Raw genomic sequence first — 115343 nt, forward strand, 5'->3', positions numbered from 1 at the left:
CATTTTAAGGCTCTGACCCTGCTTAACCTCGCAAAAAACCTTGACCAGGCGGTCCGGTAACACCACTAAAGAAGAGCGTCCAGAAAGCCACCAAATCCTCGAGGCACTCATCAAGGAACTTATTGAGTCTCTCGAGGACCACAAGTAACCACTGAGAAAGAAATCACCATGGACTTCTTGAAAGATGTTCTGAGCGGTTTGACCGTCGAAATACTATCGGCCATCGGTACAGTGGCTATCGCAGCCATCATCGGCTACTTCGGATGGTCCAAGAAAACTGATGCCGATCAGTCAAATGTTAACGCTTCAGTAAAAGTTAGAAACGGCGACTACATCGCAATCGATGGTAACGGCAACCAAGTACAAAAAATCCAGAAAATCCAAACAACAAACATTACTAACAAATACGGAGCGCAGAGAACTCAAGAAGCAGGAGATGGATCCGACATTGCACTTGCACTGTTTGCCGGCGTCGCAGCAGTCGGTGGACTCGTCACCGCAGTGAGGTACTTCCACTATTTTGCGAGTGCGCCACTGTGGATCGCACTCATCACCGCAGTAATTTCTATTGCTGCATGGGTTCTTCAGCAAAGCCGATACAGCTCCGCAGCGCGAAACAAGATGTTGCTTTCCAACCTCACGCTTTTCACCAGCTCACTCTTCCTCTCAAAAACAATTAACGCTATACAAGAGCCAGACAGTGCCCACTCACTAGGGCGAGTAGCCGATGAGATTGAAAAAATCATTCCTGCCGATTCAGGGTGGCTAACAAAATTTATCAGCCGCGCTGGTGAGTTCTTCAAAGCAGACAGTGGAGAATACCGATTGGTGTTTATCCTAGCCTTAGTTGGAATAACGCTTTCTGTAACCATCTTCATCATGGCATTCCAACGGGTGCTTGGCTCTCTACTCATTCCCGCAACCAGCGCCGGATATGTTTACAAGTGGAAGGCTCTCAACGTACTCAATAACGTGTTTGTGAACAGCAAAATCTGGGGCTACTGCCTCATGATTGCTTCAGTCATTTTTCTCTGGTGGTCAGTCACAGACCCAGGAGCAGAGTTCTGGCTCGAGCAAATCCGCAAGGTAGGTGAAGCAATTAAGCATGCAGCCGAAACTGCTATCTGACTGACAGGGGAGGGGTGAGCCCAAGTATTCACCGGCTGATAAATCCCCTTATCAGCCGCTCATTCGCCGTCCTGCTAGTAAGTGCCCTAACCTAAAACTGTTATCAACACTCCATCGTAAATTGGTAACCCACCACAGTTGCTGGCTCCTCACCAGAACTGCACACCGGGGCTCACAGAAGCCAGTAGCTGTCGGTACCAACGGTAACTAGAACGGGCGCAGGGCCAAAGGAGCCTACCGCAGACAAGTTAGGGCTGGACAATTATTCAAAATCAAAATGGTCGGGGAAAGAATCAAGATCAATAATCTGCGGGAAATACGGCAAGTCTTTCGCCAGATCGACGGCAGCTTTATAGCCAGAGATACAAGTGCCAAATTTCAGATTCTCACCAGCATCTCCAAAAAGATACAGCGTTTCTGACTCACCAAAACGAGACCGAGCAATAATTCCCTCGAACCCATCAGCATGCATTTGTGTAGCCCACTGCTGTGTCACCGAATAATCTTCAAGCGCACCACCGATATCACCAGGGGCAACTCCTGGTCCAGGTCTGCGAAAATCGGCAACCTTGAAAGTTCCAGGAAGGTCAATGCGTGCAATAAACACACCGTCCAGCTCAGAACTAGGCAAATAAGAAGCATTCACTGCTGTACGCCCTAAACGTTCCCGCAAAGCAGTCTCAGGAGTCTTTGCCAAATTCAAGCTACCCATGGGATTTAACAAATCAAAACGCCCGTTGCCCGGAGAAAAATATCTTGCATCGCGCTTTATGCCACTATTGCTTACCGGCATAAACGCACGATACCAAGCACCACCATTATCGGTGCCGAAGCCTACTAGAGTAGCCGGATGCTCCCTATAACTTTGACCCGCAACTGGTGGTTTTAGTGTACTGACATTTCGTGGTTCCTGAGATCCCATAACTAGCGTGCAGCCTTCCGATCAGCTGCGTCCATCTGTGCCTGCTGAAGCACCAATGCAAAAGCCTCTGCATCATTGAGCACGTCAATAGCACGTTTGCCACCAATAAAATCAAGCGACTCAGTCAACCAGAAAGCAACACCCCAGTCGCTCATCTCAGCCTCAAAAAGAACGTGCAAAAGCTTGCGAATGTTCTGATGAACCCCGCCGTCCACAAACTGAAAAACCGGGAAAGCATTACGACCAGCCTTATTCTTCAGGCGCAACAGATTATGCTTCTTGACCCGATCGTTAATCGCCTGAGGCGAGCATGGCTTACCTTCTGTACCTAGGTAATCCATTACAGCCTGTGTGGTTTTCATCTTGCCAAGACGTTCGTTAACTAATGCAGTATGGTTGCTAGCTTCAACAGTTCTTACAAGCTCAGCTTGAACCTCTTTGGCATGTTCTGCAGTGAGGGTTTGCGGTGAGTTCTCCTTAGCGGCTTCAATGAGAGCCTCCCGCATGTCACCACTGAGAACTTGATCTGCAAACTGCTCCGGGGTAAGAACAGACATTTTCATCTCTCCAAGTTATGTGTAGGTAAAACAATACTCAAACGGTGAGGGTCTACCCGTCTTCCGTTAGGATAAAGCTTTATAAAGCTTTATCCTAACGGAAGACGGGTACCCAGTAAATAGGCTGATGCTTGTTTCCTAGCTTTATCTTTCGGAAACACGAGCTATTTTCAACTGATACGCCCCATTATCACAGTCATACTTCTCCCATCCTTTCCCCCTGCATAAGCTAGGAACAGATAAGACACCCCTAGCAAAGGAACAGTACCATGGCATTCATCGATGAATCGGAATGGGAAAGCTTCGCACTCGACATCCTCGGCGAACTCAGCTGGCAACCCCTCCACGGCACACAAATCGCCCCTAACGCCAGAGGCGAGGACGACATCAACGGCAAGCTCCCCTACGAGCACCTCCGCGAGAAAAACGACGCCCTCGAAATCCCCGGCATGCTCCGCGAAGCCATCGCCCGCCTCAACCCCGAACTCACCCCAGAAGACGTACGAACCGTCGCCGAAAACGTCCTCACCGCCGCATCAGCTGACCCCAAAGCCGAAAACCGCGAAGCCCACAAATACATCACCACAGGCTACAAAGGCCTCACCATCAAACGCCACGACGGCAGCGAATACAACCCCACCGTACGCATCATCAGCCGCAACCCCGACGAAAACCGCTGGCTCGCCGTCCAACAAGTCACCCTCAAAACCCTCGACAAAGAACGCCGCTTCGACATCGTGCTCTACTGCAACGGCCTACCCGTCGGCATCATCGAACTTAAACGCGCAGGCGACCCCAACGCAGACCTCCGAGGTGCCCACAACCAAATCAACCAGTACCTGCACGACTTCCCCCTAGCCTTCCGCTACAACGTCCTTACCATCATCAGCGACGGCATCACCGCCCGCTACGGAACCCCCTTCACCCCCTACCCTCACATGTCCGTCTGGAACGTGGACGACGACGGCGAACTCATCGACTTCACCGCAGAAACCCCAGACCCCTCAGACTACGAATCCCAAACCGCCCTCGAAGCCCTCCTCTTCGGCGTTGCCAACCAAGAACGCTTCCTTGACCTGCTTAACAACTACATTGTGTTCACCAGCGTTCCTAATGAACAGGGCGGCGTCCAAACCACCAAAATCATCGCCAAACCCCACCAATACTTCGCTGTAAGTCGTGCTGTCACCGAAACCATGCGAGCAGTCACCGGAAACCGCCAAATCGGCGTTGTCTGGCACACCCAGGGCTCAGGTAAATCCCTTGAAATGGTCTTCTACGACAACATCGTCATGCGCCACCAGCACCTCAACAACCCCACCACCATCGTCGTTACCGACCGCACCGACCTTGACGACCAGCTCTTCAACACCTTCTCATCCACCCTAGATTTCCTGCCGGAAACCCCTTACGAAATTGAAAGTATCGCTGAGCTTCGCAGCGAACTACAGGGGCGCCAGCAGGGCGGTATCTACTTCACCACCTTACAAAAATTCGCCAAAACCAAAGATGAAAAAGACGCCGGTCTCAGCCACCAAATGCTCTCAGACCGCTCAAACATCATCATTATGGTGGATGAGGCCCATCGCTCCCACTACGACAATCTCGACGGTTTTGCCCGCAACATCCGCGACGCGCTACCCAAGGCCAGCTTCATCGCCTTCACCGGCACCCCCATCGAAAAGCTTGAAACCAACACCCAGGCCGTCTTTGGCGACTACATCGATATCTACGACCTCACCCGCGCAGTCAAAGACGGTGCCACCGTACCCGTCAAATACGAGTCCCGCTATATCCCCCTGGAACTGCCAGACGGCGAAACCATCGAAAACATCAACGATGTTGCCGAGCGCATGACTGAAGAACTCGACGAAGCAGAGCGCAGGAAGACCGAACAGGCTGTGCTGCGCATGAACACCATGTACGGTTCACCAAACCGCCTCAAGAAACTGGCTGCAGACCTCGTAGAACACTGGGAAACCCGCAGCAGCTCCATGAAACAGCTCATCGGAGTACCCGGTAAAGGCATGATCGTTGGTGTGACCAGGCAGGTTTGTGCTGGCCTCTACGACCACATCATCGAGCTCCGCCCAGACTGGGCAGGAAACGGTATTAACGACGGAAAAATCCAGGTGCTCTACACCGGATCCGCCTCAGACGAAGAGGATATTGCCCGATTCGCCCGCAACGGTCAGGCGTCAAAGACGCTACAGGCCCGTCTGAAGAATCCCAACGACCCGCTCGAGCTCATCATCGTGCAGTCAATGCTCCTCACGGGGTTCGACGCACCAGCGCTCCACACCATGTACCTTGACCGCCCCCTCAAAGGCGCCCTGCTCATGCAGGCTCTTGCCCGCGTCAACCGAACCTACAAAGAAAAACAGGAAGCCCTGCTCGTTGGTTACGCGCCCATCATCGATAACCTGCGTGAGGCCCTCGGCATCTATGCGAGTAGCCATACTGCAGGTGCACCCGGTGAGCACGATATGCAAACCGCGGCGGAAAACGCTCTCAATCTCATCACCGAAATTGAATACCTGCTGCAGCCTGTGCACGGTTGGAAGGAGAAAATTCTCGGTGAGGGTAGCCATCGCCCTAGCCCAGCAGACCGTATTGCAGCCCTGCGCATGGTTATGGGATTCCTGCTCAGTAACCGCCAGGCAGTCGAGCCCATCATTAAGGATTCGGACTCTATTGACGGAACACCACGCCGTCCCCAAAAAACAGAGAAGAGCATCTACAGCAAGTTTGTAGAACGCAGTTCCCAACTCACTAGGCTGTACAACTTTGTTGCCTCCACCCATGAAAACGACAAAGTCAAAGAACTCAAGCAGAAAACGGTCTATGTGCAGTTCTTCGAAGAGGTACGCGTAGCCGCAGCCAAGAACCTAGCCGAAGACCGGGCTAGCCGTGGCTTGCCTGTACCCGAAGACATCAAGCGCCTGCTAGAAAACTACACTGAAGGGCTCATCGAAACCGGTGAAGTGAAAGACCTTCATAAGCTTGCAGGAATTCCCGCGCCAGACCTCAACGAGCTCAACCTAGATTTTGCCCGCCAGGCAGCCGAAAATTCCAGTGAACCGTTAGCCCTGGAAGCATTGCGTAAGGCAATGCAACGACAAATGCGAGACACCGTTGGGCATAATCAGACCCGCCAGGCCTACTACGGCGAAAAGCTGCAGGACCTTGTCACAAAGTACAACAACTCGCAGCTAAGCTTCGTTGAAATCATGGAACACATCATCGAACTGGGTAAAGAGCTTAAACAAGAAGCAATGCGCGGCGAGGAGCTGGGCCTTACCTACGATGAAATGATTTTCTACGATACTCTCGAAGCTTGCGACCGAGCTGAACTGGAATATTCTGCCGACGCCCTAGCAGATATCGCCCGGGGAATCGCAAAAGCCATCCAGGGCTCACACCGGGACTGGCTCTCTCAGCCCACTCAGCGTGCCAAACTGCGCAAGGTTGTCAAGCGTCTGCTTCGCAAGCACAAATATCCGCCGGAAGGTCAGGACGAAGCCCGCCGCCGCGTCCTAGAACAAATGGAAATCATCGCGGAGGAAAGGAGTAAGAGGCAGAGAGAAGAGTGATGCACTAGCTATCACAATGTGCGTCGGCTTTCTCTGCGGTGCCTGCTCTTCGGCGCGTCTGTGGATAACCCCTGTAATGCTCGGTCATAAATCCGCCGGGCACCCCGGAGTTATCCACAGATTTTTAAAAGACCTAGTGGGAACATGAATTTTTGCCCATACTGGTGCCATGAACAACACCTTCCAGCACCCCGAACATCCGCCTCGCCCGCTACCTACCGCCCCGGCTTATCCAGCGTACTCCGGTCAGCCCAACGCATACCCGCCCCCGGGTGCCGGGCAACATGCAGGCGCTGGCCAGCGCCCAGTTGCCCATTACCCTCCAGCGGTTCGCCCGCCGGAACAGGCAAAGAAGCTCAATCCCTACGGCACGATCTCCCTGGTCATGATGCTACTCATGACCTGCATAGGGCTCGCCAACTTCATCTTCTTCGACTGGGAACTCAGCATAGCCCTGCCCACAGGGTTTACCTGGCTTGGCGCCATGGGGCTGGCAATAGGGGCCCTCTTCGTGAGAGGCCGAGAGAAAATAACCGCGATTTTTGCCCTGATTTTGGGGGTGTTGATTATCGTTGCTGCGCCGCTGTTCTTCATTCTCGCCATAACCTTCATCATGTGGGTGGGAGGAGGGTTCGCCTAGAGGATGAGGTTGCAAGCCTACCCCTCATACCCCGGTATGATTTGTCGTTTTCTGGGCATCAACCGGGTGTTGTCTGGGCAGGTTAGCACTTACACTAAAAAGAGAACTGCACCACATTTATCTCCGCTAGTGAAGGGCCAGCACCATGAGCACAACCCCCACACCCCTGCCTCCTGCACCGGAAGCTGCGCACCGGCGTCCGCCTGCCAAAAAGAAAATGAGCACCCTCACCAAGGTGCTCATTGGTCTGGCTATAGGCGTCATCGCCATCATCGCCATCGGAGCGCTAGTCGTAGGTAGCATGTTTGGCGGCAACACCAGCGCTCAGAACTCCATCCCCTCCACCGACTACCTGATTTTGAGCGACGAAGGCGTCAGCAACAAGGTGCGGGTGGACGGCACCATCGCCCCCGGTGAGGTTCGCTCCATCACCACCCACCTGACCAGCCCCATTAGCTCCGTTGAGGTAGAGGTTGGCGACCGGGTTGAGCTCGGCCAGACCCTAGCCACCATCGACACCTCCGCTGTGCAGGGCGATCTCGACACCCAGCGCACCCAGCTCGACGGGGCCGTCACCAGCGCCCAGGGCGCCCTGACCGCAGCGCAAACCGCCTACGACCAGTACAACCAGGGAATCGCCAACGGCACCAACCCTGAAATTCTGGCAGCCCTCGCCACCCAGCGATCCGCCAACGAACAGGCATCCCTGGCAGCCACCGACCTGAACGCCAAGTACCAGATGCGCGACCAGGCCGCTGCCGCCGGCGAAGACCTCACCATGATCAACGCCGAAGTCGCCGCTGCCGAGTCGGCCCTGCGCCTGGCAAACGGAGCAAAGGCGGACGCAGACACCGGCGTCACCACCGCCCGCAACTCCGCCAACACCCAGCTTGCGGCCCTCGAAACCGAACTTAACAGCGCCCGCACCGCCCTGACCAGCGCAGAAACCACCCGCGATCAGACCCTCGGTGCCCTGCAGGGCGACCTCACCTCGGCCACTCTCACCTCGCCCATCAACGGCGTGGTCATGAGTGTTGCTAAGCCCGGTGCGCCGGCAACCGGCCCCGTCGTAACCATCGGTGACGATTCCAAGCTCACCATCACCACCAGCGTCCGCGAGGCTGACGTTGCCACCATCAAGGAAGGCAACCGCGTCACCTTTACCGCCGGGGCAACCGGCACCAAGGAGTACTCTGGTACCGTCACCTCGGTTGCGTCCATCGCTGACTCAGCCCAGCAGACCAACCCTGAGGCTGCTGCCGCAGGTATGGCAGCCGGTGGTTCGCCCACCTTCACCGTCACCATCGAGGTAACCGGCAACCGAGACGGCCTCTACCTGGGCTCTTCCGTCAAGGCCAGCATTATCACCGCTGAAGAAGAAAGCTCCCTGGCGGTACCCCTCGACGCGGTCTACACCAACGACCTGGGGAGCGAGAGTGTCGTGGTAGCTGTGCCCAACGACGACGGCTCCTTCACCCTCGAAGAGCGCTCCGTTGAAACCGGCCTGGCTAACGAATTCGACATCGCCATCACCGACGGCGACGTAGCCTCCGGCGACATGGTACTCACCTACGGTGAGGCCTACCGCCACCGCGTGGGTGAAACCGTCACCCTCGATGCCGGCACCAGCTTCGGGTGGTAGACATGAGCACCCTGCTCGATATGCAAGGCATCGTTAAAACCTTCAACGCGGGCACACCCAGTGCCATTACGGTGCTCCCCGGCGTTGACTTTCACGTCGACCGCGGTGAGTTTGTATCGGTGGTGGGTCAGTCCGGCTCGGGTAAAACCACGCTGATGAACATCATCGGCCTGCTCGACCGGGCCACCTACGGCTACTACACCTTCGCGGGCGAGAATATACCCTCGCTCAGCGACGATGAACTGGCCTACTATCGCAGCCAGAACATCGGGTTCATCTTCCAGAGCTTCAACCTGGTGGGCCGTATTTCTGCCCTCAAGAATGTGGAAATGCCCATGATGTACGCCGGCATCAACCCCCGTGACCGTCGCGAACGAGCCGCCCACCTGCTAGAGCAGATGGGCATGGCCGACCGCATGAATCACAGCCCCGCGGCTCTCTCGGGCGGTCAAAAGCAGCGCGTTGCTATTGCCCGCGCCCTGGCCAACGACCCGCCCCTGCTCCTGGCAGATGAGCCCACCGGCGCCCTGGACTCCCAAACCGGTCGCATGGTCATGGACCTCTTCCACGAGCTCAACCGCGAGCAGGGCAAGACCATCGTCTTCATTACCCACAACCCCGAACTGGCGGCTGAGACCGACCGCATCGTCACCATGGTCGACGGTCGGATTACAGAGGAGGTCTCGCAATGAACGTGCGTGAATCAATCTCCCTAGCCCTGGGGAGCCTGCGCAACAACAAGATGCGCTCCTTCCTTACCCTGCTCGGCATCATCGTGGGCATCGCCTCGGTCATTACGATTCTGACCCTGGGCCATTCGCTCAAAACCCAGGCCTCTGAGTCGATCGTGAGCTCCGGTGCCAACGACCTGATGGTGAACGTGGTGCAGCGACCCACCGAGGAACAGGAAGAAGCGGGCTTGACCTCCGGCCCCATGGGTATGCCGAACGGCGAATACATTGAGCCCGCCGCCGAGTCTAAGTTCGATGAGTACGATATCGCCCGCCTCAAAGAGGCCCTGGGTGATAACATCGCGGGTATTCCCCTCGGGGCAAACTCTTACACCAGCGTAGACCTCAGTGCTGGTGAGAGCGAGGCTCCCTACGCCAGTGCCCAGTTCGTCAATATGGACTACCTTGAGCTCAACCCGGTCAGCCTGGTGGCGGGGCGTTCTCTGACGCAAGCCGACATGGATGCCAAACGACCGGTCATCCTGCTTTCAACTGATCAGGCGTACCAGCTCTTTGGCGACCCCCAGACGGCAGTGGGAAGTGAAATTGATGCGCAGTTTGGCATGACCTCGCGAAGCCTTATGGTGGTCGGTGTCTATCAAACCGAATCTGTGGGCAGCGGTATCTTCGCCTACACAGGGCCGGGCACAGTCTACCTACCGGTTTCGCTGGAGCCCGACTTCAACTCCTATAACAGCGATGGCTGGAACAGCATCACCGTGCGCCCGGCTGAGGGTAAGGACCTGGGCCAGGTCAAGGCCCTGCTCCAGGCTCACCTGACCAGCATGTACCGCAGCGACGACCAGTTCATGGCCGAGATTCAGGACTTCTCGGCGATGACCGAGCAGTTCAACGCGGTTCTGGACGGCATCAGCGCAGCCATCTCGGCTATCGCCGGTATCTCGCTACTGGTGGGCGGCATCGGCGTCATGAACATTATGCTCGTGACCGTCACCGAACGCACCCGCGAAATCGGCATCCGCAAGGCCCTGGGGGCAACGCGAGGGGCAATCCGCCTACAGTTCGTGGTGGAGGCCATGATGGTCTGCTTGGTCGGCGGTATCCTCGGTGTTCTCATCGGTGGTGGCCTGGGCATGCTGGGAGCCAATATGCTGGGCACCTTCGTCTTCCCGCCGCTCAGCGCCGTGCTTCTAGCCCTGGGGTTCTCCCTGGCCATCGGTCTCTTCTTCGGCTACTACCCGGCCAACAAGGCGGCCAAGCTCGACCCCATCGACGCCCTGCGCTACGAGTAGCAGCCCGTCTCACCCCGGGTGAGCAGACGAAAAATAAGGACGCCGCCCCGCACCTTTCTGCCAATTGGCAGGGAAGTGGGGGCGGCGTCCTTATTTCTGTGAGCTAGCTGCGCCTAGCGCAGGGTCTCACCAATCTTCAGATGGACGACCGAGGGGCCACGAGTGGCCAGGGCCTGCTGGACGGTTTCTGCCAGGGTCTCCATGGTGGCTGAGAAGCCGGTAGCGCCGAAGCCCTCGGCTAGCTTGACCCAGTCGGGCTGTACCAGGTCCACAGCCACAGGTGCGATGCCGCGGTCGCGCTCGTTCTGGCGGATCTCGCCGTAGCCGCCGTTCTCCACACAGATGATGGGTAGGTCAAGCTGCTGCTCAACGGCGGTCATGAGCTCCTGGATGGCGAACATAAGGGCGCCGTCGCCGAGCAGACAGACCACCGGACGGTCGGGCGCAGCTACCTTGGCACCGATAGCGGCGGGCAGGCCGTAGCCCAGGGTAGCGTAGGTTGCCATGTAGAGAAGGGAGTTGGGGCGGGCTGCGCGGTAGAAGGTGGTGGTGCCCATGTAGGTGACCTGGGAGGAGTCACCGGCAATGATGGTGTCCTCGGGCAGGATCTCCATAATCTTCTCGTTGAGCTCGGCCAGCTCGGGCGCGATAGCCCGCCCCTCATTATCGAGGGCGTCGAAGATGTTTTGCAGGTCGCGGGGTTCGCGAGAGCCGGGAGCCAGGCCAAGCTCGGCGAGGGCGTCCAGAAGCTGGGGGATGACGGCCTTGGAGTTGCCGGGCAGCTCAATGTCGGGGGTGATGTTGGTGAGCATCTGATCGCGGGTGATATCAACGCGAATGACGGGGCCAGCGGGGCGGATGTCGCCGTCCCAGAGCTCAGCTTCACCAATCTTGGAGCCGATGATGAGCATGGCGTCAGCCTCACGGCAGAAGGCGTGGGCGGCGCTCAGGCGCAGGTCGGCGCCCAGGGAGAGGCGGTGCTTTTCGGGGATAGCGCCCTTGCCGTTGACCGAGGTGATAACGGGCGCTTCGAGGGTTTCAGCCAGGCGGAGTAGGTCTGCTGCTGCCCCGATAGAGCCGCCACCTGCGACGATGATGGGCTTCTTGGACTCTGCTAGCATGCGGGCTGCCTCGCGCACGTCGTCAGCCGGGGTGGGCTGGGGCTTGCCCAGGGGGCGGGCCTGCAAGATGGCGGGGTCGAGTTCGACCTCGCGTTCGAGCACGTCGAGGGGCACCTCAATGTGGATGGGGCGCGGACGGTTGTGGGCGAAGGAGCGGAAGGCGTTGTGGATGATGTCCACGGCTTCTTCGGCAGAGTTGACGCGGCGGGAGAACTCGACGATGGAGTTGACGGCGCCGGTGGGGTTCTTGGTCTCGTGCAGGGCGCCGATGTCGCGGAATTCGTGCCCAACGGGGCGGCCGGGCGACAGGATAATCATGGGGCGCGACTCAGCGTAGGCGGTGGCAGCACCCGAGAGCGAGTTAAGCAGACCGGGGCCCGAGGTGGTGATGACGACGCCGGGTAGGCCGCGGGTCAGGGACCAGCCGTCCGCCCCGTAGGAGGCACCCTGCTCGTGGCGGGTGGTGACGGGGTGAGTGCCGAGCTCTTCGAGGTGGCGGTAGAACTCAAGGTTGTGGGTTCCGGGGATGCCGAAGACGGTGTCGATGCCGTAGCTGCGCAGGGTTGCCAGAATGGCGTAGCCGGCGTTGCGGCGGGGTTCAGTGGTTTCAGCGGAGCGGTCGGGAAGTGAGGGGTGAGTCATGGTGGCCTTTCGTGGGCGCGGGGTGCGGGCTTCCGCTTTAGCATACGGGGTCAATGCATAGATATACGGGATTTTCGCTCCTGAAATGTTATGCGGAGCACAGTATGTTTATGAGAGGACGCCCGGGGCGGCTTGGTTGCGCTGGGTGGCTCTGGTGGCAGATGCCCCGTTATGGTTTCATGCTGCGTCATAGAAAGACATTAAGGGTAAATATTCAGTAGACTGATTAAACATTTGCAGTCAACTCCCAGGACACCATGCCTACTCGTCACACTTATCTTCTTGCCCTTACAACTCTCTCTGCCCTCGTCCTGACAGGGTGCTCAGCTACTCCAGCTGATAACTCTGCGAGCGAAACCGCCACCCCCACAACGGCCGCAAGCAGTTCTGTAACCCCCAGCCCCACACGCAGCGCTAGCGCGACGGCGTCCTCAGTCTCTCCTACCGCATCGACCGCTAGCCCCTCGGCAAATGCTAGCGCGACCGCGTCCGCCTCTGTGCAAGCCCAACCGCGGGCTAACGCCCCCAAGAGCGAGGTGCTCGGTGGTGGCGACCAGATTTTTGCCCACCGCTACGTGGCACTCTACGGCAACCCCGGCGGCCCGTCCCTGGGAGTGCTTGGTGAGCAGGGACCGGCTGAATCTGTTGCTCGCGTCAAAAACCTTGCCGCTGAATACCAGGTGCACAGCGAAGAAAAGGTCATCCCCGCCTTTGAAATCATCACCACGGTAGCCAGCTCAGCTCCCGGGCCTGACGGCGACTACTCCGATGAGGCAACCATTGAAAGCCTGCGCCCGCTTATTGATGAGGCCCGCAAAAACGGGGTTTACGTTATCTTGGACTTCCAGCCCGGTCGTAGCACCTTCACCGAGCAGGTCAAACAGTATGAAGAGCTGCTCAAGGAACCCCACGTTGGCCTGGGTATTGACCCCGAATGGCGTATTTACCCCGGGCAGGTGCACCTGCAACAAATTGGTACCGTCGATGCCTCAGAAATTAATGAAACTCTGGACTACCTAGCGGCTCTGACCGATAAGCACCGCCTGCCCCAGAAAATGGTGGTGTTGCACCAGTTCACGCACTCCATGATTACCAACCGGGCGGCACTCGATACGAGCCACCCCGAACTGGCCCTCACTCTGCATGCAGACGGCCACGGCACCCCCGAGCTCAAGGACACTACCTACCAGGAGCTTATCCGCGATCTTGACCCGGCCATTAAGCCCTCGTGGAAGAACTTCTACGACGAGGACACCCCCACTCTGACCCCAGCCCAGACCTATGCCCTCACCCCCAAGCCCTATGTGGTGACCTACCAGTAGGTGGGCTCGGTACGGGCTGAGGTCGGACGCCGGGGCTGGGGTCAGTGTCTGTATGGGCCAGCCACAGTAACACCAAGGACCACCTCGGTTGCACCCGGCTGAACAATGGACCAGCCACTTTTCATTTTGTTGGTATTAACCTAGCGAAATGAAAAGTGGCTGGTTCATAATGGTTGGTGTCCCGCCCCACACACCTCACCGCAAACAGGTATACTTCTTCATGGCGAACCCCACCGCCCAGCACCCGGCAGCACAAGCCCTAGCCTTACCGCCACCGGTGTGAAGGGAAGAGATTCTCGGGGTTTGAAGATACTGGTTTTCCGACGCGAAAAGCAGGCTAGGGGTGCTTAAGAAAGTCGATGTACCATGACCGCCGACAGCGACTTCAAAACCCTCGTACGTACCCGTATGGCAGAAACCGGCCTGAACTACACGGCCGCCCGCGCCCGCTACCCCTGGGCAACCCTACCCATCGGCGTCGCTATCGGAGTGGTTGGCATCCTGCAACCGGGATTCTGGGGTATCGCTCTGTTCTTTACCCTCGGTGGTGCCGGGAACGGATACTTCACCGCCATCACAAACCGCATCATCCTCTTCGCCGTGCCAGAGGCCCAGCAGGGGCGGGCCTGGGCTGGGTTCCGCTGGGTCGTTTACACCTGCCTGCTTGTTGGGTACATGATAGGTGCGGTGGCGGGTGCTAGCCATGCCCTCTTGCTCATGAGCGTTAGCGGCTGCACCCTGGTGGGGTGCGCCGTCCTGAATATTGTGGTGCGGGGTAGGGCGGGGCGGAAGTCTGGGTGAGTGCTAGTTGTGCGCCGAAGTACCAGTTCGTCGCCGAAGTACCGGCACCCAGCTAGTACAACAGCGACGAACTAGTACCTCACGGCTACGCGGGTATGGGGGCAGAATCCAGCCAGACGCCGCCGTCCCCCCGATGCTGAATAGGCCTTCTGTGGGACTACCTGACTCTCGATGATTGCCACCGAACTAAAGTCTGAGCTCTCTAAGGTTGCTTTAGTAAGGAGAAACGGTTGAAGGTGCAGCATCTCTGGTTTGGTTGTGGTGACGTGTTAAAAGATTTAACATGTGACCTGGATCTGTAAAAAAATCGCGAAATTTTTGACATATCAGCGGTTTTCAGGGCTTATAGGTCAAAAAATCGGTAGATTTTGTACATGACCTGGTCTGCTGACGAACCCTACAACGACCTTCCACCGCTACCTCCGGCGAACTATGTGGAAACTACCCGCGTACTCAAGTCGGTCATTGAAGCACGCGCGGCTATCGCCGGGCTGAATGAGGCCCTGGTATCCCTGCCCAACCCGGGTATCTTCCTGCACTCTTTGGCCCTGCTGGAAGCCCAGGCAAGCTCCGAGATTGAGAACATTGTAACTACCACCGATGAGCTCTTCAGAGCCGCCACTGTATCTGCAGATGCTAGTGGGGCTACCCGTGAAGCTCTGCGCTATCAGAAAGCTCTCTTTGCTGGCCTGGATGCTATGAGGGAGCGCCACGGTCTTATCACTGCTAACACCGCCCAGGATATTTGTAGCACCATCCGAGATGTTGACACCAGGGTGCGACATAGTGAGGGCGTGTATATCGGCAACCCGGCTACTCGCCATCGTATTTATACCCCACCGCAGGGAGCTGATGTGATTGCGCAGAAGCTGGCGAACTGGGAAGGGTTTGTGAACTCTACTGGTGACTTTGATCCGCTGGTGAAGGTGGCACTAGCTCACTACCAGTTTGAGGCGATTCATCCCTTTGATGATGGGAACGGGCGCACTGGCCGTATTCTCAACGTGCTGATGCTGGTTTCTGCTGGGCTTTTGAGTGAGCCTGTTCTTTATATTTCTCAGAGCATTATTGCTCGCAAGAATGACTACTACCGCCTTCTGAATGCTGTAACCGCTGAGGGTGCTTGGGAGGAGTGGACGCTGTACATAGTTGAGGCTATGCGGGAAACTGCGGTGCAGACCCTTAAGAAGATTAAGCAGATTCAGGTGCTCCAGGAGCAGGTGAAGGAGCTTGCTGGTTCCCAGATACCTCTGGGTGTAGTGGATGTTCTTTTTGAACAGCCCTACTGCCGTATTAAGGACGTGGTGGAGCGCTGTGCGGTGACCCGGCAGACCTCAACCAAGTACCTGGGGGAGCTTGTCTCAGCCGGGGTGCTGCGAGAAGAAAAAGCTGGCAGAGAAAAGCTCTTTGTGAATGAGGGGCTAATGGAAATTTTGAAGAGTAAGGAATATTAAATGGCGCCCGAACCAATTTTTTCTGATGAAAAGATTATGGATGGAGATAGCATTGGCCTGCGTGAATTTGTTGACAAGGCTTCCAAGATAATTTTAAAAAGAGATTTAAATATTGATAAAAAAGAAAGTCAATATTTAGTTTCTGCGGGAACACATTTCCGTTTGAAATTCCCCGATGGTAATGAATTTCCTAAAAACGGGGAATTTTCTGCTGTTCCTAATATTGCGCGTAATCTACAACAGCATTTCGGACTGGAAAAAGTTAAGGACTTTTCGGAGGACGATAATCTTGTAGGGCGGAGGGAAAAGTATACTTTAGATACCGGATATCCCGCTGGCGTTATGGGGTGGGTAAGCTTGTCGAGTGCTGCGCAAGACTTTGCTCGATTTATAGAATTTCTTGAAGAAGAAGGATATTTAAGTTCTGATGACGTCGATAAGGCAAAAGTTTATGCCAAAGCTACGGGGCACCACCCTTTAGTCAAGTCGCAAGGAGAAGCTTCCAATATGAATGGAGAAAAATTTTCTGGGCTGAACCGTGAAGGTGTCGACCAAGATACTCTTAGTGCCCTGGGAAAGAATACTAATGTAATCGTGGAAGGTGTTGCTGGTTCCGGTAAGTCTCATCTTCTAGGGTCACTGCGTAGGGCTTTCTATAAGCAAGAAGAATCTAAAATTACCTACTGGGTAGCCCCGGAGGAAAATAAAAAAGATACAGATGATGAAAGAAATCGCAAAGCACAGCAGTTAGAAGTTAAAAAATCTGAAGGCTTTTCCCTGCTTTACGGTGAAAACGGTAATCAGATTGAGGTTGTCGTCTTCCACCCCTCCACCTCCTATGAAGAGTTCGTTTCTGGCATCCGCCCTAACTTCAGTAAGCAAGAAGGCGAGAGCGACTTCGTGACCCAAGAGGGCATCTTCGTGCAGATGTGTAACCGGGCGGCCCAAGACCCCGACAACACCTACCTGCTTTTCATCGATGAAATCAACCGCGCTAATACATCTCGAGTCTTTGGCGACCTCATGCTGGTACTGGAAAAGAGCAAGCGCCAAGAGTTCAAAGACCTTCCACAAGAAGGTAGGAGCGGCGCCCTCTTCGAAGCCACCTATCAGAACATGCCGGGGGATTACGTCCGCCTACAAACCCCCATCTTCAAGAACGGCAAAGAGTACAACAAACTAGCTGTACCTGAGAATCTGCACGTTCTGGGCACCATGAACACTACCGACCGCTCCGTCGGCACCATCGACCTGGCCCTGCGCCGCCGCTTCCACTGGGTCACCCACCACCCCTTCACCGCAGAAGAGCTGCAAGCGGCAATGGAAGAAAACGGTGAAGACTACCCAGAAGAAATTGCCTCCTGGTACGAAAACACCAATACCATCCTGCTTAACAAGGTTGGCCCCGATGCCCGCCTGGGTCACGCCTACTTTTTCGGCAAGGACGGTGATGAAGAAGCCATCGCTGAAGCCCTGCTGAACCAGCTCAAAGAAGTCGCCTTCACCTTCAACATCAGCCAGACCATACTCGATGACATCGGCCCTGTACACGGTCAAAAAATTATCACACGGGGATCTGGTCTGGGTGCCCGCCCCGACATCGTTGAAGAAACCTACCAGGGCTAGCCGTGGATACCCTAGGCGAACAAGCAAAACCCCCACTCCGCTACTTTCAAGCCAGCAAACTGGGTAACGGGGTGGGGCTCACCGTGCTTCAGCGCGACGCCCCAGAAGGGGAGATCTGTAGAACTCTCACCATCCATGTTCTTCCCAAACTGTGGAGCGTTAGAGATAGCCACGGTAAGGCCTTCACCCTACCCACAGGTATGAGCGCAGAAACCTTTCACACCTTCGTCTACGAAATGGAAGTGCTCGCCCTAGATGAGAGCTGGGCCTCCCATTTCTCAAGGGTTGCCCCGGCAGGCTCGAACGAAAATTCAGCAGACGAAGACGAGGAAGGTAAAACCGACCCGCTCTGGTCAGAAACCAGCGCCCGCTCGATGACTGAACCGCTCGACGTCCTTGATCTAGGGCATGCTAATGCCCTCTGGTATCTAATCCACACGCATAATATGAGCCCCGCTCCACTTGCTGACCGGGTTGACCTTCCACCATCAGGTGCCTCTATCTTGCCGGATGTTCCCGAACTGAAAATCCAGTTCTACCGGCAATTTCTGAGGCAGGCTGAAGAGGCTGTTAGACAGCGCAAACCTGTCTTTCTGCAAACCCAGGGCGAACTGAACTTTGTGCGCGGACGTATGGTGCCTAAGGGATTGATTAAGCGCAAAATCTACCACCGTGTGCCTGTGCTCTGCGAGTTCGATTCACTCACTGCCGATAACCATATCTGGCAGGTTATTCGTGCCGCGGTGCAGGTAGTCGGGCAGGTAGAAGATTCGTACCTACAGACCCAATCTGTAGAGATTGATGCCCACCTGCGCGATGTAGGAATCAAAACTTCAGCAGCACTTCTGGGCGAGAGGCTAAGTTCTACAGAGCTTTCCCGCATCGGCTCTAACCTCAGAGACGCCTACCTCTTGGCCCGCGCGATTCTCGCCAAGCAACTGGGTGTAGGCATTGAAGAGCCAACCTATGCAGGTGGCGTCATTGCTAACCTCAAGATAGTTTCCAGTGACCTCTGGGAGAGCATCGTCGCCCGCCACTTTAGAGCCGAGGCTGAAGCGGGCGCTGATGCAGAGGTAGAAGAACAGGCTGAGCTTCACCTTTACTACAAGGCAGACGGCTCACCCGCAGCTACCGCTAAAAGGCCCGATCTGGTGGTCAAGCGCGACGGAAAAACCACCGTTTATGACGCCAAGTACAAGTTCCGCCAACAGCACATTGGTGACGCTTCTATGAGCGACCAGTATCAGCTTGCCACCTACGCCTACCGCCTGGCCGCTGACGCCTTCCTGGTCTACCCCCACAAACCCGGGCAAGATTCACTGCACAGTGAGTTCCATTTACCTCAACCCGGTAGCACTACCAGCGGAAAACTTGACGCTGCGGCACTAGCCTACCGCGTCGGCGTCCTTTCCCTCCCCTTCCCTAGCCCGGAATCTTAACCAGCCGGTACCAGCGTCCGCCTGCTCCGGTTTTGGCCCAGGCAGGGAAGAGATGAGGGTCTGAGATATGCCCATCGGCCTCGACCGTGCTGTGCCCCGTTTTTGCTAGTTGTGTGAGGGAGCGTCGCAGGCAGGCCTCTAAGAGCAGTTCCCCCTGATTAGGAGCTGGGGTGGTTGTCTCTCCGCAGAGTTCAGGCTGGTCACCGGGGAAAACCGCTATGACCGCGTGCACCTGCCCGGCGGCGTCCACCGCGATTGATGAGTAGTCGTTGTAGGCTTCGGCGGCATGACGGGCCAGCACCGGCCGGTGGTCGCCCGATACGGGGTGCCAGCTGGCATGCGTCCACTCGTAAAAATCGATGTAGGCCTGCTCAAATTCTGGGTAGCTCACGCTGCGCGCAGAGCGGGCGGACGCATGCTCCCGCAGGTTCTGCGCTGATGAAGTGGGCACGGCGGCGGGCGGAACCATCTGAATAGTCTGGGCACCCAGCGAGTCGGCTAAGTGCAGGGTCGGTTCGCCCAGGTAGTCACGCATGAAGAAGGGTAGGGGAGCGGACGCCTGCGCCCGCGCCTGCCGGTAGAGGGCAGTACCTATGCCCTGACGCCGCAGATGGGGCACCACCGCAAGCTGGAGCTCGTAGCGGGTGTGGTGGGCGCGGGCCGTCCACCAGGCAACAATCCCCACCAGCTGTCCTTCACTATGCGCCAGTAGGCAGCGGGTGTGGTCATCGCGCGTGAAATCCTCAAAATACACGGCTTGCGCCCAGTCGGGTAGTTGCTCCCGGTGGTTGGCCGGGGCGCTGGAGACGGTCAGCTGCATACTAGCTATTCAGCCGCTCCTGCCAGGCCATAGGTGTAGCCCAGGCCCACACCGCCCACGGTTGAGGCCCCGCCCAGCACTACCGCGCTCATGGTGCCGGTATAAAGGAGCGGGCCCAGGCGTCGCCCGGCAACACGGAAGTCTTCGGTACTGTTGGCGCGGCGCTTGCCGAGGTACCCGAAGAAAACGAGGGCACCGAGGTAAAGCAGGATAATGGCGAGGTTCATGGGTCGCCTTTCGTGGTGATACGGCTTTAAGGTCGTGATGTAGCATACGCGATGGTTGTCACATATAGAAATTGTTGGTGAGCCTAGGAAGGCGTTTGTAGATTCCCCGCTGACCTCGATACGAGGAATACCTAATAACCGCATAAAAGTGTTGCACGCCAGGGGAATGGCGTGCAACGCTTTTGGGGTTCAGCAGAATACTTTTACCTGTCGAGCACCGTGTAATTGATAGGTGCGTTTTCCCTTAGTTCCTTGTTGGCTTTCTCCACCTTAAGCTGGGTGAGCAGGAGAAGAATGATGAGGTTGACCGCTGCCGGGATCCATAGGTACATGATGTAGAGCATCTGTAGTGCAGATTCTGATTGCTCCGGTGCGTTAGCGACGTAGCCGCTGAAAGCGAGTAGCCAGCCAGCGAGCGCAGTGCCTACACCGCCACCGATCTTGACGCCCAGTGAGGTTGCGGAGAACATGGTGCCATCTACCCTCTTCTTTTTGGAGAGGAAGGTGTATTCCGAGGCTTCAGCGATGAGTGCGTTGATGGTGCCCTGGAGGGGGCTCATTCCGATGGAGGCAATACCGGAGAAGACCAGCATCAGGGGGATATTGCCCATGTAGGCTGCCACGATTACAAGAACGCGGGCAACGAACGCGATGATGTAGCCGATGACGTTGATTTTGTACATGCCTTGGAATTTTTTCACCACGATGGGGGTGAAGAGCAGGCCAATGATGAGGGGGACGTTGATAGCCCAGGCGAAGGGGCCGAGGAGCTTGGCATCCCCCAGGATATAGGTCATGAAGTAGATGCCCATGCTCAGTGTAGTGTTGAAAATCTGGTTGAGCAGGAAGACTGCAAGAATCAGGAGATAGAACTTGTTGCTTCCGAGCAGGCCGAGGGATTCTTTGAAGCTGTACTTCTCGGGAACAGGGTTGTTCTTCTCGTGAATGATGGGGATAGCCTGGGTTTCTTCTTCAAGGACTGATTTGGGGAGCTCCTTGACGGAGAAGACGGAGAGGGTATTGACGGCGAGGCCGATGAGGGCGTAGATGATGGCGATGGTGCGCCAGCCTTCTGCGCCGCCGCCGAACATTTCGACGCCTTGAACAGTGATGCTTTGAATGAGGAGGCTGGTGCCGAACGCAAACATGAAGCGGGTTGAACCCATCTGTACGCGCTCGTTACCGTTCTTGGTGATGAGGGAGGTGAGTGCGGAGTAGGCAATGTTGTTGGCGGTGTAGAACACGCCGTTGAGGAGGGTGTAGGCGATGAAGAACCAGGCGTACTGGGCGAAATCACCGAGTGATGGCGGAATCGCGAAGATGGCGATAATCATTACGGCGCAGCCGACGTAGCCCCAAAGCATCCAGGGGCGTGCTTTACCCATACGGGTGTTGGTTTTGTCGATCATTGCCCCAAAGAAGAGGTCGGAAATGCCGTCAAAAATCTTGGAGGCAAGAATGAGGGTGCCGATAATTCCTGGGTTGAGTCCTACCGTGTCGGTAAGGTAAATCATCACGAATGATGCGAGGAAGGCGTAGACCACGTTGCCGGCAACATCGCCGGAACCGTAACCTACTACGTTGTACCATTTCAGGTATTTTGTTTCTTTCATTGTGTTACCTTTTGCCTGTTTCTCGCGCTATAGGGTGGGGGCGAGAGTGAAACCGAAGTTGATGTTTTGTGCGTTGAGTTTGTACTCGTCTAAGACTTCGGGGCCGCAGCTGTTGGACCCGATTCCGTTGTGGGCGTAGTCGAGGCAGAGGACTGTTGAGTCGGCTTCGACCAGCTCGAAATTATGGTTTTTGTTCGTCAGCTCTTCCTGCGTGTAGTGGGAGGCGCTGAACGAGAAGGGGTGTTCGGAGGCTATAGAGAGATGATGGTGGGGGCTTGATAGGTGGACGTAGTCGCAGTCGAATCGGCTACCGTTTTCCTGCGGCATGATGTAGTCCTCGTGGAGATCTTCGACGGAAGATTGGAAGGTGCCGTGGTAGCTTGCTTCGTGTTTGTCGCTGTAGCTTTCATGGGGACCCATGCCGAAGTACTCAACATCGGCAAAAGACTTGTCGAGGAAGAGGCGAACTCCGAAGCGGGGGAGATCGGGGAATTCTGGGGCGCGTTCGATGTTGAATCGAGCGGTGATTTTTCCGTCGTTTGTGATGTTCCAGAGGACGGTGCCGGTGAAGATGGGTTGCACTGTGGGGGCTACCATGCTCAGGGTGCAGGAGATGGTGACACCGTTTTCGGTGTGCGTGTATTCGCTGGTGTAGACCCTTGAGTAGGCCTGGTGGTAGTGCGCTTCTGCCCATTTGAGTTTGATGTACATGTCATTATCTGTGGGTGCCCGCCAGATATTGATGTTCATGGGCTGGGTGAGGAGGTTGTGGTCTTTGGTGGAGAGCTGGTCGAATACACCGGTTCGTCGGTTGAAGGTGTAGGTGAATCCATCGCCTTGGACGGTGTAGTGCTTACCTGTTTCGGTTACAGCGAGGTTCTGTGCGTTGTTGGTGGTGCCCAGAATATCTAGTGCCTTGGCATGGGTGGGGTTGATGGTGTGGACGGGTACTTCGTCGCGGCCGAGGAAGAGGCCTGTGGGAAGTAGTGGGAGGTCCTTCTTGAGAATGTATTCGATGTGGAGGTAGCAGCGTCCGCTGGTGAGCGAAGGTGCCTCAAGGTTAATGGTGGTTTCTTGGTGGGGGAGGAATGCCTGCTCAAAGTGGTAGGTGCCTGATGCTACTTCTACGCCGTCCTGGCTGAAGGTGTATTTCAGTTCTATGGCTTCTTGTGCGTCGGTGAAGTCAAGGTAGTTCTTGAGGGTGAGGGAGCCGGATACGGTGTCGAAGGAGACGACTCTGAGGGGGCGGTAGACGTTGCGGTATTCGAGGAGACCAACGTGGGGAGTGCGGTCGGGGTAGACAAGGCCGTCCATGCAGAAGTTTCCGTCGTGTACTTCTTCGCCGTGGTCGCCGCCGTAGAGGTATTTGGGTGTGCCATTTTCGGTGGTACCAGCGTAGATGGCGTGGTCGCACCATTCCCAAACGAAGCCGCCGCACATTGCCTGGTTCTGGTCGATGACCTGGAAGTAGTCTTCGAGGTTGCCGGGGCCGTTGCCCATAGCGTGGGCGTACTCGACGAGGAGGAAGGGCTTATTGGGGTTGCTGTTGAGGTACTGTTCGATGTCCTCGAAGGGCGGGTACATGCGGCTGTAGAGGTCGATGTTGGAGTAGTCGTAGCGGCGCTTTTTGTCGTCGTAGTAGGCGCTTTCGTACTGGGTGATTCGGGTGGTGTCGTAGGACTTGACCCAGGCGAGGGACTCTTCGAGGGTAACGCCGTAGCCGCATTCGTTACCTGCTGACCAGGAGACAATGCTGGGGCGGTTCTTTTCGCGGAGCACGCAGAGCTGGACACGGTCGAGTGTTGCTTCAGTCCATTCTGGGTTGTCTGAGATGCGTTCGTTCCAGTGATTTACCTGGTTGTCGAAGGAGCCATCTTCGAGGTACTGGACCTGGGTGCCGTGGCTTTCGTTGTCGGCCTCGCTCATGACGAGGAACCCGTACTCATCGCACATTTGGTAGAAGTAGGGGGAGTTGGGGTAGTGGCTGCTACGGATAGCGTTGAAGTTGTGCTGTTTGATGAGCCCGAGGTCGCGTTTGATGTGGTTGTAGTCCACGGTTGGGCCGGTGACGGGGTCGGAGTCGTGGCGGTTTACGCCGCGGAAGGTGATGGGCTTGCCGTTGAGCAGAATGACATTGTGTTCAATGCGAATGGTGCGGACGCCCACGCGTTCGGTGATGACCTCGTCCTGGGTTTTTAGGTGGAGGGTGTAGAGGTAGGGGTTTTCTGGGTTCCAGGTGTGGGCGTTAGGGATATGAAGGGTTGCTGAGTGAGTGAAGTTGGGGTTGGCAGCACTGGGTGTGAGCGTGGAGCTCGCTACCTCTTCGCCTTCAGCGTTGGTGAGGGTGAGCGTGGTGTGTGTTTCTTGGCTGAGGAAGCGTGCCGCGATGTTGAGGGTCGCGTCGCTGGTTTTTTCGTTGAGGTTGGTGGTGATGAAGTAGTCGTAGAGGGCGTGGCGGGGGCGGCTGAGGATGTAGACGTCTCGGAAGATGCCACTCATGCGGAATTTGTCCTGGTCTTCGAGGTAGGAGCCATCGCACCACTTGTAGACGAGTACGGTGAGGCGGTTTGAGCCGTTGGTGAGGTATTCGGTGATGTCGAATTCGCTGCTTGCGTGGGATACCTGGCTGTAGCCGATGTAGCTTCCGTTGACCCAGAGGTAGAAGCATGAATCAACGCCTTCAAAGGTGAGGTGGGCGAGCGGGGCCTGCTGATCCTGGGTGTACTGGAAGTCTAGAGTGTAAAGACCGCAGGGGTTTTCGTGGGGTACGAAGGGTGGGTCAAGAGGGAAGGGGTATTTGAAGTTGGTGTACTGGTGGGTGTCGAAGCCCTGGGTTTGCCAGGCGCCCGGGACGATGATGGGGGACGCGTCGGTGTGGGCGTATGTGGCAGTGTAGAAGTCCTGTGGTAGTTCGGAATCGTCGTTGAAGTAGGTGAACTGCCAGGTTCCATTGAGGTTGAGGAAGCGGTCGGAGGACTCACGATTGTTCACCAGCGGGCCCATGTCATGGGAGGCAGGGACGTAGTAGGCCCGGGGGGCGAGGACGTTCTCGTGGAGAACGTTGAGGCTCTCGTGGTGCTTGGTGGGGTACATGCTCTCTTGTCCTTCCTGATGGAATTGGCTGAACCTCGGGTCCTGTTGCTATCGAGAGGGCTGAGGTTCAAGCCCTACGGTGTTCATATTAGTTCAAGATTGTTGCTTTTTGTAGATATCTGAACAAAAAATCGTTCCTTTTTGTTCAAAAGACTCATTTTGAGCATGTTTTAGCTCTGGAAATGCTTGTTTTTGTTTGATATTGTTCAGTTTAGAAGAAGTCGTTACAACCGGAATGAGGTTTAAGTGCTGGCTCAACAACGCCACAACGCAATCGTTGCAAAAGTACAGGAAAAAGGCACTGTTCAGGTCCAAGATCTGGCTGGCCTGCTGAATGTATCTGCGATGACGATTCGCCGTGACCTGGCAGAACTAGAAGAACAGGGGTTACTGAGCAGGGTTCACGGAGGTGCAACCATCTCTGAATCTACCCATGAGCCAATCTTTGCTGAGAAGACCACGCTCAACGCAGAGTCGAAAGCAAAAATTGCAAAGGCCGCAGCCCAGCTAGTCCGCAGCGGCCAGTCAATTGCAATCGGCGGAGGGTCAACCAGCGCACGCCTTGCCCAAGAAATAGCTGCCCGCACAGAGCTCGAGAACCTCACCATCGTCACTAACTCCCTCCCCGTCTCTGACTTCTTCCACGGGTTAGCTGATACAAAGAACAAGCCCAAAGTGCTCCTTATCGGCGGTGAGCGCACACCCTCTGACGCCTTCGTTGGACCGCTTGCGGACGCAACCCTGGCAAACCTCAACATCGATGTTCTGTTTCTGGGTGCTCACGGGGTGACTCTGAAAGGCATGTACACCCCCAACATGAACGAGACCAGTACTAACAGAACTTTTATCGCAAACGCCCACGACACCGTGGCTGTTTTCGACTCCAGTAAATGGAATGTGGCTGGGCTATCCCGGTTTGCCTCCTGGGCAGACATCAACACCGTCGTCACCGACGAACTCACCCAGGAACGACACAACTTCCTATCCGACAACGTAGCTAAGGTGATTACCGCATGACCAACGTAAAAGTTACTAAAGGAACCCTCGCAGACGGGCGAGAAATCATCTTCTTCGATGACTCTGAACCCTACGTCTCAGGCCGGAAAACCCGAACCATCCGCGATACCCGCCCCCTGGAACCTCGCACTCTGCCTCCCCACGAAGCTGCCTGCGTGCGTACCGACCCTCTGACCGGCGAATCAATTGCTATCGCCGCTCACCGCAACAACCGAACCTTCCTGCCGCCTGCTGATGAGGACCCCCTGGCACCTGCTGGCGTAGGAACCGTACCCGGTGAAATCCCGGAAGAATCCTACGACGTTGTTGTCTTTGAAAACCGTTTCCCTTCACTGCAAGGGCCGCTAGAGACCCTCCGAGACGAGCCCCTTTTCAAGGAGACCACACCAGGTGGCCGTTGCGAGGTTATCAGCTTCACCTCAGACCAGTACGGTTCTTTTGGCTCCCTCAGCTATGAACGGGCACGCACCGTTGTAGAAGCTTGGACCCACCGCACCAAGGAGCTCTCAGCCCTCGACGGAGTCGTACAGGTCTTTCTTTTCGAAAACCGTGGAGAAGAAATTGGTGTAACCCTGCCCCACCCCCACGGTCAGATCTACGCCTACCCCTACATGCCGTCCTATACAGCTTCTGTTGCACGGCGAGCAGACGCATGGGCATCAGAAACCGGTGGAGACCTCCTGGGAGATGTTCTCGCTGCGGAACTTGCAGCAGAAGAACGAATCATTAGGAAAACCGACTCCTTTGTGGCGTATGTACCGTATGCCGCCAAGTGGCCTGTAGAACTTATGGTCATGCCCAAACGCCCGGTTCGTGACTTCACAGAACTTACCGAAGCAGAAAAAGACGAACTCACCGAGCTGTACCTAGACCTGTTGCATCGACTCGACAAATTCTTCGAAGGGGTAGACAAACTCCCCTACATCTCAGCCTGGCACCAGGCCCCCGTCATCGGTGGAAAAAACGTCTCACGCATGTACCTCCACGTTTTCTCCCTCCTGCGTGCCCCCGGAAAGATGAAATACCTGGCTGGCTCAGAATCCGCTATGGCCGCGTGGGTATCTGACACCACACCCGAGCGTATCGCCGCCCGATTCAAAGAACTTGCTTCTGACGTATAAAGGAAACACACCATGCCTGCTATCTGGAAGAACACCGTACCTGCACAGACACTCCGCAAGAACGTCGAAGACCGCTTCTATACTTCCTTTGGGGAAGCCCCTTACGGAGTGTACTCAGCCCCTGGGCGCGTCAACCTTCTGGGTGAACACATCGACTACTGCGGTGGCACCGTCCTTCCCTTTGCCCTCCCCCAACGCACCTTCGTAGCAATGACCCCCCGCCAAGACGGAAAAATTACGGCAGTCACCGCTCAGGGTGATGCCGGTTCAACCGCCCCTGATAACAATACTGAAACCGTTCAGTTTGCTGAGGTGGGCACCCAGCCCCTCTCCGGCTGGCTCTCCTACGTTGCAGGTGTTCCCTGGGCTATGCAACAGCAAAAGCAAGGCGATTTTGCTGGTTTCTCGCCGGAAGGGTTCGGCGCCAACATCGCCATCGACTCTTCCGTCCCCCTGGGTGCAGGACTCTCATCATCAGCTGCCCTAGAGTGCGCTGTAGCTCTCGGCGTTGACGACCTGCTAACCGCCCAACAGCCCACTAGAGAACTTCTCGCCAGCACCGACCAGGGACGTGCCGCACTGGCCTCAGCCTGTATCCAAGCAGAAAACGACATCGCAGGGGCCTCAACAGGTGGCATGGACCAGTCAATTTCCCTCCGTGCAGAAGAAGGCTCCGTCCTCGCCATCGACTGCCGCGACTTCTCCACCCGCCCTCTTACCATCGATGTCGCCTCAGCCAACCTCTCCGTACTCGTGATAGACACCCGTGCCTACCACAACCTCTCCGACGGGCAATACGCCGCCCGACGGGCAGCAACCGAGGTTGCCCGCGAAGCCCTGGGCGTGAACTACCTCCGAGACGCTTTCCAGGGAACCCCCACCCTCAAAGAAGCCCAAGAACTCATCGAACAGTGGGATAACAACGTAGACTCTTACAACCTGCCCGACGGAACAGACCGGGCAGTAATCCGTGATGCCCTACGCCATGTCTGGACCGAAATTGCCCGCGTTGAAGAATGTATCGCCCTCTTCGACAGCGTAAACTCACCAGCCGATGACGTATGGGAAAAGCTCGGTGAACTCCTCAACGCCTCCCACGACTCCCTCCGTGACCAGTACCGAGTCTCATGCCCCGAACTAGACACCGCAGTGAACGCCGCCCGCGAAGCAGGAGCACTAGGAGCCCGCATGACAGGAGGTGGCTTCGGTGGCTCTGCTATTGCACTGGTTCCTACTGAAAACCTGACGAACCTCGCTGAAGCAGTTGCAGAAGCATTCGACCGTGAAGGCTTCAACCCCCCAGAGTTCTTGGTAGCCACCCCCTCCCGATCCGCGGAGAAGGAGTAAGACCCCCATGTCCACCTCCACCCAGAACCAGCCACAGGGAGCCGCAGTCACCCTCAAACACTCCGGCTACCAAGCAATAATTACCGAAGTCGGTGCCAACCTCTCATCGCTCACTTCCCCCAAAGGGCGCCAGCTCGTACTCCCCGCCCCACCACACAAAATACGAGAAGCCGCTCGAGGCGCCCTCCTCGCCCCCTGGCCCAACCGCATAGCAGAAGGCCGATACACCTGGAAGGGCGCTGAGTACCAGCTGCCCATCAATGAACCCACCCTTAGAAATGCAATCCACGGACTCGCTGACTGGACCCGCTGGGAACTCAACCAAGCAATTAACACCCCCGACTCTTCATCAGTCACTGCCAATCTCCACCTAGTACCCCAACCCGGCTACCCCTTCCCCCTCAAACTCACCGCAACCTACACCCTCACCGCCCAAGGGCTCACCATAACCTTCACCGCACTCAATACTGGAGAAACAACAGCCCCCTACGCCCTCGGCGCACACCCCTACCTCATGGCAGGCACAGAACAGGAAACCCCCGGCGCAGTCGACTCATGGAACCTCACTGCTCCTGTCTCTACCTACCTCAAGGTCAACGAATCCATGATTCCCACCCAGGAATTCCCCCTCACCGAAGACCTCAATCTCGCAGATACACTCCCCCTCAAGGGCATAAATCTCGACCACGCCTTTGGAGGAATCCAAAAAACTGCTGGAGAAGCACACATCGTCCTCACCGCTCCCAACGGTGAAGCCACCCGACTAACAATCGGAGACGGTATCGAATGGTTGCAGTTCTATACAGACGGAACTCAGCGGCGAGCCCTTGCTGCTGAACCCATGACAGCCCCCGCAAACGCCTTCAACAGCGGTACAGACCTCATTGAACTAGAACCACACCAAAGCCACACCAGCTGGTGGCGAATCCAAGAAGACTAGGGGCAAACCGGCTGCATATAAAAGTGTGGGACTTTGCGTCATAGTGCCCTCATATTTTTTATGCCCGCCCTGCTGCAAATTTATGCACCCCCGTCCCCGCCCTGGGCGGTAAGGACGCTTGCCCCCGCCCGGGTGCCCTCGGCGGCTTGGCATAGCTTTGCTAGCACCTGAATAAGTATCGGTAGCGCAGGCCTGCCAGCTGGAGAACCTGCCCCGCCGCTGCCCCGCAGGCGGGTTATAGTGGTAGCGATTCTAGTGCGCCCGGCCACACTAACCCCGGGCCCAGCCCGCACCCAACCTGCCCCGCGCACTAAGCCAGCTACCCGCGTCCTAACCCTCTTGGAGAACCCGTGACTCAAGCCTTCTTCTCAGCTGACCCCAACCGCGTCATCGCCACCGGAGCCGACGGCGTCGAACGCGTCGGCCCCGTCAACGCCGCCGAAGTACCCCGCTGGGCCGGCCTTGCCACCTTCGCCCGCCTGCCCCGCCTGGATCAGGTCGAGAAAGCCGACATCGTCGTGGCCGGTATGCCCTGGGACTCCGGCGTCTCCTACCGCCCCGGCGCCCGCTTCGGCTCCAACCACGTGCGCGAATCCTCCCGCCTGCTGCGCCCCTTCAACCCGGCTGCCAACATCTCCCCCTTCAAGGAAGCCCAGGTGGCCGACGCCGGTGACATCATCGGCAACCCCTTCAACATCGAAGAAGCCCTCGCCATGTTTGAGGCAGGAGCCCACGAACTGACCAAGGACGGCGCCCGCCTGGTCACCATCGGCGGCGACCACACCATAGCGCTCGCCAACCTGCGCAACCTGGCCAAGAAGCACGGCAAAATCGCCCTACTACATTTCGACGCCCACCTGGACACCTGGGACACCTACTTCGGCGCCGAATACACCCACGGCACCCCCTTCCGCCGCGCCTTCGAAGAAGACCTGCTCGACACCGACGCCCTCTGCCACGTGGGCACCCGCGGCCCCCTCTACGGCACCGAAGACCTCGAGGATGACGCCCGCTTCGGCTTTGGCATCGTCACCAGCGCGGACGTCTACTACCTGGGTGTGCAGAAGGTCGTTGAGCTGCTGCGGGAGCGCATTGGTGATAAGCCGCTCTACGTCTCCATCGACATCGACGTGCTCGACCCCGCCCACGCACCCGGCACCGGCACCCCCGAAGCGGGCGGCATTACCTCCCGCGAACTGCTGGAAATCCTGCGCGGCCTGCGCGGGCTCAACCTGGTGGGCTCCGAGGTTGTTGAAGTGTCCCCGGCCTACGACCACGCCGAACTGACCGGCATCGCCGCCGCCCACACCGTCTACGAACTCATCTCTCTGCACGCCGCCGGGGTAGGTGCTGAGCCGACCTCACCGGCGTCCGGCGTCGCTGATATTACCTACGGTGGCAAGGAGTAACCATGAGCAAGATTGCAGCCCTACTGGCCGAAGCCAACCCTGCCGAAGCCCGCATTATGCGCCACTTCGCTGACCGCGCCGCCGGGTTCCGCCCGTCCGCTGTGCGCGACGTCTTTGAGGTGGCCATGCGCCCCGGCATTATCTCCCTTGCAGGCGGTAACCCCGACCTAGACCTGCTACCCCTCGATACCCTCGGGGCTATGAGCGCCCGCATTATCGAAGAAGAGGGCCTGGAAGTCCTGCAGTACGGCTCAGGTGCCGGCCTTGAAGCCCTGGCCGAGCTGGTGTGCGACTTCATGGAATCGGAAGGTGCCCGCCCGGCGGTCGATGACATTCAGATGACCGCGGGCTCCCAGATGGGTCTGGACCTGGCCACCAAGCTCTTCGTCAACCCCGGCGACGTAATCCTGGCAGAGGGCCCCACCTACACCGGCGCCCTGGGCGTCTTTGAGGGCTACCAGGCGGACGTCCGCCAGGTACCCTTGGACGCGGACGGCCTCGACCCCGCCGCCGTCGCTCGGGCTATTGAGGCGATTCGGGCTGAGGGTAAGCAGGTCAAGTTCCTCTACACCATCCCTAACTTCCAGAACCCCACCGGCATTTCCCTGTCGGACGAGCGCCGCGCCGAGCTGGTGCGCGTCTGCCGTGAAGCCGACGTGCTGATCGTTGAGGATAACCCCTACGGCCAGCTATCCTTCACCGGGGAACGCCGCCGCTCCCTCTACTCGCTTGATCCCGAGAACGTGCTCTATCTGGGCTCCTTCTCGAAGGTTTTCTCGCCCGGCGTGCGCGTGGGCTGGATGGTTGCGCCCTTCCGCGTGCGTAAGTTCCTGCAGATTGCGGGCGAGGCCGTAACCATCTGCCCGTCGGTGCTCTCGCAGCGCCTGGTGCTGGGCTTCATGAGCGAGGGCCTATGGGAGACCCACACTCGCGCCACCGCCGCCCTCTACGAGGCCCGCTGCAAGGCCGTGCTGGACGCCTGCGAAAATTACATGCCCGAGGGAACCACCTGGACGGTGCCCGAGGGCGGCTTCTTCACCTGGCTGACCCTGCCCGCCGGCGGCAAGTACGAGGACGCGACGGACGCCCTCGCCCCCGCCATCGAGGCCGGTGTGGTCTTTATTCCCGGCTCGGCTTTCTACGAGCCGGTAGTCGGTGAGGACGGGGTCGCCCGCAACCCCGGCGCCAACCAGCTCCGCATCGCCTTCTCGGCGATTGAGCCGGACGCCCTGACCGAGGGTGTGAAGAGACTTGCTGAGGTGCTGAAGGGCTAGAGTTCTTTGCCGAATGCGACTTCTTTTCCCGAGCGGGCGATGTTTGAACACCCGCTCGGGAAAAGAGGTCGCATTCGTCTGTGCAGGGTTCTTGGGCTGTGTGCAGAGTTTTCCCTGCACACAGCCCAAGAACCCTGCACAGATGCCTATGGCGGGGCACCTTTCGTTAACCTCCCTGCCCCATACTGGTGCCATGCGTATTTTTGCTCACCGAGGGGCGTCCGGAACCCGCCCTGAAAACACCCTTGCCGCCTTTACCGCCGCCGCTGACTCCGGCGCGACCTGGGTCGAAACCGACGTTGATATCGCCGCCTGCGGCACGCCCGTCCTGCTGCACGACACCGATCTCGACCGCACCACCAACCTCACCGGCCCCCTCTACGACTACACCGCTGAGCAGCTTTCCGGGGCGGACGCCGGCGCCTGGTTTTCGCCCGACACGGCGGGGGAGGTGGTACCCACTCTGGCCCAGCTGATTGAGCTGGCCAATGGGCGCGGGCTCAACCTCAACATCGAACTGAAATCCAATGAGCAGGGGGCGGAACGTTCCCGCCTGCTAGTTGACCGGGTCATTGAAGAGCTGACCCGCCTGCAACCGGAGCGGGAGGTAATTATCTCCTCCTTCAACCACCTGCTCCTGGCCGAGTTCAAACGCTGCGCCCCGCAGTATGCGGTGGGGGCCCTCTTCGTCACCGAGATGTTCCAGCCTGACTGGCGCTCCGTTCTAGAACTCATCGACGCCAGCGCCGCCCACCTGGAAGACCGGGGCCTGACCCGCGCGGCCGTCCGCGCCCTGCGTGAAGCCGGGTACGAGGTCAACGTCTGGACGGTCAACAGCCCCGCCCGCGCCAATGAACTCAAAAACTGGGGTGCCACCGGCGTCTTTACCGACTATCCCGAGCGGTTGCGGCACCTAGAGTAATCAGTAATCTATACCCCCTTGATTTTTCAATCAAGGGGGTATAGATTTTAAAAATGACCAAGCGATAGAAGCTTATTAAAATACTGCCGCCTGAGGCTCATGACTGGAGGTAGAAAAATGCAAGAAATTAAAGCAACAGCCCGTAAGGACGGACGCTGGTGGCTGGTTGATATCCCTAGCCTCGACAGCGCAGGCCAAGCTGCCAAACTTGATGATGTTGAGCGCGCTGCCCAGGAAGTGATTGAGCTGGTGACCGAGCAGAAGCCCGGTAGCTACAGGTTGCTCATTGACTACATCATGCCCGCAGATATCAGGGTTGTCTGGGAAGGCTCGAAAGAGCGCGACCGTAAAGCTCGTGAGGAGCAAGCTATTGCGGCTCGGCTGGCTCGGCAGACTGTGCAGGGGCTTCTTGACCGCGGGTATAACCAAAAAGAAACGGCGAAGCTGCTCGGTCTATCGAATCAGAGAGTCAACCAGTTGACCCATAGCTAGAGAAAGCGTGCAGTAAATTCCACCGGGGTGCTATACGTGCCCGCCCTCACCGCCGCCACGCGGCCGGGGCGCGAGCGTCCGCACCCTTGGGCTTGATAGGCTTGAATTCCATGGTGAACAAAATTGGCTTTGACCGTGAGAAGTACATCGAGATGCAGTCTCGACACATCCAGGAGCGCCGCGAAGAAATCGGCGGCAAGCTCTACCTCGAAATGGGTGGCAAACTCTTTGACGACATGCACGCCTCCCGTGTGCTGCCCGGCTTCACACCCGACAACAAGATCGCGATGCTGGAGCAAATCCGCGACGAGGTAGAGATCCTCATCTGCCTCAACGCCAAGGACCTGCAGCGCAACAAAATCCGCGCTGACCTGGGCATTACCTACGAGGACGACGTGCTCCGCCTGGTCGATGTCTTCCGTGAGCGCGGCTTCCTGGTCGAGCACGTGGTGCTCACCCAGATGGAGGACGACAACGCCAAGGCCGTTGCCTTCAAGCAGCGCCTGGAGCGCCTGGGCCTGAAGGTTTCGCGTCACCGCGTCATTCCCGGTTACCCCACCAACACCGACCTGATCGTGAGCGAGGACGGCCTGGGCCGCAACGAGTTCGCTGAAACCACCCGTAACCTGGTGGTTGTTACCGCTCCCGGCCCCGGTTCCGGCAAGCTGGCAACCGCCCTGTCGCAGGTCTACCACGAGAACAAGCGCGGCGTGAAGGCCGGCTACGCCAAGTTCGAAACCTTCCCCATCTGGAACCTACCCCTGGAGCACCCCGTCAACCTGGCCTACGAGGCTGCCACCGTTGACCTTGATGACGCCAACGTCATTGACCATTTCCACCTGACCGCCTACGGTGAGTCCACCGTCAACTACAACCGCGACGTTGAGGCCTTCCCGCTGCTCAAGGTGTTGCTGCAGAAGATGACCGGCACTACCCCCTACCAGTCGCCCACCGACATGGGCGTGAACATGGCTGGTAACTGCATCACCGATGATGCTGCCTGCCGCTATGCCTCTGAGCAGGAGATTATCCGCCGCTACTTCAAGGCCCTAGTGGACGAGGCCCGCGGCGGCCTGGATTCCACCCAGTCGGACCGCGCTGCCGTGGTTATGGCCAAGGCTGGTATCAGGGAAACCGACCGCCCGGTCGTTACCCCCGCCCGCCTGCGCGAAGAAACCACCGGTGCCCCCGGTGCGGCAATCGAGCTGGCAGATGGAACCATCATCACCGGTAAGACCACCGACCTGCTCGGCTGCTCGGCTGTTGCCCTGCTCAACGCACTCAAGCACCTGGCAGGCCTGGACGACAACAAGCACCTGCTGTCCAACGAGGCCCTGGAACCCATCCAGCGCCTGAAGACCCTGCACCTGGGTAGCCAGAACCCCCGCCTGCACACCGACGAGGTACTGATTGCCCTCTCAACCTCGGCAGCCCACGATGAGGACGCCCGCGCCGCCCTTGAGCAGATTAAGAACCTGCGTGGCGCTGACGTGCACACCACCACCATTTTGGGTTCGGTGGACGAGGGGATCTTCCGCTCCCTGGGCATGCTGGTCACCTCTGACCCCAAGTTCCAGAAGAAGGCCCTCTACCAGAAGCGCTAGGCTGCCCCGGTAGGGCTTTGAGTAAGGACGCCGCCACCCGCTTTTCCTGCCTGAGGGCAGGGGAGCAGGTGGCGGCGTCCTTGTTGAAGGTGTATCGGGTCTAGCCGGTGTAGGTGGCGTCGTCGACGGGGGCGCCCCAGTTGACGAATTCGCCGTCCTCGTTGAAGGGGGTGACGGCGATGTGGGTCATGGGCCCGTCGCTGGTGGCCCCGTGCCAGTGGTTGACGCCGGGTTCGAAGAAGAAGGCTTCACCGGGCTTGAGGGTTTGGGGTTCCTGGCCTTCGAGCTGGTAGACGCAGATGCCTGAGGTCACCACGATGAGCTGGCCAACGTCGTGGGTGTGCCAGTTGGTGCGGGCTTCAGTCTCGAAAGTGACGGCAAGCGACTGGAGCTGGCTGCTGGGTGCCAGCGGGTGCATATATACTTGGCCGGTGAAAGAACCGGCAGGGGCGGGCTTGCCCTGCGGGAAGAGCTGATCTGAGGGAACGGACGAAGCGGTCATAGGGGCCTCCTGAGGGTTTTGGTGAAGCAGGCTCGCAGCGAAGCTGCTGGCATGATGAAGTGCCCGGGTGCGAGCGCGCGAGCACACAAGAGGGCACGGAATCCGCCGTAAGGCGGGGCATGAGGGTCAGGCTTGCGCCTATTACGCCCGCAGATTTATTTCCTCGCGCGCTCGGAATCTGCTGGGCTTCATCAAGCGTGAGCCTGCAGAACCTTTTGCTGAGCCCCATATGTATTTTACGGCTCTCCTAGCGCACCAGGGTAGCCTGCTTGAACTCGGGGTCAGGCGCGCAGGTGACCGCGTATTTAGTGGCAGCCAGCTCGTCGATTTTGACCACGTAGTTCTGGGTTTCAAAATAGGGCGGGATACCGCCAAATTCCTCCACGGCACCGGGCCCGGCGTTGTAGCCTGCCAGCACAATATCCTGAAGTGAAGTTTCAGCCGAGGCATAGGGGGCTAGGCGCTCAGAAAGATAGGCCAGGTAGCGGCCCTGGGCGGCGATGGAGTCTTCGGGGCTGTTGATATCGCCCTCGCCCCAGATGTCCCAGGTGTCTTGGGTGAACTGGGCTAGGCCGTGGGCGCCTGCGTGGGACTGGGCGGTGGTGACCCAGCCTGATTCGGTTTCTAGCTGGGCTGCCAGCACGCCTGCGCGGAAACCAGAAACCTGGGCGGCAGCTTCAATGTCGTCCCGCAGTTCTGTGGGGGCGTAGGTCAGGTCGGTCTGCCCGCAGTAGTCCTCGTAGGTAGCAGAAAGCCCCACGACACCGGCCGACATCAGCACCGCTGATGCCACAATCTGCCAGTGCGCGACCAGCCCCGCGCCGATGCGCAGGGCTAGGTTGGGCTTGGTGCGTTCACTTGTCATCAGGTCAAGACTACTTGAAAACCCTCCTACCCGTCAGGCGCTCACCCGCCCTACACGCCCTAGGGTGATGCACCCAACCCCGGCACTCGGGGCTACTGCCAGATGCCCGTTGGTGGCGGCGTCCGCGACTTTAAGCCAGCTCTAGCTGTCGGTGACGACAATCTGCCCGCGGGCCCCGCGTTCGGCGGCGGCAAAGTTGTGGTTGACGAAGGTGTAGGTGCCCGGCTCGGTAAAGACCATTTCGACGAAGCCGCCCTGGGCGGCTGAAAGATCGAGGGCTTGGGCGCCGCCCCCGCTGGAGCCAAATGCGTCTACGCCGTTCTGTAGCAGGTATCCGCCTTCCTTGTAGACCGTGTCGAACTGGCTACCCACCACATGGAAGCTCAGCTCCCCGTTGGGCCCGGCGTTGAGCACCCAGATGCGTACGCGCTCGCCCGCGCGGGCGGTGAGCGGGTCGCGCAGGTACTGGGTGGCGTGCCCGTTGAAGAGGGTGAGGGTAGGGGTGCCTGCTGCCAGCCCCTCGGGTGAGATGTCGGTGAGGACGCCTTCACTCGGCTCGGCGGTGGAACTTTGGCTGTTAGTGGCTTCGGTCAGTGCCACCTCGGACTGCACCAGCAGGTATTCGCGGTCTACCTCGGGCAGGTCGGCGGGGTCGATAATAACCGCACCAAACATGCCCGCTGCCAGATGGGCGCTCATGGGCATGGTGGAGCAGTGGTAGAGCCAGATACCTGAGCGTACGGCCTCAAAACGGTAGGTGAGAGATTCGCCGGGGGCGATGGTGCGCATGACCTCATCGGGGGAGACTGTTCCGGCGTGGAAGTCTACCGAGTGACCCATGCTGCCATTGTTGACGAGTGTAATTTCAAAAATATCGCCCACTCGCCCGCGCAGGGTGGGGCCCATGTAGGAGCCGTTGAAGGTCCAGGCGTTGAGGTTGACCCCGGGGGCGATTTCGCGGGGGAGTTCCTGCACATCCAGGGTCTGGCGGTGCACGGTGCGGCCGTCGATGCTTTCACCGTCGGCTACGGGAGCCAGGGTGGCGTCGCGGGTCTGGTAGCTTTCAGAGATATCGCCCTGCAGGTCAATATCGCTTGAAGCAAGGGTTGAGTTACTCGCGCTGTGCCCGGCATGGGCTGAGCCGCTACTGTCGCTGGACCCTGTCTGGGTGGCGTCCGCCCCGCTTGCTACCACCGTGAAGGTCATGCCCATAGCCTTGTGCCCGACCACTGAGCACCAGCCCTCTAGGTCACCGGTGACGATGCCGACGTCCACGCTCTTGGTTGCCCCGGGGTCGATGCGGCCGGTGGAGGTTCCGTTGGAGAAGGTCAGGTCGTGGGCGTTCTTGGTGTCGGTGTTGGTGACCTCAATGACCAGGCGGTTGCCTACCGGCACCTCTGCGGTGTCGGGGGTAAAGCGCATGTCGGCGGTGGCTTCGACGGCCAGGGTGGTGGTCTGGCCGGTGGCGCTCCCGGCGGACGCTGGCGCGGCAAGTCGGGCGCGGGCCGCCGGGTCAACCGCGACCCCTAAGGCTACGATCAGAGCCACAGCCAGGGCGCCGATGAGGGCATTGCGCAGGTGGGGTACGGGAGTCGGCGCGAGCGCCTCGGGGTCGGGGGTGGGCGCCTCACCGCGGGCTCGGGCCTGAATCATGGCCTTGCGTGCACTGACGGAGGCCCGCACCCCGCGCATCATGAGGGGGATGAAGGTGAAGAGGGTAAAGGCTCCGAGCAGGGAGGCGCCGGTGCGTACCCAGGAGCCGGTGAGGGAAACCGGCAGGATGAAGATGAGCAGGGAGAGGTTGACCATGACGGTGCGGCCCGCGGCGAAACGGTTGAACTCCTTGTTGGCGGCGCGGACGGCCTTGGGGCCGCCGCCCATACGGGCAGGCAGTAGGTAGGTCATGGCACCCAACAGGGTCTGAGCCAGGAAACCGGCAACAAATATGGGGGTGACCGGGCGCAGGGTCAGGGAATCAAAGGGGGAGGTAGCGACCAGATAGGCAGAGAAAAGGACGCCCGCGGTCAGCCAGACCATACCGGCAGCTACCGAGAAAGTTGCGTAGTCGGCAGGCTTCTTGGCGGCAGCAGTGCGCACCATGAGGGCAAGAACTAGCCCCAGGGCACCGGCATAGAGCAGCAGGCCGGCAACAGCCAGCCAGGTGAGACCTGCCAGGGCACCGGCCACAGTGAGCCCCAACCCCGCGCACAGGCCTGCCAGGGCGCGGGTGGAGCGGACGACGGCGTCCGGCACCATGACCGTGCGCAGCATGGTCGGCCAGAGGGTCATCAGGGTACCCACCACCGTGATACCCACAAAGCCCAGCACATTGATAGCCTCGTGGGCCAGCAAAAGACGGCCGTGCCAGGTGGCACTCAACCCGTCATAGGCCAGCAGGGCACCAAAAGTAGCACCCACCGGCAGGAGCCAGGACGCCGCAATGTAGTAGCGAATCGTCACCCCAAAGCGGGCAGGCAGGGCAGAACGCATCTGCTGCAGCAGGGCAACCCCGTGCCAGGTCACCGCAGCGCCCACACCCACCGATCCGAGCACCGTCAGCGGGTAGAGAGAAAAGACCACACCCACCATCAGCACCACCATCGAGGCGTTGAGGGCATAGATACGGGCCAGCTGCACCGGTCGAGCGGTATCGGGGAGCTTGTGCTTGAGTAGGGCCTCGGTGAAATGCTGGGACCACACCAGAATCGAGTTGGTGATGAGACCCAGGGTGACCATGTGAACCATCAGCCAAAGGGACTCTGGAATCCACCGGTGGGTCATGAGCACAATGAACAGGGCGAACATCCACAGGGACACCGGCTTAGAGGCCCTGCGGTGCCAGGTGCGGCGGCCGGTGGCGATATCGCGGGCCTGCCGGTCGGTGATAGGTGCGCCGGGAGCGTCGAGCGGACGCGCCCCCAGGGTCAGCTGCTCGCGGTAACCGGGCCGGGGTGCGGCGTCCTTATCTGGCATCTCTACTCCAAAACTTGTATGCGTAATGCTGATTATATCAGTGTGGTTTTACGATGAGATAGCTAAGCATTGGGCATACCTCTGCCTATCGACCCTCTTGCTCCTCGCCTGGGGGCTCGTCGCAATTCACGCCAGCCCCGGCCAATAGGCTTCGGTATGCCCAATGCTTGCTAGTAACCGCACCGGTAAACTGAACAGTATGACCCTAGCTATCGTGATAACCCTTATATCCGCCCTGCTGATTGGCCTAGGCATCGTAGGTATTGTCTACCCTATTTTGCCCGGCTCCTTCGCAGTTCTCGGTGGCACCCTGCTGTGGGGGCTGACCCTGCGCGGGCCTGAGGGCTGGTGGCTACTGGGTTTAGGTCTACCCATCCTGCTTGCGGGTATGGCCGCCCAGGCTGTACTGACGGGCAAAACCCTCAAACAGCGGGCCATCCCTAACCGCTCAATCCTCTGGGGCGTGCTCGGCGCGGTCATTGGTATGTTCGTCATCCCCGTCGTTGGCCTCTTCGTTGGCTTTGCTCTTGCCCTGCTGCTGAGCGAGACCGTGCGCAACCAGGGCGATATCGCCACCTCCGCGGGAAGTACCCTGGCTGCCCTCAAATCGATGGGCATCGGCATTCTCATCGAACTAGCCGCCGCCCTGACCACCGGCACCATCTTCACGATCTGCGCCATCATCTACTTCATCACCGCCTAGGTACACCCCGGTGCCCGCATCTATTGAGTGAGAAGGTCGGTTATTTGCGCTAGGACCTCGGTTGGGGGAGCGCTCAGGTCGATACCGCGAACATGAATCCGTTTGCCCACCTCAGTCGTCAACACCTCGGGTTCTGCGTGTTCACCATAGATAAGGGTGACATCCTCCAGTTTCAGGGTGTCAGCGTAGGCGTTGAGCTGGTAGATATCGCTGAGTGTGGGATTAGCCCGCTTGTATTTCGTGTCCATCGCAAATCGGATCCTGTGGTGGTTCTTTACGATGATATCGGGGCGGATGTTTCGCCTTTCACCCGTGTCACTACTCACAAACGGAGTGGAAAGTTGACCTTGCACCATAAAATCTGAGGTCTGCTGTTGGAGAGCTTTGACCACGAAGCCTTCAAAGAGCTGAGGCATATTCAGAAGAAACCCTCGGGCAGGAATACTCCCTAGGGCGGTGTCGATACCTCGATGGCTAAGAAAGATACCGGCAAGATTAAGCGCTTTTTGATAAGACGCAGTGAGTCTTGCCCCCTGGTAAGCGGGCAGAGGCTGACCCGGGTGAAGAGGGGCTACCCCGATAAAGCGTGACAGGAGAGCACGAATTCGTGGCAGAAGCTGCACAGCCCCGTCATCATGAGGCACTAACATTTCTGCTTCAATGAGGGCAGAGAGCAGAATACGGTTCTCAGATATATTGTTGCTGTACTCGTCGAATGAGACCTCAAGAGGGTAAAGCATGCCATGATGGCGGCTGAACTGTTCTGCGGTTCTTATCCTGCCACGGAGATAGGGTAAGGACTCTTCGGCGTGCCAGTAGCCACTGATGAGCCCCTGACGAGTAGCGTCTTCAATGAGGGTGCATAAAAGGCTTATCATGGCTGAGGTCAATGTCTGCCCTTCAAGGGCTACCTCCTCGGGGCGCCAGTCAATACCGGTAGATGAGTAATCGAGCATCCAGAGCAGGGATCGTATGGGGAGCTTGGGCTCAATATGAATGACAAGGTTATCAACAGCCACGATTCCAGCTACATTCTCGACCTGTAAGTCGTAGGTTCCTGGAACATAGCTGGGCTGTACGGAGGCAATTTTCTGGTCGATGAGCCAGCGAGCCTGGGGCGTTGAGAGTTCAACAGCCCGGTGGGCTCCTGCTTCTTTGAGCTTGAGGGAACGCATAGGTTTTTTACTGAGCTAGTTCAGAGAGAATGGTGTTTAACGCAAAGCGTTCCCGGGTGCCGGTCTGCCCGTAGAAGTATTCGTCCAGAAGTGGCAGAATCTCTGAGTCCCAAATAAGTTTGAGTCCTTCTTCGGTAAAGGCCTCCTTACGCATGAAGTACGACGGACCAACTTTAAGATCTGGGTTGGGGATTCGCCGGTTGAGTTCTTTCCACGCATCAAGGACAGCACCTGAAAGGTTTTGCTTGCGAGCCCACAGCTCAAGGACGTTGGCTGTCGGCTCTTGTTCTGGGTGGAGATTGAAGAATGCAAATCGGCGGCGCATGGCTGAATCAACGAGAGCGATTGACCGGTCTGCGGTGTTCATCGTGCCAATGATGTAGAGATTAGCTGGTAGCGAGAACTGGTCTTGGGAGTACATGAGGTCTACGGCGTGGTCACGGTATTCCAAGAGAAAGTAGAGTTCACCGAAGATACGTGCTAAATTACCTCGATTGATTTCGTCGATAATAAGGAAGAAATTTTGGTCAGGTTGCTCAGCCGCGGCTTCGGCTAGTTGCCTTAAAGGTCCCTGCCGTAACTGTAGTGAAGTGGTGCCACTGACATGGTCGAGTACTGGGCGGAAGCCTTCAAAAAAGTCTTCATAGGTGTAGGCCGGGTGAAACTGAACGAGTTTGACTCGGTTTTCAGCCCCGGCGAGAATTCGTGCAAGACGACGCGCCAGATATGTTTTACCGGTACCCGGTGGGCCTTGCAAAATCACCTGATGGCGCTGGCCAAGTACACTGATAAAGCGATCAAGCCACTGCTGGGAGACGTTGAGGTTGTTCGCAGTTTTGTCGGGCAGCATGAGTTCTGGAGTTGGTTCTATGGCTTCACCACTCATATCGGTGGTGTCTGTAGCTGATACTTGCTGATCGCTGGTATCGCTGCTTGCCTCGCCAGCCCACTCTTCGCTATCGAGGTAGAAGTGCCAGTCCTCAGAGCGACGTTCTTCAGCGATTCGCTGACGAATAAGGGCAGCCTGTCGTTGCCATGAGAGGTCTTGCTCATCGTCTTCGAGCTGACCTACAAAGTGTGTAGTGATTTTTCTGAGATGGTCAGTTGAAATAATTGGCTCAAAAAATTGTGGTGCTAGAAGGTAGCAGAGGGCTTTTTGAAACCCCGCGTACCCCTTGCCTTCTACATCATCTACTAAGGAGTAGATAGTATTCTCAATTTCGTCTGGAGTTGAGAGCCGTCGTTGACGCTCCTCTAAGGAGAGGCGGCTAAAAGCTTGGCCGAACTGAATCGCAAAAACGAAGTGTCCCCACCGGTAGTTGTTGTATCCAAGACCTCCATTAAAAATGCCGGCTCGAAGTGTAGTTGTAATTTCTCGGGTTAAACCAACGGCAGGGTCGCAGCCGGCAAGTACAGAGTTAATATTCTCTAGCTTGCGCTCTTGACCAACGTTTCCAAGGGGGAGCATATCGAGAATATAAATTTCAGCAAATAGCTGCCGAGCTTGTGAAGTCACACCGCTGAGTTGAATGTTGATTTTACTTTCAAAAGATCCTCTGGTCTCATCCAAACTGAGAACATACGCATTGTAGAGCTCATCGAAATATTGAGGAATCCATATGCGCTCGCCGGTCAGAATCGACTGTTGACCGATGAGGGAAATATCTTTGAACTGTTGGGCAAGGGCTTCTACTGCCTCATAATTCCCGTATGCCATGGATATCCTTTCGTCAGTATTGATATAAAGCTACCCTTCTTGACGATGCAGAACTAGAACATCAAGTAATTTCTGGAAGAATTACTTCTCAAGATTCTGGAGAATATGTGAAAGCGCAGGTGGCGCTCAAACAGCCCACAGCCTCAGCGAAGCTACCCGGTAAACTATTGACCCGTGAAAACACTTCCTGCATCCCTACTCCTTGCCGCCACCGCCATCGTCCAGGCCCTCGGCATCTTCCGCTACACCGAAGACACCATGGCTCTTTCCGGCCAAATCTTCTTCCCCGTCCTCTTTGCGCTTATGGCCATCTACATCACCTGGCGCAACACTGAGAACAACGGCGCCTTCCCCCTGGCTCACATCATCATTGCCGCCCTAGCTGTCGTTGCCCTGGGAGCCACCATCGCCGGATGGAGCGCCAGCCTCTACTACTTCTACCCCTCCTACTACGTCTTCTACGCAGCGCTGGCCCTGCTCGTGAGTGAACTAGCCCTGCGCATTGCCGCCCTGCCCAAGAAGCCCGCCGCTGAATCCTCCGAGAAGGTCGGCCGCCGCCTGCCCGGCCGCGCCAAGACTAAGCGCGGCACCAACCTGGTCGCCGTCCGCAAGACCGCAGACCAGGACGCCACCAGCCCCGCCCCTGCCCAGCAGACAGACACCGGCGCGGCGGCGTCCGCCCCCACCGAAAAGTAGCCGCAGGTGCCCCTCTTTAGCCTCACCGATCGCCTACCCGCACGGAACATCATCTGGCCGGCCCTCACCGGCCTCTTCTTCGTAGCGGTCATGCAGTGGCACATCCGCCACTCCATGATCCTCAACGGCCAAGACTTCGAGGTCTACCGCACCGGCGCAGGCGTGGTCTTCGGCGACCTCTACCCCGGCAAAACCCTCTACAACTACTACCTCGAGGACGGGCAGCCCATCACCCTGCCCTTCACCTACCCGCCCTTCGCGGTCATGGTCTTCGCCCCCTTCGCCTTCCTCCCCCTGTGGGCAGGCGCCGGGCTCATGACCCTGCTGGCCGTGCTTGCAGCCCTGTGGGTATCGGTGCTCATTCTCAACCACGCGCGCGCTCGCGGTATCACCGTTCCCGGGGAAGCCCTGCTGGGGAGCCGCTCACTGGTTGTGGTGCTGGCTACCTGCATCACCATGTTCAGCCCCTGGGACCGCGGTATTGGACTAGCTCAGATCAACGCCCTGATCCTGCTGCTGGTGCTCATTGACCTGCTGCGCCCGGCAACCAGAGTACCCCGCGGCGTGCTCATCGGTCTTGCCGGTGGCATCAAGCTCACCCCGCTAGCCTTCGGCCTGATTTTGCTCATGCGCCGGGACATCAAGGGCGTGCTCACCCTGGGAGCCACCTTCGCAGCTACGGTTGCCGCCGGTTTCATCTTCATGCCAGCCACCGCCCGCGAGTTCTGGTTCTTTGCAATCTCAGACCCCTCCCGCGTAGGCAATATCGCTTATGTGGATAACATCTCCACCCTGGGCTGGCTCCTGCACCTGGGCCTGGTTGAGGGGCCGCTCCTGTCGGCCCTGCGCTACGGTCTTATCCTTGCCCTGCTGGTGGGTGTAGCCTACCTGATTCCGGTGCTGCACCGCCGCGGCATGGTGCTCTCCCAGATAGCCCTCAACGGGTTTCTCATGATGGCCATGTCGCCCATTTCTTGGTCCCACCACAACATCTGGCTACCCTTACTGATTGCCGCCTTCTGGCTGGACGCCTTCCCCACCTTCTTCACCCTCGCCCCCCGCGCGGTACGCCTACTGGCCGGTGCCCTAACGATCATCGGCTTCGCCGGGCTCATCTACGGACCCATGCGCATTGGCATTCGCCTCGACCCCACCACCCACAACCTCGACGAGCTCAGCAGAACTGCCCTGGCGGCGTCCTCTGCCCCCATCATCTGCCTCACCGCAGCGGTGCTGCTCTGGGTAGCGGTTGCGGTGCGCTACCGGCGGGCCCTGGCTGTCTAGCGCCTCGGACCGGTTTATGACGCGGACGCCCGCCCTCCCCTTGCACGGGGTAGGGCGGGTTTCGCTAGGGTAGAGGCATGAGCACTCCCAACGACCCGTACATTCCCTGGCAAACACCTGCCCACCACCCAGCGCAGGGTGCAGCACCCGGTGCCGCACCGGCGTCCGCCCACGTGCAGGAGCAGGTGCCCCACCCGCTTGCATCTCACCCCAACCCGGTACCCCTGCCGCCGGTCGGCTGGCGACCCGGCTACCGGCAAGAGAAGCAGGATCTGGGCTATCACCGGCTCTCCCACGCCGACCCTAAAGGTGCCTGGTGGAAGCCCCTGGTTGAAGCCGTCATCGGGGTACCGCTCTACCTGGTGCTCTCCCTGCTGTTGGTGGTTGCCTTCTCCTTTGTGCTCCTGCTGGGTCTTGACCCTGCCCTGCCCGCTGATCCCAGCTACCTCCTGCTTGCCGCAAGCTCAGAAATCCTTGAGCAAGATGCCCTGCGCAGCCCCGCTACCTTCGTCTTCCTTTTTGGGTCGGTAGCACTCATGTTCCCAGCTCTCTGGGGCGCCCGCCTGATTCTGGGGCCCAAGCCCTGGGGGCTGATTCACTCGGTCGCCGGGCGTATGCGCTGGGGCTGGCTGGCAACCTGCTGTGGTCTAGCGGCTCTGCTCGTTGTGGTTCTGCCCCTGGCCTTCGATCTTGCTGTGGGAGCCCGCTATATTCCCAGCACCAGCCTACCTACCGGCGGCCTGATCGCCATGCTGGTGGCCATTATCCTGGTCGTACCGGTGCAGGCCTACGCCGAAGAGCTGGTCTTCCGCGGCTACCTCATGCAGACTATCGGCCGCTGGCTCAAACACCCGGCCTGGGCAATTATTATCCCCGCCCCGCTCTTTATGCTGGGGCACCTCTACGACCTGTGGGGCCAGCTTTCCGTGCTGGTCATGGGCCTGGCTGCCGGGTACATTACCTGGCGCACCGGCGGGCTCGAAGCGGCTATTGCTCTGCACGTGGTGAATAACCTGCTGGCTATGAGCTTTGGTGTGCTGGGCATGGCTGACCCCTTCCTGCAGCAGGGCTCTACCGTGGGCATGTTTATCTCGGCACTGGTATCGAACGGCCTATTCGTGCTGGTAGTTATCTGGGTGGCCCGTAAGAAGGGCATAGAACGCACCCGTACCGCCCAGGTATGGGTCAAGGGCGGCCACCCTGAGGGCGCACAGCCTGTCCGGTAAAATGTGGTCTATGACTCTTTCACAGACTTTCGATGCCCGAGCCAATATTGATGATTTAGCTGCCTTTGTGACCGCCTCCCCCACCTCCTTCCACGCAGCGGCTGAAGCTGCCCGCCGCCTGACCGCAGCCGGCTTCACCGAGCTGAGTGAGCAGGACGCCTGGGGCAGCTCAGCTGCGACCGGCAAGCACTTCGTGGTGCGCGATGGTGCCATCATCGCCTGGGCCGGTAGTGCTCAGCATGAGAGCTACCGGGTGCTGGGGGCTCACACCGATTCCCCCGGCTTCAAGGTCAAGCCCAAGTCCTCGGTGCGCACCCTGACCTGGAACCAGGTGGGGGTCGAAGTCTACGGCGGGCCCCTGCTCAACTCCTGGCTGGACCGCGAACTGCGCCTAGCCGGGCGTCTCACCGTCCTGGTCGACGGGGTACTCGAAACCCGTCTGGTCGCCACCGGGCCGATTGCCCGCGTCCCCCAGCTCGCCATCCATCTGGACCGCGCCGCCAACGAGGGCCTCAAACTCGACAAGCAGGGCAACCTCTACCCCGTCTGGGGCTTCGGCGACTCCACCGGCGACGTGCTCGCCTACCTGGCCGAACGCGCCGAGGGTGGGGCCGTTGACCCCGAAAGCATCGTGGGCTATGACCTCATGTTCGCCGACGCCGCCGAACCCCGCGTCTTCGGTGAGAACGACGAGCTCTTTGCGTCGGGCCGCCTGGACAACCTCAGCTCCGTCCACGCCGGCATCACCGCCCTGATCCGCTACGCCGAGGCCGGGGTAGAATCGGCTCAGACCGCCGTGCTCGCCGCCTTTGATCACGAAGAAATCGGCTCAGAATCGCGTTCCGGGGCCGCTGGGCCCTTCCTTGAGGACGTCCTGGTTCGGCTCTCCGAAGCCCGCGGCGAGTCCGCTGAAGCCTACCGCCGCTCCATCTCTGAGTCGGTCTGTCTCTCCTCGGATGCTGGCCACCTGGTGCACCCCAACTACGCCGGGCACCATGACCCGACCGTCCGCCCCGTGCCCGGCGGCGGGCCCCTGCTCAAAATCAACGCCAACCAGCGCTACGCCACCGACGCCGTCGGCGCCGGAATCTTCGCCCAGGCATGCGCCCTAGCCGAGGTACCCTACCAGGAGTTCGTCTCCAACAACAATGTGCCCTGCGGTTCCACTATCGGTCCCATCACCGCCACCCGCCTGGGTATGCGCACCGTGGACGTCGGCGTCGGCCTGCTCTCCATGCACTCGGCCCGCGAACTCACCACCGTAGCCGACATGGCCCACCTGACCCGCGCGATTGAGGGGTTCTACCGGGTCTAACGCGGAAAGAAGCGACGAAGGTTGCGGGCCGAGGGGGCAGGCAGAGGTGCCTAGGCCCGCAACCATTCTTTCGCCTCGCCCTGGAGGGCTCGTCGAAATTCATCGCCAGCCCCGATCCACGCGGGCCGACGGCACTCCGCCTGCCCCTCGCGCCTGGCCAGTTCTGAAGGGGCTAAGTTTTAGCCACGCATAGCCTGTGCCAAAAAGCGCAGGTGGGCAGGTTCGGGCTTGCGGGTCTTCTCGGCATAGTCGGGGTGCTTCTCCAACCAGGCCTTGATGTAGGGGCAGACAATGACCGGCTCGTACCCGGCCTCAATGGCCTGGTCCAGGGCGCTTTTGACGAGCTTGGAGGCCAGCCCGTGCCCGCCGAATTCCTCCTTGACCACGGTGTGGGGGAAGATACGCTGGCTGCCCCCGCCCTCGGTGTAGGTGAAGAACTCGGTGAAGCCCGCCGGACTGCCGGAGCTATCGGCAAAAATCTCGTAGGCGCCGCGGCCACTTTCTTCGCGTTCGGTAATAACTGGGTTTTCAAGGGTTGCGTTCATGGGGAAGTCCTTTCATCGGGTTTACCTACCTCAACACTTTGCCTGATCAGGTATTCCCGGGCGGGTGGTTAGGCCGGGTGCTGGGACATGATAGAGATACGGTTAGCTGCGTTCATCGAAATCGCCAGCCACTGCACGGCGCTGTACTGCTCATCGGTCAGCACGCCCCGGGCGTAGGTGCGGGCAAAATCGCGGTCCTCGGGGCAGGGAAGCTTGGTCACCGTCTCAGCCAAAAAGAGGGCAGCCTTTTCAGTCAGGCTATATTCGCTGCTTTCCTCCCAGACGCTCACCAGAGCCCGGCGGTTCTCGCTCAGCCCGGCCTTAATAGCGCGTTTGGTGTGCACCTTCAGGCAGTAGGCACAGCCATTAATCTGTGAAACGCGCAGGCAGACCAGCTCAATCAGCTGGTCATCAAGCCCCGCTGCACGGGCAGAAGCACCGGCCTGCTTGCTGAGGGCACCAAAAGCTGCCCAAGCTGCCGGGTCGGACTTATCAAGATAAAACTCTTTGGGTATATCAGACATAGCACCAGCTTACTGGCCCGGCTCTCTAGCAGGCTGGCAGCTAGACGGGAGGGCCCGGGGCGAGCCGGTATCCTAGAGGGTGCTCCCGTCAAGAGAGGTACCCCGTGAACCACAGTCCCCAACAGCCCCGCCCAGGTGGGGTGCGCGTCCGTCCGCCCGCAGAACACCAGGACGCCCCCACCCGAGTCCCTGCCCTCGGCGAGCTGGCGGGGCTCGGCCCCTACCTAGCCCGCACTAGCCTAGCGGGTCTACTGGTGTTTGTGGCCATGTGGCTGGTCAACGCCCAGGCCCTTACGAACCCTATCGACGATGCCATCTGGCAGGCATCGCTGACCTGGCGCACCGCTGCACTCGATACCTTTTTCTCGGCGCTCACCCAGGCTTTTAATACCCTGCCCATGACAATCTATGTGCTGGTAGCCTTGGGAATCTTCACCTGGCTCTACCGCTCTACCTGGCCCCTCATCGGCCTGGGTGCCACCATGGTCCTGGCCCCGCTGGCCGTCACCGTCCTCAAAAATCTGATGGACCGCCCTCGCCCCTCCCTTACCCACCGCCTGGTGGAGGAGCTAACTTTTTCTTTCCCTTCGGGGCATTCCACCAGCACCGCTGCCTTCTGCGCTGCCCTCTTTCTGACCGCCTACCCCGCCCTGACACAGCGAGGACGCCGCGCCCTGGGGGTAGGGCTCGGCGTCCTGGCGGTAACGATCGGGTTTTCCCGTATCTATGTGGGGGTGCACTGGGCAAGCGATGTGCTAGGCGGCCTAGCTTTGGGGCTAGCCATCGCCTGCTTGGTCCACCTAGTTCTGATTACTCCTTATACCAAGAATCAAAAATCGTGACCGGGGTGGTGCGTCTCAACGCGTGGATGCGCCCACAGCGCTGATATCGGAAGAACATGAAGCCAGGGCTCGGGGGAAAAAGCCAGTTCACCAGTATAAAGAACAGCTGCTGCTGCGACCCTGTCGCCTAACCGCTCCTTCATAGCCTGAAGATGCCCAGCTTGCCTTACACCAGCGACAGACCGGCTCTTCACCTCGAGGAGGATAAGACGACCATCGTTGAGTTCTAGGACCAGGTCAACCTCTTGGTTGCGTTCCCGGAAATGATGCACACGGAAGGCCGTATCGCTCCATTCTTGCTGCTTGAGCAGCTCATTGGTGACAAACTGTTCCAGTAAAGAGCCATAGTGTTCTCTTCCCCCAACGGTTGAAATTTTATCTAGGGTGAACCCGTTCAATGATGCTGCTAAACCGGTGTCTATTAACCCGACTTTAGGGCGTCGGATAACCCGAGAGCCATAGTTGAGACCCCAAGCGGGGGCCTCTTCTAGCAGATACATGCGTTGAAGCAACCCGATGTATTTGTTCACGGTAGTTTCACTGGTGCCTAGATGCTGAGCTATTCGGCGTTTGACGAGCTCATGGGCTCCGTGAGTTGCAAGATAGCTCATAAGGTTTCGGAGATGTGCTGAAAAATCTCCTTCTTCAATTTCTGCGGCATCATGAGTAGCTAATGCGTCAACATAGTTAGTGAACCACGACCGTTTAGTGCGTTCGCTGGTGCGGAGCAGAGGTACAGGATAACCGCCCCTCAGGACGAAGGGAGCGGGGTCCTGGGCGGTGAAGTCGCCTTGTGCTCCGGCAAGAACCCAGCTGACAAAATCTTCAGGGGGTAGTGAGAGCTGTTCACCGACACTCAGGGGGCGAAGCGTCACTGACTCTTGACGCCCTGCCAGTGAATCACCAGAACCCCGTGTTTTGAGAAGGTTAGCTGAGCCCGTAATGATAAAACGCCCCGGGCGCCGGTCCTGGTCAACGGCCGCTTTGAGTTGCAAGGTCAGTTCAGGAACACGCTGGAGCTCATCAATCACGAGGGTGTGCCCATTGGCCTGCTGTAGAAATCTAGCGGGATCAGCCTGAGCGAATTCTCGTTGACCGGCATCATCAAGCGTAACGACGGTTGATTTTTCTCCGGCGAGTTGTTGCGCCAAGGTAGATTTCCCCACCTGCCTGGCCCCTTGGATGACCATAATGGGGGTATCTAAAAGGAGCTCTTGGCAGATGGGGTAAAGATGGCGTGGGAAGGGGGTGGTCATACTCCTTATTTTAGAGAGTGCGTGGAGATTTACCACCCTTGGAATGGATATTTGCCACCTTCAACGTGGAGATTTGCCACCTCTGAATATTACTGCTTATACCAAGAATCAAAAATTGTGACCGGGGTAGTGCGCTTGTGGCGTGACCGCAGGAACCTGCCCTCGATATTTTCTGCTGCCGCCGGGGCGATGTCCTTACCCTCTAGATAGTCATCAATCTGGTCATAGGTAACGCCAAGCTCGTCCTCGTCGGTGCGGCCGGGCTTGCCGTCGAGCAGATCGGCGGTGGGTACTTTCTCCCACAGGCGGGTATCAGCGCCCAGCACCTTGAGCAGGGCCCGGTTTTGGCGCTTATTCAGACCAAAGAGGGGCATGATATCCGCCCCGCCGTCACCGAACTTGGTGAAGAAACCGGTGACAGCCTCAGCGCCGTGGTCGGTGCCGACCACCAGTAGGTTCTTCTCACCAGCCAGGGCATACTGGGCGATCATGCGGGCCCGGGCCTTGACGTTGCCCTTATTGAAGTCAGCGATGGGGCGGCCGGTAGCGGTAGCAAAAGCGGACTCGAAGCCGTCCACGGCCTCGGCGATGTTGTAGGTGACGGTCTGCTGGGGCATGATGAAGCGCAGGGCTGCCTGGGCGTCGTCCTCATCGGCCTGCACCTTGTAGGGCAGACGGACGGCGATGAACTCGGCCTCGACGCCCTCTAGCTCCAGCTGCTCCACGGCCAGCTGGCACAGGCGTCCGGCCAGGGTGGAATCCATCCCACCTGAAATGCCCAGCACAAAGCCGCGGGTGCCGGTGGCCTTGAGATAATCCACGAGGAATTGGACGCGCTTGCGCACCTCCTCGGTGGGGTCGATGGAGGGCTTCACGCCCAGTTCTTCAATGATGTGAGCCTGTAAATCGCGCATGACTCTATGCTACTGCCCTCTACCGGCAGGCCCCCAGATGGCGCGTAACGCGGCGGTTAAATCTGAAACGTCCCCTGGAACCCAAAAGCAGGTGCCCCCTTTCTCATCCGGGAAAGGGGGCACCTGGTGGGCATAACTACCGCAAGGATAGCCGCTCAGTGAGGAGCTTGGCTGCTTTTCTAAGGCTTGCCTAGCGTACCTTGCTCAGAATGTTCTGGTCGTAGCGGTAGATGAAGGCTGCCATGGCGCCGCGCTCAACGGGCTGGAGGGGACGATAGGTGTTATCTTCCCAACCGGTGCTCAGCTTGGTGGACTTCATCCAGCTGATTTCCTTATGGAACTGGGTGCCAGCAGGAACATCTGCAAAGTCCTCTACGGCGCTGACGTCAGGTGAGCCAGCCATGCGGTAGAAGAAGGCTGCCATGGCGTCACGGTTGACGGGCTGGTTGGGGCGGTAGGTGCCGTCAGCCCAACCGGTGGAAAGGCCGGTAGCGTGCATCCAGGCAATTTCCTTGTAGAACTGGTGGCTGGTGGGCACATCAGTGAAGGGTGAAACGCTCGGTGCGGTGAACTGCGGGGAGCCTGCCAGGCGGTAGAAGAAGGCTGCCATGGCGTCACGGTTCACCGACGCGTCGGGGCGGAAGGTTCCGTCAGTCCAGCCGGTGGTGATGCCGCGCTGGGCCAGCCAGGAGATTTCCTTGTGGAACTGGTGGTCCTCAGGAACGTCCTTGAAGCGGGGGGCGTTCACCTTGGGCGCTGCGTAGCTGCCTGCATTGACGATCTCGGCGCGTCCGCCGTCCTCACCCGGCTTGATACCGCTCAAGTCGCCGGTTGCGTTGTGCAGGTGCAGGAAGAGGGCCTGGGCCTTGTTATCGGTGCCACGGTAGGCAACCAGCTCAGTTTCGGGTGAATCAACGAACAGGCCGTTGCCGATCTTCTGGTCTGAGCCGAAAGCGAGGTCGGGTACGAAGGGGCTGTAGGTAATCCATCCGGTGGTGTCCAGCAGGGTGTCGTGGCCGTGGGCCATGGTGTAGACAGCGTAGCGGAAGGAATCCAGGGTGTCCTTGGTGATACCCAGCTTGGTCAGGTTGAGGGGGATAACCATGGCGTTGTTGTCCATGATGTTGGTGTCAACGTCGCCCCAGGTGCCGTTAATCGGTACGATTTCGACGACCTTGCGGGTCCAGTTTTCGGTTGCTGTCACGATAGCGACGGGGTAGTCCACACCAGGAATACGCTGAGTAACGATGGAGTACTCGGCGGCGTTGTCGCCGTTGGTGTCAATCTCGATGACGAAGCCGACAGCAGGGTTGATGGTTTCCCAGTTAGCCCAGGTAGAGATACCGAAGGTGACGAAGGTGTCCTGGTCGGTGGTGTCTGTGTAGAGCTGGTGGGCGAAGTTGCTGTTAGCACCAACGTACTGCAGGTCACCTGCCTGTGCTGAGGGCAGGCCCAGGGTGCTGGTCTGCTGGCGGGGGCTTGAGAAGCCCAGCTCGAATGCGCCGAGGGCTGAGGTGTAGCCGCCCTGGTTGAGTGCATTGCCCTTGAGAGTGACGTTAGCGGTTTCTTCGAAGGGTTCGAAGAAGATGTTTCCGTCGACGCTCATCGCTGAGACAGGCTTGGGCGCTACCTGGACGGGGGCACGGAGCTGGGTGTCACCGTCGGTGAGGGTCAGGCGGGAGGACAGGGAGGAGATGTACTGGCGGGCTACCTCGGTGCCGTCGCTGGAGTTGGTGTGGGTTTCTTCGGTGGAAGGGTCGAGTTCCTTGGCCAGCTGGGAGCCGTCGATGGTGACGGTCACGGGGATGGAGGCGGTGCCGCCGGGGGCGACGGTGACGGTTTCAGGGGCGGTGAGGGCAACGCCCTTGAGGGTGTTGCTGCCGGTGAAACCAACCTGGAAGGTGCGGGTGGTGGTGCCCAGGTTCTCTACGGTGAAGTTCCGGGTGAGGGTCTGGGTGTCGCCGGGGGCTACTTCAACGACGCCGAAGCTTACAGAGACCTGTTCCTTGCGGTCGGCGTTGTAGAGCAGGACGTCATTGGTGACGGCCTTGAGGGCGTCGATACGGCCTGAGCCAACACGCTCTACGGTGAAGATGTCGCCGTCTTCGTCACGGAGGTCGTGGACGGCGGTGTTCATGATGGTTGCCTTGAGGTCGGCGGGGCTGTAGCTCTGGTTTGCTTCCAGGACGAGGGCCGCGATGCCGGCTGCGTGAGGGGCTGCCATGGAGGTGCCGGTCATGGTTGCGAAGGCGCTACCGCCGCCAGCTGCTGCTGAGCGGATGGAGGTGCCGGGGGCTGCTACGTCCGGCTTGGTGAAGCCCTTGGAGCCGTGCTGGCCACGGGAGGTTGAGGGGTTCAGGGTGTCCTTGGCGTTGGTGTCGCGGATGACGCTGCCGATCATGTCGAAGCCCAGCTTGATGGTAACGTTTTCACCGGCTGCGATGGTGTTGCGGACACGCTCGGCGTCGTCGCGGGTCAGGCGGATACCGGGGATGGTAGCGTTACCACCAATGGAGTTGGTTTCTTCCTGGACGCGGGAGGCGAGGACAACGCCCTTACCGCCGGCTTGCTGGATATTGTTGAAGCGGACGGCTGAGCCGCAGGGGAAGACGTTGTTTTCGTCGGCCCAGTCGATGAAGACCCATTTGCCGCCGAAGTTGACGTCTGCGGGGTAGGGTTCGCAGGCGTAGGGGTTGGCGGCGGTGGTCATGACGACTTCACCGGTGAGTTTGGTTTGGTCGGTGACGAAGCCGTAGCCGTAGCTGGCGCTGTAGTCGCCGGTAACAGGGCCTGCAATGCTAGCAGGGGAGAGGATTTCGGCACGGTCGGCGTAGGAGGTTGAGCCAACGGAGTTCGCCACGGCCAGGGAAGGCACGTTGTTGGCGGGGTTGCCGAGGATGTTGTAGGTGTCGCCTTCACCCAGGTTGGCGTTGGCGTTACCTGCTGCGGTGACGGTGAGGACGCCGTTGCGGTAGAGGGCGTCCATGATGGCGTTTTCGGGGTCGTCGATGGGGCCGAAGTCGGTGCCCAGGGAGAGGTTGACGATATCTGCCTTGTCGGAGTAATCGCCGTCGCCGTTGGGGTCGAGGGAGCTGTCGAGGGCCTGGCCGGTGAGGGCGGTGCCGCCGCTGCAGCCGAAGACTCGGAAGGCAAGGAGTTTGGCTTCGGGTGCTGAGCCGGGGCCGATTTTCATGCCCTTGACCTGGTCAGCTTCGAGGGTCTTGTAGTCACCGTCAAAGGTGGTGCCGTCGGCATTGACACCGTAGCCGAGGGCGGTACCTGCAACGTGGGTGCCGTGACCTGCGAGGGAGCAGTCGATGGGGTTGGTGTCCGGCTTGGGCTTGTTGCCGCCGTTGTAGCTGTCGCCTGCGAAGTCGTAGCCGCCAACGTACTTTTCGGGGTCGTAGAGGCCGGAGTCTGCAGCGGGCATGTCGGTGCTACGGATTGCTGTTTCGTAGGCTTCGATGGTGCCGGGGCCACCGAAGGTTGAGTGGGTGTAGTCCACGCCGGTGTCTACGACGGCGATGGTGACGTCTTTACCGGTCTTGCCGGTGTTGACCCAGGTGTTGACGGTGTCGGTATCAAGGTCAATAGCCGCATTGGTGCGTTCCTTGGTGACAATGCGGGAGATCTTGGCGACGTCACTGCGCTGGGCCAGGGCACGGATTGCTTCTGCATCGCCGCTGAGGGCTACACCTCGTAGGGTGTTGTGGGCGGTGTAGAGGATCTCTGCGCCTGATTCAGCTGCTGCTGAGGTGGCCTGGCCTTGGACTCGCTGGGCGATAGCCTGCACCTGGGCTTGGGCATTGATGGGCTCGCGCTTGCCTGCGCGGACGTCGGCAGGCTGGGTTGCTTCAAAGGCGCCGTTGCCCTTGAACTGGACGAAGACGGTGACGTTACCTTCAGCGTCGAGGAGGTCTGCACCGAGCTTGGAATCGGTGAGGCCTTGCAGGGTCGCTGTGTTGAGCTGGGCGGGGTCGATTGCCTGAGCTGGGGGTGAGACAAGCGGCAGGGCAAGGGACAGGCCCAGCAAGACTGCAGCGCTACCCCGAGCTGCTTTCTTGTGGAAGGAAGATGCTTTCATGGGATTCCTTAGGTGTGCATGTTCTACATATATGAGTGGTATGTATCACTATCTAATAAGCGGTCTGCAGGGGTTCTGTGTCAAGTGTTTTGCAAAAACAACGTGATTTTGAAGTGCTGGCGTAACACAGAAATACATATGCTTATGGGGTGCCATGCCCTGGCGAAGACGGGCGAATAGATAAGCTAGATAGCACAGTGGAGACAAGCAAAGGCGTACTACCATGACTGAACAGAATCACAACCCCTACGGCAACTACGGCAATCAGAGCGGGCCGGGGCAGGGTCCCAATGTTGCTTCCCCGACCTATGATGCTTACGGCAACCTTATTCCTGCTGATGCCAAGAGTATGGCCATGTTTGCCCATCTCTCGGGCCTGCTGGGCCTGATACTGACCGCATCTTTCGCGAGTTTTGTGGGGCCCCTGATCTTCTGGGCTATCTACAAGGACAAGCCGGGGTACGCCTTTGTACGCGTGGCCGCTGCGGGCGCCTTCAACTTCAATTTCACTCTCTGGCTAGTGAATATTGCCGCCTGGGTACTTACTATCGTGACTTTTGGAATAGCGGGTCTATTTACCTGGATTGTCTTTATTGCGGTATGGGTAGCCCTGATTGTCGTGCATATTCTTGCAGCGGTGAAGGCCAATAACGGTGAAGTTTTCACCTACCCCATGACCCTCACCGTATTGAAATAAAGCCCTAACGAGAAAGTTCGTCGAGCAGGGTCCTGACGCGGCTATCAATATCGTCGCGAATCAGGGCCATACGCTCTGCACCCTCAATACCCTGGTGGGAAGGCTCTACCGTTTCCCAACGCTCAGTCTTAGCCAGGATCTCAGGGTCATCGGTTTCAAGCTGGGCAGCAGTCCCCACAATAACAATGCGGTCTGCGGCAGCTAGATCTTCGGCCGACGCGAACTTGGGGGTACCTGCGCTCATATCTGCCCCAATTTCGGCCAGCGAAGCGGCCGACTCAGCGTTCACCGCACTGCCCACCGCAGCCTTGGTGCCCGCGGACGTCGCGCGCACGCGTCCTTGCGCATGAAGGTTCATCAGGGCCTCAGCCATCTGCGACTTACCCTTGTTGGACTGGCAAATAAAAAGGACGCTGGGGGTGGGGTTCACGAGGCCTCCTCGGGACTGGTGCGGGTGGGCTACTGCCCACCCTGGTGAGACACGTACAGAGATGACCTTACCGCCTCTTGCTTAACATCGCATGAATTCTTCAACGACCTGTCTAGCAGACTGAGCCGCTCTACAGCGAAAGCACGCGGAACAGGGCCCTACTACCTGCCAGGTATGCCCAAAAACTCATTTATCTGCACCCGGCAAAAGTGTTATGTTGATTCGTCTGAACTTTTAACACTCACAGTTGGAGATCCCCCGCTTGACTTCACACGACGCCTACCTCAACGCAGCCGTTGACCCCGAACTCAACCCCGTCTTCCCCCGCATCGACTTCCGCTACCTCTCAGAAGCCGACATGATTGCGGCGGGCGTAGAAGACGTCGCCGCCTGCACCGATGCCATGGAAGAAGCCCTGGCCCTGCACGCCCGCGGCGACTACCGCATGGCCGGCCACAACGGCGAATCCCACGGCGCTAAGGTACAGTTCCCCGTCAACCCCGCCCACGAAGGCATGCCCGCCGACGGCCCCGACCGCCGCTACGTCGCCATGCCCGCCTACCTGGGCGGCTCCTTCCGCACCATGGGCGTCAAAACCTACGCTTCTAACATCGACAACCGCGAGATTGGCCTACCCCGCTCCATTCTCATGCTCACCCTCAACGACGCAACCTCCGGCGCCCCCCTCGCCTACATGAGCGCCAACCTACTCTCGGCCTACCGCACCGGCTGCGCCTCCGGCGTCGGCGCCCGCCGCTTCGCCCCCAAGAACGCCAAAGTGCTCGGCCTGCTGGGCCCCGGCGTCATCGCCAAAGCAACTGTTGCAGCCCTCATCGAAGCCCGCCCCACGGTCGACACCATCAAGGTACTCGGCCGCTCCCAAAAAGGCATCGACACCTTCATCAGCTGGGCCGAAGAAACCTACCCCGGCATGAACGTCATCGCCGTTGAAGAACTCGAAGAAGTTGTGCGCGACTCAGACATCGTCACCTTCTGCACCTCGATTCACGTGGGTAACCCCGAAACCTACCCCACCGTCCGCCGCGAATGGGTCAAGCCCGGCGCCTTCTTCGCCATGCCAGCCGCCTGCAACCTCGACGAAGGCATGTTCGAACCTGACGTGCGTAAACTCGTCGACAACGCCGGTATGTACGACGCCTGGGCCGAAGAAACCGAACCCGGCAAGTCCCATAACTACGTATCCATCATCGGTTGCAAGTTCAACGACCGCATCCACAACGGCCTCATGGCCCCAGAAGAACTACGCGACATGGGCGAAGCCCTCAACCACCCCGCCCCCGAGGACGACGAAGAAAAAATCACCGTCTACTCCGTCGGCGGCATGCCCATCGAGGACGTCGCCTGGGGCACCGTGGTCTACCGCAACGCCGTCCGCAAGGGTATCGGCACCGTGCTGAACCTCTGGGACGTCCCCGCAATGTCCTAGCCCTCGGGTACGCAAAAGGACGCCGGTGAGTAGTTCACCGGCGTCCTTTTAGTTAAGCGGGGGTGCAGGGGGGGCTTTCCCCGGAAGGCGACTGGCTGGGTCTGGCATGAATCGAGGGAGCGCGCCAGCGCGAGCTCGAGAAGGTTAGTCGCCGGAGGGGAAAGCCCCCCTGCACCTTATATAGCTTCTTCTACCAGATGCGCACGCGCTCCTCCGGTGCCAGGTAGAGGGCGTTCTCGGGCTGCACATCGAAGGCGGTGTAGAACTCGTCGATGTTGCGAACCACTCCGTTGACGCGGAACTCCTCGGGGGAGTGCGGGTCGATCGCCAGGAACATCTCGGCGGTCTGCGGGCGGGTCTTCATGCGCCAGCCCTGGGCCCAGGAGATGAAGACGCGCTGGGTGGCGGTCAGCCCGTCGATGACGGGTGCGGTTTCGAGGGTGAGGCCCTGGCGTTCCAGGTAAATCTGATATGCCTTGAGCGCGATGGAGAGGCCGCCCAGGTCGCCGATGTTTTCACCCAGGGTCAGCTCGCCGTTGACGGTGAACTTTTCGGGGTCTAGACCGGTGGGGGTGTAGCCGTTGTACTGCTCGACCAGGGCCTTGGTGCGGGCGGTGAATTCTTCGCGGTCGGCGTCCGTCCACCAGTTGTTGAGCGCGCCGGTGCCGTCGTACTTGGAGCCCTGGTCATCGAAGCCGTGGCCGATCTCGTGGCCAATGACGCCGCCGATAGCACCGTAGTTGACGGCGGCGTCCGCGTCCACGTCGAAGTAGGGAGCCTGCAGAATTGCGGCGGGGAAGACGATTTCGTTGGCCGGGGGCATGTAGTAGGCGTTGACGGTCTGCGGGGTCATGAGCCACTCGGTCTTGTCAACGGGCTCGTTGATGCGGTTGATCTGGAACTCGTGCTCGAAGACGCCTGAGCGGCGCAGGTTTTCGAAGAGGTCGTCGGTCAGCTCCAGGGCGGAGTAGTCGCGCCACTTGTCGGGATAGCCAATCTTGGTGACGAACTTGCTGAGCTTCTCGAGAGCGCGGGCGCGGGTTTCGTCGGTCATCCAGTCCAGGTCGGTGATGGAACGGCGGTAGGCTTCGAGCAGGTCGTCTACCAGTTCCATCATTTTGGCCTTGTGGGTGGGTGGGAAGTGAATCGCCACGTACTCCTTGCCCAGTTCTTCACCCAGGGAGCCTTCGACCAGGCCGACGCCGCGCTTCCAGCGGTCACGCAGCTCTTCGGAGCCCGAGAGGGTGCGGCCGTAGAAATCAAAGTTCTCTTCAACGATGGCCTGGTTGAGGTAGGGGGCACGGGAGTGGGCCATGTGCCAGATGTACCAGAGCTTCCAGATAAAGAGAGGAGCGGTGGCCCACATCTGGGCGGCTGCCTCAAAATAGGAGGGCTGGTTAACCACAACGGTACCGGCCTTTTCGGTGGAAATACCCATGCCTGCCAGCCAGGTGGTGAAGGGGAAGCCGGGGAACTTCTCGTCTAGCTCGGCGGCGTCGACCGGGTTGTAGCGGGCATCGGCGTCGCGGGTGCGCACGTTATCCCAGTGGTGAGAAGCAATTTCGGTTTCGTGGGCGAAGACGGCGCGAGCGGCGTCTGCCGGTTCAAGCCCGAAGTTCTCGGCCAGGCCGGTCAGCTCAAACATACGCTCAATATGGGCGACGTAGGCCTCACGCAGGTCGGCGTATTTTTCGTCGCGGTAGTAGGACTCATCGGGCAGACCCAGGCCGGTCTGCGCCAGGTAGAGCACGTACTTCTCGGGGTTCTTCGCATCGATGCTGGTGTACCAGCCGAAGGGGCCGCCGTGGCCCTGACGGTCAAGTTCAGCCATCACACGCACGAAGTCCTCGGGGGTAGCTGCCTCCAGAACCGGCTGCACTTCGGCGTGCAGCGGGGCGGCGGCGTCCGCCTCAATTTTTTCGGTGTTCATGAAGGAGGAGTAGAGGGCGCCAATGCGTGAGGACGGCTGCTCGGCTGCGAACTTCTCGACGATGTCGCGCACGTGTTCCTCGGCGGCATCGCGCAGGAAGTACATGCCGCCGTCGCGGGAGCGGTCGGCGGGGATGACGTGGGCGTCGTACCAGGTGCCGTTGACGTGACGGAAGAAGTCGTCGGCGGGGCTGGTCGCGGGGTCAAGGAAGCTAGTGTCGATACCTGAGTTAGTCATATCACCTAGTTTAGGGGTGCGGACGCCACCCGTCAGGTGCCGTGCGCGGGTTCGGCTCAGAGCGTGAGGGAGAGGGGCTCTAGCTCACCCAGTTCACCACGCGTAGCGCCTCAACCCGTTCGAATTCCCGCTCGTTATTCGTGACCACCACCAGTCCACGGCTCCGTGCGTGGGCTGCGATGTGAAGATCGTTCTCGCCGATGATGCGACCTGTCTTTTGCAGCGTAGCCTTGATGTCACCAAACTGAGCTGCGGCGTCCATGTCGTAGGGCAGCACGGTGAGTCGGGAGAGAAAATCCTCAACTACCCGCATATTGTGCTCGGGCTGGGCGCTTTTTGCTGCGCCAAAAAACAGTTCAGCTGCTGTAATACTGCTGACGCACAGGCGGCTAGCGTTTTGGTTGAAAGTATCGAGAATTTCGGGTGGGCGCCGTTTCATCACATAGATCACGATATTGGTGTCGAGCATATAGGTCAGCATTAGAAGTCCTCGCGCTCAGGTTGGCTTCCGTCATCGCGGGAGCTCATAAAATCATCCGTTACGGCGGGAGCATCCGGGGCGAAGAAGCTGTCCCATACTGCTCCTTCCGGGGCTATGATGCGCTCCAAACCTACTTTGCGTACATTGACTTTTTTGACGTTTTCGCTAAAACGCATATGCGCGGGCAGGCGAACTGCCTGGGTTCTGTTGTTCATAAAAACTGTTGACTGAGTCATGAGAAACCTCCTGCTATATACATTAAATGTATACCTATATTGCTGAGGTGAACAGAGCGTGAGGGGGCGTAACCAAACCGCGCCGCGCTTGGGGTGGCACGTGACCGGGACTACGCTTAGACAGTAAGAACACTGATAACTGGAAGGTGAACCATGGGCAAGAAGCCAGAACTCAGCAAGGAACTCAAGCGCTCTAGCGACAAGGCACAAAAACGCTACGTGAAGGCATATGCCAAGGCCCTGGACAAGTACGGCGACGAGAAGAAAGCCCGCAAGAAGGCCCAGAAGAAGCTCGAGAAGAAGTACGAGCTGGTGGGTAAGAAGTACGAAAAAATCGCCGCGAAGGTAAAGGCAGAGAAGAAGTCTGACAAGAAGGACTCGAAGAATGTCGAGACCAAGAAGTCCCAGAAGGCTAAGAAAGTTGATCCCAAGAAGAGTGAGCCGAAGAAGGCAGATAAGAAGGACTCAAAGAAGAAAACCAAGAAGGGCACAAAGAGCACGGCCCAGCGGGAGGCTGAGCTGATTCTGGCTGAGACAGCTGAGAGCCCGGAGGAAGCTGCCGGCTACGAAGAGATCCTTGATGCTGAGAGCCTGGAGCCCGGCGACCTTGAAGCGTTTGAGGGCGGCCAGGAAGCCCCAGAACTGGATGTTCCCGATGCCGTAACCGAAGTTGGAGAAGACGAGGGGCTGGCCCCTGAAGAGGCTGATGAGCCCGAAGAGGCCGAGGAACTCTACGAGGAAACCTTCGCCAGCGCTGACCCCGCTGACTTCGACGAAGACCTGACCACCGAACCCCTGGCCGAGGCCCCTGCCCAGGAGGATGCGGCGTCCGCCCCCGACCTGCAGGATGACGATAACCAGACCTTCCTGGTGGCAGAGGTGCGCCCCCTGGCGGAACTGACGCGTGCTGAGCTCTACGAGCTGGCGAAGCAGCTTGAGGTGCCGGGCCGCTCGTCCATGAACAAGGGTGATTTGCTGATTGCGGTGCGCGCCGCTCAGTAAAAAACCTCCAGAAACTACTAAAAGGGACCAGAATACTCTGGTCCCTTTTACTTAGGACCAGATTACTCTGCGAAGTCCGTGTACAGATTGAGGAATTTGGGAGGAATCTGGTCCCTACTCGCACCTGTATAACCACGCCCACCAATACCTGGTGTGACCCGGGTCTGTGAGCAAGACGCTATATACGCTCTCCACGGCGAAGAGTAGGCTTAAACGCCTATGTCTTCTACGCAAACACACTCTCACCCCGAAACCGGAGCGCACGCGGTCACCGAACCAGCTGCGCACACCGCATCAATGCCCGCTGCCCATAAACTAGAGCGCCAGGAGTTCTTGCTCCTGGCCATTATGGTCATCGCGGCCTTCGTGCTGATTCTGAATGAAACCCTGCTGGGCGTAGCCCTGCCCGACATCATGGCAGACCTGAACATCAGCGCTTCAACCGCCCAGTGGACCTCCACCGGCTTCATGCTGACCATGGCCGTGGTGACTCCGGCTTCCGGTTTCATCATCTCCCGCTACTCCATTCGCACCGTCTTTGTCGCAGCCATGGCGCTCTTCTCCGTCGGTACCCTGGTGGCAGCTACCGCCCCCGGCATCGCCCTCTTGCTGGTCGGACGTGTGCTCCAGGCTGGCGGTACCGGCGTGATGATCCCCCTGCTCATGACCACCATGATGCGCCTGGTTGCCCCCAGCAAAATCGGTCAGGCTATGGGCATCATCGGCATGGTTATCTCAGCTGCTCCCGCAGCCGGCCCGACTGTCTCAGGCATCATTTTGAACGCCGCTAGCTGGCGCTGGCTCTTCTGGCTGATTCTGCCCATCGGCATTATCGCTCTGCTAATCGGTCTGCGTCTGGCACCTGCTGAGAAGCCCGAAGGCACCTCACAGAAACTCGACATCTTCTCCATCGTGCTTTCCACCCTGGGCTTCGGCGGTCTGGTCTTGGGCCTATCATCTATGGGCGGAGATTCCTCCCACGGCGGCGCTCACCTGCCCGTCAACCCCTGGGTTGTTGTAGCGGCTGCTGCGGTGCTCCTCGCTATTTTCGTACACCGCCAGATTCAGCTGCAAGACCGCGGCCCCTTCATGGATATGCGTATCTTCCGCGCCCGCCCCTTCACCCTCACCGTCATCATGACCTCTCTGGGTATGGGCGTCATGCTGGGAACCGCAATTCTGATTCCCCTCTACGCCGCCAACGTGCTGGGCATGAGCGCCCTGCAGACCGGTCTGATGCTGTTGCCCGGTGGTGTACTCATGGCAGTCTTGAGCCCCGTCGTGGGTCGCCTGTCGGACCGCTTCGGTGCCCGCACCCTGGTGGTTCCCGGCGCAGTTCTCTTTAGCGCCTCTATCTGGCTGATGAGCACCTTCAGCACCCAGACTCCCGTCTGGTACCTGGTGGGTACCTACATGCTCATGACTTTCGCCCTGCCGCTGGTTAACACCCCCATGATGTCCCTGGGGCTGGGCTCTCTTGATCACGAACTACACGCTTTCGGTTCCTCGGCTATGACCACCTTCCAGCAGGTGTCGGGCGCGGCAGCTACCGCCCTCTTTGTGGCCCTGCTGGGTATCGGGTCGGCTGCCCACGGCGGCACCGGCGTAGAGGCCTACATGGCCGGTGTGCACCTGGCCTTCCTGGTAGCAGCCTTCATGTCGCTGGGCTCTATCGTGGTAGCCCTGCTTCTGCCCGCCGGCAAGCAGGCTGCCGGAAGCGCCCCCATGGCCCACTAGGGTCGCACCTGCGCTTCACGGATGCAAGGACGCCGCCCCCGCCCTCCTGCCATCTGGCAGGTAGAGCGGGGGCGGCGTCCTTCTGCTGACCCTCTAACCCCGGGGCCTAGAGTGCCACCGTCAAGCTGGCTCGTACAGCCTCGGCAGCGGCAACCAGAGACTCGATGGAAGCCTTGGTCTCCTTGTAGGCGCGGGTCTTCAGGCCACAGTCGGGGTTAACCCAGAGCTGACGGGCGGGGATATGCTCCAGGGCAGTAGCCAGCAGTTTCTCGACCTCCTCGACCTGGGGCACACGCGGGGAGTGAATGTCCCAGACGCCGGGCCCGATGCCGCGATCGAAGCTCTCAGGCACATCGGCCAGCAGCTCCAGGCGGGAGCGCGCCGCCTCAATCGAGGTGACATCGGCGTTCAGGGCATCAATCGCCCCAAAAATCTCGTTGAACTCCGAGTAGCACAGGTGGGTGTGGATCTGGGTGGAGTCTGCAACCTGCGAGGTCGCCAGGCGGAAGGCACCGACCGACCAGTCGAGGTAGGCAGCCTGATCCTCGGCGCGCAGGGGGAGCAGCTCGCGCAGGGCGGGCTCATCCACCTGAATGATGCGGGTGCCTGCTGCCTCAAGGTCGGCAATCTCATCGGCCAGGGCCAGCGCAACCTGGGTCGCGGTCGCCGCCAGAGGCTGATCATCGCGCACAAACGACCAGGCCAGAATCGTCACCGGGCCGGTGAGCATACCCTTGACCGGCTTATCGGTCTGCTGCTGTGCGAAGCTAATCCACGGCACCGTAAAGGCATCACCGCGAGTACCCGCACCGCTACGCTTCACATCGCCCCACAGAATCGAGGGGCGGGTACAGCGCGACCCGTAGGACTGCACCCAGCCGTGCTCGGTCGGCGCAAACCCGTCGAAGTTCTCCGCAAAATACTGCACCATGTCGTTACGCTCAGCCTCACCGTGCACCAGCACATCCAGCCCCAGACGCTCCTGGAAGTCGATGACACAGCGAATCTCCTCCCGCAGATGGGCATCGAGCTCGTCCCTCGTCAGAGCACCCTTGCGGTAGTCCGCCCGCAGGGAGCGAATGTGGCTCGTCTGCGGGAAGGACCCGATAGTGGTGGTCGGTAGCAGAGGCAGGTTCAGGTCCTGCTGGGCCTGCTGACGCACCTGGGCGGACGGACGCTCGTAGTTTTCGGGAGTAATGGAGAGGGTGCGCTCGCGGATGCAGGGGTCGTTGACACCGCTGGACTGGGCACGGGCTGCCAGCGCTGCCCTGGCCTGTTCGACCTCGGTAGCGATAGCGTCGGGGCCTTCGGTGAGCCCTCGAGCTAGTAGGGAAATTTCGCTTACTTTCTGGTGGGCAAAGGCTAGCCAGCTGGTGAGCTTCTGGTCGAGACCGGTTTCAAGGTCCAGGTCGTAGGGCACGTGCTGCAGGGAGGTCGAGGTTGAGACGGACGCCGCCCCCACCGCCTGCAGGGTGTGGAGGGAGGCTGCCAGGTCGTTGCGCCAGATATTGCGGCCGTTTACCACACCTGCCACTAGCAGGGGAGCCGAATCGCCGCCGAAGAGGCGGGCGAGGGCGTCCTGATCATAGCCGGTAGATACAAGGTCAAGGTGCAGAGCCTCTACGCCCGAAGTGGCCAGGGGTTCTAGCAGACCGGCCAGATTGCCGTAGGGGCTGGTGACCAGCAGGGAGGGGCGGTCAGAGAGCTGGGTGAGCTCCCCGTAGGTCTTCTCAATGAGCTGCGCCAGCTCGGCTTCACTCACAGCCTGGTCAGCCCCCAGGGCGGGCTCGTTGAACTGAACCCAGCGCACACCGCGGCCAGCCAGGTGGGCGAGCAGATCCCGGTAGAGGGGCAGCAGGTCTACTAGACGGTCGAGGGGCGCGAAGTCGGCGGGGGCGCCGTCCTCAGCTTTTGCCAGGAGCAGGTAGGTGAGGGGCCCGGTGATGCTGGGGCGGGCGGACGTCCCCGCCGCCTCAGCGGCTGCCAGCAGGTCGTCGAGGGCTTCAGTGTTGAGGGTAAAGCCGGTGGTCGGGCCGATTTCTGGCACCAGGTAGTGGTAGTTAGTGTCGAACCACTTGGTCAGCTCCAGCGGAGGCAGGTACTCGGTGCCGCGGGCCAGGGCGAAGTAGCCGTCCAGGTCGATCAGGCCGCGGTCGTCGCGTACCGACTCGAAGCGGACGGGCAGGGCGGTGAAGAGGCGGGTGGTGTCGAGCACCTGGTCGTAGAAGGAGAAGTCCGCGGGAATAGCGTAGTCGTCGGTCAGGCCGCGCTCGGTGAGGGTGCGGTAGGAGTCCTGCTGAATCTTCTGGGCGGTCTGTTTCAGCTCGTTCTGGTCGGACTTACCCGCCCAGTAGGCTTCAACAGCGCGCTTGAGTTCGCGGCGGGCGCCGATACGGGGGTAGCCGGTGATGGTTGCGGTGGGGAAAACGGTGGTCATGGTGGTGTCTTTCTATAAGGTCTTGGGGCCGATATTTTTAGGCGTAGGTCAGTTCGGCCAGGGGGTTTTCAAAGCGGGTGCTGTAGCGGGGTAGGTCGACCCGCTCGAGAACGTCCAGCACCGCTGCGTGTTCATTGAAGGTGTAGAAGTGGATGCCGGGGGCGCCGGCGTCGAGGGAATCTTGGAGCAGACGGACGCCAAACTCCACCCCGATACGGTGCCGCTGGGCGTCCCCGCTTGCGGTTTCCAGGTCGTAGGCCAGCTGCTGGGGCACGGGCAGGCCCGCCAGCGAGCAGAGGGTGGTGAGCCTGCGCAGGCTGGTGACCGGCATGATGCCCGGAATCAGGGGCAGGGTCACCCCCGCGGTTCGGGCCCGCTGTACCAGCGCTTCGTAGCGGGAGGCCTCAAAGAAGACCTGGGTGATAGCGAAATCAGCCCCCGCCCGCTCCTTGGAGAGCAGAATTTCAATATCCTGCAATTCCGAGCTGGACTCCGGGTGCCGGGAGGGGTAGGCAGCCACCCCCACCGCCACGCGTCCTGCCGCAAGATGGGCAAAATCCTGGGTCTCCACCCGTCGAATGAGATCAACCAGGGAACGGGCAAAGGGGATGTCAGGGGCCTGGCTGCTGCCCGCTGGCAGGTCGCCGCGCAGGGCTAAAAATCCGCGGACGCCGATTGCCAGTATGCGACGCACAGCGGCTTCCAGCTCCTCGGCGCTGTGCCCCACACAGGTGAGGTGGGCCAGGGGAGTGAGCCGGGTTTCATGAACCAGATGGTCTAGCAGGGCCAGGGTTTTCTGCTTACGAGCCCGATCACCGGAGTAGGTCACCGAGACATAGTCGGGGTTAGTGGGAGCCAGCTGGTCGATAGTCGTCAGCAGACTCTCACAGCTGGCGGAACTTCGCGGTGGAAAAAGTTCATAAGAGAGCGCCGGTATATGGGTACTCATGGTTTCCTTACAGGTCGTTGGGTAGACCCGAAAGAATGCGATGGCCGCTCCCAAAGGTGGCGGGAGGGCGCCACACAGGGCGGTGGGTGGACCGCTGGTGATGCACTCTATCGGTCCTAGCAGGAGCACCTTTCCCGTCAGGGTGGTTGCTGCGACGTCGTTGAGCTAGGTCTCTCGGTCGCTCTGGATAGATTTGATGGTTCTACACTAAAAGCGCAGGTAGGGCGCTGGCAAGAAACCGCCGCTCTATGTACCTTTTTGACTCTGTGTCGGGTGTGTTGAGACACATGACAGTAATATGACGGGTATGAGTATTGAGTATCGCCAACTAGGAAAAAGCGGGTTGACCGTCTCGAACGTGGGCCTGGGCTGTAACAACCTGGGCCGTGCCACAACCGCCACCGAAACGCAAAGCGGAACCAACGCCGTCCTCACCGCTGCCGTTGAAGCCGGAATCACCCTCTTTGATGTGGCCGATATTTACGGGTCTGCACCGGGGGTTTCTGAAACCATGTTTGGGAAGGCTCTGCGGGAGACCGGGATTGACCGCGACGAGATTGTGATTGTCTCTAAATTCGGCATGGACATGGGTGGGGCCAACGGCACCGACCACGGGGTGCGCGGCTCCCGCCGGTACATTATGCGGGCGGTTGAGGCGTCCCTGAGCCGCCTGGGCACCGACTACATCGACCTCTACTTCCACCACACCCCCGACCCGGCAACCCCTATCGAAGAAACCCTCTCAGCTCTGGGCACCCTGATTGAGCAGGGCAAGGTACGTTACATCGGGTCGTCCAACCATACCGGTTGGCAGATCGCCCATGCTGAGCACCTGGGCCGGGCCCTGGGGTACCGCTACGTTGCGGCTGAGAACCACTACAACCTGCTTGACCGCCGCGCTGAGCTTGAGGTGCTGCCCGCCTCTCGCGAATTCGGGTTGGGTGTGCTGCCCTACTTCCCCCTGGCTAACGGGCTGCTGACGGGCAAATATTCGCGCTCTTTTGCCCCGGCGGACGGCCGTCTGGCCCGCATCAAACCCGACATCTTGGACGGCGCCAACTGGGACCAGCTCGAAGCCTTCTCAGCCTTCGCCGCCGAGCGCGGCCTGACCGAGGTACAGGTTGCCTTCTCGTGGCTGGCTCAGCAGGAGCCGGTTGCCTCCGTGATTGCCGGGGCCACCACCGAGGCGCAGGTGCGCGCGAACGCGGCTGCCGTCATCCGCCGGTTTGACGCGGACGAACTCGCCCGCCTCGACGAGATCTTCCCGGCCCCGCCGAAGGTGGCGCTCTTCTAACCCCCCATACAGCAAACGACGCCCCTTCCCTCTTTCCCGCAGCACTCCGGTGCGTGGAAAGAAAGATGGGGCGCCGTTGTATGCCGAACTAGTTAGTAAGCTCAGCCAGCAGGGCGCGGACGCGGGCGTCGATATCGTCCCGAATCAGGTTCATACGCTCAGCCCCCTCAACTCCATCGTGGGAGGGCTCAACTGTATTCCAGCGTTCGGTCTTAGCCAGGACGGCTTCATCCGTAGTTTCAAGCTGGGCTGCCCCACCCAGAATGACGATACGGTCAGCAGCAGCCAGGTCGTCGGCGCTCGCAAACTTGGGCGTACCCTTGCTCATATCCGCACCAATCTCAGCGAGCGAAGCGGCAGATTCAGCGTTGACCGCGCTGCCCACCGCAGCCTTGGTGCCTGCGGACGTCGCCCGTACGCGTCCTTGCGCGTGAAGGTTCATCAGGGCCTCAGCCATCTGAGACTTGCCCTTATTGGACTGGCAGATAAAAAGAACGTGGGGGATAGAAGTCATAGCTCCATCATAGGGTTCATCAAGAACTTCTACCTACACAAAAGCCCCACTCACCCTACCGCAGGGCGGTAGAACGAGTGGGGCTTGCATCAGCGTAGAAACAACTAGACGAAGAACCTACTTATTGCTGTACAGGACGGCATCGTGATCGAAATCCGTAGAAACATCAAGGGTAACGCTCGCCGGATCAGCTACACCAAAGGCAACATCAAAGGTGACAGACTCACCGGGCAGAATACGGCCGCTAGGAGCTGAACCAATATTCTGCTCAGAGTCAAAAATCTGTTCAACAGCCTTACCCCCTGAATTACCTTCAGCATAGAAGAAAGGCTCAAACGGTTCACTTGTGCCGTTCTCAATCGTCACGGTGAAAGCCACGTAATCCGTCAAAGACTCATCTAAACGTGAGGCGTACTCGCTGGGAACATAATCGGTGCGAGGCTCGGAGACAGTAAGGCGCAGACCGTCCTCAAACTCTGCCGTGTCGCCGAACTGCAAGACACCATCAATGGCAGTGGCTGAGCCAGGAGCTGCAGCAGAGTCTTCAGCGGCAGGTTCGGAAGAAGATACTCCGGGGCTAACAGATGCGACGGCAGAGGGAGTTGCTACAGCTGACTCAAGATCTTTTATTGCCTGCTCAAATTCAGGGTCGGTTGCCACGGTGTTAGCCACAACAAAAATCAGGACGATAGTTGAAACAATCGACCCAACGATCGATAGGACTAGGGCAACAATAGATGAAACCTTCTCTTTACCCTTCTGGAATAGACCGACGATAGAGGTCACAAAAGCTGCAAACAGAAACAGCCAGCCAAGGAACATGATGCCGGGAATGCAAGCCAAAATAAAGCCGAGAATGCCCAGGCCCAGAGCCACCAGACCAACCACGTTCTTAGGCTTTTTGCCGTTAGGTTGCTGGGTTGAGGCGTAGGGGTCCTGATAGGGGTACTGGCCCGGTGCGGCATAAGCCCCGGCAGACGATGCTGGCGCTTCGGGCTGATCGGGCTGAGAAGACGGAGTGTTGGGTGTGTATGGGTTTTCGCTCATACCTACCAGTTTAAAGACATTCTGAGTAAGCTCTGACTACAAGTCATATTATTTCTTAGTGCTTCATTGGTGACCTCTACCTAAGTCCTTTCAGCACACCTGCACATCTTCTAAAGTACCGCCCGGCGTCCGCCCACCCTCTACCGCTAGCAGCGCAAAACCTGGAACACCCACCCAAACACAAACCACCCTTGCTATCCTTAAGAATGGTGTGCCCTGCGTCCGCGCCGTCTGCACAGGCCGCGCAGCCCCACCCCACCGCCGTGAAACCCGGCGGTGACCACCCTATTCAGGAGTAAGACTTATGCCAGCAATTGTGATTGTAGGCGCCCAGTGGGGCGACGAAGGTAAGGGCAAAGCAACCGACCTGCTCGGCGGCCGCGTCGACTACGTCGTCAAGCCCAACGGCGGTAACAACGCAGGCCACACCGTCGTCGTCAACGGCCAGAAGTTCGAGCTCAAGCTCCTTCCCGCCGGCATCCTCTCAGAAAACGCTGTACCCGTTATCGGCAACGGCGTGGTCGTCAACCCCGAGGCCCTCTTCGAAGAAATCGACGGCCTTGAAGCTCGCGGGGCAGACACCTCCAAGCTCAAAATTTCAGCTAACGCCCACCTGGTAGCGCCCTACCACCAGACCATGGACAAGGTCACTGAACGCTTCCTGGGTAAGCGCGCCATTGGTACCACCGGCCGCGGTATCGGCCCTACCTATATGGATAAGGTTGGCCGTCTGGGTATTCGCGTGCAGGATATCCTCGATGAGTCCATCCTGCGCCAGAAGGTCGAAGGTGCCCTGCGTCAGAAGAACGAACTGCTGGTCAAGGTCTACAACCGCCGCCACGTTGAGGTTGAAGAAATCGTTGAGTACTTCATGAGCTTCGCCGACCGCCTGGCCCCCATGATCGTTGAGTCAACTCAGCTGCTCAACAAGGCCCTGGACGAAGGCAAGACCCTGCTCATGGAAGGCGGCCAGGCCACCTTCCTCGACGTTGACCACGGCACCTACCCCTTTGTCACCTCATCCAACCCCACCGCAGGCGGCGCCTCCGTTGGCTCCGGCGTTGGCCCCACCCGCATCTCCCGCGTCATCGGTATTCAGAAGGCCTACACCACCCGCGTTGGTGCCGGCCCCTTCCCCACCGAACTCTTCGATGACATGGGCGAATTCCTGCGTACCACCGGTGGTGAGTTCGGCGTGAACACCGGCCGCCCCCGCCGCTGCGGCTGGTACGACGCGGTTCTGGCCCGCCAGGCTGTGCGTATTAACGGCTTCACCGACCTCTTCATCACCAAGCTCGACGTGCTCACCGGTCTGGAGAAAATCCCTGTCTGCGTAGCCTACGACGTGGACGGCGTTCGCTTTGACGAGATGCCCATGACCCAGTCAGACTTCCACCACGCCAAGCCCATCTACGAGTACTTCGACGGCTGGACCGAAGACATCACCGAGGCTAAAACCCTCGACGAGCTGCCCGAGAACGCCCGTAAGTACCTTGAGAAGCTGGAAGAAATCTCCGGCTGCCGTATCTCGGCAATTGGCGTTGGCCCCGGCCGCGAGCAGACCATCGTCGTGCGCGACCTGATCGAGGACGAGAAGTAGGGCGGACGTCCGCGCCCCTTCCCCTGCACCGGGTAGGTACCATCTAAATCAGAAAAACCCACCAACTAGGTGGGTTTTTCTGATTTAAATGGTCTTTTTGTAGAAGGACTACGATAGACACCATGCCCTTACTCAACACACTCAACCACACCACCGGGGCCGTCACCGGCTACGACTCCCTCGCCGACCTTGCCCGGGCCTTCACGCCCGGCACCGATTGCGCTTATATCGGCCTGGTTGACCCCTCCCGCGACGACCTCACCACCCTCACCGGCCTCTTCGACCTGCACCCCCTCGCCGTTGAAGACTCCGAGCAGGGCCACCAGCGCTCCAAGCTCGATCGCTACGGGAGCACCTACTACCTGGTGCTCCGCCCGGCGATCTACCTCGATGACACCGAAGAGATCCGTTTCGGTGAAACCCACATGTTCGTGGGCGAGAACTTCGTGATTTGGCTTGTCAAAGATGCCCTGCGCTCTGTCGACACCACCCAGCGCACCATGGACGCGGTCTTCTCGGGCGCACTGGAGAGCCCCACCATGCAGGCCTACCCGCTGGCCTTCCTGTACCGGGTACTCGACATGCTCGTGGATGGCTATTTTCCCGTTATCGAGGGTCTAGAAAACGACGGCGACGAAATCGAGGACACCCTCTTCGCCGATAACTCCGAAGCCAGCGAGATATCGCAGCGTATCTACAGCCTGCTGAACGAGGTCAGCGACTTCAAACGGGCGGTCAAGCCGGTGGGGCAGATGTTAGATCTACTGATGGGGCGCATTCGTATTCAGGCTGAGGCCGGTGATGAGCACCAGCTTGAGCTGCTCCGCCATTTCCGTGACGTGAAAGACCACGTCATTAGTGTGACTGACCGGGTAGACGACCTGCGTTCCTCCCTCGAGAATGCTCTGGCGGTGAACTCAACTATCGTGGCTGAGCGGCAGAATGACGACATGAAGAGAATATCGGCCTGGGCAGCGATTCTGGTGGCCCCCACCGTCATTGGCTCGATTTACGGCATGAACTTTGACGTGATGCCCGAACTTCACTGGACCTTCGGCTACCCGGCGTCCCTGCTGCTGATGGTTGTGGTGTCCTTTGGGCTGTGGGTGGTTTTTAAGAAGAAAGAATGGCTTTAGCGGTCTGCTGGCCTACTCCCCAGAAAAGACCATTTAAATCAGAAAAACCCACCTAGTTGGTGGGTTTTTCTGATTTAAATGGTACCTACCTTGAAGGGGCAGGGCGGGCAGCTCTACATCTTCACCCCGCGCAGGGTGCGCACCACCATCACGGCGCAGATCAGCATGAGCACTACGCCAATGGCCGAAGTGTAGACCACGCCGGAGTCGAAGGCGTGCTGGGCCGAAGCCAGCAGGGCAGCGCCGGTTTCCCCGCCGATGCGTTCGGCGGTTTCCGCCGCCCCACCCAGGGTCTCGCGGGCGGCGTCCGCGTCCGCTGCACTAATCCCCTCGGGTACCACCAGGTGGGCAACATAGGCCGCGTTCAGAATTGACCCCAGAATCGCGGTGCCCATGACCGAGCCGGTCTCGTAGGCGGTCTCGGAGATAGCGGACGCCGCACCCGCCTTGTGCGGGGGAACAGCGGCCAAGATGATGTCGTTGGTCAGGGTTTCAGCAAAACCAATGCCCACACCCAGCAGGGCAAAGGCCACCAGAATACCGGTATCAGAGCCTGAATCGGCGGTGAAGAAGACCAGGCCGAAGGCTGCCGCGTTCATCAGCAGGGCACCTGAAATGACGATCCAGGGCTTGAGGACTTTAACGATATAGACAACCACCAGGCCCGCAATAACGGTCAGTACCAGACCGGGCAGCAGCAGGAGGGCGGCGCTGAAGGGGGAGTGGCCGCTGACCAGCTGCAGGTGCTGGGAGACGAAGTAGAGGAAGCCAACCAGCGAGAAAATCGCCATGAGGTTGGTCAGTACCGCGCCGGTGAACTGCTTGTTGGTGAAGAGACGGACGTCCAGCATGGGGTTGGTGCGGGCCAGCTGGCGGCGGGTGAAGACAATACCGCAGATGGTTGCTACCAGCAGCAGGGCGACGGTGAGCAGGTCGAAGCCGTCGTGGGCAAAGTGCTTGATGGCGTAGACGAAGGGGGTCATGGTCGCCATGATCAGGGCGATGCTGACGAAGTCGATGGCGCCGGGAGCCGGGTCCTTGGAGTTAGGAATCAGCCAGAAGCCCAGCAGGAGCATGGGCAGCAGGACGGGCACGGCCATGAGGAAGACCGAGCCCCAGTAGAAGTGCTCCAGCAGGAACCCGCCGACGACCGGGCCCAGGGCTGCGCCGCCTGCGAAGCCTGAGGCCCAGATGGCAATAGCGGTGCGGCGTTCGGTGGCGTCGGTGAACATGTTGCGAATGATGGAGAGGGTCGCGGGCATGAGCATTGCCCCGAAGATACCCATACCGGCGCGGGCGGCAATGAGCCAGGCGGCGGTGGGGGCGAAGGCGGCGGCAGCTGAAATAACGGTAAAGCCGAAGCCACCCAGTAGCAGCATGGTACGGCGACCGAAGCGGTCGCCCATGCTACCTGCGGGAATGAGTAGACCCGAGAGAATCAGGGGGTAGACATCGTTGATCCAGAGTAGCTGGGTGCCGCTGGGCGAGAGCTGGGCTGAGATCTCGGGCAGGGCGAAAGAGAGCACGGTGTTATCGACCGAGACCAGCAGTACCGGCAGCATGAGCACAGCCAGGGCTGCCCAGCGACGGGAATAGGGGGCGATTGAGGATTCTTCAGTGGTGACGGCTCTCATCTGGCCGGTTGCGGGGTGCATGTCTGCTCCTTCGTGAGGACGGCTACCTGGGGTTGGGTGCCCGCTGGGTGCGGGTGTTGCGTCGGTAGCTTTAGTTCAACACAGATTACTGTACCGTCTGGACGGTTTTGTTTTCAAGTGCCAGCCCGGTAGGGTGGAACACATGAGTTCTCGCGAAAAAATCCTCGACGCCTACGAAGCCCTGCTCATTGAAGAGGGGGAGCGGGCGGCGTCCATGAACGCTATTGCCGCCCGTGCCGGGGTGTCCAAGGGAGGGCTGCTCTATCACTTCCCCGATAAGAGTGCCCTGATCGACGGGCTGTTGGAACGGGCCTGGGCGCTTGCTGAGCGGGATTTCAAGGCCATGGCAGATGACCCTGCCGGGGCCTGCGCCTACTATGTGCGCACCTCCATGTACCAGGACACCCCGTTTGACCGGGTGTTTGTAGCCACGTCGCGTCTGCGTCAGGACGCCGCCGAGAAGGTAGCCGGGGTCTATGACAGGATCCAGGGTCGCTGGTTTGAGATGATTCGGGCCGAGGTGCCCTCGGATGCGGTGGCGCGCGCTATCTTGCTGATGGGGGACGGGCTCTACTACAACGCGGCGGTCGCCAGTAGTGAGTCCCGCCCCAACCTTGCTCTCAGCGGCGATATGGACGCCCTGCTTGAGGTCGTGGAGCAGCTGAAGGGGCGCTAGCTAGCCAGTACAGCTACCGTCTCGTAGGGCCGCAAGACCAGCTCGCTGGTTCCCAGCTCAGGCTCATTCTTGTAATTACACAGAAGCACAGACCCCGCCGCGAACTCGGCAGGCAGCTGCACGGGGGCGTCCTTACCGTAGAAGTTGCAGAGCACCAGCAGGCGCTGGCCCTCGTACTCTCGCACGAACCCGTAGACGCTCTCGTGCTCGCGGGCAAAGGGTTCGTAGGAGCCCTCAGCAATCAGAGGCATCGTATGGCGCAGGCGCACCAGCTCCCGGTAGAAGGGCAGAATGGTGCCCTCAGACTCTTCGCGCTCCACGTTAATGTCGGCCTGCGAGGTAGGCATGAGCCAGGGCTTTACCCGCGAGAAGCCGGCGAATTCGGAAGAATCCCATTGCATGGGGGTGCGGGAGTTATCGCGGGACTTCTTGGTGACAATGCGGAAGGCCTCGGCCTCGCTCACGCCCCGCTCCTGCAGAATGGCAAAGGCGTTGTGGGATTCAACGTCTACGTAGTCATCCATGGACGAATAGACCGGATCAACCATGCCGATTTCTTCGCCCTGGTAGATGTAGGGGGTGCCGCGGGTCAGGTGCACGGCGGCAGCGAGCATGGTGGCGGACTCAGCGTGGTAGCGCTCCACATCGCCAAAGCGGTTGATGGCGCGCGGCTGGTCGTGGTTGTTCCAGAAGGACGCCTGCCAGCCGCCCCCTGCCTGGATGCCGACTGCCCAGTCGGTCAGCAGACCCTTAAGAGCCATGAAATCAAAGGGCACATCAGACCACTTTTCGGCACCGTCATAGTCCACCTTGAGGTGGTGGAAGGAGAAGACCATGTCTAGCTCTTCATTGGCTGGGTTGGTGTAGCGCACGCTACTTTCGATGGTGGTCGATGACATCTCACCCACGGTCACGGTGCCCTCGGTGTTGCCAAAAGTGGCCCGGTGCAGTTCCTGCACCCAGGGGTGCACGCGCTCGGTGTCGGTGTAGATGAGCTTGTCGTTCTCGCCGGGTGCGGCATCTCGCAGGTCCTCGGCCTTGCCAATCACGTTGAGTACGTCAAAGCGGAAGCCGCGAACGCCCTTGTCCTTCCAGAAATTCACGACCTTAAAGAGTTCTTCACGCACCCTGGGGTTGTGCCAGTTCAGATCTGCCTGGGTCACGTCGTAGAGGTGCATGTAGTAGAGGTCGGTGTCGCCAAACTGTGACCAGGCCGGGCCGCCGAACTTGGACTCCCAGTTGGTCGGCAGGGAACCGTCCTCCTGTAGGGGGCGCAGGTAGAAGAAGTCCTGGTAATCCTTCTCGCCGGCCAGAGCCCGCTGGAACCACTCGTGCTCGGTTGAGACATGGTTGAGCACCATATCGAACATCACCCCGATTCCCTCTCGCCCCAGGGCTGCAATCAGCTCTTCGGCGTCCGCCATGGTGCCCATCTCGGGGTCTACCTCGTAGTAGTTAGCGATGTCGTAGCCGTTATCGTTCTGCGGTGAGACGAAGAAGGGGTTGAACCAGACCATGTCCACCCCCAGGGAGGCAATGTAGGGGACCTTCTCGATAATGCCCCGTAAGTCGCCCACCCCGTTGCCCGTCGAGTCGTAGAAGGACTTGGGGTAGACCTGGTAGATGACCTTATCGTGAAAGCTCATGGTGTGCTCCAAAGGGTAGGACGCCGGTGCTGGGGTAGGTGCGCCCGGTGGGTGGGGGCTGGGGTAAAAGAAAAGAAGCGCACCCCGCCAAGCGGGGTACGCTCCTTAACCTTACCTGTCTAACAGGTTGTTCAGTCTGTATTACAGCCGATGTGGAACTTTATTCAGAAACCGGAATTTCCTGGCGGCGGTGCGCGAAGTCCAAGTAGCGGAACTTGTCGGCGCGGTGGCGGGAGATGGTGTACTGGAAGGCGGTGCCGTCCTCAAGCACGGTGATTGAGGTGGTTACCGCAACGTACTCGCCAGCGTGCAGGTTCAGGTACTTGGCGTCGTTGGGGGTGGCCTGCTCGATGGTGATCTGCTTGGCGGAGGAAACGATGCTCAGACCCAGCTCGCCCTCGAAGTAGTGGTAGAGGGAATCCTCAGCGACCTCGCGGGGAATTTCGGCTACTACGCTCTTGATGATGTAGTCATGGTCGATAATGGCGGGTGCGCCGTCCATGTGGCGAACTCGCATGATGTGGGTGACGGGCACCTGCTCTACGGAGCCGTCCGTCAGGGCCTGGAAGGGTACATGCGGCAGCAGGGCGTCCTCAAGCTCAACCAGTTCAGTCTGGGTGTCGCGGCTAGCTGACTCGGCAAACTCCTTGTAGCTGACCAGTGACGATACGGGAATGGAGTAGCGCTTGTGGTCAATGACCAGGGAGCCCTTGCCCATGATGCGCTGGATGTAGCCGCGGTCGGTCAGAATCGCCAGAGCCTTGCGGGCGGTCTCGCGAGAGACGTTGTACTTTTCGGTCAGCTTCTTTTCGCTGGGCAGCAGATCGCCGACGCCGTATTTACCTTCATCAATATCACGAGCCAGGTCGTGGTAGATGCGTTCAAACTTTCCCATTTGGTTCCCCTATATAACAGGTGCGAGAGCACATTGTGTGAGATGGAGTGAGAGTTTCACACGGTGATTGTGTTTCCCTATAGTCTAGGGCGCAGCCCCGATGTTTGCGAGAGACCCACATGTAAATGTGTGTCACACGTTAGACAGGAAGGTGACATGCCGGTTTTTTCCAGGAGGGTACGAGTTTGACCTGCAAAAACTTTGGTTAGCGAGAGCACCCCTGACGGGAATGTGGCGCGAAACGCACTTTCCGGTTGTAAGAAGCGGCCCCCACCAGCGTCCGCCCGCCTCCCCTCACCCCGCAGCAAGGGGACCGCATAACTTCAAAGGGACCGCATATTATGAGGTCCCTTTGAAGTTATGCGGTCCCCTTTAACGGTGGGGTGGGGTTTAGCCCTAGTCCTAGCCGAAGAGGCGCTCGCTGGCGATACGGGCGCCTGCCGTCAGTGATTCCAGCTTGGCCCAGGCAAGGTCGGGGTGCAGGCGTCCGCCCAGACCGCAGTCGGTTGACGCCACCACGTTCTCCTTGCCCACCACCTGAGCAAACTGCTCGATGCGCTGGGCAACCAGCTCAGGGTGCTCAATCAGGTTGGTCGAGTGCGAGACAACACCTGGAATCACGTACTTGCCCTCGGGCAGCTCCAGGTTCTCCCAGACCTTCCACTCGTGGGCGTGCCGCGCGTTAGCGGCCTCAAAGGTGTAACCGGCTGCGTCAATAGACAGCAGGGTGTCGGCCAGGTGCTTGAATTCCAGGTCGGTGCTGTGAGGCCCGTGCCAGGACCCCCAGCAGAGGTGGAAGCGGGTCTGCTCGGTCGGAATATCCTCCAGCGCGTAGTTGAGGGCATCAACCGCCACCTGAATAAAATCAAGGTAGTCGCGGACGCTGGGCTCAGGGTTAATCTGGTCCCAGCCCTCAGCCACCGACGGGTCGTCGATTTGCAGGGTAAAGCCGGCATCGGTGATGGCCTTGTACTCTTCCTTCAGCACGTCGGCCCAGGCGTAGATGTGCTCCTTATCGGTGGGGTAGTAGAGGTTACCCACGCGAGCAGCAGAGCCCGGCGACAGGGCCGCCACAAAAGCGCTGTGCACCCCCTTGCCCTCGGTCGCTGCGGTGAGGTTGCGGACGTCCCGCCCCACCTCGTCCTGCCCCTGGTAGGTCAGCGGGGCAACGGTGACGGGGAAACTGCGGTCTGGGTCGTTGCCCAGGTCGAGCTCTGCGGTGTAAAAGTCCTGGAAACGGGTCCAGTCGCGGCGGTCGGCAAAGCTGGTGTACTTGAGCTTGCCAGGCTCGGAGCGGTGCACCTCGTTCGCGGGGTTGCCCTCGGTCAGCAGCTTCAAACCGCCGGTGCGGGCAAAAGAGTAGTGCCACCAGGCACCGTAGTCCACCGCCTGACTCATGGCATGCCCGTACTCGCCGTCGTTCACAATGTCGATACCGATCTCAACCTGGCGGTCAATCACTGCCTGGGTTTCCTCGGTCAGAATCTGCTGGAAATCTGCCTCGTCGATGCTGCCATCGCGGCGGGCGGCATTTGCTTCAATCAGGCGCTGGCTGCGCGGCAGGGAACCAACGTGGGTGGTCAGAATACGGTCGGTATTGATGGGCATGATCTGCTCCTGGGGTAGTCCTACGGCTGTAGAGGCTGCTTGCGTCAGCGGCCTTGACTCCAGCTAACACCCGCACCCGGTAAACCCCCAAACTCTTTTCGGTCTAAGACGGCACATTTCAAAAATGAACTACAGTGACGGCTGCGCGTCATACGCGCGTCATGAGCGCCTGCCTCATCGCAAGGGGACCGCAAAACCTAAAAAGGACCTCATATTATGCGGTCCCTTTTAAGTTTTAAGGTCCCCTTTGAGAGGGAACGGTGCGGAACCGTCCGCCCCTAGTCATCCCCAAGAGCTACTTGTTAGACTCGAAACAACAAGACCAAGGAAAGGAGCAGAACTATGACCGTAAACGCTAAAGATGCAACTCGCTGGCAGCCCACTCATCGAGCGGCCCGTCAAACCCTGCAAAAAGTTCTGCGCCATCACACCACGGCTATCGGGAACGACGGCCTAACGGATGCAGAGCGAAAAACCCTCGCATCGGAATACGAAACCCAGCAGAACCGGGCTTTTTCGGCTCAGCATCGTAGAGCCCTTGAGCAGCTCGAGCCTACCCCAGTAGGATTAGCCCTCAAAAACTAGGGGCCTACGTGTATTTTCGAGAGCTCAGCACAAGCGATATACCGGCCCTTCAACAATGGGTCTGCACCTACCCTGCCAAGCGGCACTACCACACCGCTTCACACCCCGCGGAATGGGAGCTAAAGGTTCAAAGCTTCGTCCGGGAAACTCAGCCCCAGAAAATTGCCCGAGATCCCTACAAGGTCTCTATCGGAGCTTTCTTGGAGAAGCAGATAGCAGCTGCCGCTCTCATTACATATCGCCCCTATGATGATGTCTTCGACATTACCTATATCTCTACGGCCGCCCACGCCCAAAACCAGGGAATTGCACAACAGCTTATTCAGCAATGCGTTATCACAGCCCAAGAGCACCCCAAATTTAAAGACCTCACCAGTGACATCATGACCTGCGCTATCGACCGCAGAAATACAAAGTCTCAACGGGCCTTTGAGCGCTTTGGATTTACCCTAGTTGACGATAGCCACCCCCAGCTTCTGGAATATGCGCTGAGATTTATGCGAGGCTTACTGGAGTAGCGTCCCGCGGACGCCCGTCCTGCCGTCCCTGCCCCTTGGCAGGGGAGTGGGGGAGAGACCGTCCGCCCCTATCTTCACTATATGAGAACGCCGCTTCCCACCCTGTGGACTGCCCGCGCTCAGGCGTAGACTAGTACCCAAACCTCCAACCACAAACTTTCTTGGGAGCTATCGATGCCTGAACTGCGCTCGCGTACATCCACCCACGGTAGAAACATGGCCGGCGCCCGTGCCCTCTGGCGCGCCACCGGCATGGGCGACGACGACTTCGGCAAGCCCATCATCGCCATCGCCAACTCCTTCACCCAGTTCGTGCCCGGCCACGTGCACCTCAAAAATATGGGCGAACTCGTCGCCGGTGCTATCCGCGAAGCCGGCGGTGTAGCCAAAGAGTTCAACACCATCGCCGTGGACGACGGTATCGCCATGGGCCACGACGGCATGCTCTACTCCCTGCCCTCCCGCGACCTGATCGCCGACTCCGTGGAGTACATGGTCAACGCCCACCGCGCTGACGCCCTGGTCTGTATCTCCAACTGCGACAAGATCACCCCCGGTATGCTCCTGGCAGCTATGCGCCTGAACATCCCCGTCATCTTCGTCTCCGGCGGGCCCATGGAATCCGGCGAAGGCATTGAGGGCGTCGTTGAGCACCGCCTTGACCTGGTGGACGCCATGGTCATGGCCGTGGACGACAGCGTCAGCGACGACGCCCTAGCCCAGGTTGAAAAGAATGCCTGCCCCACCTGCGGCTCCTGCGCCGGTATGTTCACCGCAAACTCCATGAACTGCCTGAATGAGGCCATCGGCCTGGCCCTGCCCGGTAACGGCACCACCCTGGCCACCCAGGTCGCCCGCAAGCAGCTCTTCCTCGAAGCAGGCGCCAAGATTGTAGAGCTGGCCAAGCGCTACTACGAGCAGGACGACGAGTCCGTCCTACCGCGCTCCATCGCTACCAAGGCAGCCTTCGAGAACGCCATGGCCCTGGACGTTGCCATGGGTGGCTCCACCAACACCGTTCTGCATATTCTGGCGATTGCTCACGAAGCCGGCGTTGACTTCACTCTGCGCGACATCGACGCGATTTCCCGCAAGGTGCCCTGCCTGGCCAAGGTAGCCCCCAACTCCACCAAGTACCACATCGAGCACGTGCACCGCGCAGGCGGTATTCCCGCCCTGCTCGGTGAGCTGGATCGCGCCGGTCTGCTGAACCGCGACGTCCACTCCGTGCACGCCGACTCCCTTCAGCAGTGGCTCTCTGACTGGGACATTCGCTCCGGTGCCGCCACCGACACCGCCAAGGAGCTCTTCCTAGCTGCCCCGGGTGGCGTCCGCACCACCCAGGCCTTCTCCACCGCCAACAAGTACGAGTCCCACGAGACGGACGCCGAGAACGGCTGCATCCGCGCCGTTGAGCACGCCTACACCAAGGACGGCGGCCTGGCGGTTCTCTACGGCAACATCGCCGAAGACGGCGCCATCATCAAGAGCGCCGGTATCGACGAGGAGCTCTTCCATTTCGTTGGTAAGGCTTTTGTGGTGGAGTCCCAGGATGAGGCCGTCTTCGAGATCCTGTCGAAGAACGTGAAGGAGGGCGACATCGTCGTCATCCAGTACGAGGGCCCCAAGGGCGGCCCCGGCATGCAGGAAATGCTCTACCCCACCTCCTACCTCAAGGGCCTGGGCCTGGGTAAGAAGTGCGCCCTGATTACCGACGGACGCTTCTCGGGCGGCACTTCCGGTATCTCCATCGGCCACATCTCTCCCGAGGCAGCAGCCGGTGGCGCTGTGGGCCTGATTGAGCACGGGGATGAGATTGAGATCGATGTTCATAACCGCATCCTGCGCGTGAACGTATCCGACGAGGTTCTGGCCGAGCGTCGCGCCAAGAAGGGCCCGGCCCCCTGGAAGCCCACCAAACCCCGTGAGCGTCAGGTCTCCAGCGCCCTGCGCGCCTACGCCTCCATGGTGACCAGCGCCGACAAGGGCGCCGTGCGCATCGTCCCCGAGTAAACCTCGGTTTTCACCCAAAATCAGGACGCCCCGCCCCGGCTTACGCAAGCCGGGGCGGGCGTCCTTGTGTTGGGGGTTCTGTAGCCCTGCCCGGTTTATCTCCTGCCGGGTTGTTTCGGCGTCCGTCCGCTCGCCCGCTCCGCGCGAGTGCTTACCAGACTCGCGCAGTGCCTACGCGCTGGGTGGACGCTCCGCGAAGCTAGTGGGCGTTCACCGAGAGAGTGAAGAGGGCTCCGATGCCCCTCACCTGTTGGCAAAACGACGTGGAGTTGGTATAGCTTTAAAGAGTAAGCAAAACAACTATAGACACCCCTTAGGAGATGAATAATGTGGAAATTACGCCTGCACATATCAAGAAATGTGAGCTGACCTGGGAGCCGCCGGATTACACCAGCTCCTACCCGGCAGGCTTCACCGAGCAGGGTGTGGCTGTCATCGTGGTGGTCATGGACCAGGTGCGAGCAGCCGGTGACTGCCATGTGGGGCTGACGTCCTTCGCTTTTATCTCGCGCGAAAATGGCGAGCGAGAGGTCATTGAGAGCGAACCTGTGGCTGAGTCTCTGACACACAGCCTCATGGACCCCTGCGACACCGTACACACCGACATGCTGGGCCGTGCGATTCTGGCGACCATGGACGCCATTCCCGAGGAGTATAAGACCAACCTCATCACCGTGGCAGCTGATAAGCACTACCTCAAGTTGCTCTTCCGCAAGTTCACGGCCTTCCGCGATTTCTTGGAATACCGGTCCATTGATAAGGTCATGAACCCCTACGAGTCGCACTCTCTGGGCGAGATTCACGTGAAGCTCATCGGCACCCCGGCAGGTGAGCTCATGCCGCACTTTATGGACGAGGCCTCGCGTCTGGCCCATACCGAGCTTGAGAAGAACACCGCCCAGCTGCCGGTAGAGAAGCTGGTGGAGTACAGCGTCTTTACCGACTGTTCGTTCCGGTCAACCAATAATAAGAAGTATTTAAAGGGCGGACGCATGGGTATCGGCGGGGTGAGCGAAGACGGCTTCTTCTTCCACTCCCACTATGATGCTACGAACATTATGACCGGGGAGCTCTCGGCTATGCTGGCTGCTTTTAATATCTTCTACCACGGTGGCCGCCAGCTGATTATTCACACCGATTCGCTGGGGGCTCTGACCTTTGTGCTGCGCCTGGCGCACAACCGCTGGGTCTATAACACCTGGGTTGAAGAGGGGGTGCAGAACCAGCAGGTTCTGGACGAGATGGAGCGGCTGACCGAGGCCATTCGGGAGCGCCGGGTGCTGGTGAAGCATATCCCGGGGCATACCGGGCACGGGTTGCAGGAGTCGTCGGATTCTGTGTCGAAGATGCACCGGCACTTCCCCGGGCAGATTGTGGATAAGGGGCATGTCTCTGAGTTCAATAAACGCTGCGAGTCGATTATTACCGCCCTGTCTGGGTGTGAGAAGGCTCTGCGTCTGCCCTGTGCGGATTGGATTCAGATTCGCCCATCGGTGGTGCACGCCCGCAACCGCCTGTGGAAGTAGCGTGCCCTACTTCCTCAATGGGGACCTTAAAACCTCAAAGGGACCGCGTATTATGCGGTCCCTTTGAGGTTTTAAGGTCCCCATGGGCGAGGGGCAGGTGCGGGCGCGGGGCTCAGCTAAGCCGTGCGGACGCCCGCCGTTAGGCTACGTCGCGCTTTTCCTGGCGGGCGCGGCGCAGCAGCCAGATGAAGACAACCACCAGGGCCAGGGCTACCAGGGCGTAGACCACCTTTGAGTACTGGTCGATGACGCCTTCAACAGCGTGCCAGTTTTCGCCCAGGACCCAGCCACAGTAGATGAGCAGGGCGTTCCAGATAGAAGAACCGAGCAGGGTATAAAGACCGAAGGTCAGAGGGTTCATACGGTCGATACCGGCGGGAATCGAGATGAGCGAACGAATACCGGGGATGACGCGGCCGATCAGAATAGAGGCCTTGCCGTACTTGTCGAACCAGGCCAGGGCGTTGTCGACGTCCTCAACCTTGACCAGCCACATCCAGGCTGCGATCTTGCGCAGGCGGTGAGCGCCGATAGCTGCGCCCAGGTAGTAGAGGAAGTAGGCGCCGGTGAGCGAGCCGACGGTCGCCCAGATGAAGGCGGCCACTACGTTGATGGATCCCTGGGAGGCGGTGAAGCCGGCCAGCGGCAGGATAACCTCGGAGGGGATGGGCGGGAAGACGTTCTCAAGGAAGACGGCCAGGCCAACGCCGGGGGAGCCGATAGCCTCCATGACGGAGATAACCCAGTCGATAATGTTCTGGAGCACGAGTGCCCTTTCTCTGCGAGTGCGGGCAGCCGCCCGGTGACAAAACTTTCTCTATTCTCTCGTAGAACCCTGCGTTTTCCTATGAGCTAGCTTGTAGAGAGGCTGGGGGTTTTGGTCACGTTAGATTGGTGGGGCTCAGCGTCTACTAGAATCGCGCGGTGCTTACGCGCGGGATGGACGTTACGCGAGTTTGGTGGACACTGGCCGAGGTGGGGAATGGGGCGCCCTGCCTTTCCGGTAATGCTGCGTAACCTGTTCACACGGTGAAATAAGTTACCGCAGGTAGAGGGGCATGGGTGACTATGGAGGGTAGATAACTAGGCCTACTATCAGGAGAGTCCATGGCTGAGCATACTTTTGGCTTCCGCACCCGTGCCCTGCACGCGGGCGGTACCCCCGACGCCGAGCACGGTGCTCGTGCGGTTCCGATTTACCAGTCCACCTCCTTTGTTTTTAAGGACGCGGACGACGCCGCCAACCTTTTTGCCCTGCAGAAGTACGGCAATATCTACTCCCGCCTGGGTAACCCCACTGTGGCGGCGCTGGAAGAGCGTATCGCTTCGCTGGAGGGCGGTATCGGTGCGGTGGCGACCGCTTCGGGTATGGCCGCTGAGTTCATTACCTTCGCGGCACTCTGCCAGGCTGGGGACCATATTGTTGCTTCGTCCAACCTCTACGGCGGCACTATCACCCAGCTGGATGTTTCCCTGCGCCGGTTCGGTATCGACACTACCTTTGTGGACGGCACTGACCCGGCCGACTATGCCGCCGCGATTCGTCCTGAAACCAAGGCTGTCTACACCGAAATCGTGGCTAACCCCTCGGGGCAGGTCGCTGACCTAGAGGGTCTGGCCCGCGTTGCCCACGAGAACGATATTCCCCTGGTCGTGGACGCCACCCTCTCTACCCCCTACCTGATCCGCCCCATCGAACACGGCGCTGACATCGTGATTCACTCGGTTACTAAGTTCCTGGGCGGGCACGGCACCACCTTGGGCGGTGTGGTTGTCGAGTCGGGCCGCTTCAACTGGGGCAACGGTAAGTTCCCTACCATGACCGAGCCGATTCCCTCGTACAACAACATCTCCTGGTGGGGTAACTTCGGCGAGTACGGCTTCCTCACCAAGCTGCGTTCGGAGCAGCTGCGTGACTTCGGCCCCTCCCTCTCAGCCCAGGCGGCTTTCAACCTGTTGCAGGGTGTTGAGACCCTGCCCCAGCGTATGGATGCCCACCTGGCCAATGCCAAGGACGTCGTCACCTGGCTAAACGAGGACGCCCGCATCTCCTACGTCAACTACGCCGGCCTACCGGATCACCCCCACTATGAGCGGGCGCAGAAGCTGCTGCCGCTGGGTGTTGGGTCGGTCTTCTCCTTCGGCGTTGCCGGCACCGAGAATGCGGGCGGACGCGACGTGGGCGCCGAGTTCATCAAGAACCTGCAGCTGGCATCGCACCTGGCTAACATTGGCGATGCCCGCACCCTGATTCTGCACCCCGCCTCAACTACCCACCAGCAGCTGACCGCTGAGCAGCTGGCAGCCGGTGGCGTGGGCGAAGACCTGATTCGTATTTCGGTGGGTCTGGAAGACGCCGTCGACATTATCTGGGACCTCGACCAGGCCCTGACCATTGCTTCTGGCCGCAACCATGCCGGTGAGGTCGTGGGCACCGCCAGCGCGGACGAGCTGGTGGCCCGCCGCGAAGCTGCCGAAGCTGAGGCAGCTGCCCAAAAGGAGGCGCTGGAGGCGGACGCCGCCGCCCACGCTGCCGAGCGCGCAGCGCGTGAGGGGGCTGGGGCGTCCGCACCGGCGTCCGCACCTGCCTGCGAGATCCCTGCACCTAAGAAGGAGGCCTAAGCCGTGACTGAGATTCGTACCTGGGAAGGCCCCAGCGCGCCGGAGCGACTGAAGATTTTGCACGAGACGAAGTCCATTGCGATTGTGGGTATGTCTGACAAGATTTCGCGGTCTTCGTATTTTGTGGCGACGTATTTGCAGTCGTCGAGCCCTTACACCCTGTATTTTGTGAACCCGATTTTGGCGGCTAAGGGCAAGGAGGTGCTGGGGCAGAAGGTGTACGCGTCACTGGCTGACCTGCCTGAGGCACCTGACCTGGTGGAGATTTTCCGCCGCAACGAGGACCTGCCCGGTGTGGTTCAGGAGGCCATTGAGGTGGGCGCGAAGACGGTGTGGATGCAGCTGGGCTCCTGGAATGAGGAGGCTGCGCGCCTGGGCGAGGACGCCGGGCTGAACGTGGTGATGGACCGGTGCGTGAAGATTGAGCACGCCCGCTTCCACGGCGGCCTGCACCTGGCAGGGTTTGTGACCGGCGTGATTTCGTCCAAGCGGCAGGTCCTGGCCTAGGCACTAGGTACCACCTAAATCAGAAATGACCACCTGGCTGGTGGTCATCTCTGGTTTAGCTGGTCTTTTCTGGAGGGGATAGAGGCAAGGGGCAGGGCTGTCTGCACTTGCTCCAGTAGGTAGCACCTTCACGAAAAAGCTGGTGAAATAGGATGAGGGCTTCACGAGACTGATCTTCAAAGAAGTTTGGAGATGAGCCCTAGTAGATGTGCATCAAGTACCTATTCCTCGTGTCGATGAGGCTGCCCCCTGGCTTTGACTGCCGGGGGGCTTTTCACATGGTTCTAGATACTAAAAATTTTCTCACATATACTAGTTGACATAAAAATCTTGAAGGTGTTTACTAAGCACTAGGAGATACTACTAAACTGATGTACCCACGCGAAGAAGGTTGACGATGAAGTAGCTTTTTACCGATGATTTCCCTAGCTGGAGTCCGCAAGCCGCTAGTCTATGGGCCAAGACTGACCGGTCTGACGACCAGAGTACTGATTGGCTTAACCTTCCCCAGCACATGATGGATTCTGCCCAGGTTGGGGCTTACCTATGGAGTCACTACCTCTCAGAAAATCACCGTAGGTTCATTCAAGAACAGCTTGCTTTATCGAGTGAAGACTGCCAGCGATTCGTGGCTTTCCTGTGCGGATCTCACGACGTAGGCAAAGCTAGTCAATCTTTCGCGAGTCAGCTCAACGAGTCATCGCGCTATAGTTTCCTGGCTGACCAGATACGTGCAACGGGTTTGAACGTGCCTTCTGCAGTACCTTCAGACCAGTGGTCCCCACACTCTGCAGCGAGCTACATTATTTTGACTCGGTTCTTCGATGAAAAATTTGGTCAGAGCAGTTACCGCACCTTATTTAGGAGGGGTTAGTTTTTTGTACCCAGTGATAAGAGTATCTGTCACTGGGATTTTTTATGCCTTTTTGGCTTTTGAATGGAGGAAAATCACATGAAAATTATTAATATAGGTGTTTTAGCTCATGTTGATGCAGGAAAAACTACCTTAACAGAAAGCTTATTATATAACAGTGGAGCGATTACAGAATTAGGAAGCGTGGACAAAGGTACAACGAGGACGGATAATACGCTTTTAGAACGTCAGAGAGGAATTACAATTCAGACAGGAATAACCTCTTTTCAGTGGGAAAATACGAAGGTGAACATCATAGACACGCCAGGACATATGGATTTCTTAGCAGAAGTATATCGTTCATTATCAGTTTTAGATGGGGCAATTCTACTGATTTCTGCAAAAGATGGCGTACAAGCACAAACTCGTATATTATTTCATGCACTTAGGAAAATGGGGATTCCCACAATCTTTTTTATCAATAAAATTGACCAAAATGGAATTGATTTATCAACGGTTTATCAGGATATTAAAGAGAAACTTTCTGCCGAAATTGTAATCAAACAGAAGGTAGAACTGTATCCTAATATGTGTGTGACGAACTTTACCGAATCTGAACAATGGGATACGGTAATAGAGGGAAACGATGACCTTTTAGAGAAATATATGTCCGGTAAATCATTAGAAGCATTGGAACTCGAACAAGAGGAAAGCATAAGATTTCAGAATTGCTCCTTGTACCCTGTTTATCATGGAAGCGCAAAAAGCAACATAGGGATTGAGCAGCTTATAGAAGTGATAACGAATAAATTTTATTCATCAACATACAGAAAGAAGTCTGAACTTTGCGGAAATGTCTTCAAAATTGAATATTCGGAAGAAAGACAACGTCTTGCATATGTACGCCTTTATGGCGGAATCCTGCATTTGCGGGATTCGGTTAGAATATCGGAAAAGGAAAAAATAAAAATTACAGAAATGTATACTTCAATAAATGGTGAATTATGTAAAATTGATAAGGCTTATTCCGGGGAAATTGTTATTTTGCAAAATGAGTTTTTGAAGCTAAATAGTGTTCTTGGAGATACAAAGCTATTGCCACAGAGAGAGAGAATTGAAAATCCGCTCCCTCTGCTGCAAACAACTGTTGAACCGAGCAAACCTCAACAAAGGGAAATGTTACTTGATGCACTTTTAGAAATCTCCGACAGTGACCCGCTTCTACAATATTATGTGGATTCTACGACACATGAAATCATACTTTCTTTCTTAGGGAAAGTACAAATGGAAGTGACTTGTGCTCTATTGCAAGAAAAGTATCATGTGGAGGTAAAAATAAAAAAGCCTACAGTCATTTATATGGAAAGACCGTTAAAAAAAGCAGAGTATACCATTCACATCGAAGTGCCACCGAATCCCTTCTGGGCTTCCATTGGTCTTTCTGTAGCACCGCTTCCATTAGGGAGCGGAGTACAGTATGAGAGCTCGGTTTCTCTTGGATACTTAAATCAATCGTTTCAAAATGCAGTTATGGAAGGGATACGATATGGCTGTGAACAAGGATTGTATGGTTGGAATGTGACGGACTGTAAAATCTGTTTTAAGTATGGCTTATACTATAGCCCTGTTAGTACCCCAGCAGATTTTCGGATGCTTGCTCCTATTGTATTGGAACAAGTTTTAAAAAAAGCTGGAACAGAATTGTTAGAGCCATATCTTAGTTTTAAAATTTATGCACCACAAGAATATCTTTCACGAGCATATAACGATGCTCCCAAATATTGTGCAAATATCGTAAATACTCAACTGAAAAATAATGAGGTCATTCTTAGTGGAGAAATTCCTGCTCGGTGTATTCAAGAATATCGTAATGATTTAACTTTCTTTACAAATGGACGTAGCGTTTGTTTAACAGAGTTAAAAGGGTACTATGTTACTACTGGTGAATCTGTTTGTCAGCCCCGTCGTCCAAATAGTCGGATAGATAAAGTACGATATATGTTCAATAAAATAACTTAGCACATTTTATATTGTTATATAAATGTGGCTTCTTGTTAAACGAAACGAGATGAAATATTCTTTAATACAGATTTGAATTAAATGTAAAGGAGAAGATAATTATTATAAACTGTGAGTGGGTACTGTGTCCCATCTGTGGAAATAAAACACGTTTGAAAATAAGGGAAGATACTGAATTGAAGAACTTTCCTCTCTATTGTCCTAAATGTAGACAGGAAAATTTAGTTGATATAAAGCAGTTCAAGTTAACTGTGATTACAGAGCCAGACGCAAAGACGCAGAGCCGATAATCTGAGATTAGCATTCTCATTTTATCGGCTCTTTCTGTTTTATGTATTGTTATTATGATTAGTTTTTGATGTTTCTTGATTCATTGATACCACTAGCTAAGGCTTCAATCAACGATAGTTCTTTATCTGTGAAGTTATCCAGTAGTTTTTCTACCTGCGTGTGCGGGGATGAGCCCACGATTTTTCACCCCACCCAACGAAAGAAAAAGTGTTCCCCGCGTGTGCGTGGATGAGCCCACGGTCAGCATGTCAGGCAGCTCGTACCCGAAGTGTTCCCCGCGTGTGCGGGGATGAGCCCGACAGAAACGAAGTGGCGAGAGTCTGGACGTTGTGTTCCCCGCGTGTGCGGGGATGAGCCTCCGCCGGGAGGGCAGGGAGGCCGCCGCCTTCAGTGTTCCCCGCGTGTGCGGGGATGAGCCTTTGGGAAGGTGAAGGTGACATCAATGAAGCTGGTGTTCCCCGCGTGTGCGGGGATGAGCCCGTCCGCCCCCAACCAGTAGACCCCACAGAAGTGTGTTCCCCGCGTGTGCGGGGATGAGCCCACCAGGCACGACCCAGCAACAACAACCATTCCGTGTTCCCCGCGTGTGCGGGGATGAGCCCTAGATTTCCGGGCGGAAAAATGAACCCTACATGTGTTCCCCGTGTGTGCGGGGATGAGCCCTCAGGTCGTTACCCCGCGCGAGTTTACCCAGAGTGTTCCCCGCGTGTGCGGGGATGAGCCCAATGGAATCCCACAGCAAGCCCAAGCCGGTAAGTGTTCCCCGCGTGTGCGGGGATGAGCCTGGGACGCCCTCACCGACGACGACAAAGACTGGGTGTTCCCCGCGTGTGCGGGGATGAGCCTCGGGGGTGATGCGCCGGCCTGTCGTGTCTATCGTGTTCCCCGCGTGTGCGGGGATGAGCCCCGATGAGGGTGGCGAATTCGTTGTAAGAGTTGGTGTTCCCCGCTGATGTGTACTACTACAGAAAACAGCTCGCATGGGAGAGGCAAGCTCTGCTCTGCATAGGTCTTACCGGCAGCTCATCGAATGCGACTTTGTTTCCCGATATGACGTTAAAACAACGCCCGCTCGGGAAAAGGAGTCGCATTCGGCGTATCTGCCCCTCTGACGTCCGCTTGCCCCAACCTTCAGGCCCACCCACCCCGTCCGCCCCGGCGTACACTAAACCTATGAAACTCATTGAGCCTCGCCCCGTGCCCCTGGGTGGGTTGCGCGCCATGACCGTGCGCCGCCTGCTGCCCTCCCGCGAGCGCCGCATGGTGGGTGCCTGGTGCTTCATCGACCATTACGGCCCCGACGATGTCGCCGTCACCGGAGGCATGCGCGTCGCCCCGCACCCCCACACCGGCCTGCAAACCGCCAGCTGGATCTTCACCGGCACCATCGAACACCGCGACTCCCTCGGCACCGTCGCCGACGTGCGCCCCGGCGAGCTCAACCTCATGACCGCCGGCTACGGCATCAACCACTCCGAATACTCCACGCCAGACACCACCGTGCTGCACGGCATCCAACTCTGGATCGCCCTGCCCCACCAAGACATGAACACCGCCCCCGCCTTCGAAAACTTCGTGCCCGAAGCCCTCACCTTCGGCGGGCAGGGGAGCGGGCAGGACGCGTCCGCCCCGGCTGGAGTGCAGGCTCGCGTCTTCCTGGGGGAGCTGGGTGTGACTGTCGATGGGGAAACCAAGACCGGCTCGTCCCCTGTCACCACCTTCTCGCCCCTGTTGGGCGCGGAAATCCTGGTGGGCGCTCCCGGCTCAGACCCCCGGGCCGACAAGAACCCGGCAGAAGATGCCCCGCGCCGAACCCTTACCCTGACCCTCAACCCCGAATTTGAGCACGGGTTTGTGGTCGATACCGGTGCCCTCCTTATTAAGGGGCAGCGCGTCGCCGCTGATGAGATGCTCTTCATCGAATCCGGCACCGAAGAGCTGACCATTGAGGCCATCGGTGCTACCCGCCTGATCCTGCTCGGCGGCACCCCCTTCGGTGAAAAAATCACCATGTGGTGGAACTTCATCGGTCGTACCCACGAAGACATCGTTGAGGCCCGCGCCGCCTGGAACGCCCAGGCTGACAGCTTCGAGGCCGTCACAGCCCCGGCGGGTGCCTCTGGTGCTGACATCGTAACCGACGGTGCCCTTGCCGCCGGTCAGAGCGCTACCGCCGATCACCCCCGCTTCGGCGGGGTGGTGCTCCTGCCCGGTGAATACGACGAAAAGCCCCGCACCTCTGTCATTCCCGCCCCGGAGCTACCCAACGCTCGCCTAAAACTGCGCGGCGACTAGCCCCGGGCAAGGGGGCGGACGGGCGCGCGTCCGCTTGTGTAGTACCTGAAAGTTGTCGGCTGGGTCACGGTTTTCGTCATGAAATCGTGACCCGGCCGTTGCCGTGTCGCAGATTATTTCGGTGTGTTCTTGCCGCACAGGTTACTCGCCAGTAACCAGCTGTGACCAGTCTTAACAGCTGATTCCCAGGCTATTCGGGGGCCCATTAAGACGTGACATAGGGCAGAAAAATCAACTTTTTATAACGATTTGGTATACATCGTTACCAAATCGTTATAGGCTGTTCAGAGTCCAATCAGCTTCCGAGGGAAGCATGGGAGCCCACAACCCCACGTACGGGCCACCCAGCAGTAGCAGCAACCCGGCTGCGAAATCTCAAGAAGAGACGAAAGGTACAACATTGCGTCGTTCACTCTCAGTAGGTGCGGTAGGTGTCATCCTCTCCGGTGCTGTTCTCGCAGCAGCAAACGCATCGGTAAATGAAGCCCCGCAGACCACCGTAGACAACGGTGCAGCCGTTTCAGCCCCCCTGCTCAAGGCATTCGCCGTTGCAGGTGAAGGCAAGGTCGTAAGCTGGGGCGTTCCCGCTTACATCGTAGCTCCCGAAAAGCCCGTTGAAGCAACCCCCGTTATCGAGGAAGCTCCCGTTGAGGAAGCCCCCGTCGTTGAAGAGGCTCCTGTAGAAGCTCCGGTTGTTGAAGAAGCACCCGTCGAAGCTCCCGTTGAAGAAGCCACTGTTGCTGTTCAGTCCGAGACTGTTGAGGTTGTAGAAGCAGCTCCTGCTCCTGCACCCGTTGAAACCGTAGCTCCTGTAGCAACCCAGGCTCCCGCTCCTGCACCCGCAGCAGCCCCCACTCTTTCCACCGCCACCAACCAGGCTAAGCGCGATGCCGTTGTAGCAGCCGCCCTGGGTGCCGCAGCCGTCAACGCTCAGACCGACTGCACCATGCTGGCAACCAACTCCCTGCGCGCCGCTGGCATCAACTTCCACGGCTGGCCCATGGACTACATGGCCCTGGGTACTGTCACCAGCAACCCCCAGCCCGGCGACCTGGTTCTTTACCAGTCCAACGGCTTCGGCCAGCAGCACATCGCCGTTTACATTGGCAACGGCCAGGCTGTACACGGCGGCTGGAACGGCATGGGCACCTCCATCTTCTCGGTGAACCTGCCCACCGCGTCCGCACCGATCTTCGTATCACCCGCTGGCTACAACAGCTAAGGCAACCGCTAACAGCGTCTTTTCTTGAGAAAAGTCCCGCTCCCTCACCAGGGAGCGGGACTTTTTCAGTTCTTCGGGCTCTAACGCTAGGGGGCTCTAGAGCTGCATAGCTGCCCGGTAGAAGGAGGCCTTGAGCTCGCGCACGGCAGTCACCGACCAGATAGCGCTGGTAGAGCCAGCCCGAGCCTGCTGTAGGTGGGGCAGGTCGGCGGCAAGGGCCTGGTCGAACTGGGCTCGCAGGTCATCGAGGGAGGCGATGGTCTGGCCGCGGTGGGTGAAGGGGAAGACCCCGGATGCCCCCGCCCGCTCAAGCCCCTGGCGGTAGCGGGCCGCGCGGTCGGCGGCGTAGTCGGCAATGCCGATCTGCCCCATGATGAAGCTATCCGACAGGGCCCCGCCCGCAGCGGCCTTGTACTGGTTGGAGATGTAGGGGACCATGCCCTCGTCGTAGCCCTTGTAGGCCAGCAGGTCGAAGGCCTGACGGCGGACGGTGATATCGCCTGCCGCCCCTGTGGAGGGAGTGTAGGCGCCGTAGGCGGGGTCAAAGAGGGGAATGGTGTAGTAGCTGTTCGCCGGTGCGGTGCCGATGGTGCTGATACCGCGCCACTGGTAGCGGGAGACTACCAGACCCTGGGTGGTGAAGTCCTCCACGGTTGAGAGGGCGGCTGCCTCGTCCACGGTGATGGTACTGAAGGTGTCATCGGTGTGGCCGGTGGTGCCGCGCGGGGTCTGGCTCAGGCGGTTGAGCAGGACGGCACGCTCCTCGGCCGGGCGGCGCAGGATAGCTTCTGCTTCAAGGGCATCGAGCAGATAGAGGGTATCGAGCTGGGAGCGCATGTAGGCTGAGAGGTCCTGCTTGGTGGCGAACTGCTCGGGGCTGCCGTTGTGCAGGCGGTCGGGGACGGCCGTCCAGTCAAAGTACTGGTTGAAGCCAACGATAGCTGAGGTGGGGCTATCGGGGCCCTCGAAGATACCGCGGGCAATCGTCTCGGGGCCGAAGCCATCGCGCAGGCCGCCGCCGTTGGTGAGCAGGGTGTCGTCAATCAGGTGGGTCATCTCGTGGCCGTAGGTGGTCACGCCGTTGGCAGAGATAGCCTTACCCATGAAGTAGCGCATGCCGGTGCCCTCAGCCTGGGCGGTTGCCTGGGTGTAGGGTGCCCAGAGGTTGAGGGGTGCGAAGAAGTCGCTGATAGCCCCGGGATTGGTCTTGGGCAGCCAGGAGGCTGAGATGTTCTGGGCCTTGTAGCCCTGGAAGGTGTCAATCGCCAGGCGGTTGCCGGTGAGTTCACCGGCGTAGGAGGGGGTAAGCCGGGTCCAGAGTTCCACAAAGGCGTTTTGTTCGGCTGCCCGGCGGTTGAGTTCGTCAATAAAGGCGGTTTTCTCGGCCGTACTGCTCCCCGCGGTGGCAGGGTCTACGTAGGTGTAGGTGTGGCCGAAGGTGATAGACGCCGGGGTGGTCGCAACGTATACCCCGTCGGTTTCCTGCGAGAGCAGGGGCAGAATAAAACGTTGGGTGGCAGGGTCTGCCGCCAGCTTGCTGTAGAGCGGGGCGGCGTCGTCCGCAATGATGGCCCCGCTCTGCTCCCGCATCCAGGCATCTAGGTCGCTGGTGCCTGCCCGGTCTGCGATAAAGCTGGTGAGTTCGGGCAGACGCACCACGGTGCGGTGGGCGGTGGGGGAGTTGCTGAAGGCCAGCACATTGGCCCGCTGGGAGCCGATGTTGAGAATGTAGTCAACCGGGTCAACCCCTGTGATACCGAACTGTGCGGGGTCGGTGATGAGGGCTTCTGCTACGTTCACACCACCTAGCTCGAAAGAATAGAGTGACCGCAGGTAGGCCAGGCCCAGTAGGAACTGCTCCTTGCGCCCGCTCACTTTGTTGGTGATGAGGGTTTCGCGCTCTGCCTCTGAGAGGTGGGCGTAGAGGGGGTTGGCAGCAATGGCGGTGAGGGTATTCTGGGCCAGCAGCTTTGAGACGTTGAACTGCTTTTCAAGGCCGGTAACCTTGAGCACCTCGGGGCGCAGCGCGGCCAGGGCCTCAGCCTCGGTCACGGAGCTAAAAGGACGCCCGGTGTGGCGGGAAATCTCTAGGCGCTTGTTGGTGATATCGGTGAAGCGCACGGTGGGTGAGAGGGAGTCGTAGACCGTCTGCGACTCGGTAAAGGAGATACCGCCTAGTTCTGCCGCCAGGGTGGCAAAAAGGTCAGCGGACGGCGTTGATGCGGCGTAGGCGGGCACCGCCGAGCTGGCAATGATGGTGGGAGCAGACCAGGCTGCGCCCTGAATGAGGGTGCGGCGATGAATGGGGGAGACAGGCATAGAGAACTCTTTGTGTGGTGTCTGAGGGGATGTGTGAGGTGGCGGTATCGTCCTCAAGTGATAGCAGACGAAGGGGGCGCAGAGCCCGCACCTCTTCTTTAAGAATACCGGCTGTGGGCGGTTTTGGGGCGGGGTAGTGGGCTTGTGGGGTCTGGGTCACCGAGCCGATGTGCCCTTGGCTATACCTCTTGTATTTGCCCAAGAGTGACGTCATAAATGCGTAACATTAATTCTCTGCCTTGCAGATAGCAGGTATAGGCTCTATAAATACGCTTTTTCTTGATACCGAAAGGAATCACCGTGGCAGGCTTTACCACCCGCGCAATTCACGCCGTGCACTCTAATGAAGAGCAGGCCGTTGTACCCCCGATTTACACCGCCTCCACCTTCGGCCAGCCCACCGACGGCACCGAAGGCCCCTTTGAATACCAGCGCGGCGGTAACCCCACCCGCTCCAAGGCAGAAACCACCCTCGCCGCCATCGAGGGCGCCGAGCACGCCTTCCTCTACGCCTCCGGCATGGGGGCTACCGCCGCAGCTATGGGAATCCTGGAACACGGCCAGACCCTACTCATGGGCATGCCCGTCTACGGCGGCAACTACCGATTCGCCACCATCGAACTGCCCAAGCGCGGAGTCGCGCACGAACTGGTCTACGACCTCACCACCCTCTCCGACGCCCACTTTGAAGGCAAGAACGTGGGCATGGTCTTCATTGAGACCCCCTCCAACCCCACCCTGCGCGTCACCGACATCAAGAAGGTCGCCGAGCTAACCCACCGCCACGGGGCCCTGCTGGTCGTTGATAACACCGTCATGACCCCCTACCTGCAAAAGCCCCTGGAACTGGGTGCCGACATCGTCGTGCAGTCAGCCACCAAGTACCTGGCCGGCCACGGCGACCTGCTCGCGGGCGTCGCCACCACCAACAACGCAGAGTTGGCCGATAAGCTCTTCAAGGCCCAGCTAATCTCCGGCGGCGTGCTCTCACCCATCGACTCCTACCGCCTGCTGCAGAACGTCAAGACCCTGGCCCTGCGCATGGAGCGCCAGCAGGCCAACGCCGAAGCCATCATCGAGGCTGTCGCCGCCCACCCCGCCGTTGACACCGTCTACTTCCCCGGCTCCTACAGCGCCGAAGAAGCTAAGATCCAGGCCGAACAGGCCACCGGCAAGGGCGCCCTCTTCTCCTTCACCGTCAAAGAAGGCTACGACATCAAGGCCTTCCTCGATGCCCTACAGGTCTTCACCTTCGCCGTCTCCCTCGGCGGCATCGAATCCCTGGTCTGCCTGCCCACCACCATGACCCAGGGCGCCTACTCCCCAGAAGACCGCGACGACGCAGGCCTCACCACCCGCCTGGTGCGCGTAGCTGTTGGTATTGAGGACGTCGATGATCTGCGCGCCGACATCATCGGCGCCCTCGACGCCGCCTAAGCCTTCCCCACAACAAACACAATCACCGAAAGGTACACCCATGCAGAACATCACCCGCCGTACCGCGCTCTCCGCCGCTGGCGCGTCCGCCCTCGCCCTGGCCCTGGCAGCCTGCGGCTCCTCATCCTCCACCACCTCCGGCTCCTCCGCCGCAGCAGCAGACAAGCTGCAGGCCATCAAGGACGCCGGTAAAATCCGCATCGGCTTCGAAGGCACCTTCGCCCCCTGGAACTACCACAACGAAGCCGGCGAACTCGTCGGCATGGAAAAGGAAATCGGCGACCTCATCGCCGCCGACCTGGGCGTCACCGCCGAATACACCGAAACCCCCTGGGACTCCCTGATCGCCGGTGTCGACGCCGACCGCTACGACATCGTCATCAACAACGTCTCACCCACCGAAGAGCGCAAGCAGAAGTACGACTTCTCCAACCCCTACGTCGCCTCAGAAGGTAAGGTCGCCGTCCTGCAGGACTCAGAACTGCAGACCATCGCCGACCTCAACGGCGCCACCGCAGCCTCATCAGAGACCTCTAACTTCCGCACCCTGCTCGAAGAAGCAGGCGCCCAGATGACCATCGTTACCGGCTTCGACGAAGCCATCGAACAGGTACTCACCGGCCGCGTGGACGCCTGCGGTAACGACGCCGTCACCTTCGCCTACTACCAGGAACAGCACCCCGACGCACCCATCCGCCTGCTCGACGGCGTGCTCGGCGACGCCTCCGAATCAGCAATCCTGATGCCCAAGGGCGCAACCACCCTGCAGACCGCCATCAACGACTCCATCGCCAAGCACCTGGAGAACGGCGACTTCAAGGCCATCTACGAAAAGTACGTTGGCATCGACCTCAGCCCCAAGGCCTAACCCGGCCCCGGCAAGCCGAACCCCGGCGTCCGAACCGAAAGTAACCCGTAGAACACTATGGACCGCTACCTAGAACTCTGGGCACAATCCCTGCCCTCCCTGCTGCTGGCCACCGTGCAGGTGACCATCCCGCTGACCCTCATCTCCTTCGTCCTCGCGCTGGTACTGGGTCTGCTGGCCACCGCCGCCCGCAACCTCAGCCGCTACAACCCGCTCAACTGGCTAGCCACAGCCTTCGTGTGGTTCTTCCGCGGCACCCCGCTTCTAGTGCAGCTCTTCCTGGTGTTCTACGGGCTACCCCGCGTCGGCATTACCCTCGACACCTGGCCCGCCGCCATCATCGCGCTGAGCCTCAACACCGGTGCCTACGTGGCCGAAACCTTCCGCTCAGCCTACGCCTCAATACCGCGCGGCCAGTTCGAAGCCGCCCGCACCCTCAACTTCACCAAGATGCAGACCCTGCGCCACGTCGTCATCCCGCAGGCCACCCGCATTGCCCTACCCCCGCTGGGCAACGACCTGATTGACCTGGTCAAGGGCACCTCCCTGGTATCGGTCATCTCCATGGTCGACCTTTTCCAGTCCGGCAAGCAGGTCGCCGCCCGCACCTTCGAACCGCTGGCCATGTACCTTGAAGTAGCCGCCATCTACCTGGTCATCTTCACCCTTCTTTCCATCGCCCAGCGTGCCCTGGAGAAGCGCACCAGCCGTTATCTAAGGAGCTCCCATGCTTAGCCTGAAGAACCTCACCAAAAGCTTCGGCGAGAACACCATTCTGCGCGACATCTCCCTCGACCTCGACAACGGCGAAACCACGGTTATTCTCGGGCCCTCCGGCTCGGGTAAGTCCACCCTGCTGCGCTGCCTGAACCTGCTCGAAACCCCCGAGTCCGGCGTCCTGACCATCGAGGGCGACTCGGTGGACTTCGCCGCCGGCCTGAGCGACGAGCAGGTACGAACCATCCGCAAGCACTCGGCCATGGTCTTCCAGAACTTCAACCTCTTCCCCCACTACACCGCTGAGCAGAACGTGGCTCTGGCCCCGGTGCTCAACGGCAAGATGGGTAAGGACGCCGCCGCCCAGCTCGCGCGTGACCTGCTGGAGAAGGTGGGGTTGGGGCATAAGGCAGACTCCTACCCCGATAACCTCTCCGGCGGCCAGCAGCAGCGCGTCGCCATCGCCCGCGCCCTGGCTGTTGCCCCCGACTACCTGCTCTTTGACGAGCCCACCTCTGCTCTTGACCCCGAGCTTGAAGCCGAGGTTATTCGTGTGCTCATCGACCTGGCCCGCGAAAAGCGCTCCCTGGTGGTTGTTACCCACAATATGGCCTTTGCCCGCCGGGTTGCCGACCGTATCGTCTTCCTCGACGGCGGTAGCGTGCTCTACAACGGTGCCCCCGAAGCCTTCTTCGCCTCCGACAACGAACGCATCCAGCGCTTCCTACAGATCTTCGAAATGACGGACTACCGTATCTAGGTTGCCGGGGCGCTAGGGGCGGCCTGGACGTAGCGATGCCGGCCAGAGCGCCGCAGAAACGACTTCACCCCGTCCTTTCTCTCTTCACCCCGAGATAATCACTAGGGTGAAGAGAGAAAAGGCGGGGTGATTTTTTAATACCAGAGGAGCTTAGAAGACTATCGGTAAATTGTTGAGCGGTGACCAACATCGAGAGCAATAACTTGCATCTGCTGATCTTCAAATTTTACGAGTACTCGAAAATTTCCTACACGATAACGCCACAGGCCAACCTTGTCAGCTGTCAGCGCTTTTCCCCGGTCCCTCGGATTATCTAACTGAACTACCTGGTCAAGGTAAGTCTTAATTCTACGAATATCCGGCTTATCGAGCTTTCTAATCGATCGTTCAAACTCTTTTGCCAGTACTAATTGCCAGGCCACATTCAGACCCCGAGCTCATCCCACAATTCCTGGGCGGGGCGGGTCTCACGGCCGTCTGCCTCGAAGCGCGCCAACGCCTGCTGTGCCCATACCTGTTCTTCCTGCTGCTCAAGATAATTAAGTACAGCAGAACGCACTAGCTCTTCGGTGCTCGTACCAAGAGCGGAAGAAAGACTCTGTAGCTGTGCCTCTTCAGTAGCTGTAAACTCAACATGCACGGTCATAGGTTCTCTCCTTACTGTGCTTTCCAGTATGGCAAACGGCTGTACTTTCAACAATAGGATATTGTTCTGGGCTTGCTTTCTGTGATGAAGAAGCTGGGAGTATTTTCAGGGATAAGCGCACGGTAAAGTTTTGCCCATGAACATCGCTTTTACTTTTTCAGTAGGTCTGGTACCTAGCCAGCAGGAACTGGTAGACCTCTACACCTCTGTTGGGTGGAGCGCTTACACCGACCACCCTGAAGACCTGGTGCCCATGTGCACCGGTAGCCTTTACCTGGCGGTAGCCCGCGAGGACGCCACCGGCCGACTCGCCGGGCTAGTGCGGGTTGTCGGCGATGGGGTCAGCATCAGCTATATTCAAGACCTACTCATCAACCCGGACTTTCAGAAGTCCGGCCTTGGTTCCCGCCTGCTCGACATGGCGCTGGCTGCCGTCGGCGGCGTCCGCCAGGTCTACATCACCACAGACACCCACCCTAGCAACCAGCACGTCATCGACCTCTACCGGGGCAGAGGCTTTGCTCCCGTTGAGGGCTACGGCTGCGTGACCCTGGCAAAATTTACCTTTGACTAGGTCAAAGGGGTATTTCTTAGATCCATCATTTTATACTGTGAAAACCGTAAAAGTATCCCTTACAGCCGCCCCTCGCGGTGGGCTCGGGCTGTTTCTTCGTCGATAATCCGCATCTCCTGGGTCAGCGGGGCTCCGGGAACCCACCGGTCGCGCCCAGCTGGGCGACGGCGTCCTAACCGCAAACGGGGCCGGGGCACCTTGAGCTGAACCGGCTCCGGCAACTGCCAGCGGCGCCACCGCGCCAAAATACCCATAACCAGGCAAGTCACAATAGAAAGAGCCATGCCCAGAACCTGCTGATTCCACAAAACCACGCACAGGGCAACCTCAGAAGCCCCCACAAAAGCCACCGTGGCATAGAGTGGGCTCCCGCCCAGAATCGCCGGAATACGGTTGACCATAATGTCGCGCAGGGCCCCACCGCCCACAGCCGTCACCACACCCAGGGCAATCGCCGGCAGCCAGTGCAGCCCCAGGGCGAGGGCCTTGATGGTTCCGGTGGCGGTCCAACAGCCCATGCCCAGAAAATCCGCCACGAGCAGGGTGCGGTCAGCCCAGCGGGACCCAAAATCCATCAGATAGGCCAGAGCCGCAGACCCCAGCGCAGCCACCCAATAGTAGCTATCGGTCAGAGCAACGGGAAAACCGGTATCGAGCAAAACATCACGAATAATGCCCCCGCCCATCGCTGTAATGACCGAGAAAATAATGAACCCCACAATATCGAAACGGTGGGCGCGGGCAACCGCCCCACCCAACAGACCGTTGGTGACAATAGCGGCAACATCAATCACACGGAACCAGGTTTCTGGCTCAAAATCAAAAGGGGGCATTTACTCGGTCCACTCGCCGCCCGGCACCAGGGGGTAGCGCTCGCGCAGCTGCGCCTGCTTGCTCACCGGCGGAATGTAGACCCAGGCGGTGACCGGCTCACCGGCGTCCGTCACAACCTCGGCCAGTACCCGGTTGTAGAGGTTGTCATCGTGCACAGGACGCGCGGGGTCGGTTCCCTCAAGCTCATCGAGGGAGGCAGCAACGGCCTCCCAGTCGGCGGGGTCTACAAAGACCAGGGTGCCGCGCACCACCGGGGCGTCCTGCCCGGCGGCGTCGCTGCCGACCGATGCGGACGCCGGGAGCAGGTAGGGGTAGGAGCCGTTCGTGACCAGCTCGTAGCCGGTAATAGTCGCATCGGTGCGGTTGGAATCAGCCCCGCGGAACCAGCGATTATTGCTCATGCCGGGGCGCAGGGTGCCGTAAACGAAAACGGGGTGGTGGGCTGTCATGCCTCTATCGTACCTATGAGGTGCGCTCAGAAAGTTAGGTGGCGCAGGCTCACAGCGAGCGCGAGCCTGCTTCACCTATTCGCTTACTTGAGCACCGTCGGCACGAACCGGCAGTAGCCGTCGGTAATTGCCCCGTCTGATTCGCGCACGCCGAAGCCCACGGAGCGTCCGCCCACCACCCAGGCCCCGATGATGGGGTAGTTGGGTTCGCCGGCGTCCCCGGTGAAGTTGGGTGGCTGCACGTACTGCTGGTAGATGTACTCGTGGTCGGCGGCGGTTTCGGTCATGTAGCCGTCGGTGTGGGCAACCTGCACCCCGTGGGTCGGGGCGTTCACCACGATACCGTCGCCCTCCCGCCCAAAGATGGGTTTCTTCACCCAGTCGGTGAAGCCGTGGTGAGCAGATAAGGACGCCGGCAGCAACAGCGGGTGCCCCGGAAAGAGCTCCCAGAGAGCGACCATCAGCACCTTGTTGGAGAGGAACATCTTCCAGGCAGGCTCAAACCAGTTCTCCATGGCAGCGTAGCCGCCCTCGAAGAGGACCTGCCCGTAGGCGTCCTCAACCATGTCTTCCCACGGGTAGAGCTTGAAGAGGTTGTGCACCTGCCGGTCGTGGTGATCGAGCCAGATGCGGCGGTCGGCGTCCCAGTAGAGGTCATCGATGCGCATGATGTGGGTTTCCCAGCCCGCCATGTGCGCGGCGTGGGCTACGACCTTGAGGTTTTCAAGGTCCTCGCCGAGCTCGTCGATGTCTTCGTTCACGCAGGCCAGGTGCAGAACCGGGTGCTTGACCCGCTGACGGATCTGCGCCCAGCGGGCGACAAAGGCGTTACCCAGGTCGTTCCACTCTTTGAAGCCGCGCAAATCCAGGCGCTGGTCATTGAACCAGGTGGACTGGCTGACCGCCGCCTCCACCAGGCCGGTGGGAGTATCGGCGTTGTATTCCAGAATTTTGAGCGCGTGAGTCTCGGGGTTGTAGACAAAATCAAAGCGGCCGTAGAAGTCGTATTCGTGCCAGCGCCAGGAATCGATCGCCAGTTTCAGCGCAGCGTCGCTTAGCCCCAGCTTGTACTTGAGGGGGCCGGCAATGATGTGGTCGATGGCAGCAACGCACATGCGGTGGGCCTCTTCGACCTGCTCCTGCAGCCAGAGGGCCTCAGCCACGGTGAATTCGTAGGCAGCAAACTCGTTCCAGTAGTGGTCGGTGTCGTCGGGGCCTTCGAGCGAATAGACCAGTCCCTCAGCGGCGATAGTCTGCTCCCAGTTATGGCGGCCCAGGGGGAAGGACAGTCGTCTCATTGGCCTTAGCCTCCCTTGGTTCCGCCGCCGGTCTTCGACCCGCCGCCAAAGCCGCCGCGACTCTTCTTGGTGGTGGTGTCTTTCTTGGCATCCTGGTTGAAACCGCCGTAGGAGTCCCCGCTCTGGCTCGATTTAACCTGCGAATTTTCCACGGTATAAGAGCTCTTTGACTCGCGGAAAGACTCGGCAAACCCGCCGCCCTGCGAAGGCAGGTTACGGAAGATCGTGCCATCGGACGGGCGAATCTCCGACCCGCCTGCCACCTTCTCACCCACCTTGGGCAGGGTCGATGACGAAGAATAGGGCACCCAGTAGGAGCGCCCGGTGCCGCCCCCGCCGCCACTGCTGCTGGAACCTGAGCCGCTGCCGTCCTCGCACTCGGAGTTCTCAAGACGCTGCCCGGTGCCCGGGTCGTAGCAAATCTCGGCGTACTCCTTGGAACTGCCGCTGATCTGCGAACTGGTGGAGGAACGTCCGCCCTGCTTCTGCGACGACGAGGACGAACTACCCAACAGCGGCGCCACACGGGCAGGGGTAGCGTGGTTGGTAGCGCCAATACCGATAATGGCCGCCCCGCCCGCAAGCAGGGCCAGCACGGTCTTGGTCGCGCGTGAGAACCTTGGCATGAAATCTCCCGATGGTAGGTGAGTGTGTTCCCTCCCTATTTTAGGACGGGTAGGCGCTCACCTGCGCAAAGGGGCGCCCGCAGAGTGGGCAGGCGGACGCGGACGCGCGGGGCGGTTCGGGTGCCTCTAGCGGGTTGCCAGCACCTGGGCGATAGCTTCGAGAGCTTCCTCGTTCTGCAGGGAGGAGGTATCGCCCAGTGACCGGCCCTGGTAGAGCTCACCGAGCAGGCGGCGGGTAATCTTGCCCGACCGGGTCTTAGGAATATCGGCTACGGCGATGACGTCCTTGGGCTTGGCAATCGGCCCAATCTCGTGGCGGATGTGCTCGGTCAGCGCCGCCTTCAACTCTTCGGCGCTCAAGGCACGACCGGCCTCAGAGAGAGTCACATAGGCAACCGCCTGGTGGCCGGTCAGCTCGTCCTCCACCGGGCAGACCCCGGCCTCCACCACAGCCTCATGCGTGACCAGGGCAGACTCAATCTCAATGGTCGACAGGCGGTGGCCCGAAATGTTAATAACATCGTCGATACGACCCAGAATATAGACATCGCCCTCGTCATCGACCTTGGCGCCGTCACCGGCCAGGAACCAGCCGCGCTCGCCGTAGTGGCGCCAGTAGGAATCGAGGTAGCGCTGGGGGTTGCCCCAGACCGTGCGGGCCATGGACGGGCCAATCTTATCGACCACAATGAAGCCCTGCAGGCCGGGCTCCACGTCGACCCCGTGCTCATCGACCACGCGGGTTGAGATACCCGGAACTGCCCGGGTCGCACAGCCGGGCTTGGACGCGGTGTGGGGTGCGTCGTCCGCGAAGGTGCCAGCGGGCGCGAACTGGGGGTCGTGCGGACGCGGCGAGCAGACGGTCGAGCCCGTCTCGGACTGCCACCAGGTGTCGATGAAGGACGCGGTGCCCCCGCCCACGTGCGTCCGTAGCCACCGCCAGGCCTCGGGGTTGATGGACTCGCCCACCGACCCCAGCAGACGTACCGACGAGAGGTCGTACTTGTCGGCGGGTGGGCCGTCGGGGAAGGCCCCCATGAGGGAACGAATCAGGGTGGGAGCGGTGTAGTAGTTGGTCACCCCGTAGCGTTCAAGCACCTCAAAATGGCGCTCGAAGGTGGGGGTGTTGGGGGTGCCCTCGTAGATCACTTCGGTGACGCCGTTGAGCAGCGGCCCGTAGATTTCGTAGGTGTGGGCGGTGACCCAGGCCAGGTCGGCGGTGCACCAGTGAACGGTGTTCTCGACCTTGGCGGGGTCGTTGATGGTTGATAGCTCGTCCACGCGGCGCTGACCGCGCTCGTCCTCAATCTCGGGGAGCAGGTCAAAGAGCAGGGCGTGGGTGTAGGCAACCTGGGTCAGGTAGCCCGCGGACGTGTGCACCAGGCCCTTGGGCTTACCGGTGGTGCCGGAGGTGTAGATGATAAAGAGCGGGGTTTCAGCGTCAAAGAGCTGGTAATCGTGGGTGTCGGGTAGGTTATCGACCAGGTCGTGGTACCAGACGTCGCGGCCCTCGGTCCAGGGCACGGCGGCGTGGGCTTCGGGGGTGCCCGCGGTGCGGTCAACCACAATGACGTGCTCGATGTTGTTTTCACCCGAGCAGGCTTCGTCGGCGGTGGCCTTAACCGGGACCACGGTGCCGCGGCGGTTCTGCCCGTCGGTGGTGATGAGCACCTTAGCGCCGGTATCTTCCACGCGGAACTTCAGAGCCTCAGCCGAGAAACCGCCGAAGACCAGGGAGTGAATAGCGCCAATACGGGCGCAGGCAAGCGTGAAGATGATGGTTTCGGGAATCACCGGCAGGTAAATCACCACACGGTCACCCTTGCCGACGCCCAGCTTCTCCAGGCCGTGGGCTGCCTTAGCGATCCGGCGCTGCAGCTCGGCATAGGTAATGGCCTCGCGGTCACCGGGTTCACCTTCGAAGTAGAGAGCCACCTTATCGCCCTGACCCGCTTCGACGTGGCGGTCTACGCAGTTGTAGGCAACGTTGAGCTTGCCGCCCTCGAACCACTTAATCTCGGGCACGGTGAACTGCTCGATACCCTCATCATCGAGGCCCAGGCTCTGCGGCTTGGCGAAGGTGTGGGGGTTGGCTTCGTCAAACATCTCACCCCAGGTCAGGCGGGCCTTGGCCTGGTCAGCCCAGAACTGGATTCGGGCTTCATCTGAGATGAGCGCCGGGTTGGGCGTGGGATTGAAGGGGTCGGTGTACACGAAGTCGGCAGGTGCGCCCAAGGGTATCTCCCATCGGTAGCTGGCTGTAGCACCGGCGCCGGTTCTCGCAGGACGCCCGTGGGCGGCTTGTTCGGCGTGGTTGCTGCGATCGTCGTAGAGCCAGGTCTCTCGTATCGCTCTTGATGGACAAAATCTCTTTCAGGGTAAGCACCTGCGAGCCACTGCTACTAAACCGTGACGCCCCTTAACGTTTATGACGCCGCGTGACGCACGTCCGTCCGCCTGCGTCCGCTGCCCCCGCACGTCCGTCCGCCCCGCTGGCCTTGAGTGTGGCGGGAAATGCCATCTGCACGAGAACCGTTCGCGCTGATGGCACTTACCGCTACACACAACTATCACGCCCATGCATAAGGAGGCTGCACCCCGCATCCGCTGCACTTCTAGCGCACCCCGGCACCAATCAACAGAGCGCGGAAGGCCTCGGGCGACCGCATAATATCGTCCCAGGTGACACGCAATACCCGGTACCCGAGTTGCTCGAGATCCCGGTGGCGTCGCTTCTCCCGCCGAATCACATGAACCGGGTTACCATGACTGCCGTCGTATTTCACGTTGCCATCAACCTCCACAATGACCCGAAACTCCTCCCACAGAAAGTCAGGACGGTACACAGAATTACCTACCCGGATACTCACCTGTTCCTGAGGTGGGGTGAAACCCCAGGTCACAATGCGGTAGCGGGCAATAGTTTCTGCGGGGGACTCAGCCTTATCACTCATCAGTTCTGCAACCGCACGAGCGGTGCACACACCCTTGCCCTTCAGCCGCGTGATAGCTTCCCGTAAACCTTCCATCGATACAAGCTTTCGGTTCAGAAAGTAGTCAGCAACGCAGAGAGCATCAAGTACGGGGAGAGTCAGAGCGCAATCAAGCACGGTCTGCAGCGGCGAGGTAACGAAGGCTCCCTGATGGAAGATACTGTCAGCGCATATATCTTCACGCCCTCTACTGACGTGCACCTGCGGCCGTGACCGCACCGTGGAGGCGGGGTGGCTCACCCAAATTTTGCGGGGGAGACGCAGTAGAGGGGCATCCCACCACAGTGCTGCGGATACATGACTGAGCACATAATGCTGGTGCGTTTTGATAAAGCTGACGTGGCGAGCTTTGGTGCGGGTTGCCTCGTCCCATTGAATCCACTGCTGGGCATCAACATAGGCGTTAGGCATAATTCGAATCAGCCTGCCTTGAGCACAGCGCCGGCGGATGGTGGAAGGGCTGATGCCTCCGTGCCTTAGCTCTCGGGCGGTTTTGATGTCGTTGAAAAAATGTTCCATGGGGCGACTCTTGCCCTGGAAAGCTGACATGGCAAGAGCTACCAGACAATCTGTGGATAACTTGTGCCTAAATCGGCGGGTCTTTGCTGCCAGCGATTAATGTGTCGTGATGGTGACGCGGATGTGCAGAGGCATGGCACTCGCAGCAGCGGCACTCGTGAATGTAACGCTAAATGCCATCTGCACGAGAACCGTTCGCGCTGATGGCATTTAGCGTTACATTCAAGGGTGAGAGACGAACCTCCCACCTCTTCTTCTAGTTGCTGGGGAACCGGGCCTTGACCCAGCGTTCGAATACACCCAGCAGGGCGTCGGTGATCTTACCCAGGATAGCGAGTAGCACGATGGCCAGGAGCAGGCGGTCGGTGCGGCCGTTGTTCTGGGAGTCGGTGAGCAGGAAGCCCAGCCCCATCGAAGCACCGAGCAGCTCGGCGGCGACCAGGAAGAGCCATGCCTGCGCCAGGGCCAGCCTCAGACCCGAGACCACAGCGGGCAGAACGGCAGGTAGCTGCACGGTGGTAAAGAGGTTGATGCCGCGGACGCCGAAGGTGCGGGCCGCTTCAACCAGCTTGGGGTCCACGTGGGCTAGGGCAGCTGAGACGGTGGTGTAGACCGGGAAAAAGGCACCGATAGCGATGAGGGTGACCTTGGAGTTCTCGCCGATACCAATCCAGAGCAGTAGCAGGGGCACCCAGGCCAGCGAGGGCACAGCGCGCAGAGCTCCGATGGTGGGGGCTGCGAGCACCTGGGCCCAGCGGGAGAGCCCTACCCAGGCTCCGAGCAGCAGCCCCAAGAGAGCGCCGATGCTGAAGCCCAGTACCACGCGCTGGGTTGAGATTGCGACGTGCAGGCCGAGCTGGCCGCGTCCTGCCAGATCGAGGGCGGCAGCAACCACCTTGGAGGGGGCGGGGAGCTGAACTGCGCTGAAGACCCCGGCGGTGCTCAGGTACTGCCAGAGCGCCAGAAGAATCAGGGGCAGCAGGGCGCCGAGCCAGGGAGCCCACCTGCGGGTCAGCAGGGGGCGGCGGGGCGGGCGCGCGGACGCCGGTGTTTCGGTTCGCGCCAGACGGCGGCGGGTTGCCGGCCGGGTGGTGAGGTCAGAGGTAACTGACATGACTACTCAGCCACCAGAGCAGAGACGCGGGCGGGGTCGGCCTTGGCGGCAAAGGTGTCATTGACGATGCTGCCCAGGGCGGTGTCTACTTCGTCCTGTGAGGCAACGTCGCCGGATTCGACCAGGTAGGGGCCGACCTTCTCCAGTACGGCGAGCTGCTTGTCGCCGGGTACGTTATCGATGTCGAGGTAGGTGCGGTCCCAGACGACCTGGGCGGTTTCAAGCTCAATTCCGGAGCCGTCCGCCAGGATCTGCACGGCCTCTTCTTCGTTGGCGAGTGCCCAGTCGCGGGCGTATTCGTAAACGTTAACGATGGTCTGGGCAGCTTCGGGGTCGCTCTCGATGAAATCCTCGGTGGCGTTCAAGAAGCCGTAGGTGTTGAAGTCAACGTTGCGGTAGAAGAGGGTGTTGCCGTCCTCAATTTCGGCGCTGGCCATGATGGGGTCGAGGCCGCTCCAGGCATCGACGGTGCCCTGGTTGAGGGCGGTGCGGCCGTCGGCGTGCTGCAGTTGCTCGATGGTAACTTCGTCAGGTGATACACCGGCTTCTTCCAGTGCCTGGAGCAGGAAGAAGTAGGGGTCGGTGCCCTTGGTGACGGCTACCTTTTTACCGGCTAGATCAGCTACCGAGCTGATACCCGAGTCGCTGGTAGTGACCAGGGCTGACCATTCGGGCTGGGAGTAGAGGTCAATCACCTGGATAGGGGAGCCGTTAGAACGGGCCAGCAGGGCAGCTGAGCCTGCGGTGGAACCCACGTCAATGGCCCCAGAACGCAGGGCCTCATTGGCCTTGTTCGAACCGGCTGACTGTACCCACTCGACGTCCTTACCCTGCTCTTGTAGGGCGGTCTCAAGCCAGCCCTTTTCCTTGATAATCAGGGAGAGCGGGTTGTAGGTGGCGTAGTCGATGGTGACGGTGGTGTCACCCGCTGCGGCAGAAGTATCGGCGGTAGAAGCGTTTTCCCCTGCCAGGCACCCGGTCAGTAGTAGGGTGCCGGTTGCGAGCAGGGCAGAAGTGGTGGTGAGACGAGAAATGAGTGACATGTGTGTTCCTAGTGTTCTTCAACGCCGAGTTCGGCCAAAAGTTCTTTACGCAGGGACGATAGCGCCGGGTTGCCACGGTCGCGCGGGCGGTGATCGGGCACCTCAACGATGCGGGCAATCGTCGCGGGTGCGGCGGGGCCTGGCTTACCCAGCACAATCACCCGGTCTGAGAGGTAAAGGGCCTCTTCCACATCGTGGGTGACGAGCAGGACGGTGGCCGGGTCATGGGCATGAATATCGAGCAGCAGATCCTGCATGTTGATGCGAGTCAGGGCATCAAGGGCGCCGAAGGGCTCATCGAGCAGAAGGACGCCGGGGTTCCGCGCCAGCGCCCGGGCCAGGGAGGCGCGCTGAGCCATGCCACCGGAAATCTCACGGGGGCGGTGCTGGGCGTAGTCTGCCAGCCCCACGACATCCAGAAGGCGGGCAACCTGCTCGCGGGCAACGTCCTTGGGGGTACCCTTGGGCAGACCTAGCGCCACGTTCTTTTCAACGGTGCGCCAGGGCAGCAGGCGCGGCTCCTGGAAACCAATAGCCACACGGGAATCGAGACCCCGTACCGGGCTACCGTCAATCGTGACGGTACCGGCGGTCGCTGCCCCCAGGCCGGCAGCAGCCCGCAAGAGGGTTGACTTGCCACAGCCCGAGGAACCAATAATCGAGATAATCTCACCGGGGTAGGCGGTAAAAGAAACGTTTTCAAGGACGGTGCGGGTTTCCCCGCGCTCGCCGATGAAGGTCTTGCCGACGGCATTGAAGTCGATTTCGCAGGCGGTGAGGGTGGTGGGGGTGCGTTCTAGCGTGGGTGCGCTCATGCTTTCTCCATCGTCTCTTGGCGTTAGCACCGACCCCTGGTGTAGGGAGGTTGCTGCGACGTCGTTGAGCCAAGTCTCTCGGTCGCTCTGGATGGTTAACGCTTTCAACGCTAGGGGCGTTTGTTGGAACTGGGCAAGAGTATGACGCGGTATTTCGGTCGGTTACGAGTGTGACGCTGTGGGTAAAACTGACCGGAACCCGCCGGCGTCCGTAACAGAGCTCAACACACGCCACAATGTGAAATGCAACCCGAGATGCTTGCACCTGGGCGGGCCGGGCGGGCTACACTAAATCTCAAGATCAAGAGTCCCAACGTCAAGCTCTGGCTAGTTGGGCGGCAACCCTCTCCCGTAGCGGGGTGCCCCAGATGAGGATCAGGCAGTAATGCAAGTACGGCGCAACCAGGCGCCACCTTCGCGAAGGCTCGGTGCCTTTTACTTTGGGTAAGGACGCCGGTGGCAGCACGGGCGCGGAGGGCCAAGCACCACCTGTGAAAGGGCCCGGTTCATGACCGAGAAGAAGCGCATCGTCGTCAACGCCTTCGATATGACCACCACCAGCCACCAGAGCTTTGGCCTGTGGCGTCACCCCCGCAACCGGGCGGATGAGTACAACACCATCAAGTACTGGACCGACCTGGCTAAGGTCTGCGAGAAGGGCCTCTTCGATGCGGTCTTCATTGCGGATGTGGTCGGTGTTTACGATGTCTACAAGGATTCAGTAGCTCCCGTGCTGAAGGACGGCGCCCAGGTTCCTGTGGGTGACCCCTTCCTGCAGATTTCTGCTATGGCCGCTGTCACCGAGCACCTGGGCTTTGGCGTGACCGCCGCTGTGACCTACAACCAGCCCTACACTCTGGCCCGCTCCTACTCCACCCTGGATCACCTGACCGGTGGTCGCGTGGGCTTCAATGTGGTGACCTCCTACCTTCAGTCTGCTGCTGAGAACCAGGGTCTGCCCGGTCAGATTGAGCACGATGAGCGGTACGAGATTGCCGAAGAGTTCCTCGACGTCTGCTACAAGCTGTGGGAAGGTTCGTGGGAGGACGGCTCGGTACCCCGCGACCGCGAAAACGGCGTCTTCGCTGACCCCTCGAAGGTGCACCCCATCCTGCACAAGGGCAAGTACTTCCAGGTTCCCGGCATCGCCCTGACTGAGCCTTCCCCCCAGCGCACCCCCGTGATTTTCCAGGCCGGTGCGTCTTCCCGCGGTCAGGCTTTCTCTGGCCAGCACGCTGAGGCTATCTTCATCACCGCCCTGCGCCCCCACCTGACTAAGGTGCTGACCGAGCGCATCCGTAATGAGGCTGAGAAGGCTGGCCGTAAGCGCGATGACGTCAAGATCCTGGCCATGCTCTCTGTGGTGGTGGATGAGACCGACGAGAAGGCCCAGGCCAAGTACGCCGAGTACCTCAAGTACCAGAACGTTGAGGCTTCCCAGGGCATTATTGGCGGCTGGAGCGGTCTTGACCTGGATCAGTTCGATGAGGATGAGGCCCTCAAGTACGTCGAGACCGAGTCTATCCAGTCCTTCCTGACCCCCTTCACCCTGCAGGATAAGGAGAAGGAGTGGACCCGCAAGGACATCGCCGAGCACTGCGCCACCGGTGGCATGGGTGCGGTTTTGGTGGGTTCCCCCCAGACTGTTGCCGATGAGCTGGAGAAGTGGATTGACGAGGGCGGCCTGGACGGCATCAACCTGGCTTACCACGTTTCCCCTGGCTCCTTTGAGGACTTCGTTGAGTTCGTTGTTCCCGAGCTGCAGAAGCGCGGCCGCTACCGCACCGCCTATGAGGGTTCCACCCTGCGCGAGAGCCTCTTCGGTGAGGGTAACAAGTACGTGGACGAGCGTCACCCGGCTGCCAAGTACCGCGGTGCCTACGCGGGTAAGCCCTCCGCTGCCGACACCCCGGCCCGTGACTTCCTCAAGCTGGCGCTTGAGAACGCTGAGAAGGCTGAGGACGCAGGCCACTAGGTCTTAGAGCTGTAAGGACGCCGCCCCCCCCGCACCTTCCTGCCAACGGGCAGGGGAGTGCGGGGCGGCGTCCTTATCTTCTTTAAGTCGTGCCGACGCCTAGAGCAGGGCGCTCCACAGGCGGCAGAGGTTCTCGGCAACCTTCTGGTGGTTGGGGCGGTTGACCCACTCGTCGTAGCGCAGGCGCTTGCAGCGGGAGATGTAGTCCCGGGCTACGCCTTCGAGTTCCTGCACCATAGCCTTGCCCACGATAAAAGTGGAGACCTCAAAGTTGAGGGCGAAGGAGCGGGGGTCCATGTTGGAGGAGCCGATGAAGGTGATTTCGTCGTCCACAATCATGAACTTGGAGTGCAGAACGGTGGGGCCGGGGTACTGCTGAATGTTCACACCCGAGCGGAGCAGCTGCTCGTAGTAGGAGCGCTGCCCCATAATCGGCAGGAACTGGTCGCCCTTCTCGCAGACGATCAGGGTCACGTCGATACCCGAGAGTGCCATGTTGGTTAGGGCCTGCAGCAGGGTTTCTTCGGGTACGAAGTAGGGGGAGCAGATGATGATGCGTTCTTCTGCGTTGTAAATCAGGTGGTTGATCAGGCGCAGGTTGTTTTCGGTTTCGAAACCGGGGCCAGAAGGCACGATTTGGGCGAGCGGACGCTGGCCCTCCTGCCCTGCCTCATCGTGGGCTTCAATGTCGGCGTCGATTTCATCGAGCAGGAGTTCCTTGGTTTCGGCATACCAGTCGGAGACAAAAACCGCGTTGAGCTCGTGCACGACGGGGCCGGTGCAGAAGAAGGAGAGGTCCTTCCACACTAGGCCCTTTTTGATGTTGCCCTTGAGATTGTAGGTGCTATCGATAGCATTCTGGGAGCCGGAGAAAGCCAGCTCGCCATCGATGACCACAATCTTGCGGTGGTTGCGCAGGTCGGGCCGCTGCCACTGGCCCTTCCAGGGCTTGAGGGGCAGCATGAGCCGCCAGGGTACCCCTGCATCGTTGAGCTTGCGCTGGAGTTCCTTCCAGCGGGGGTACTTGCGGGACCCGATATGGTCGATGAGCACGTGAACCGCTACACCGCGCTGGTGGGCGCGCACCAGGGCATCCCAGAGGGGCTCTGTGGTGCTATCGAGGGCGGTGATGTAGAACTCGAAGTGAACGTACTTCTTAGCCTGGTCGATTTTCTCGGCGATTTCCTGCAGGGCCGCATTGTTGTCGTGGCGTAGCTCGAAGTCGTTGCCGCCAATCAGGGGCAGGGCACCGAGCTTGTAGTTGAGGTTAGCTGCCACCCGCGCAGGCTCAGAGAGCTCCGGGTCGCCCAGCACGGCGTCGTCCCCCTCGATGGAGTCCTTAATAATCTGGTTCATGCTGCGCTGGCGGCTGCGGCGGTGCCGGGGCACCAGGTTGGAACCAAAAATCAAGAAAGCAAACAGGCCCACGAAGGGAATAAAGAAAATCGCCATCAGCCAGCCGAGCGCGACCACCGGTTTACGGTTGTAGGGCAACCAGAAAATAACGGTGATGCGGATGAGGATATCGATAACGACCAGGGTTATCGAGAGCCAATCCGGCAGGTTCGTGATATCGAGAAAAGGTAGGCTGAAGTTCACCTTTCTAAGTCTACCCGGGGTCCGAGTGCGGGGTGGGGCTTGTCCACATAGTCAGAAAGCTCTCTACGCGCGATGCTCGTACCCTGCCCGTAATATCTCACCTAGCTTAGGTTCTCTGCACCTCTGCAATAGACTGGTGGTGTGAAGAAACCCGAGAAGTCCGTGCGCCAGCAGCGCCGCGAGCGAACCCACACCGCCATCCACGAGGCTGCCCTTACCCTGGTGCAAGAAAAGGGCCTCAAGGCCACCACCACCGACGAAATTGCTGAGCTCGCCGGGGTGAGCCCCCGCACCCTTTTCAACTACTTCGCGAGTAAAGAGGACGCGGTGCTGGGCCTGCGCGCCCCCATCATCACCGAGGACATCCTGCAGAAGGATGCCGCCCGCCAAGACCTCTACATCTTTGAGCGCGTCGCCCACCTGATGCTCGACATCATGGTCGCATCGGTCGACAGCCCCACCTACCCGCAGGTGCGCCCCCTGGTGCAGGAATACCCGGAGCTGCGCTACCGCCTGAAAACTCACCATATCGAGTGTGAAAAGACCCTGGCTGACCTGCTGCGCACCGTCAACTGGGTGGAGTTCAGCGCGAGCGGACGCCGCGGCCCCTGGCCCTACCTGCCTGAAAGTGAAGCCGGAGAAGGGGCCTCAGAACCCCGCCTGCGTGCAGCCCTCTGTATCACTTCGGCCCTGCTCCGCTATATGGACTACACTCGCGGTGTGCCCGAGAGCACTGAACGTGATGAGATAATCCGCGAGGCCGTGCAGACCTTCCGCCACCTGCTGCGCGAGGACTAGCCGCGACCCCGTCCGTCATGCTGCGTCACGGGTAGGCCTGGCAGGGCCCTGCGGGGGTAAAGTGGCTAGTGGGTGCCCCCGCGCCTGACACTTGGAACAAAGGAGTACACCATGAAGATTCTTCTGCCCACATCAATCACCCTTGACCAGAGCGCCCTGGGCGCTGAAGCCGGCGATGAGCTGGTCAGCTACGACCCCACCGTCAACATCGACCCCGAACATCACGACGCCGATGTGCTGGTGGCATGGGGCAACACCAACGACCAGCTCAAGGACGCCGCCGCCCACCTTCAGCAGGTAGAGCTGGTCCAGGCCCTGCTGGCAGGCCCCGACCAGGCCCGCGCCGCGGGCTTCCGCCCCGAGGCCGTCATCGCCTCCGGCAGCGGCCTGCACTCAAAGACCGTTGCCGAACACACCCTGGCCCTGGCCCTGAACTTTGTACGCTTCCTGCCCACCCTGGCCGAGCACCAGGCACAGAAGAAC

The 115343-nt window shown here is 59.3% G+C and carries 95 protein-coding genes, 3 pseudogenes, 1 CRISPR repeat array and 3 riboswitches (2 of these 102 cut by a window edge); of the genes and pseudogenes, 54 read left to right on the plus strand and 44 right to left on the minus strand.

All coding sequences use genetic code 11. The annotated features are described in order from the left end of the window. Together L6963_RS03135 and L6963_RS03140 are read left to right on the plus strand one after the other, a co-directional pair. Positions 1–60, plus strand: the final stretch of a protein-coding gene (locus tag L6963_RS03135) for a hypothetical protein (RefSeq protein WP_237206945.1). Its footprint begins 270 nt before the window's first position; the window shows 60 of its 330 coding nt (coding positions 271–330); the start codon falls outside the window, past its left edge; its stop codon occupies positions 58–60. A 108-nt stretch (positions 61–168) separates the two neighbouring features. Further along, positions 169–1128 carry a hypothetical protein gene (locus L6963_RS03140; RefSeq protein ID WP_237206946.1) on the plus strand — a complete coding sequence of 320 codons (960 nt, stop codon included), beginning with the start codon at positions 169–171 and terminating at the stop codon, positions 1126–1128. Positions 1129–1390: 262 nt separating this feature from the next. On the opposite strand, the gene L6963_RS03145 is transcribed toward L6963_RS03140, so the two are convergent. Then, positions 1391–2050, minus strand: a complete 660-nt coding sequence (locus L6963_RS03145; protein WP_237206947.1) for an RES family NAD+ phosphorylase — start codon at positions 2048–2050, stop codon at positions 1391–1393. 2 nt (positions 2051–2052) lie between these two features. After that, entirely contained in the window at positions 2053–2607 is a 555-nt protein-coding gene (locus L6963_RS03150) for a hypothetical protein (protein WP_237206948.1), read from the minus strand. Positions 2608–2876: 269 nt separating this feature from the next. Here L6963_RS03150 and L6963_RS03155 point away from each other — a divergent pair, with 269 nt between their 5' ends. The 5 genes from L6963_RS03155 to L6963_RS03175 all read left to right on the plus strand — a co-directional run bounded on the left by L6963_RS03155 (position 2877) and on the right by L6963_RS03175 (position 10466). Beyond that, positions 2877–6200 (plus strand): type I restriction endonuclease subunit R, encoded by a 3324-nt coding sequence (locus L6963_RS03155; RefSeq protein WP_237206949.1) that lies wholly within the window; start codon positions 2877–2879, stop codon positions 6198–6200. A 169-nt stretch (positions 6201–6369) separates the two neighbouring features. Further along, on the plus strand, positions 6370–6840 hold the full coding sequence (locus L6963_RS03160) for a hypothetical protein (protein ID WP_237206950.1): 471 nt from the start codon (positions 6370–6372) through the stop codon (positions 6838–6840). 145 nt (positions 6841–6985) lie between these two features. Further along, positions 6986–8482 (plus strand): efflux RND transporter periplasmic adaptor subunit, encoded by a 1497-nt coding sequence (locus L6963_RS03165; RefSeq protein ID WP_237206951.1) that lies wholly within the window; start codon positions 6986–6988, stop codon positions 8480–8482. A 2-nt stretch (positions 8483–8484) separates the two neighbouring features. Further along, positions 8485–9174 (plus strand): ABC transporter ATP-binding protein, encoded by a 690-nt coding sequence (locus tag L6963_RS03170; protein ID WP_237199995.1) that lies wholly within the window; start codon positions 8485–8487, stop codon positions 9172–9174. Between the two features lie 2 nt (positions 9175–9176). Further along, entirely contained in the window at positions 9177–10466 is a 1290-nt protein-coding gene (locus tag L6963_RS03175) for an ABC transporter permease (RefSeq protein ID WP_237225452.1), read from the plus strand. Between the two features lie 113 nt (positions 10467–10579). Here the strand turns inward: L6963_RS03175 and L6963_RS03180 are convergent, their stop codons facing one another. After that, positions 10580–12229 (minus strand): thiamine pyrophosphate-binding protein, encoded by a 1650-nt coding sequence (locus tag L6963_RS03180; RefSeq protein WP_237206953.1) that lies wholly within the window; start codon positions 12227–12229, stop codon positions 10580–10582. 257 nt (positions 12230–12486) lie between these two features. On the opposite strand from L6963_RS03180, the gene L6963_RS03185 reads away from it, so the two are divergent. The 5 genes from L6963_RS03185 to L6963_RS03205 all read left to right on the plus strand — a co-directional run bounded on the left by L6963_RS03185 (position 12487) and on the right by L6963_RS03205 (position 18871). Next, positions 12487–13551: a sugar phosphate isomerase/epimerase gene (locus tag L6963_RS03185; protein WP_237206954.1), complete on the plus strand. Its 1065-nt coding sequence runs from the start codon at positions 12487–12489 to the stop codon at positions 13549–13551. Between the two features lie 366 nt (positions 13552–13917). Continuing rightward, positions 13918–14352 (plus strand): hypothetical protein, encoded by a 435-nt coding sequence (locus L6963_RS03190; protein WP_237206955.1) that lies wholly within the window; start codon positions 13918–13920, stop codon positions 14350–14352. Between the two features lie 374 nt (positions 14353–14726). Then, positions 14727–15806 (plus strand): Fic family protein, encoded by a 1080-nt coding sequence (locus L6963_RS03195; protein ID WP_237206956.1) that lies wholly within the window; start codon positions 14727–14729, stop codon positions 15804–15806. Further along, positions 15807–17432: an McrB family protein gene (locus L6963_RS03200; protein WP_237206957.1), complete on the plus strand. Its 1626-nt coding sequence runs from the start codon at positions 15807–15809 to the stop codon at positions 17430–17432. A 200-nt stretch (positions 17433–17632) separates the two neighbouring features. Beyond that, complete coding sequence (locus L6963_RS03205) at positions 17633–18871, plus strand: McrC family protein (protein WP_237206958.1); 1239 nt, start codon at positions 17633–17635, stop codon at positions 18869–18871. On the opposite strand, the gene L6963_RS03210 is transcribed toward L6963_RS03205, so the two are convergent. The 4 genes and pseudogenes from L6963_RS03210 to L6963_RS03225 all read right to left on the minus strand — a co-directional run bounded on the left by L6963_RS03210 (position 18855) and on the right by L6963_RS03225 (position 24624). Beyond that, entirely contained in the window at positions 18855–19691 is an 837-nt protein-coding gene (locus L6963_RS03210) for a GNAT family N-acetyltransferase (RefSeq protein ID WP_237206959.1), read from the minus strand. The genes L6963_RS03205 and L6963_RS03210 overlap by 17 nt on opposite strands. 17 nt (positions 19692–19708) lie before the next feature. After that, positions 19709–19918: pseudogene (locus L6963_RS03215) on the minus strand (sodium:solute symporter); the annotation flags it as partial. Between the two features lie 203 nt (positions 19919–20121). Further along, entirely contained in the window at positions 20122–21531 is a 1410-nt protein-coding gene (locus L6963_RS03220) for an MFS transporter (RefSeq protein WP_237206960.1), read from the minus strand. Between the two features lie 27 nt (positions 21532–21558). After that, complete coding sequence (locus L6963_RS03225) at positions 21559–24624, minus strand: glycoside hydrolase family 2 TIM barrel-domain containing protein (RefSeq protein WP_237206961.1); 3066 nt, start codon at positions 24622–24624, stop codon at positions 21559–21561. Between the two features lie 246 nt (positions 24625–24870). Between L6963_RS03225 and L6963_RS03230 the strand changes: the two genes are divergently transcribed. The 9 genes from L6963_RS03230 (at position 24871) to L6963_RS03270 (ending at position 34750) form a co-directional block, all read left to right on the plus strand. Next, the gene (locus tag L6963_RS03230) at positions 24871–25641 is read left to right on the plus strand and encodes a DeoR/GlpR family DNA-binding transcription regulator (RefSeq protein WP_237186317.1); all 771 of its coding nucleotides are present in this window, start codon (positions 24871–24873) and stop codon (positions 25639–25641) included. Continuing rightward, complete coding sequence (gene galT / locus L6963_RS03235) at positions 25638–26762, plus strand: galactose-1-phosphate uridylyltransferase (RefSeq protein ID WP_237206962.1); 1125 nt, start codon at positions 25638–25640, stop codon at positions 26760–26762. The genes L6963_RS03230 and galT overlap by 4 nt, the downstream gene beginning before the upstream one ends. A 12-nt stretch (positions 26763–26774) precedes the next feature. Continuing rightward, positions 26775–28109, plus strand: coding sequence for a galactokinase (gene galK / locus L6963_RS03240; RefSeq protein WP_237206963.1), 1335 nt, complete (start codon positions 26775–26777; stop codon positions 28107–28109). Between the two features lie 7 nt (positions 28110–28116). After that, positions 28117–29049: an aldose 1-epimerase family protein gene (locus L6963_RS03245; protein ID WP_237206964.1), complete on the plus strand. Its 933-nt coding sequence runs from the start codon at positions 28117–28119 to the stop codon at positions 29047–29049. 389 nt (positions 29050–29438) lie between these two features. Next, positions 29439–30458, plus strand: a complete 1020-nt coding sequence (speB, locus tag L6963_RS03250; protein ID WP_237186479.1) for an agmatinase — start codon at positions 29439–29441, stop codon at positions 30456–30458. A gap of 2 nt (positions 30459–30460) precedes the next feature. Beyond that, positions 30461–31732, plus strand: coding sequence for a PLP-dependent aminotransferase family protein (locus tag L6963_RS03255; protein WP_237206965.1), 1272 nt, complete (start codon positions 30461–30463; stop codon positions 31730–31732). Between the two features lie 193 nt (positions 31733–31925). Further along, positions 31926–32654 carry a glycerophosphodiester phosphodiesterase family protein gene (locus L6963_RS03260; RefSeq protein ID WP_237206966.1) on the plus strand — a complete coding sequence of 243 codons (729 nt, stop codon included), beginning with the start codon at positions 31926–31928 and terminating at the stop codon, positions 32652–32654. A 117-nt stretch (positions 32655–32771) separates the two neighbouring features. After that, positions 32772–33146: a hypothetical protein gene (locus tag L6963_RS03265; RefSeq protein WP_237206967.1), complete on the plus strand. Its 375-nt coding sequence runs from the start codon at positions 32772–32774 to the stop codon at positions 33144–33146. Positions 33147–33256: 110 nt separating this feature from the next. Beyond that, the gene (locus tag L6963_RS03270; protein WP_237206968.1) at positions 33257–34750 is read left to right on the plus strand and encodes a DUF1846 domain-containing protein; all 1494 of its coding nucleotides are present in this window, start codon (positions 33257–33259) and stop codon (positions 34748–34750) included. 100 nt (positions 34751–34850) lie between these two features. Here the strand turns inward: L6963_RS03270 and L6963_RS03275 are convergent, their stop codons facing one another. The 3 genes from L6963_RS03275 to L6963_RS03285 form a co-directional block, all read right to left on the minus strand. Then, positions 34851–35252 (minus strand): cupin domain-containing protein, encoded by a 402-nt coding sequence (locus L6963_RS03275; RefSeq protein WP_237196641.1) that lies wholly within the window; start codon positions 35250–35252, stop codon positions 34851–34853. Positions 35253–35499: 247 nt separating this feature from the next. Next, positions 35500–36117: a lytic transglycosylase domain-containing protein gene (locus L6963_RS03280; RefSeq protein WP_237206969.1), complete on the minus strand. Its 618-nt coding sequence runs from the start codon at positions 36115–36117 to the stop codon at positions 35500–35502. Positions 36118–36258: 141 nt separating this feature from the next. Beyond that, entirely contained in the window at positions 36259–39090 is a 2832-nt protein-coding gene (locus L6963_RS03285) for a multicopper oxidase domain-containing protein (protein ID WP_237206970.1), read from the minus strand. Between the two features lie 199 nt (positions 39091–39289). Here L6963_RS03285 and L6963_RS03290 point away from each other — a divergent pair, with 199 nt between their 5' ends. Further along, entirely contained in the window at positions 39290–39793 is a 504-nt protein-coding gene (locus L6963_RS03290) for a DUF456 domain-containing protein (RefSeq protein ID WP_237206971.1), read from the plus strand. Positions 39794–39813: 20 nt separating this feature from the next. On the opposite strand, the gene L6963_RS03295 is transcribed toward L6963_RS03290, so the two are convergent. After that, positions 39814–40968, minus strand: coding sequence for an McrC family protein (locus L6963_RS03295; RefSeq protein WP_237205431.1), 1155 nt, complete (start codon positions 40966–40968; stop codon positions 39814–39816). Between the two features lie 7 nt (positions 40969–40975). Next, positions 40976–42685, minus strand: coding sequence for an McrB family protein (locus L6963_RS03300; protein WP_237206972.1), 1710 nt, complete (start codon positions 42683–42685; stop codon positions 40976–40978). Positions 42686–42859: 174 nt separating this feature from the next. Between L6963_RS03300 and L6963_RS03305 the strand changes: the two genes are divergently transcribed. The 4 genes from L6963_RS03305 to L6963_RS03320 all read left to right on the plus strand — a co-directional run bounded on the left by L6963_RS03305 (position 42860) and on the right by L6963_RS03320 (position 47206). Further along, a complete protein-coding gene (locus tag L6963_RS03305) occupies positions 42860–43381 on the plus strand; it encodes a hypothetical protein (RefSeq protein ID WP_237206973.1) in 522 nt (173 codons plus the stop codon). Positions 43382–43387: 6 nt separating this feature from the next. Next, the gene (locus L6963_RS03310; protein ID WP_237206974.1) at positions 43388–44665 is read left to right on the plus strand and encodes a glycosyltransferase 87 family protein; all 1278 of its coding nucleotides are present in this window, start codon (positions 43388–43390) and stop codon (positions 44663–44665) included. Positions 44666–44742: 77 nt separating this feature from the next. After that, on the plus strand, positions 44743–45891 hold the full coding sequence (locus L6963_RS03315) for a CPBP family intramembrane glutamic endopeptidase (protein WP_237206975.1): 1149 nt from the start codon (positions 44743–44745) through the stop codon (positions 45889–45891). 10 nt (positions 45892–45901) lie between these two features. Next, positions 45902–47206 (plus strand): M18 family aminopeptidase, encoded by a 1305-nt coding sequence (locus tag L6963_RS03320; RefSeq protein WP_237206976.1) that lies wholly within the window; start codon positions 45902–45904, stop codon positions 47204–47206. A 179-nt stretch (positions 47207–47385) separates the two neighbouring features. On the opposite strand, the gene L6963_RS03325 is transcribed toward L6963_RS03320, so the two are convergent. Both L6963_RS03325 and L6963_RS03330 read right to left on the minus strand, forming a co-directional pair. Next, entirely contained in the window at positions 47386–47751 is a 366-nt protein-coding gene (locus tag L6963_RS03325) for a GNAT family N-acetyltransferase (protein WP_237206977.1), read from the minus strand. A 68-nt stretch (positions 47752–47819) separates the two neighbouring features. Beyond that, a complete protein-coding gene (locus L6963_RS03330) occupies positions 47820–48275 on the minus strand; it encodes a carboxymuconolactone decarboxylase family protein (RefSeq protein ID WP_237206978.1) in 456 nt (151 codons plus the stop codon). Positions 48276–48379: 104 nt separating this feature from the next. Between L6963_RS03330 and L6963_RS03335 the strand changes: the two genes are divergently transcribed. Further along, positions 48380–49117, plus strand: coding sequence for a phosphatase PAP2 family protein (locus L6963_RS03335; protein WP_237206979.1), 738 nt, complete (start codon positions 48380–48382; stop codon positions 49115–49117). Here L6963_RS03335 and L6963_RS03340 read toward each other — a convergent pair. The 3 genes from L6963_RS03340 to L6963_RS11795 form a co-directional block, all read right to left on the minus strand. Then, positions 49105–50373: an ATP-binding protein gene (locus tag L6963_RS03340; RefSeq protein WP_237206980.1), complete on the minus strand. Its 1269-nt coding sequence runs from the start codon at positions 50371–50373 to the stop codon at positions 49105–49107. The two genes, L6963_RS03335 and L6963_RS03340, sit on opposite strands and share 13 nt — an antisense overlap. Before the next feature lie 89 nt (positions 50374–50462). Beyond that, positions 50463–51287, minus strand: a complete 825-nt coding sequence (gene nadE / locus L6963_RS03345) for an ammonia-dependent NAD(+) synthetase (protein WP_237206981.1) — start codon at positions 51285–51287, stop codon at positions 50463–50465. A 190-nt stretch (positions 51288–51477) separates the two neighbouring features. Beyond that, complete coding sequence (locus L6963_RS11795) at positions 51478–55371, minus strand: S8 family serine peptidase (RefSeq protein ID WP_272878944.1); 3894 nt, start codon at positions 55369–55371, stop codon at positions 51478–51480. Positions 55372–55594: 223 nt separating this feature from the next. Between L6963_RS11795 and L6963_RS03365 the strand changes: the two genes are divergently transcribed. Beyond that, positions 55595–56068, plus strand: a complete 474-nt coding sequence (locus L6963_RS03365) for a DUF4870 domain-containing protein (RefSeq protein ID WP_237206982.1) — start codon at positions 55595–55597, stop codon at positions 56066–56068. A 4-nt stretch (positions 56069–56072) separates the two neighbouring features. Here the strand turns inward: L6963_RS03365 and L6963_RS03370 are convergent, their stop codons facing one another. After that, the gene (locus tag L6963_RS03370; protein ID WP_237206983.1) at positions 56073–56498 is read right to left on the minus strand and encodes a low molecular weight phosphatase family protein; all 426 of its coding nucleotides are present in this window, start codon (positions 56496–56498) and stop codon (positions 56073–56075) included. Between the two features lie 262 nt (positions 56499–56760). Here L6963_RS03370 and L6963_RS03375 point away from each other — a divergent pair, with 262 nt between their 5' ends. Next, entirely contained in the window at positions 56761–57945 is a 1185-nt protein-coding gene (locus L6963_RS03375) for a tyramine oxidase subunit B (protein WP_237206984.1), read from the plus strand. A gap of 190 nt (positions 57946–58135) precedes the next feature. On the opposite strand, the gene L6963_RS03380 is transcribed toward L6963_RS03375, so the two are convergent. The 3 genes from L6963_RS03380 to vapB form a co-directional block, all read right to left on the minus strand. Continuing rightward, positions 58136–60112: a M13 family metallopeptidase gene (locus tag L6963_RS03380; protein WP_237206985.1), complete on the minus strand. Its 1977-nt coding sequence runs from the start codon at positions 60110–60112 to the stop codon at positions 58136–58138. Between the two features lie 79 nt (positions 60113–60191). Next, positions 60192–60593, minus strand: coding sequence for a type II toxin-antitoxin system tRNA(fMet)-specific endonuclease VapC (gene vapC, locus L6963_RS03385; protein WP_237206986.1), 402 nt, complete (start codon positions 60591–60593; stop codon positions 60192–60194). Further along, a complete protein-coding gene (vapB, locus tag L6963_RS03390; protein ID WP_237199244.1) occupies positions 60593–60829 on the minus strand; it encodes a type II toxin-antitoxin system VapB family antitoxin in 237 nt (78 codons plus the stop codon). The genes vapC and vapB overlap by 1 nt, the downstream gene beginning before the upstream one ends. 153 nt (positions 60830–60982) lie before the next feature. Between vapB and L6963_RS03395 the strand changes: the two genes are divergently transcribed. After that, entirely contained in the window at positions 60983–61831 is an 849-nt protein-coding gene (locus tag L6963_RS03395; RefSeq protein ID WP_237206987.1) for a Rho termination factor N-terminal domain-containing protein, read from the plus strand. 219 nt (positions 61832–62050) lie between these two features. Then, positions 62051–63568, plus strand: coding sequence for an MDR family MFS transporter (locus tag L6963_RS03400; RefSeq protein WP_237209139.1), 1518 nt, complete (start codon positions 62051–62053; stop codon positions 63566–63568). Between the two features lie 106 nt (positions 63569–63674). Here L6963_RS03400 and metE read toward each other — a convergent pair whose 3' ends face one another. Both metE and L6963_RS03410 read right to left on the minus strand, forming a co-directional pair. Then, the gene (gene metE, locus L6963_RS03405; RefSeq protein ID WP_237206989.1) at positions 63675–66005 is read right to left on the minus strand and encodes a 5-methyltetrahydropteroyltriglutamate--homocysteine S-methyltransferase; all 2331 of its coding nucleotides are present in this window, start codon (positions 66003–66005) and stop codon (positions 63675–63677) included. A gap of 37 nt (positions 66006–66042) precedes the next feature. Continuing rightward, the gene (locus L6963_RS03410) at positions 66043–66954 is read right to left on the minus strand and encodes a methylenetetrahydrofolate reductase (protein WP_237206990.1); all 912 of its coding nucleotides are present in this window, start codon (positions 66952–66954) and stop codon (positions 66043–66045) included. A gap of 104 nt (positions 66955–67058) precedes the next feature. Further along, positions 67059–67148, minus strand: a riboswitch (SAM riboswitch). A 113-nt stretch (positions 67149–67261) separates the two neighbouring features. On the opposite strand from L6963_RS03410, the gene L6963_RS03415 reads away from it, so the two are divergent. Next, the gene (locus L6963_RS03415; protein ID WP_423816796.1) at positions 67262–68248 is read left to right on the plus strand and encodes an aldo/keto reductase; all 987 of its coding nucleotides are present in this window, start codon (positions 67262–67264) and stop codon (positions 68246–68248) included. An 88-nt stretch (positions 68249–68336) separates the two neighbouring features. Here the strand turns inward: L6963_RS03415 and L6963_RS03420 are convergent, their stop codons facing one another. Together L6963_RS03420 and L6963_RS03425 are read right to left on the minus strand one after the other, a co-directional pair. Next, complete coding sequence (locus L6963_RS03420) at positions 68337–68762, minus strand: low molecular weight phosphatase family protein (protein WP_237206992.1); 426 nt, start codon at positions 68760–68762, stop codon at positions 68337–68339. A 117-nt stretch (positions 68763–68879) separates the two neighbouring features. Beyond that, complete coding sequence (locus tag L6963_RS03425; protein ID WP_237206993.1) at positions 68880–69809, minus strand: hypothetical protein; 930 nt, start codon at positions 69807–69809, stop codon at positions 68880–68882. Positions 69810–70113: 304 nt separating this feature from the next. Here L6963_RS03425 and L6963_RS03430 point away from each other — a divergent pair, with 304 nt between their 5' ends. Continuing rightward, entirely contained in the window at positions 70114–71409 is a 1296-nt protein-coding gene (locus L6963_RS03430) for an adenylosuccinate synthase (protein ID WP_237206994.1), read from the plus strand. A 122-nt stretch (positions 71410–71531) separates the two neighbouring features. After that, positions 71532–72545: a magnesium and cobalt transport protein CorA gene (locus L6963_RS03435; RefSeq protein WP_237206995.1), complete on the plus strand. Its 1014-nt coding sequence runs from the start codon at positions 71532–71534 to the stop codon at positions 72543–72545. 113 nt (positions 72546–72658) lie between these two features. Here the strand turns inward: L6963_RS03435 and L6963_RS03440 are convergent, their stop codons facing one another. Then, the gene (locus L6963_RS03440; protein ID WP_423816797.1) at positions 72659–74200 is read right to left on the minus strand and encodes an MFS transporter; all 1542 of its coding nucleotides are present in this window, start codon (positions 74198–74200) and stop codon (positions 72659–72661) included. Between the two features lie 142 nt (positions 74201–74342). Here L6963_RS03440 and L6963_RS03445 point away from each other — a divergent pair, with 142 nt between their 5' ends. After that, a complete protein-coding gene (locus tag L6963_RS03445; protein ID WP_237196701.1) occupies positions 74343–74876 on the plus strand; it encodes a TetR/AcrR family transcriptional regulator in 534 nt (177 codons plus the stop codon). Here L6963_RS03445 and treC read toward each other — a convergent pair. From treC to L6963_RS03460, 3 genes are all read right to left on the minus strand, one after another. Continuing rightward, the gene (gene treC, locus L6963_RS03450; protein WP_237196704.1) at positions 74873–76522 is read right to left on the minus strand and encodes an alpha,alpha-phosphotrehalase; all 1650 of its coding nucleotides are present in this window, start codon (positions 76520–76522) and stop codon (positions 74873–74875) included. The two genes, L6963_RS03445 and treC, sit on opposite strands and share 4 nt — an antisense overlap. Positions 76523–76682: 160 nt before the next feature. Further along, the gene (treR, locus tag L6963_RS03455; RefSeq protein WP_237196707.1) at positions 76683–77417 is read right to left on the minus strand and encodes a trehalose operon repressor; all 735 of its coding nucleotides are present in this window, start codon (positions 77415–77417) and stop codon (positions 76683–76685) included. A gap of 402 nt (positions 77418–77819) precedes the next feature. After that, positions 77820–79025, minus strand: coding sequence for a cobalamin-independent methionine synthase II family protein (locus L6963_RS03460; protein ID WP_237196709.1), 1206 nt, complete (start codon positions 79023–79025; stop codon positions 77820–77822). 593 nt (positions 79026–79618) lie between these two features. Between L6963_RS03460 and L6963_RS03465 the strand changes: the two genes are divergently transcribed. The 3 genes from L6963_RS03465 to L6963_RS03475 all read left to right on the plus strand — a co-directional run bounded on the left by L6963_RS03465 (position 79619) and on the right by L6963_RS03475 (position 83667). Beyond that, positions 79619–80128, plus strand: a complete 510-nt coding sequence (locus L6963_RS03465) for a GNAT family N-acetyltransferase (RefSeq protein WP_237186221.1) — start codon at positions 79619–79621, stop codon at positions 80126–80128. Positions 80129–80302: 174 nt separating this feature from the next. Beyond that, positions 80303–82141, plus strand: a complete 1839-nt coding sequence (ilvD, locus tag L6963_RS03470) for a dihydroxy-acid dehydratase (RefSeq protein WP_237206996.1) — start codon at positions 80303–80305, stop codon at positions 82139–82141. 320 nt (positions 82142–82461) lie between these two features. After that, a complete protein-coding gene (locus L6963_RS03475) occupies positions 82462–83667 on the plus strand; it encodes an RNase H family protein (RefSeq protein ID WP_237206997.1) in 1206 nt (401 codons plus the stop codon). A gap of 139 nt (positions 83668–83806) precedes the next feature. Here L6963_RS03475 and L6963_RS03480 read toward each other — a convergent pair whose 3' ends face one another. Then, positions 83807–84433: a DedA family protein gene (locus L6963_RS03480; RefSeq protein ID WP_237206998.1), complete on the minus strand. Its 627-nt coding sequence runs from the start codon at positions 84431–84433 to the stop codon at positions 83807–83809. Between the two features lie 341 nt (positions 84434–84774). Here L6963_RS03480 and L6963_RS03485 point away from each other — a divergent pair, with 341 nt between their 5' ends. The 6 genes and pseudogenes from L6963_RS03485 (at position 84775) to L6963_RS03500 (ending at position 89958) form a co-directional block, all read left to right on the plus strand. Beyond that, positions 84775–86289, plus strand: a complete 1515-nt coding sequence (locus L6963_RS03485) for an O-acetylhomoserine aminocarboxypropyltransferase/cysteine synthase family protein (protein WP_237206999.1) — start codon at positions 84775–84777, stop codon at positions 86287–86289. Between the two features lie 3 nt (positions 86290–86292). Then, complete coding sequence (locus L6963_RS03490; protein WP_135012911.1) at positions 86293–86796, plus strand: CoA-binding protein; 504 nt, start codon at positions 86293–86295, stop codon at positions 86794–86796. Positions 86797–87262: 466 nt separating this feature from the next. Then, positions 87263–87670, plus strand: a pseudogene (locus L6963_RS11865) (HD domain-containing protein); the annotation flags it as partial. Between the two features lie 9 nt (positions 87671–87679). Beyond that, positions 87680–87733, plus strand: a pseudogene (locus L6963_RS11870) (hypothetical protein); the annotation flags it as partial. 15 nt (positions 87734–87748) lie between these two features. After that, positions 87749–89668, plus strand: a complete 1920-nt coding sequence (gene tet(M) / locus L6963_RS03495) for a tetracycline resistance ribosomal protection protein Tet(M) (protein ID WP_002364936.1) — start codon at positions 87749–87751, stop codon at positions 89666–89668. A 122-nt stretch (positions 89669–89790) separates the two neighbouring features. Next, positions 89791–89958: a cysteine-rich KTR domain-containing protein gene (locus tag L6963_RS03500; protein WP_002319681.1), complete on the plus strand. Its 168-nt coding sequence runs from the start codon at positions 89791–89793 to the stop codon at positions 89956–89958. A gap of 58 nt (positions 89959–90016) precedes the next feature. Here L6963_RS03500 and L6963_RS11875 read toward each other — a convergent pair whose 3' ends face one another. Further along, positions 90017–90100, minus strand: coding sequence for a hypothetical protein (locus L6963_RS11875; protein ID WP_369126953.1), 84 nt, complete (start codon positions 90098–90100; stop codon positions 90017–90019). Positions 90101–90105: 5 nt separating this feature from the next. Beyond that, positions 90106–90865: a CRISPR direct-repeat array (repeat unit 28 nt; unit sequence GTGTTCCCCGCGTGTGCGGGGATGAGCC). A gap of 267 nt (positions 90866–91132) precedes the next feature. Here L6963_RS11875 and L6963_RS03505 point away from each other — a divergent pair. Beyond that, positions 91133–92254 (plus strand): pirin family protein, encoded by a 1122-nt coding sequence (locus L6963_RS03505; RefSeq protein ID WP_237207000.1) that lies wholly within the window; start codon positions 91133–91135, stop codon positions 92252–92254. 400 nt (positions 92255–92654) lie between these two features. Beyond that, entirely contained in the window at positions 92655–93476 is an 822-nt protein-coding gene (locus L6963_RS03510; protein WP_237207001.1) for an NlpC/P60 family protein, read from the plus strand. A gap of 96 nt (positions 93477–93572) precedes the next feature. Here the strand turns inward: L6963_RS03510 and L6963_RS03515 are convergent, their stop codons facing one another. Beyond that, on the minus strand, positions 93573–95795 hold the full coding sequence (locus tag L6963_RS03515; protein WP_237207002.1) for a ZmpA/ZmpB/ZmpC family metallo-endopeptidase: 2223 nt from the start codon (positions 95793–95795) through the stop codon (positions 93573–93575). 300 nt (positions 95796–96095) lie between these two features. Between L6963_RS03515 and L6963_RS03520 the strand changes: the two genes are divergently transcribed. From L6963_RS03520 to L6963_RS03535, 4 genes are read left to right on the plus strand one after another with little or no spacing between them, the layout of a single operon-like run. Further along, a complete protein-coding gene (locus L6963_RS03520) occupies positions 96096–97232 on the plus strand; it encodes a trans-sulfuration enzyme family protein (RefSeq protein WP_237207003.1) in 1137 nt (378 codons plus the stop codon). 40 nt (positions 97233–97272) lie between these two features. Further along, complete coding sequence (locus L6963_RS03525; protein WP_237207004.1) at positions 97273–98100, plus strand: transporter substrate-binding domain-containing protein; 828 nt, start codon at positions 97273–97275, stop codon at positions 98098–98100. Between the two features lie 57 nt (positions 98101–98157). Continuing rightward, positions 98158–98835, plus strand: coding sequence for an amino acid ABC transporter permease (locus tag L6963_RS03530; protein WP_237207005.1), 678 nt, complete (start codon positions 98158–98160; stop codon positions 98833–98835). Next, the gene (locus tag L6963_RS03535; protein ID WP_237207006.1) at positions 98828–99577 is read left to right on the plus strand and encodes an amino acid ABC transporter ATP-binding protein; all 750 of its coding nucleotides are present in this window, start codon (positions 98828–98830) and stop codon (positions 99575–99577) included. The genes L6963_RS03530 and L6963_RS03535 overlap by 8 nt, the downstream gene beginning before the upstream one ends. A 158-nt stretch (positions 99578–99735) precedes the next feature. Here L6963_RS03535 and L6963_RS11880 read toward each other — a convergent pair whose 3' ends face one another. Both L6963_RS11880 and L6963_RS03540 read right to left on the minus strand, forming a co-directional pair. Then, positions 99736–99999 (minus strand): type II toxin-antitoxin system RelE family toxin, encoded by a 264-nt coding sequence (locus L6963_RS11880; protein WP_283489840.1) that lies wholly within the window; start codon positions 99997–99999, stop codon positions 99736–99738. Positions 100000–100001: 2 nt separating this feature from the next. Next, positions 100002–100223, minus strand: a complete 222-nt coding sequence (locus L6963_RS03540) for a DUF6290 family protein (RefSeq protein ID WP_237196733.1) — start codon at positions 100221–100223, stop codon at positions 100002–100004. Positions 100224–100359: 136 nt separating this feature from the next. Here L6963_RS03540 and L6963_RS03545 point away from each other — a divergent pair, with 136 nt between their 5' ends. Further along, a complete protein-coding gene (locus L6963_RS03545; RefSeq protein ID WP_237207007.1) occupies positions 100360–100797 on the plus strand; it encodes a GNAT family N-acetyltransferase in 438 nt (145 codons plus the stop codon). A 59-nt stretch (positions 100798–100856) separates the two neighbouring features. Here the strand turns inward: L6963_RS03545 and L6963_RS03550 are convergent, their stop codons facing one another. The 9 genes from L6963_RS03550 to L6963_RS03590 all read right to left on the minus strand — a co-directional run bounded on the left by L6963_RS03550 (position 100857) and on the right by L6963_RS03590 (position 110488). Next, the gene (locus L6963_RS03550) at positions 100857–101630 is read right to left on the minus strand and encodes a trimeric intracellular cation channel family protein (RefSeq protein WP_237207008.1); all 774 of its coding nucleotides are present in this window, start codon (positions 101628–101630) and stop codon (positions 100857–100859) included. After that, the gene (locus tag L6963_RS03555) at positions 101631–102080 is read right to left on the minus strand and encodes a gamma-glutamylcyclotransferase family protein (RefSeq protein ID WP_237207009.1); all 450 of its coding nucleotides are present in this window, start codon (positions 102078–102080) and stop codon (positions 101631–101633) included. An 83-nt stretch (positions 102081–102163) separates the two neighbouring features. Beyond that, positions 102164–103378, minus strand: coding sequence for a glutathionylspermidine synthase family protein (locus tag L6963_RS03560; protein ID WP_237207010.1), 1215 nt, complete (start codon positions 103376–103378; stop codon positions 102164–102166). 5 nt (positions 103379–103383) lie between these two features. After that, positions 103384–104004, minus strand: coding sequence for a hypothetical protein (locus L6963_RS03565; protein WP_237207011.1), 621 nt, complete (start codon positions 104002–104004; stop codon positions 103384–103386). A gap of 126 nt (positions 104005–104130) precedes the next feature. Then, positions 104131–106239: an AMP-binding protein gene (locus L6963_RS03570; RefSeq protein WP_237207012.1), complete on the minus strand. Its 2109-nt coding sequence runs from the start codon at positions 106237–106239 to the stop codon at positions 104131–104133. A gap of 380 nt (positions 106240–106619) precedes the next feature. Beyond that, positions 106620–107516 carry a type IV toxin-antitoxin system AbiEi family antitoxin domain-containing protein gene (locus L6963_RS03575; RefSeq protein ID WP_237196747.1) on the minus strand — a complete coding sequence of 299 codons (897 nt, stop codon included), beginning with the start codon at positions 107514–107516 and terminating at the stop codon, positions 106620–106622. 256 nt (positions 107517–107772) lie between these two features. After that, on the minus strand, positions 107773–108630 hold the full coding sequence (locus L6963_RS03580; RefSeq protein WP_237207013.1) for an ABC transporter permease: 858 nt from the start codon (positions 108628–108630) through the stop codon (positions 107773–107775). 2 nt (positions 108631–108632) lie between these two features. Then, the gene (locus L6963_RS03585) at positions 108633–109673 is read right to left on the minus strand and encodes an aliphatic sulfonate ABC transporter substrate-binding protein (protein ID WP_237207014.1); all 1041 of its coding nucleotides are present in this window, start codon (positions 109671–109673) and stop codon (positions 108633–108635) included. 8 nt (positions 109674–109681) lie between these two features. Further along, positions 109682–110488 (minus strand): ABC transporter ATP-binding protein, encoded by an 807-nt coding sequence (locus tag L6963_RS03590; RefSeq protein ID WP_237207015.1) that lies wholly within the window; start codon positions 110486–110488, stop codon positions 109682–109684. Between the two features lie 4 nt (positions 110489–110492). Further along, positions 110493–110586: riboswitch (SAM riboswitch) on the minus strand. 201 nt (positions 110587–110787) lie between these two features. Continuing rightward, a riboswitch (SAM riboswitch) is annotated at positions 110788–110888 on the plus strand. Between the two features lie 108 nt (positions 110889–110996). Here L6963_RS03590 and L6963_RS03595 point away from each other — a divergent pair. Next, on the plus strand, positions 110997–112463 hold the full coding sequence (locus L6963_RS03595; RefSeq protein WP_237207016.1) for an LLM class flavin-dependent oxidoreductase: 1467 nt from the start codon (positions 110997–110999) through the stop codon (positions 112461–112463). Positions 112464–112562: 99 nt separating this feature from the next. Here the strand turns inward: L6963_RS03595 and cls are convergent, their stop codons facing one another. After that, positions 112563–114062, minus strand: coding sequence for a cardiolipin synthase (cls, locus tag L6963_RS03600; protein WP_237186916.1), 1500 nt, complete (start codon positions 114060–114062; stop codon positions 112563–112565). A gap of 141 nt (positions 114063–114203) precedes the next feature. Here cls and L6963_RS03605 point away from each other — a divergent pair, with 141 nt between their 5' ends. After that, positions 114204–114860, plus strand: a complete 657-nt coding sequence (locus L6963_RS03605; protein ID WP_237207017.1) for a TetR/AcrR family transcriptional regulator — start codon at positions 114204–114206, stop codon at positions 114858–114860. Between the two features lie 111 nt (positions 114861–114971). After that, positions 114972–115343, plus strand: partial view of a phosphoglycerate dehydrogenase gene (locus L6963_RS03610; protein ID WP_237207018.1) — the 5' end (the start) only. 591 nt of this gene lie beyond the right edge of the window; the window shows 372 of its 963 coding nt (coding positions 1–372); its start codon is at positions 114972–114974; its stop codon lies off the right edge, out of view.

This window comes from Rothia nasimurium (assembly GCF_928392795.1).
GTDB lineage: Bacteria > Actinomycetota > Actinomycetes > Actinomycetales > Micrococcaceae > Rothia > Rothia nasimurium_F.

Bases quoted from the DNA above. Each gene is read 5' to 3' on its own strand.
- L6963_RS03205 (WP_237206958.1), top strand. From the start codon at position 17,633: ATGAGCGCAGAAACCTTTCACACCTTCGTCTACGAAATGGAAGTGCTC.
- L6963_RS03275 (WP_237196641.1), bottom strand. From the start codon at position 35,252: ATGACCGCTTCGTCCGTTCCCTCAGATCAGCTCTTCCCGCAGGGCAAG.
- L6963_RS03545 (WP_237207007.1), top strand. From the start codon at position 100,360: ATGAACATCGCTTTTACTTTTTCAGTAGGTCTGGTACCTAGCCAGCAG.
- ilvD (WP_237206996.1), top strand. From the start codon at position 80,303: ATGCCTGAACTGCGCTCGCGTACATCCACCCACGGTAGAAACATGGCC.
- nadE (WP_237206981.1), bottom strand. From the start codon at position 51,287: ATGCGCGATTTACAGGCTCACATCATTGAAGAACTGGGCGTGAAGCCC.
- L6963_RS03330 (WP_237206978.1), bottom strand. From the start codon at position 48,275: ATGTCTGATATACCCAAAGAGTTTTATCTTGATAAGTCCGACCCGGCA.
- L6963_RS03430 (WP_237206994.1), top strand. From the start codon at position 70,114: ATGCCAGCAATTGTGATTGTAGGCGCCCAGTGGGGCGACGAAGGTAAG.
- L6963_RS03525 (WP_237207004.1), top strand. From the start codon at position 97,273: ATGCAGAACATCACCCGCCGTACCGCGCTCTCCGCCGCTGGCGCGTCC.
- L6963_RS03325 (WP_237206977.1), bottom strand. From the start codon at position 47,751: ATGAACGCAACCCTTGAAAACCCAGTTATTACCGAACGCGAAGAAAGT.
- L6963_RS03395 (WP_237206987.1), top strand. From the start codon at position 60,983: ATGGGCAAGAAGCCAGAACTCAGCAAGGAACTCAAGCGCTCTAGCGAC.
- L6963_RS03530 (WP_237207005.1), top strand. From the start codon at position 98,158: ATGGACCGCTACCTAGAACTCTGGGCACAATCCCTGCCCTCCCTGCTG.
- L6963_RS03190 (WP_237206955.1), top strand. From the start codon at position 13,918: ATGACCGCCGACAGCGACTTCAAAACCCTCGTACGTACCCGTATGGCA.
- L6963_RS03560 (WP_237207010.1), bottom strand. From the start codon at position 103,378: ATGAGACGACTGTCCTTCCCCCTGGGCCGCCATAACTGGGAGCAGACT.
- L6963_RS03210 (WP_237206959.1), bottom strand. From the start codon at position 19,691: ATGCAGCTGACCGTCTCCAGCGCCCCGGCCAACCACCGGGAGCAACTA.
- L6963_RS03270 (WP_237206968.1), top strand. From the start codon at position 33,257: ATGGTGAACAAAATTGGCTTTGACCGTGAGAAGTACATCGAGATGCAG.
- L6963_RS03415 (WP_423816796.1), top strand. From the start codon at position 67,262: ATGAGTATTGAGTATCGCCAACTAGGAAAAAGCGGGTTGACCGTCTCG.
- L6963_RS03440 (WP_423816797.1), bottom strand. From the start codon at position 74,200: ATGCACCCCGCAACCGGCCAGATGAGAGCCGTCACCACTGAAGAATCC.
- treC (WP_237196704.1), bottom strand. From the start codon at position 76,522: ATGAGCTTTCACGATAAGGTCATCTACCAGGTCTACCCCAAGTCCTTC.
- L6963_RS03565 (WP_237207011.1), bottom strand. From the start codon at position 104,004: ATGCCAAGGTTCTCACGCGCGACCAAGACCGTGCTGGCCCTGCTTGCG.
- L6963_RS03535 (WP_237207006.1), top strand. From the start codon at position 98,828: ATGCTTAGCCTGAAGAACCTCACCAAAAGCTTCGGCGAGAACACCATT.
- L6963_RS03155 (WP_237206949.1), top strand. From the start codon at position 2,877: ATGGCATTCATCGATGAATCGGAATGGGAAAGCTTCGCACTCGACATC.
- L6963_RS03245 (WP_237206964.1), top strand. From the start codon at position 28,117: ATGTCCACCTCCACCCAGAACCAGCCACAGGGAGCCGCAGTCACCCTC.
- L6963_RS03315 (WP_237206975.1), top strand. From the start codon at position 44,743: ATGAGCACTCCCAACGACCCGTACATTCCCTGGCAAACACCTGCCCAC.
- L6963_RS03295 (WP_237205431.1), bottom strand. From the start codon at position 40,968: ATGCGTTCCCTCAAGCTCAAAGAAGCAGGAGCCCACCGGGCTGTTGAA.
- L6963_RS03380 (WP_237206985.1), bottom strand. From the start codon at position 60,112: ATGACTAACTCAGGTATCGACACTAGCTTCCTTGACCCCGCGACCAGC.
- L6963_RS03260 (WP_237206966.1), top strand. From the start codon at position 31,926: ATGCGTATTTTTGCTCACCGAGGGGCGTCCGGAACCCGCCCTGAAAAC.
- L6963_RS03460 (WP_237196709.1), bottom strand. From the start codon at position 79,025: ATGCCCATCAATACCGACCGTATTCTGACCACCCACGTTGGTTCCCTG.
- vapB (WP_237199244.1), bottom strand. From the start codon at position 60,829: ATGACTCAGTCAACAGTTTTTATGAACAACAGAACCCAGGCAGTTCGC.
- L6963_RS03420 (WP_237206992.1), bottom strand. From the start codon at position 68,762: ATGACTTCTATCCCCCACGTTCTTTTTATCTGCCAGTCCAATAAGGGC.
- L6963_RS03475 (WP_237206997.1), top strand. From the start codon at position 82,462: ATGAATAATGTGGAAATTACGCCTGCACATATCAAGAAATGTGAGCTG.
- L6963_RS03195 (WP_237206956.1), top strand. From the start codon at position 14,727: ATGACCTGGTCTGCTGACGAACCCTACAACGACCTTCCACCGCTACCT.
- L6963_RS03445 (WP_237196701.1), top strand. From the start codon at position 74,343: ATGAGTTCTCGCGAAAAAATCCTCGACGCCTACGAAGCCCTGCTCATT.
- L6963_RS03225 (WP_237206961.1), bottom strand. From the start codon at position 24,624: ATGTACCCCACCAAGCACCACGAGAGCCTCAACGTTCTCCACGAGAAC.
- L6963_RS03300 (WP_237206972.1), bottom strand. From the start codon at position 42,685: ATGGCATACGGGAATTATGAGGCAGTAGAAGCCCTTGCCCAACAGTTC.
- L6963_RS03320 (WP_237206976.1), top strand. From the start codon at position 45,902: ATGACTCTTTCACAGACTTTCGATGCCCGAGCCAATATTGATGATTTA.
- L6963_RS03180 (WP_237206953.1), bottom strand. From the start codon at position 12,229: ATGACTCACCCCTCACTTCCCGACCGCTCCGCTGAAACCACTGAACCC.
- L6963_RS03515 (WP_237207002.1), bottom strand. From the start codon at position 95,795: ATGCCTGTCTCCCCCATTCATCGCCGCACCCTCATTCAGGGCGCAGCC.
- galK (WP_237206963.1), top strand. From the start codon at position 26,775: ATGCCTGCTATCTGGAAGAACACCGTACCTGCACAGACACTCCGCAAG.
- L6963_RS03185 (WP_237206954.1), top strand. From the start codon at position 12,487: ATGCCTACTCGTCACACTTATCTTCTTGCCCTTACAACTCTCTCTGCC.
- L6963_RS03145 (WP_237206947.1), bottom strand. From the start codon at position 2,050: ATGGGATCTCAGGAACCACGAAATGTCAGTACACTAAAACCACCAGTT.
- L6963_RS03575 (WP_237196747.1), bottom strand. From the start codon at position 107,516: ATGGAACATTTTTTCAACGACATCAAAACCGCCCGAGAGCTAAGGCAC.
- L6963_RS03590 (WP_237207015.1), bottom strand. From the start codon at position 110,488: ATGAGCGCACCCACGCTAGAACGCACCCCCACCACCCTCACCGCCTGC.
- L6963_RS03170 (WP_237199995.1), top strand. From the start codon at position 8,485: ATGAGCACCCTGCTCGATATGCAAGGCATCGTTAAAACCTTCAACGCG.
- L6963_RS03485 (WP_237206999.1), top strand. From the start codon at position 84,775: ATGGCTGAGCATACTTTTGGCTTCCGCACCCGTGCCCTGCACGCGGGC.
- L6963_RS03280 (WP_237206969.1), bottom strand. From the start codon at position 36,117: ATGACAAGTGAACGCACCAAGCCCAACCTAGCCCTGCGCATCGGCGCG.
- L6963_RS03340 (WP_237206980.1), bottom strand. From the start codon at position 50,373: ATGACCACCCCCTTCCCACGCCATCTTTACCCCATCTGCCAAGAGCTC.
- L6963_RS03140 (WP_237206946.1), top strand. From the start codon at position 169: ATGGACTTCTTGAAAGATGTTCTGAGCGGTTTGACCGTCGAAATACTA.
- L6963_RS03290 (WP_237206971.1), top strand. From the start codon at position 39,290: ATGACCCTAGCTATCGTGATAACCCTTATATCCGCCCTGCTGATTGGC.
- L6963_RS03160 (WP_237206950.1), top strand. From the start codon at position 6,370: ATGAACAACACCTTCCAGCACCCCGAACATCCGCCTCGCCCGCTACCT.
- L6963_RS03150 (WP_237206948.1), bottom strand. From the start codon at position 2,607: ATGTCTGTTCTTACCCCGGAGCAGTTTGCAGATCAAGTTCTCAGTGGT.
- L6963_RS03555 (WP_237207009.1), bottom strand. From the start codon at position 102,080: ATGACAGCCCACCACCCCGTTTTCGTTTACGGCACCCTGCGCCCCGGC.
- L6963_RS03585 (WP_237207014.1), bottom strand. From the start codon at position 109,673: ATGTCACTCATTTCTCGTCTCACCACCACTTCTGCCCTGCTCGCAACC.
- L6963_RS03580 (WP_237207013.1), bottom strand. From the start codon at position 108,630: ATGTCAGTTACCTCTGACCTCACCACCCGGCCGGCAACCCGCCGCCGT.
- galT (WP_237206962.1), top strand. From the start codon at position 25,638: ATGACCAACGTAAAAGTTACTAAAGGAACCCTCGCAGACGGGCGAGAA.
- L6963_RS03410 (WP_237206990.1), bottom strand. From the start codon at position 66,954: ATGAGTACCCATATACCGGCGCTCTCTTATGAACTTTTTCCACCGCGA.
- L6963_RS03220 (WP_237206960.1), bottom strand. From the start codon at position 21,531: ATGAAAGAAACAAAATACCTGAAATGGTACAACGTAGTAGGTTACGGT.
- L6963_RS03400 (WP_237209139.1), top strand. From the start codon at position 62,051: ATGTCTTCTACGCAAACACACTCTCACCCCGAAACCGGAGCGCACGCG.
- metE (WP_237206989.1), bottom strand. From the start codon at position 66,005: ATGACCACCGTTTTCCCCACCGCAACCATCACCGGCTACCCCCGTATC.
- L6963_RS03365 (WP_237206982.1), top strand. From the start codon at position 55,595: ATGACTGAACAGAATCACAACCCCTACGGCAACTACGGCAATCAGAGC.
- vapC (WP_237206986.1), bottom strand. From the start codon at position 60,593: ATGCTGACCTATATGCTCGACACCAATATCGTGATCTATGTGATGAAA.
- L6963_RS03505 (WP_237207000.1), top strand. From the start codon at position 91,133: ATGAAACTCATTGAGCCTCGCCCCGTGCCCCTGGGTGGGTTGCGCGCC.
- L6963_RS03435 (WP_237206995.1), top strand. From the start codon at position 71,532: ATGCCCTTACTCAACACACTCAACCACACCACCGGGGCCGTCACCGGC.
- L6963_RS03285 (WP_237206970.1), bottom strand. From the start codon at position 39,090: ATGCCAGATAAGGACGCCGCACCCCGGCCCGGTTACCGCGAGCAGCTG.
- L6963_RS03265 (WP_237206967.1), top strand. From the start codon at position 32,772: ATGCAAGAAATTAAAGCAACAGCCCGTAAGGACGGACGCTGGTGGCTG.
- L6963_RS03425 (WP_237206993.1), bottom strand. From the start codon at position 69,809: ATGAGCGAAAACCCATACACACCCAACACTCCGTCTTCTCAGCCCGAT.
- L6963_RS03200 (WP_237206957.1), top strand. From the start codon at position 15,807: ATGGCGCCCGAACCAATTTTTTCTGATGAAAAGATTATGGATGGAGAT.
- L6963_RS11795 (WP_272878944.1), bottom strand. From the start codon at position 55,371: ATGAAAGCATCTTCCTTCCACAAGAAAGCAGCTCGGGGTAGCGCTGCA.
- L6963_RS03165 (WP_237206951.1), top strand. From the start codon at position 6,986: ATGAGCACAACCCCCACACCCCTGCCTCCTGCACCGGAAGCTGCGCAC.
- L6963_RS03540 (WP_237196733.1), bottom strand. From the start codon at position 100,223: ATGACCGTGCATGTTGAGTTTACAGCTACTGAAGAGGCACAGCTACAG.
- treR (WP_237196707.1), bottom strand. From the start codon at position 77,417: ATGGGAAAGTTTGAACGCATCTACCACGACCTGGCTCGTGATATTGAT.
- L6963_RS03595 (WP_237207016.1), top strand. From the start codon at position 110,997: ATGACCGAGAAGAAGCGCATCGTCGTCAACGCCTTCGATATGACCACC.
- L6963_RS03550 (WP_237207008.1), bottom strand. From the start codon at position 101,630: ATGCCCCCTTTTGATTTTGAGCCAGAAACCTGGTTCCGTGTGATTGAT.
- L6963_RS03255 (WP_237206965.1), top strand. From the start codon at position 30,461: ATGAGCAAGATTGCAGCCCTACTGGCCGAAGCCAACCCTGCCGAAGCC.